Consider the following 115343-nt stretch of genomic DNA (forward strand, 5'->3'; position numbering starts at 1 on the left):
CCACGTGAGCGAGCGTCATCTGTGGACGCCCCTTCGGATGCAAGCGGAAAATCGGGGTACATTGCATGTAGTCGGATGCTGCCATCTGTCCGGCCTCAGTGTGCAGCGCTGGGGCTGCGGGCCAGTATGGGAGTTCGCGGACCGGATCCATTTCAGCTAAGCGCGCTTGGCTAGCGCTCTGCCGTTCACTGGTTCTTCCTGCCCCGTCTCGCCGACCGTTGTGCCATACCCTCCTTCGACCGCCTACTTCCCCGACGCCTCTGGCTTCGACCTCGGCTTATGCCGCGACCGCTGCCGGAGCCCTGTAATCCTCGTTTTTCGTCAGCAGTGCCCAGACCATGCGCGCCATCTTGTTGGCAAGGGCAACCGACACCAGCATGCGCGGCTTGCGGGCGAGCATCTGCTCCAGCCATGAACCCGCCGGTGCACCACGGCGACACGCCTGTCGCACCATAGAACTGCCGCCGATGATCAGCAGCCGCCTGATGGTGCGCTCGCCCATCTTCGATATGCTGCCAAGCCGCTGCTTGCCGCCCGTGGAATGCTGTCTTGGTGCGAGCCCGAGCCAGGCCGCGAAGTCGCGGCTCTTGCGGAAGGTCTCAACCGGCGGGGCAAGCGCGAGGATCGCGGTTGCTGCGATGGGCCCAATGCCTGGGATGGTCATCAGTCGGCGGGCTGCCTCATCTTCCTTGGACCGCCTGGCAATTTCACGGTCAAGCGTGGCGATGCGACCGTCGAGCTCAGCCAGCAGGTCGATCATGAGCCTGAACATCGGAAGCGCCGCTTCCGGCAGACTTGAGGTCATCTCATCCTCGTCGATCAGGTCTGCGAGCATCGTCATGTGCGCCTTTCCGCGCGGTGCCACCCAGCCATACTCCGCCAAGTGGCCGCGGATCGCGTTGACGAGCTGGGTACGCTGGCGCACGGCCAGGTCACGGGTACGGAACACCAGCCCCGCCGCCTGCTGCGCCTCGGTTTTTACTGCCACGAAGCGCATGCCGGGACGCTGTGCGGCCTCGCAGATCGCTTCCGCATCGATCGCATCATTCTTGTGCCGCTTCACGAATGGCTTGACGTAAGCTGGTGGGATTAGCCGCACGGCATGGCCCATCGCCTGTAGCTCGCGAGCCCAGTGATGCGCTCCGCCGCAGGCCTCCAATGCAACAGCGCACCTTGGTTGGGCCGCGAAAAAATCCAGCAGCTTGCCTCGCGTCAGCCTTCTGCTGAACACCATGGCACCGCGCTCGTCCGCGCCGTACGCATGAAAAACACGCTTAGCGATATCCAGACCGATTGTGGTAACTTCCGACACGGACGCCTCCTTCAGTGGTGTTCAACACCTCCACTTTGGCACATCGATGCCGTCGGGGGGCGTCCACCCCATCAGCTAACAGGTCGGCGCAGTGGCGAAGTCTATCTCGATAAGCCAGCCCTTCGCTGAATACTTGCGTGGCGGGGCGGTGTCATGCGTACCGCTCCGCCACTCATCCCCTTAAGCAGTCAGTATTCCCAGTTGGATGGCGCCCACCGAAAAACATCGCCGTCGATCGCCACCCGGCCAACGGATGGGAACGACAAGTGCGTGGCCAACAGCGGGTCGCCGGTCGCCGCCAGCTCGCGCAAGAGACGCATCCGGACGCGAACCGCCTCCTCGGGGTCGTGGTCGAAAGCGTTGTACCAATCGGGGCGGTCGAAATGATCCGGGAACACTGCATCGCCAAGGAACGTCATGCGATCGTCGCCGGATGCCAGTCGAACTATGCTGTGCCCCGGGGTGTGGCCGCCAGTGCGAGAAACGACCACGCCCGGCGCCACCTCATACTCCTCCTCAAACGGTCGCAATTGGCTGCGGTACGCGTCCAGGAAACGCCCGGCGACCGACCGGATCATATCGGGCATCGGCGGCGGCATGGCGGTGCGGGAGAAATCCGGCGATTTCCAGAACTCGACCTCGGCTGCCGCCAGGTGGACCGGCACGTCCGGCCGCAGCCGGCCCATCAGCCCGTCGGCGAGTAGCCCGCCAACGTGATCAATGTGCAAGTGGGTAAGCACCACGTCAGTCAGGGATGCGGGATCGATGCCGGCGGCGTCGAGGCGCTTGGCTAACCGTCCGGCCGGCAATTCCGGGTACTCACCTCCTATGCCAGCGTCGATCAGTATCGTCCGGTCACCGCTACGCACCACGACCACGTTCAGCGCCCATGTGAACACGTCCGGCGGCAGAAGCCTGTCCTCAAGCCAGGTCGCCAGGGCGGCCGGGTCGGCGTTGGTGGCCAAAGTCGCGGCCGGCAGGGGAAGCACGCCATCGCTGATCACCAGAATGTCGATGTCGCCCACCCGCAGCGCGTAGCGCGACGGAACCAGATCGTCAGGTTCCGGTGCACCCAGATGCGAGGCCTTGTCCAATCTCATGCTGTGCAGATTCATGTCTACCTCCTGAAGGTTGCTCCTCTAGTAGCGAGATCATGATCGCGCGGTTTGCCGGGCCGCCGATATCGTGCAGCCAGCTAGGTCCTGCCACCCAAGAAGCAGATGGACCTGCACTTTGAGATAGGATCACCAATCTGTCCCAGGCATGTACATCGAAACGCTGAATGATCGGGCGAAAAATGTTCACCGCAAACGAACGACAGCAGCTAATATGAGTCGCACGAGCGCGTACCGGCTTGATGGAGGCGAACCGGTAGGCCTTTTCCATCAAAACCGCCTTCGGTGATCGGTAGTTCTGTCATGACGACTCCCCCCGTCGAAAGCGGATCCCCACTGGTCGTGATCGTTGACGACGACGCAGAGGTTCGCACTTCGATCGAGGAACTGATGCTATCCGTGGGAATCGACGCGGCCGGTTTCGGTTCGACACGGGAGCTTATGGAAACGGCGCTTCCCGAACGGCCAGGTTGCCTGGTGCTCGATGTCCGCATGCCCGGATGGAGCGGTCTGGACCTCCAGCAGCATCTGGCGTCGATCGGTAACGCCAAGCCGATCGTCTTCCTAACCGGCCACGGCGATATCCCGATGTCGGTCCAGGCAATGAAGGCAGGCGCCGTCGATTTCCTCACCAAGCCGTTTCGCGACCAGAATTTGCTCGATGCCGTGACCGCTGCGATTGAACGGGATCTTGCGCAGCGCGCGCAGGCGCAGATCGTACAGAAGCATGTGGATCACTATGCGACGCTGACGCCACGCGAACGCCAGGTCCTCTCCGCGGTGGCGATGGGGAAGCTGAACAAACAGATCGCCTATGACCTCGGCATCAGCGAGGTCACGGTGAAGCTCCATCGCAGCAGCGTGATGAAGAAGATGGAAGCGGCCTCGATTGGCAAACTGATCCGCGCCTGGGAAGCACTTCCGACCGAGGTGCGTAACCAGGCCACCTAGACCATCGTATGGGTTACAAACCGCCTTGAAAAGCTCGACATTGGGTCGGCGGATACAGTCAGCTTTGAAAAGGCCCTACTTTGTCGGATACTCCCATTATTGCGATTGTGGACGATGACGAGGCTATGCGTGAGGCGCTGCTCGATCTGCTGGACGTAGCCGGCTTTTCGGCACGGGCTTTTGACGGCGCTGACGCCTTTCTGGCGGAATATGTAGCCACGCCTTTCGATCTGCTCGTCACCGACATCAGAATGCCCGGCATCGACGGTATCGAGTTGCAGACGAGGCTGCGCGCGCTGGGTTCCTCTATCCCGGTAATTTTCGTCACCTCGGCATCGGACGCACCGACGCTGGCTCGGGCACGCGAGGGAGGCGCATTTGCCTATCTGACCAAGCCGATCAGCGACGAATGCCTCTTGCATCAGATACACGCAGCGCTCGGCCGCGATGATGACTGAGGCGGCCAACATCCCGACGCCTGGGGCCTCCATGGCCTGGTGGGAGTTCGACATGTCAGCGGTTCGCGCGCTGATCGAGGCCCTGCCCGCAGAAGAACCAATCGAGCGGGAACTGGCGGAACAATTGATCGCGGGAATCCGCGTGCACGACGTCAACGCTGTCGCAGCCTATCTCGTCGGCCCCTTTGGCGGCCGCGACGCGATGGTCGGCGAATCCGTCGGCCGGTTCTGGCCGACCGAAAGCCAGGCGGTGCTCGCCGAACTGCTCGTCGCCCTGGTGAACGACCAACCGGAGCATCGCCCGCGCTCGCATGGGATCACCTCGCTGATGCTGTCGGACGCCGGAATGACCGTCCGGCTCAAGCCGGATGTGACCGACATCGTCGAAGTCACCGTCCGCGGCATCATCCACGACCACCGCTCGCGCTGGTCTCTCAGGGCCAGCGAGGAGCGATACCAGCGCCTCATCCAACACCTGCCCTACGCCTTGGTGCAGGTCGACGCGACGCCAATGGATCCGGTCTTTGCGGCGCTCCGCCGCGACGGAGTCACCGACATTGCGAGTTATCTCGCCGCTAATCCGGCGCTGGTCCAGCAGGCCCGCAAAATCGTGAGTGTGACCGGCGCCAACCGCGACGCAGTCAAGCTGTTCGCCGCCCCGGACACCGAAGCTCTGATCGGTCCGATCGGCTACCTGTTCGCAGCCTCCCCGACCACCCCGCACCGATTGACCATTGCCCATTTCGAGGGCCGGCGCAGCTATTCCGAATTGATGAAGCTGCAAAGGTTCGACGGCGAAGTCCGTGACGTCCAGCTTTCGGCGACCTTTCCGACCGCGCCGGAGCGGCTCGACGTGACCTTGCTCAGCTTCGAGGACGTGACCGACCGGCTGAGCACTGAAACGCAACTGCGCCGGCTGCAGGCCGATCACGCCCGGGCGGCCCGGATCTCGACCCTGGGCGAACTCGCGACCTCGATCGCGCATGAGGTCAACCAACCGCTTTCCGCCATCGTCACCAATGCCGAGACGAGCCTGCGCTGGCTGTCGCGCGACGATCCCAACCTGCCGAAAATCGAACAGTTGACCAGGCGGATCGCGGACAGCGCCCACCGCGCCCATGAAATCGTCCAGCGCATCCGTGCCATGGCGGTGCGGCACGCGCCCGAACGCCTGCCCGTCGACATCAACGAGGTGATCGACGAAGCGCTTCTGTTCACTCGCCATGATATCGACAGCCGCTCGATCACGCTGCTGGTCGAGCGCGAACCCTGCCTTCCGCTGCTTGGCGACAAGGTTCAGCTGCAGCAGGTGATCGTCAACCTGCTGCTCAACAGCATTCAGGCAATCGCTCAGGCCGGTCCGAAGGGCCGGATCGAACTACGGACCCGCGCCGACGGTCATGAGGCTTTCGTGATATCGATCCGCGACAATGGACCAGGCATTGCGCCGGAGAATCTCGATCGGGTGTTCGAGGGATTCTTCACCACCAAGGACGATGGGATTGGCATCGGCCTTGCGATCTGCCAGTCGCTCATCATCGCCCATGGCGGCAGCATCACCGCATCCAACCATTCGGACGGCGGCGCATTATTCCAGTTCTCCCTTCCGGCCGCGGCCGAGACCTGACGCCCGCTTATCTGCAGCTTACACGCGCTCCGGCCCGTCCCCCATCAACGTCCGCTCGATACGCCTGTCGGGGATCAGCCAGGTTGCAGCGGTTCCTGCGAAGAAGGCGATTCCGACCCATGGCGCAATCAGCCAGGCACTCCCGATCCCAAGCAGGTATAGCGGAGCCGAAGCTTTTCCCTTCAGATCCAGGCCGATCGCGCGCGCAAGGGCGCTGTCCTTGCCGTTCACCGCGATGATGCAACGTTGCAGGACGAGATAAGCGAGCGCGCAGCACAGCAGGTTTATGCCGTAAAGCACCGTCGGCCATCGCCCGAAATCGTTCTCACCCATCCATCCGGTCGTGAAGGGCAACAGCGAAAGCCAGAACAGCAGGTGCAAATTGGCCCACAATACGCTGCCGGCAACCTTTCCACTCGCCTGCAGCATGTGATGATGGTTGTTCCAGTAGATCCCGACATAAATGAAACTGAGGACATAACTGAAGAATATCGGCCAGAGCGCCAGCAGCGCATTCAGACTGGCATCGCCATGCGGCACCTTCAGTTCCAGCACCATGATGGTGATGATGATCGCGAGCACGCCGTCGCTGAACGCCTCAAGCCGGTTCGTTCCCATTGCTCGCCTCTTTTCCCTGTGGCGTCGAGATCCCGAACCGAATGTGGCGGCAATGGCGCAGCGCCGATAGCTGCCCGATGGCGGGTGTCGGCCCAACCCTAAGGATAGGGTCAGCCGCCGTTTGGCGAACATTGCGTATCCGTCCGCACGATACCTCCACCTGTCGAACTGCGCGATCTTCAGGCCGTCACCAACCAGCCGGAGCGCCGAACACGCGATGGCCAGAAACGAGGTGAAGCATGAAGATCGTAGTCATCGGCGGAACCGGCCTGATCGGGTCGAAGGTCGTGGAGAAGCTCAGGCAGAAGGGTCACGAAGCGATCGCGGCGGCCCCCAACACGGGCGTCAATACCATCACCGGCGAGGGGCTGGCCGAAGCACTGGCCGGCGCAGAGGTGGTCGTTGACGTCGCGAACTCACCGTCCTTCGAGGACCAGGCCGCGCTGGATTTTTTCCAGACCGCCGGTCGCAATCTCACCGCGGCCGAAGTCGCCGCCGGTGTACGGCGCCATGTCGCGCTTTCAGTGGTCGGCACCGAGCGGCTGCAGGACAGCGGCTATTTCCGCGCGAAGCTGGCCCAGGAAACGCTGATCAAGGCTTCACCCGTTCCCTATACGCTGGTGCACGCGACGCAGTTCTTCGAATTCATCCGCGCCATCGCGCAGTCCGCGACCGAGGGTCAGTCGGTGCGCCTGTCGCATTCGCTGTTCCAGCCGATGGCGGCCGAGGACGTCGCGACCGCCGTTGCCGAGGCGGCGCTGAGCGCACCCGTCAACGGCACGATCGAAATCGCCGGGCCTCAGCCCTTCCATATCGACGAGCTCGTCGGCGAGGTCCTGAAGTTCGACAAGGATCCCCGGACCGTGACCGTCGATCCCGATGCGCGCTATTTCGGGGTCAAGCTGGATGACCGGTCGCTTGTTCCAGGGCCCAATCCCCATCTCGGCTCGACACGGTTCGACTGGTGGATCGCCCACGTTCCGCCTCCACCGCAGCGCTGATTGAACCGAACGGCACCGGAGACGGAAATATGGCAAGGAAGCTCATTCTCGGAACCGCAGTCACGCTGGGCCTCCTGGCCGAAGCAAATGGCATGTTCATGCTCATCTCGCCGGCGAACTGGTACTTCGCCGTGCCCGGCGTCACCACAACCGGACCGTTCAACCAGCACTTCTTGCGCGACATCGGCCTCATCTTCCTGTTCATCGGAACCGCGTTCCTGATCGGCGCCGCGCGTCCGCAGCATCGCCTCGCGCTCTGGGCCGCGGCCACGCTCTGGCTCTGGGGCCACGCCCTGTTCCACTTCTGGGAAGTCGCGGTGGGCATTTGCGGACCATCCGCACTCGTCCGCGACTTCGCAGCCGTCACGCTGCCGGCGATCGTCGGCACCGTCCTGACGTTGTGGGCCTGCCGGCGTCCGCGCGTCCCATCGGAAGCCTAGCCGGCACGATCCCCGTCAACGCCCCCAAAGGAGAAACTCCATGACCCCCCGCATGAATATCTTTCAGACCGCTTCCGAAGGCACCAAGGCCCTGGTCGCGGTGGAAACCATCATCGACAAGAGCGGCCTCGAGCATGCACTGCTCGAACTGGTGCGCCTGCGCGCTTCGCAGATCAACGGCTGCGCCTTCTGCATTCACATGCACGTCAAGGAGGCGGTGAAGCATGGCGAAAACGAAATGCGCCTTCATCTGCTCGACGCGTGGCACCATTCGCCCGCGTTCAGCGACCGCGAACGGGCTGCGCTCGGCTGGACCGAGGCACTCACCAACATTGCCCAAACCGGTGCGCCCGATGCGGACTACGAGCTCCTGAAAGAGCAGTTCGACGAGACCGAGATCGCCAATCTCACGCTGGTGATCGGCACGATCAACCTCTGGAACCGCGTGCAGGTCGGCCTGCGCGCCGTCCATCCGGTCGAGGCACGGGCGGCCGTCGCCGCCTGAGGTCACCTGTCTGTGAGGTTGCTCCGTCCCTGACGGCGCCGCTTCCCCTCTATCGGAGGTCGTCATTGCTAAAGTTCATCTCCAGAGACGCCATGAGGCGCGTCAGCAGGAAGAAGCTGCTCGGTGCGCTGCTTTGTCTCGCGGCCCTGCTTCTTCTGGTCGCCGCCTGGGCCTGGGCCGGATCGAACGGCGCGGCATCGACGGACAACGCCTATGTGCGGGGCGATATCACCTCGCTGGCGCCGAAGGTCGGCGGATATGTGACGTCGGTCGAGGTACAGGACAACCAGGCCGTGCGGGCGGGCGACGTGCTGTTCCGCATCGACGATCGCGACTATCGCGCGAGGCTGGCCCAGGCCGAGGCCAATGTGAGTGCCGCGCAGGCGCGTCTCGCGAGCACCGCGTCGGAAATCGGGCTCCAGCGCACATTGGTGCGGCAGGCGGAAGCGCAGCGTCGCGCCGCCTTCGCCGACCAGATTCTGGCACGCAAGACCAGCGAGCGGCGGCGTGAACTCGTCGAAGGCGGCGGCGTCAGCCGGGCCTTGGTGGACGAAAGCGATGCCGGCCGAGCCCGCACCGAAGCAGGCGCATCGGCTTCGTCAGCAACGGTCGAGGCGCAACGGCAAAAGATCGGCGTTCTCGGCACGCAACGTGAAGCCGCCGTGGCTGCCCTGGCGCAGGCCGAAGCCGCGCGCGACCTTGCCCGGATCGATCTGGAGAACACGGTGGTGCGGGCGCCCATCTCCGGCGTCGTCGGCAACCGTCAAGTTCGTGTGGGCCGGCTGGTCGCTCCGGGCGCGCAATTGCTCGATATCGTTCCGGTCGCCGATCTGTTCGTCGTTGCGAACTTCAAGGAAACGCAACTTGCGCGCATCCGCCCCGGCCAGCCGGCCCGCATCAGGGTCGATGGCTATCCCGATGTAGCCCTCGACGGGGTAGTCGACAGCTTCGCCCCGGGCAGCGGCTCGGCGTTCAGCCTGATTCCCGTAGACAACGCGACCGGAAACTTCGTGCGAGTGGTGCAACGCGTTCCCGTCAGGATACGTCTCCGGCGCAATCCGCTGGTGGGCCATCTCGTCCCTGGGCTGTCCGCACGGGTCGAGATCGAACGGGACAGCGGATCGTGACCGCCGCAGTCGCCACGCCTGTCAGCGGTAATGCGCGCGCTTTCGGCTGGTTGCCCGTCGGCGGCATCGTCCTCGCGAGCCTGACCGAGGCGATTGCGAGCACGGTCCTGTCGCTCGGCCGGGGCGACATCATGGGCGATAGTTACGCCACGCCCGACGAGTTCGCCTGGCTCGACGTCTGTTACACAACACTGAAGCTGATCGGCTTTGCCTTCACGCCCTGGCTGCTGACGCGGGTTCCGCCGCGAACGGCCCTCCTGGCGGCGACACTGGCGATGGGCGCGGCTTGCGGCGCCGCTGCGGTCACGAGCCGGCTCGATGTCCTGATTGTCCTGCGCGCCGTGCAGGGCTTGGCCGGAGCCATTTTGCTGGTCAGCGGGCAGGCCATCCTCTTCTGGTCCTATCCGCCGTCCCGCCAGCCCCTGCTGCAGGCCATTTTCGCAATGGGCTCGGTGGTCGCTCCCGCCACGATCGCGCCGGCGCTGCAGGGCTGGCTGCTCGACAGCCAATCCTGGACCTGGATCTTCTTCGCTGTCCTACCCGTCTCGCTCGCGGCGGCCGGACTCCTGCTGATGGACGATACGCTTCCGCCGCTTCCGAGCGAGGCTCGACCTTTCGACTGGCCGGGGTTCGCGCTGCTCGGCACGGCGCTGTTTAGTGCCGCCTATGTCCTGAGCCAAGGCAGTCGATGGGACTGGTTCGAGGCCAGCCGGATCGTCTGGCTGAGCCTGGTTGCAGGCGTGAGCCTCGTCCTGTTCGTGATCCGCCAGCGAATGGCGGCGCCTCGTGCCCTGTTCGATCTGACGGTGTTTAAAAGCGACGACTTCACCTTCGCCTTCGCGGTCAGCTTCATCGCCGGCATCGCGCTGTTCGGCAGCGCGTTCCTGATCCCGGCGTTCGCCGTTTCGGTTCTCGGCTTCACGCCGACCGATGCCGGGCTACTCCTGCTGCCGAGCGGGGTCCTGTTCATCGGCTCATTGCTGCTCGCCGCTTTCCTGATGCAGGCGCGGCAGATGCCCCCGATCGCGACCGTTCCGTTCGGCATCGTGATGATCATGGCCGCGATGTGGATGCTGTCCTGGTCGAGCGGGGAGAGCGGCACCGGCGATATGATGCCCGCGCTCCTCTTGCGCGGACTGGGGCTCGGTTTTCTCTTCCTGTCGATCACCCTGATCGCGTTCATGCGGCTAACCTCGGCCAACCTCGCTTTCGGCATCGCCATCTTCAACATCGGCCGGCAACTCGGCGGGCAGATGGGCGTGGCAGGTCTACAGACCATCATCGATCACCAGATGGTCATCAACCAGACCGTACTGAGCGCCACGCTCGCCACCGGATCGCCCGCCATCGCCGAGCGGCTGGCCGCAACCACGGCTCTCCTCGTGGGAAGAGGCATAGACGCCGGAAGCGCAGCGAAAGTCGCGGCGAGTATGCTCGGCCGCGCGGTTTATGGCCAGGCGACCGTGATCGCGTTCGATACCGCGTTCAGCATCGTCGCTCTGCTCTTCGTCGTCGCCGCGCCGATGCTGGTCGGCTTCAAGATCGCGCTCGCTCGCATGGCCAAGCGGCGCGAGGCCGCCAATGCAAGGGCAGCATCATGACGACCAAAGCCTTTCTCCTCGTTCTGCCGCTCGCCCTCGGCCTGCCGGGCTGCACGGTCGGTCCCGATTATCGCCCTCCGGCTGCATCCGCGGGCGAGACCTGGATCGCACCGGTCAGCACCGCTGAAGTCGATGCCGCCTGGTGGACCAGGTTCGGGGATCCCCTGCTCACCGAACTGGTGGCGTCGGCCATCACCGGCAACAAGGATCTGGAGGAAGCCACGGCGCGGCTGCGCGAGGCCCGCGCCAATCGCGACGCTGTCCTGGGCGGGCGGGCTCCGCAGATAGCAGCCTCGGCCGCCGCGACACGCAACCGGCTGAGCGAGAACGGCCTGCTTCCCGTCGGCCGCGTGCCCGGCCTGGGTCCGGATGTCGATATCTACGATGCCGGATTCGATGCGTCCTGGGAGATCGATCTCTGGGGACACATGAGGCGAGCGACCGAGGGCGCGCAAGCCCGCGCGCAGTCGGCGGAAGAAGCGCGCCGCGCGGTCGTCATCCAGGTCATTGCCGAGGTCGTGCGCACCTATATCGACCTGCGCGCGGCGCAAAACCTGCGGGCGAACGCCATCGCCGATACGAATGCCCAGCAGGAGATCGCTCGCGTCGTCGCCGACCGCCTGCGCGTTGGACTGGCGTCCCGTCTCGACCTCGTGCGTGCGCAGGCGCAGGCTCGTACAACCGCTGCGACGATTCCCGGATATGAGGGCGATGCGGCGGCTGCGGCATTTCGCCTGGCGCTACTGCTCGGCAAACGCCCGGAAGAGCTCTACGATCGGCTTCGGCAACCGGGTTCGCTGCCTCAGGCCAATTTCGAGGTCAGCGCGGGTCTTCGCTCGGACCTGCTGCGCCGGCGCCCCGACATTCGCCAGGCCGAACGCGATCTTGCCGCATCGACCGCCGATATCGGCGTCGCCACGGCCGAGCTGTTCCCGCGCATCTCCCTGCTCGGCGGTATCGGCTTGCAGGCACGTGAACCGGGCGACCTGTTCTCGACAGGTAGCCTGCGTTTCCAGTTCGGGCCGGCGCTGCGCTGGCCGATCTTCTCTGGCGGGCGCATACGAGCCCAGATCCGGGCGGCAGACGCCCGATCCGATGCGGCCATGGCCCGTTACGAACGCGCGGTTCTGGGCGCACTTTCCGATAGCGAGACGGCGATCAACAGATACGCCTCCGCCGGCCGCACGAGGGCAGAGCGCGAAGGAGCGCGGGCGACGGCGGACGAAGCAGTAAGCTTGGCGACGCGAAAGTACCGGGCGGGCGAGGACGACTTGACCGCGCTGCTGCAGGCGCAGATATCGTTCAGCGCCGCCGATCGCCTGAACATTCAGGCTGTTGTTGCGGAATTACAGCAGGTGACGACGCTCTACAAGGCATTGGGCGGCGGCTGGGAAACTCTCGAAGGGTCCAGCCCCAACTGAGCACGAGTGTCTTCGACATTAGCGGCCATGATTTCCATCGGCAGCAATAAGGGTGCATTAATATGAACGAATGCCCGCTTTCGGAAATTCACTTTCCGGCAGGGAAGGACCGCTATGTTGGCGGTTCCGGCCTTTGTAGCGTCAATCACGTCCCGAAAGCGCTCAAGATTGCTTCCGCATTTTCGGCCGCAAAGGCACCGTTCCGACCCCGACGAAGCGTGTCGACGTTAACCGGAATTCACTGGGAACAGCCGATCGCGCGCAAGTGGATCAGCTGAGATTGTGCTGGAAGCAACTTTGACGAGTTGGTAGAATGGGCGAATGCCCGTCACCACGGTTGCCATGCTCACCGCAGGCGGCCTCGCGCCATGCCTTGCCTCCGCTGTCGGCGGCTTGGTCGAGCGGTACACAGAGGTCGCACCGGACGTGCGGATCATCGCTTACCGCAATGGGTATGCCGGCCTGCTCACCGGCGATTCCGTAGAAGTGACCGACGAGGTACGGGCGACCGCCGGACGGCTGCACGCATTTGGGGGCAGCCCGATCGGCAACAGCCGGGTCAAGCTCACCAATATCGATGACTGCGTCAAGCGAGGTCTCGTTCAGCCTGGGCAGGATCCCCTGCGCGTGGCTGCCGAGCAGCTAAGCCGCGACGGTGTAGACGTCCTGCACACGATCGGCGGCGACGCCGATCTCGCGGCGTACCTGCGCAGCAACGGCTACCAGCTCACGGTGGTCGGGCTGCCCAAGACCATCGACAACGACATTGTGCCGATCCGGCAGTCGCTCGGCGCGTGGACCGCCGCCGAGCAAGGCGCCCTGTACGCCCGTAACGTTATCGCCGAGCACTCATCGAACCCGCGAATGCTCGTCGTCCACGAAGTGATGGGCCGCAACTGTGGGTGGCTCGCTGCGGCCACCGCGCTTGCGCACCACAAGTGGGTCCAGGGCGCCCAGTTCGCAGAGTGGCTGGAGAACTCGGCCGCCCGCTGGGACGTCCACGCCGTCTTCGTGCCGGAGCGGCCGATCGACATCGTCGAGGAGGCGAAGCGGCTACGGCCGATCATGGATGAGCAGGATGGCGTAAACCTCTTCATCTCGGAAGGCGCAGGCGTTCGTGAGATCGTCGCCGCGATGGAGGAAGCGGGCGAGGACGTGCCGCGCGACCCGTTCGGCCATGTCCATCTCGACAAGATCAACCCGGGCCAGTGGTTTGCCAAGCAGTTCGCCGCGAAGCTCGGCGCCGACAAGGTGCTGGTTCAGAAGAGCGGCTACTTCTCGCGCTCCGCCGCGGCGAACGGCGCCGACCTCGCACTGATCCGGGACTGCACGACATACGCGGTGGACGCGGCGCTACGGGGTGAGTCCGGGGTGGTGGGCCACGACGAGGAGCGGGGTGGCGAGTTTCGGGCGATCGAGTTCGAGCGGATCGCGGGCGGGAAGGCGTTCGACGTGTCGGTGCCATGGTTCACCGACCTGCTGCGCGACCTAGGCCAGGCCTGGCCAGAGGCAGTTCGCGCCCTACTCCTGGTGTCCGCTTGACCCGACGAGATTGAAGTTCCGCGCCGTCGGGGCGCCGTCTGGAAGTGGTCATTTCTTCTAATCTGAATAAACGGCAGCTTTCCGAAATCGGCAAACGCCCCTCGAACGTCAGAAATGTCTTCGTTTGCAGTCGCTTGGGGCCCGGAAAGCGGCGTGGTTCAAGTCAGGTGTCGGGCAATTTATAATCCCGATATTGCTCCCGCAGCGCTGTCTTGAGCAATTTGCCCGTGCCCGTATGTGGAAGCGTATCAACGAACAGGATGGCATCGGGCAACCACCATTTGGCAACCTTGGTGCTCAGATAGGTGCGGACTTCCTCCTCGTCGACTTCGGAACCGACCTTACGAACCACAAGCAGCAACGGCCGCTCGTCCCATTTGGGATGTGACACCCCGATCGCCGCAGCCTCGGCAACACCCGCGCAGCCGATCGCGGCATTCTCGAGATCGACCGAGCTGATCCACTCGCCGCCCGACTTGATCACATCCTTGGCGCGGTCGGTGAGCTGGAGCATTCCGTCAGGGTGCAGAACGGCGACATCTCCCGTATCGAACCAGCCGTCCGGATCGGTGCAGACGCCCTTCTCGTCTTGGAAGTAGCGATCGACCGTCCAGGGTCCGCGCACCTGGAGCCGGCCTGAAGCCCTGCCGTCGCGCGGCAACTCCCGTCCTCCCTCGTCCACCACCCGAAGCTCGACGCCGAAGGGTGTGCGACCCTGCTTGGTGACGAAATCCAGCCGTGCCTCGCGGTCGCGCTCGTCCCAATCCGCCGGCAGCGCGCAGACCGTGCCGATCGGCGAGAGCTCGGTCATGCCCCAGAGATGGGCGAACTGGATGTTCCGGTCGAGATATTCAGCGATCATCGCGCGCGGCGCGGCCGATCCGCCACAGGAAATCATCGCGAGCTTGCCGAAATCCCCGCCTTCGCGTTCGATATGTTGGAGCATCGCAAGCCAGATAGTCGGCACCGCGCAACTATGGGTGACAGCCTCCTCTATCATCAGCCGATGGAGGACGGACGGATCATTGACCATCGACAGGACAAGCTTGGCGCCAACCGAAGCGGCCGCGAAGGGAAGGCCCCAGGCGTTGGCGTGAAACATCGGCGTGATCGGAAAAGTCACCGTGCGCGCCGAGAAGTTGAAGACATCAGGCTGAACCTGTCCCATCATATGGAGCAGGGTCGAGCGGTGCTCGTAGAGTACGCCCTTCGGATTGCCCGTCGTCCCACTCGTGTAACAAAGCATCGCGGGCGCGCGCTCGTCACCTTCAACCCAGCGATAATCGCCATCCTCGGCCACGAGCAGCGCATTGAACGCATCGTCGAGCGGAATATAATGCTCAATGCTCGCAAGCCGAGGCTTCAGCCGCTCGACCAGCGGCGCGAAGGCCGGGTCATAGAGCAGGACACGATCCTCGGCATGGTTGGCGATATAGGCGAGCTGATCGTCGAACAGGCGCGGGTTGATCGTGTGCAACACGCCGCCCATCCCGATCGTCCCGAACCAGGCGATCAGATGGCGTAGATGGTTGGTCGCGAGCGTCGCCACGCGATCACCGGGCCGGATACCCAGCCGCTCCAGTGCCTGGGCAAAGCGCCTCGCATCCGCCACCGCCTCGGCCCAGTTGCTCCGCCATGTGCCGCCGTCAGCCTGATAGCTGACGATCTCGCGCGTGCCATGTTCGCGCGCCACATGATCGAACAGCCGGCCGAGCCTTAGCGGCCAGTCCTGCATTGCTCCGAACATCCCCGGTCCTCTCCTTTTTCGGCGGGAGTGTAGCGCCATTTTGGTCCCACGGCATCTGCCGCGAGTGAAACGTCCTGATGGAGCGGATGAGGTCATACAACCGTCAGCTAACTCTGGACGCTCCCCGAGATTGCACCTGAACGGACGACGGCTTTCAAGAACCGCTACTCGGGGCCGTAATGGCGCACTTGTTGGCGGCAGGCGTCTGTGCGCAACTGGCTCCTGGGAATGACCACTAACCGGCATCCCAGGCTGAAACCCGCCTGATCGGAACCGCCAACTTTCCAGCCATCGGGCCTCTTTGCCATGGGAAGGTTTCGGAGGCATCCGCGTGCGCCAACATTTCAACCGATGCCTTCCGGTGCCCCCGTCGATGGCGCAGAAGTCGCATTCCTGTGGTATGGTCTACAAAGCGATGCACTTCTGGATGGAGGCAATTATGCGCATGTACCTTCAAGTTCAAATGGACGTCGAGGCGGCCAACAGCGCGATCAAGGGCGGCAGCATGGCAGAAATCATCCGGGGTTTCACCGATGCGGTCAAACCGGAGGGAATCTGGTTCACTGCGTTAAACGGCAAGCGGACAATGGTCGCGATTTTTGACCTGGCGTCCCCTGCCGACATTCCGGCGTTGGCCGAGCCCTTCTTCATGGGGCTGAACGCTTCTTTTGAAATGTCTCCCGCCATGAACCTGGACGATCTCCAGAAAGCGCTCTCCCGGCTCTGATGGGCAAAGCCGGCGCAGAGCCGGGCGACTTGATCGTTGCCGCTACAGTTGCTGGCGTAGAGACTGGCCCAGGAATGCGGAGGATGTGCCCGGCGCACGGGTGCGCATCGTGGCAATGAGGTGGACAATCAATACGGCGGCTTCTCCCCAACGTTGCCGCCGTTCCCAGCACCGTAGGCCGCCATCAATCCCGGTCATTCGGGTCCACCTGCTGCGCACGTGAACGAACAGCCGGTTCCGACGAGCGGATTCTGGGCCACGAAGGTCGGCAATGTCGGTGGCAGCGGTCATCACCGCGTACCGCCGCGAGTGTCTAGATTCTCAGTTCGTTCCCCAGAACCCGACTGTCGCAAATGTCCCCATGCCAACCGCCTACGCCGGGACTACCGAAGCGATTTCATCTTTGCGGCAACGGATCAATTTGGGCCTATTTAGCCCGTTTTGCACCAGTGACATCATCTGAATGTGGGAAAATGATGGGCAGCAAAAATTTGGAATGCCCTATGCCCCGAAAGCCGCTGCCTGACCAAATCGATCGTTTGATTACCGTGAGCGATTTCGCAGAGATTGCACGCCTTTCACGCCGCCAGATCGACCGCCTGCGTACGCGCCGTCTAGGAAATTTCCCCCGAGAATATGAATTGGGCACCGGGAGCAGCAAACACCGCCGCTGCCCCCGGTTCCGACTTTCAGAGGTGCAAGCCTGGCTCGACAGCCGGGCCCTGTGGTGATCGCGCTGCACCTGAAACGGCATCGCCCCCTTCCAGTTGCTCATGCACGCCAGCCCGGCGCGCTATCGCCAACACCTCATTTTCCCAGCGCGCGAACCACCGACGCTTCTCCTCTTCAAGATCATAGCGGTCATAGGTCCGCTCCAGCCCCGTCTTCAGATGATTGAGCATCGCCTCGGCGGTTTCGAAATCAATGTTGAGGCGCTTCGTATTGGATCGCGCCGTCCGACGAAAATCATGGGGCGTAAACCGCTCGATCGGTCGTCCGGCCAATTTCGCCATCCGGGCGACGACACGATCCCTCGCCTCATACCAACCCTGCGTCCGCGGCCCTTCCACCTTTTCCGCCGGAAAAAGCCATTCCGAATTGGAACGGAACAGACGAAGGCCCCACGGGCCCAGTGCGATCCGATGCGCCTGTCCATTCTTGGAACGCTCCGCCGGAATCGTCCAGACACCATCCTGAAGCTCAGCAGTTTTTGCAAAGACGACCTCGGAGAAGCGCGCCGCCGTCAATAACCAGAGGAGCATACCACGACGGAAATCCCGCCGTTCCTCGGCAAGCGCTCGAAGAAACCATGACAGTTCATCCAGGCTGAGCTTCCGCGCCCGTGGCGTTTCGGGGAAGCGCAGATCGCCCAAGCGGCGGGCCGGATCGACCTCCAGCCCGACCTCTTTTCCCCGCAGGGACGCTGCCCAGCCGAAGAACACCTTCAATTCCGCAGCGAGCCGGTTGGCGCGAACCTTTGCCGTCTTTCCCTTCTTTTCCACCAGCGCAATGAGGTCGTCCTCGGTGATGTCATAGATGATCTTTTTACCCAGCTCGGGTTCAACATCGCGGCTGAATATGGCGATCTTGTCCGATATCGTCCGCGGTTTGTTCTTGCGCTTGGACCGGGAGGCCCGCCCTTCCCGAACCGCATTCATATATAAGACATGCGCCCTGTTCACCGTCATGGTGTCGCGGCGCTCCTGCTCCTGCCAGATATCCCGGGGATCGGTACCGGCATCGATCATGGCGTTCAATTCGTTCGCCCACTCCCGCGCAGAAGGGAGGCTGAAAGCCGGATAGGTGCCAAGCGTTCGTCGCAGGAACCCCCGCTTGCCCGGAACCCAGCGCATATATTTCCAGACCTTCTTGCCGCGCGAGAGCATCTGGATTGCCAGCCCGGGGGTGAGCGGATCATTCAGGGAACCCTTCGCCATTCCGTCGATGAGCGAAGGGGTAAGCGTGATGGTGCGATTCATAGTCCGACATCCTGGTCGGCCCCTATCCAGATAAAATCGCGATAAAAATCGCGATAAAAGAGGGGTCAAATCCGGGCCAAATGAGGCCAACCGGGTCCAACTCTCTGTCGTCGCGAATTTTCGATAAGTCACTGAATACAGGCCGAAACTAGAGGATTCGGCTGGCTGGGGCGGCAGGATTCGAACCTGCGCATGGCGGTACCAAAAACCGCTGCCTTACCGCTTGGCTACGCCCCAGCATCGGGCCGGACATCGCCGGCGCGGACCGCCATATAACGTGTGCCGCACGAAAGGAAAGCCTAGTCATTATTTTCCCGAGACGCCAATATGCACCCCGCCCATCCCTTCAGCCTGGAATTGCCCGGCATGTCCGTTCAAAGTTCTCCACCGACCACCTCCCCCTCTCAAATCGCGCCGGCTTCTCCGCTGTTTCTGCGGGAAGATGAGATTCGCCGGGGCATAGAAATGCTCTATTTCGGTTATTCCGCCCTGACCCGGTCGATCGATGAGGGGCTGGCCGCGCAGGGGCTGGGCCGCGCCCATCATCGGGCACTCTATTTCATTTCGCGCCAGCCTGACCTGACGGTCAAGGAACTGTTGCGCCTGCTGGCGATCACCAAGCAATCGCTGGGGCGGGTGCTCAACGATCTTATTGAACAGGGCCATATCGAAACCCGTCAGGGCGCCAGCGACCGGCGGCAGAAATTGCTGCGGCTGAGCCCGGCCGGGATCGCGCTGGAGGCTGAACTGTTCCGCGCCCTGCGGGAAAAAATGGCCGCCGCTTATGCCCAGGCGGGGCAAGGGTCCGTCACAGGATTCTGGCGGGTGCTGGAAGGCCTGATCCCCGATCAGGACCGGTCGATGGTGTTCGGTCTGCGCGGCCGCTGAGATATCGTCAGGCAACCTTATCGCCGCAGCGGCGCTTATTAGGCCATCATTGATGGCAATAAGGGTGCACCATGCGCAACTCATTTCTGGCCGCCATGTCGATGCTGATCGTCCTGACCGCTTCGGCCTGTTCACAAAAGGCCGCCGACAATCTGGAAAATGCCGGATCGGCCATCGGCAACGACCTGAGCAACACGGTCGACCAGGCGGGCGACAGGATCGACGAGGGGCTCGACAAGGCAGGCAATGCGATAGACGAAAGCTCTGACCGGATGGGCGCGGCGATTGACAACGCCTCCCGCGATGCCGAACGGGAGGCGCGTGACGCCAGGCAGGACGTCGGCACGGCCATGGAACGCGCGGGCAACGACATCAGCAAGGACTGAATGCCGTTCCCGACCTTGCACGGCGTGGGCGCTTGACGTGAACGGTCATCGACAGCACCAACGACGGCATGCATCGTGCCGCCTCTGAAACGCCCTTCCCGCCCCGGCTGATGATCGGCCGCCCCGAGCTGGCGCTGATGGCCATCACGCTGCTCTGGGGCGGGACCTTCCTGATCGTCCATCAGGCGATGCGCCACAGCGGGCCGCTATTCTTTGTCGGACTGCGCTTCGGCACCGCCGCGCTGATGGCGCTTCCGCTCGCAATGCCCGTCCTGCGCGACGTCACCCGGCGCGAGTGGCTGGCGGGCACGACGATCGGACTTGGCATTTTTGCCGGTTATTCCTTGCAGACATGGGGATTGCAAAGCATCCCCAGCAGCACTTCTGCTTTCATCACCGCGGCCTATGTGCCGCTGGTTCCCATTCTGCAATGGATCATCCTGCGCAGACGGCCCCGGCTGGCAAGCTGGGTGGGCGTAGTGCTAGCGTTCATCGGACTGCTGCTGATCGCCGCGCCGAAGGACGGGCTGTCGCTGGGCCGGGGCGAGGCGTTGACGCTGATCAGCACGCTCGCCATCGCGCTGGAGATCATCTTCATCAGCCTGTGGGCCGGCCGCGTCAACGTGGCGCGGGTAACGTTCATCCAGCTGGCGGTGACATCCATCCTCGCCTTTGCCTGCATGATCCCGGCGGGCGAAGCGATTCCGCCCTTTTCCTGGACGGTGATGCTGTCCGCCTGCGGCCTGGGATTGATGACGGCCTTGATCCAGTTCGTGATGAACTGGGCGCAGCAGAGCGTGTCCGCGACCCGCGCGACGCTGATTTACGCGGGCGAACCCGTCTGGGCGGGCCTTATCGGCTGGATCGCGGGCGACCGCCTGCCGGCGACCGCCCTGCTGGGCGGCGCGCTGGTGGTCGCAGCCGTGATCGCCAGCGAGGTCCGGTTCGAGAGGAACCGCGCGCCCTGATCACCGCCGGAATACCGGCGGACGCTTTTCGAAAAAGGCGGCAAAGGCCTCCTGCGCCTCGGCGGATTGCAAGGCTTCCCGGAACAGCCGCGCTTCCTCTTCGATTCTCTGCATCAACGCGGCCGGATCGCCCTTCATCAACCGGCGCGTCGCGGCGAGCGCTTGCGGCGGCCTGGTCATCAACAGGGCCGCCTTTTGGCGGGCGTGGTCCAATAGGGCAGCGGCCGGGACGATTGCGGTGACAAGGCCCGCGCGATCCGCCGTGTCCGCATCCATCGGCTCGCCCAGCAGCAGCATCGATGCCGCCTTGGCATGCCCCAGAGTAGCAGGCGCAAGTAGGCTCGATCCCGCTTCCGGCACGATTCCCAGATTGACGAAAGGCATGATGAAACGCGCGTCGGGCGTCGCATAGACCAGATCGCAATGGAACAACATGGTCGTGCCGACCCCCACGGCCAGCCCCTGGACAGCCGCGACGATCGGCTTGTCGAAGGCGGCGATGGCGCGGATGAAGGCGAAGGCCGCCTCCCCGCCCTGCGGCCCCGCCATGAAATCCTTAAGGTCGTTGCCCGCGCAAAAGGCGTCGCCTTTCCCGGCAAAGAGCACCACGCCGATCTCTGCCCGCGCCGACGCATCGGCCAGCGCGGCCGTCATGGCACGGTACATCGCGGCAGTCAGCGCGTTCTTCTTGTCCGGCCGGTCGATATGGATTTCGATGACGCCCTGATGTTCGACGATGGCAATCCCTTCGCTCACGACCGGATTCTCCCTTATGCTGATTGCCCCCTGTGATTGCCGATAGAGGGGTGCGCGTCTATCCTTTTCGACCCGTCCCGCCTAAAGGCGAGCCATGCAACGCCTTCGCGACATTTTCGACCCGTTCCTGCTGTTGCTCATCTGCACGGTGGCGCTCGCGTCCTTCCTGCCTGCCCATGGCCAGGGCGCCAGGATAGCCGGGGCGGCAGCCGATGCGGGTATCGTGTTGCTCTTCTTCCTGCACGGCGCGAAGCTGTCGCGCGATGCGATCTGGAGCGGGACGAAGGCCTGGAAACTGCATCTCGCGACATTGGGAACGACCTTTGTGCTATTCCCGCTGATCGGCCTGCTGACGCAGCAGGTCACGGCGATTCCACTATCGATGCGCGCGGGACTGCTGTTTCTGACGTTGCTGCCATCGACCGTGCAATCCTCCATCGCCTTTACCGCGATCGCGCGGGGCAATGTCGCCGCCGCGGTGGTCAGCGCATCCTTTTCCAACTTGCTGGGCATCGCGCTGACCCCCCTGCTGGTCGCGCTGATGATGGACAGAAGCGGGACGGGACATCTGATTTCGCTCTCATCCATAGAGGATATATTGCTGCAATTGCTGCTGCCCTTTGCCCTGGGGCATCTGGCGCGGCCATGGATCGGCAGCTTTGCAAGCCGGCACAAAGCGATGCTGGGCAGGGTGGATCGCGGATCGATCCTGCTGGTCGTCTATTCCGCCTTCAGCGCCGCAGTAGTCGAAGGGCTATGGCACAAGGTGTCGCGGGGCGAATTGCTGCTGCTGGCTGCGATCTGCAGCGCGCTGTTGATCTTCGTGCTGCTCTTCACCCTGGGCCTGGGACGGTTGCTTGGCTTTGCGCGGGAGGATGCCATCGTGCTGCAATTCTGCGGGTCGAAGAAAAGCCTGGCATCGGGCGTGCCGATCGCGGGCGTGCTGTTCCCGGCCAGCGCTGTCGGTCCCATGCTGTTGCCGCTCATGCTGTTCCACCAGATCCAGTTGATGGCTTGCGCAGTGCTGGCCCGGCGGTACGGAGCAGCAGCGGACGAGTCCAGGCTGGCCACGGCAGGCTGAATCACCACGCGTGCCAGGCCATAGTGCCCGAACGAACACAGTCGCGCTGCAAAAACCTGCGCGAAGGTCCCCCGCCTTGCCGAGACAGAGGCTTTGTTATACGGACGTATAACTTTAGCATTGGGGTGGATGCGCGGCAGTGGACGGCAGTGGGCAAGAGGATGATCCGGACGCGGGGTGGAGCCTGCCGGCCTGGACTTATCGCGATCCCGAATTCTTCGATGCCGAACTGCGGCGGATATTCCGGCCGTCCTGGCAGATTTTATGCCATGAAAGCGACTTGCCCTCCCCCGGCGATTTCCATCGGCTGGACTATATCGGCGAGAGCGTGATCGGCATGCGGGGCGAGGATATGGTCGTGCGCGCCTTCGTCAATGCCTGCCGCCATCGCGGGGCGCGGATCGTCGACGCCGTATCTGGTTGCGCGCGGAAGCTTAGTTGCCCCTATCATGGCTGGACCTATGACAGCGCGGGACGGCTGACCGGAGTGCCGATGAAGGCCAGCTATGCCTTCGACATGGCCGACCATGGGCTGGCGGCCGTGGAGGTGGAGAATTTCCATGGCTTCCTCTTCGTCCGGCTGGAGGATGATGGCGGGCCGTCGGTGGCGGAGATGCTCGCGCCCTATCTCAGCGAGATCGCGGCCTATCGTTTCGAGGAATTGCGGGCGCTGGGGCGGGTGACGCTGCGGCCGCGGGCGGTGAACTGGAAGATCATCGGCGACAATTATTCCGACGGGCTGCATATCGCGGTGGCGCATCCGGGACTGAAGCGGTTGATGGGCGATGGCTATGGCGTGGAAGCCAGCGCGCATGTAGACAGGATGCAGGCCCCGATCCTCGACCGGCCTTCCGCTTGTCTCTCCGAGCGGGCCTATCAGCATTTCCTGCCGCATGTACCGCATCTGGGGGATGAACGGCAGCGGTTGTGGACCTATTTCAAGCTGTGGCCCAATATGGCATTCGACATCTATCCCGATCAGATCGACTTCATGCAATGGCTGCCGGTGTCGTCCACCCAGACGCTGATCCGCGAGATTCCCTATGCAATGCCTGACGAGCGGCGCGAAATGAGAGCGGCGCGCTATCTGAACTGGCGCATCAACCGGCAGGTCAATGCCGAGGACGCCGCGCTGATCGAGCGGGTGCAGGCGGGCATGGCTTCGGAAAGCTTCACCGTGGGGCCGCTGTCGGAGCAGGAGGTGGCGCTGCGGCATTTTTGCGGGCGGATGCGACGGATCATCCCGCAGGCGCGGCTGCACCGGGCACCGGCAGCGGGCTGGAGTAGGGAAGCATGACGCAACGCTATGACGCCGTCATCATCGGGGGCGGGCATAATGGGCTGGTCTGCGCCTTCTACCTTGCGCGGGCGGGGTACAAGGTGCGCATCCTGGAACGGCGCGCGATCGTCGGCGGCGCGGCCGTCACCGAGGAATTCCATCCCGGTTTCCGCAATTCGGTGGCGAGCTATACCGTCAGCCTGCTCCATCCCAGGGTGATCCGCGACATGAAGCTCATAGAGCATGGCTATCGCGTGATCGAGCGGCCGATCAGCAATTTCCTGCCCCAGCCCGACGGACGTTATCTGAAGCTGGGCGGCGGGGTCGAACGGACCCAGGCCCAGTTCGCCAAATTCAGCGCGAAGGATGCCGCCACCCTCCCCGCTTATTATGATGCGCTGGAAGTGGTTGCAGACCTGCTGCGCGACATGACGCTGAAGGCGCCGCCCAATGCCGGGGACGGGCTGGCGATGATCGTGGCCGCGCTCCGGCAGGGGCGAAGGCTCGGCGGGCTGACGCTGGAGCAGCAGCGCGACGTGCTGGAGCTGTTCACCAGATCGGCGCGCGGCTTTCTGGACGGCTGGTTCGAAAGCGATGCGGTGAAGGCGGCCTTCGGCTTCGACGCGGTGGTGGGCAATTATGCCTCGCCCGATGCGCCGGGGAGTGCCTATGTGCTGTTGCACCATGTCTTTGGCGAAGTGAACGGGAAGAAGGGTGTCTGGGGTCACAGCGTCGGCGGCATGGGCGCGATCACCCGGATCATGGCGCAGGTGGTGCGCGCCATGGGCGTGGAGATCAGCCTGGAGGCGCCGGTCGCATCCGTGCTGGTGGATGGCCCGCGCGCCGTCGGGGTGAGGATGGAGAGTGGGGAAGAGGTGATGGGAAAAGCCATCATCGCCAATGTCGGGCCAAAGCTGCTCTATGAACGGTTGATGGAGCCGGGCGATCTGCCGGCGGATTTCCTGAAGCGCATCCGGGGGTTCAGGACTGCATCAGGCACCTTCCGAATGAATGTGGCGCTATCGGCGCTGCCGGAATTTTCCTGCCTGCCGGGCGTGGGCGAGCATCACCAGTCGGGAATCGTCATCGCGCCGACGCTGGACTATATGGACCGCGCCTTCATGGACGCGAAGCGCGAGGGCTGGTCAAGGGAGCCGATCGTCGAAATGCTGATCCCTTCGACGGTGGATGAGAGCCTGGCGCCGGCGGGCAGCCATGTGGCGAGCCTTTTCTGCCAGCAATTCGCGCCCGAACTCCCTGATGGGCGGAACTGGGATGACGAGCGCGAGGCGGCGGCGGATCATATCATCGCGACGGTCGATGCCTATGCGCCCGGCTTCGCGCAGTCGGTGATCGCGCGGGACATCCTCTCGCCGCTCGATCTGGAACGGAAATTCGGGCTGGTCGGCGGCGACATCATGCATGGCAATATGACGCTGGACCAGCTCTGGGCGGCGCGGCCGGTGCTGGGGCATGGCGCCTATCGCGGGCCTTTGAAGGGGCTCTACATGTGTGGCGCTGGCACGCATCCGGGCGGCGGCGTGACCGGCGCGCCGGGGCATAATGCGGCGCGCGCGGTGATGAAGGACGGCGCGTCGCTGGGGCGTTGGTTTGGACGGGGTTAAGCTTGCCCTTCCCCCTGCCCTCGCCTAAAGGGTCAGCTCATGCCCGACATCACCGTTCCATCCGCCCAGCCTGACCTTAACGGGGGCGACCTGACCGGCCGGGCGTTGTTTCCGCATCGGCATCTGCTGTCCATCGCGGATCTCAAGCCCTGGGAAATCCGCTTCCTCCTCGATGAGGCGGAGCATTGGGCGAAGAGCAACCGGGGCGGCGCGCGCAAACATGACGATCGGCTTGCGGGCATGACCCAGATCAACGCCTTTTTCGAGAACAGCACGCGCACGCTGCTCTCCTTCGAGATCGCCGGCAAGCGGCTGGGCGCGGACGTGGTCAACATGGCAGCGGCCACGTCCAGCGTGAAGAAGGGCGAGACGCTGATCGACACCGCCATGACGCTCAATGCCATGGCCGCCGATGTGATCGTCATCCGTCACGCCAGTTCGGGCGCGGTGGCGCTGATCGCGGACAAGGTCGACTGTCCGGTGCTGAATGCAGGCGATGGCTGGCACCAGCATCCGACGCAGGCCTTGCTTGACGCGCTGACGATCCGGCGGCGCAAGGGCGGGTTCGAGGGGCTGATCGTGGCGATCTGCGGCGACGTGCTGCATAGCCGGGTGGCGCGCTCGAACATGCTGTGCCTTGCGGCCCTGGGCGCGCAGGTGCGGGCGGTGGCGCCGCCGACGCTGATGCCTCCCGAGGTCGAGATGCTGGGCGCTACCCCCTATCATCGCATGGATGAGGGGCTGGAGGGCGCCGACGTCGTGATGATGCTGCGGCTCCAGAATGAGCGGATGGACGGGGCCTTCATCCCTTCGGCGCGGGAATATCATATGCTCTACGGCCTGACGCCGGAGCGGCTGGCGCTGGCCAAGCCCGACGCGCTGGTGATGCATCCTGGTCCCATGAACCGGGGCGTCGAGATTTCAAGCGTGGTAGCCGATCATCCGGAGCGCTCCGCGATCACCGAACAGGTGGAAATGGGGGTCGCCATTCGCATGGCCTGTCTGGACGTACTGACGCGCGGCGCGCGGGGCGTGGAGGGGTGGGCATGATCCAATATCCTTCCCTCGTCATTCCCGCGCAAGCGGGAAGCCATCTCCCAACTTTGCGTCTGGGGATGGAGCAGGAGATGGATTCCCGCTTGCGCGGGAATGACGATATTAAGGCCGAGGTGCACGCGGAATGAGCAAACTCGCCATCATCAACGGAAAACTCGCAGACCCGGCAGGCGAGGATGTGGGCAACGGCGTCATCCTGATCGAAGGCGACCGGATCGTCGCGGCGGGCGATGTCGCCGTGCCGGGCGATGCGGAGACGATCGACGCCGCCGGACTGGTGGTCGCGCCCGGCCTGATTGATCTGGGCGTCTTCGCGACGGACAAGCCCGCCTTCCATTTCGGCGGGATCACGCGGGCGGCGCTGATGCCCGACCAGTCCTCCCCCCTCGACGATGCCGGCCTCATCCGGCAGGCGACGCGGGCAGGCAAGCCGGACTTCTGGGTCCACCCCATCGCCGCCGCCACGCGCGGCCTCAAGGGCGCCGAACTGGCCGAGATCGGCATGATGCAGGCGGCCGGAGCCAAGGCGGTCGGCACCGGACGCCAGTGGATCGCGGATTCGGGCGTGATGATGCGCGTGCTGGCCTATGCCTCCGGACTGGGACTGACCGTCATCACCCATGCCGAGGATTCGGGCCTCGCGGGCAAGGCGGTCGCGACCAGCGGCGAAACGGCGACCCGCCTGGGCCTGCCCCACGCCCCCGCCTGCGCCGAGGCGATGGCGATCGCGCGCGACGTCATGCTCGCCCGCGTGACGGGCGCGGCGATCCACTTCCGGCTGGTGACGACCGGGGCGGGCTTCGACCTGATCCGCGCTGCCAAGGCCGAAGGGCTGAAGGTGACATGCGGCATCAGCCCCGCCTATCTCTTCCTCAACGATCAGGCGGTGACGGACTTCCGCACCTTTGCCCGCCTCTCGCCGCCGCTGCGCTCGGAAGAGGACCGGCAGGCCTCCCTCGCGGCCGTCGCGGACGGCACGGTCGACGTCATCACCTCCAGCCATGATCCGCGGGGGCCGGAGGACAAGCGCCTCCCCTTCGCGGACGCCTCGCCGGGCATGGCGGGGGCGGAGACGCTGCTGGCCCTGTCGCTCAATCTGGTGCGGGAGGGGCATGTGACCCTGGGTCGCCTGATGACCCTGCTCAGCGCCAATCCGGCCAAGATTCTCGGCGTCAATGCGGGCAGCTTCGCGGCGGGATCAGCGGCCGACCTCATCTTCATCGATCCCGACACGCCATGGATCGTCGATTCCACGAAAATGGCCGCACAGGCAGGAAACACGCCCTTTAATCGCGTGCCGGTGCAGGGTCGCGCGCGCAAGATCATGAAGGGCGGCGTTTTCCTCTGATTTCCCCCTTGCCCTACCCGGCGGGCCACGTTAAAGCGCCCTCCTTCGCCGGCACAGGAGTGTAGCTCAGCTGGTAGAGCGTCGGTCTCCAAAACCGAATGCCGGGGGTTCGAGTCCCTCCACTCCTGCCAAACATTTTGCCGCGAAACCTTGCAAAACCAAGGGTTCGCGGCTAGATGCGGGTGATCGTGTTTGGAGCGGCATGTGCCGCTCCGGGCGAAGAATGGGTCGCGGAGCGCGGCCGCACCCCCGGACGCCAACATGGGCGGGATCGGGAGGGCGGACTGTTGCTTCGCGCTTTGGTGTTTGTTCGAAGGGTTTGAGACAGGCGATGGCGAAGGTTTCTCCGGGCGAATTCGTCAATCAGGTGAAGACCGAAGCGTCGAAGATCGTGTGGCCCACCAGCCGCGAAACGATCATGACCGGCGTGATGGTGGTCATCATGACATCGCTGCTGGGTCTGTTCTTCTTCGGCATCGACACGTTCTTCGGCCAGGTCGTTCAGTGGCTGCTGCGGCTTGCCGCTGGCCAGGCATGATGGGAGTTTGAGACGGTAACATGGCGCGCTGGTACATCATCCACGCCTATTCGGGCTTCGAGAACAAGGTCAAGGAATCGATCCTGTCCGAAGCCGAGCGCATGGGCCTCTCCCAGCTGGTCGAGCAGGTGGAAGTCCCCACCGAGACGGTGACCGAGGTGAAGCGCGGCAAGAAGGTGCAGGTCGAGCGCAAGTTCATGCCCGGCTATGTCCTTGCCAAGCTGGCCATGAACGACGACATCTACCACCTCGTCAAGAACACGCCGAAGGTGACGGGTTTCCTGGGTTCGTCGGGCAAGCCGCAGGCGATCAGCGAAGCCGATGCCGCCCGCTATTTCGGCGCCCAGAAGGAAGCCGAGGCCGCGCCCAAGCACAAGGTCAATGTCGATTACGAGATCGGCGACAGCGTCAAGGTGCTGGACGGCCCCTTCGCGAGCTTCAACGGCACCGTCGAGGAGCTGGATTTCGAAAAGAACCGCGTCAAGGTGTCCGTGTCGATCTTCGGCCGCGCCACGCCGGTCGAACTGGACTTCGAACAGGTCGAGCTTTCCAAGTAAGGAAGTTTGGCGAAGTAAGAACAACATCCGTCACCCCGGACTTGATCCGGGGTCCCGCTTTCTTCTCAAGGAACGCGGCATGACGGCAGAAGGGATTTCCGGGAAACCGGGAATGATTGCGGGAGGGGGTTCAACCTCCGTCTGACCGCTAAACTTGAACCGGGCGGGTCGCTTGCGATCCTCCCAGCAACAGAGTGAGTGAAAATGGCCAAGAAGATTACGGGCTATATCAAGCTCCAGGTGCCCGCTGGAGCCGCCAACCCCTCGCCGCCGATCGGCCCTGCCCTGGGTCAGCGCGGCGTGAACATCATGGAATTCTGCAAGGCGTTCAACGCCTCGACGGAAAAGATGGAAAAGGGCACCCCGCTGCCGACCATCATCACCGTCTATGCGGACCGTTCCTTCAGCTTCGTCACGAAGCAGCCGCCCGCCACCTATCTGATCAAGAAGGCCGTCAACCTGAAGTCGGGTTCCAAGGAACCGGGCAAGGTCGTCGCCGGCAAGATCACCCGCGCCCAGCTCGCTGAAATCGCCCAGGCCAAGATGGTTGACCTGAACGCGAACGACATCGACGCAGCGACGAAGATCATCGAAGGCTCCGCTCGCGCGATGGGCCTCCAAGTGGTGGAGGGCTAAGACCATGGCAAAGCTGACCAAGAAGGCCAAGGTTCTGGCCGCCGCCGTTGACAAGGAAAAGCTGCACGGCGTTGACGAAGCGCTGGGCCTGATCAAGACCCACGCGACCGCCAAGTTCGACGAAAGCGTCGAAATCGCGATCAACCTGGGCGTCGATCCGCGTCACGCCGACCAGATGGTCCGTGGCGTCGTCACCCTGCCCGCCGGCACCGGCAAGGACGTCCGCGTCGCCGTGTTCGCCCGTGGCGACAAGGCTGAAGCCGCGACCGCCGCTGGCGCCGACATCGTGGGCGCCGAGGATCTGCTGGACAGCATCCAGGCCGGAAACATCGACTTCCAGCGCGTGATCGCGACTCCCGACATGATGGGTCTGGTCGGTCGTCTGGGTAAGGTTCTGGGTCCCAAGGGCCTGATGCCGAACCCGAAGCTGGGCACCGTTACCCCGAACGTCGCTGAAGCGGTCAAGGCTGCCAAGGGCGGTCAGATCGAGTTCCGCGTCGAAAAGGCCGGCATCATCCACGCTGGCCTCGGCAAGGCGAGCTTCTCGGCCGAAGACCTGCGCAAGAATTTCGACGCTTTCGTCGACGCGATCGTCAAGGCGAAGCCGTCGGGTTCGAAGGGCAAGTACGTCCGCAAGATCGCCCTGTCCTCCTCGATGGGTCCGGGCGTGAAGGTCGACGTGGCGGAAGTCGCTTCGGTCTGATCCGACGGATTTAATGCAATAGGGGAGCCTCCTTCCTCCACGCGGGGAAGGAGGCTTTCTTCTTTTTTGGGGAGCCTTGTGATAGGGGGCTTTCCTGTCCGGCCATCAGGTCGGAATATATTGCCTCTTTAACGAGGCAAAGGCACGGGCCATTCCACCCTTCTGCACTTCAAAAGAGCAGGGCTTTCATATGCGAGAGAGGCAAGCGCCTCTTTCCGGCAGCCCCAACGGATGAGAGAGTGGAGCGCACCCCGATCGGAACGTTGAGCCATGACCCAGGGTCCGGCGCGGCATAGAATAAAGACACCGTCGGCAGAGACGGGTCGCACTCCACGGATAATGAAATGAGTTTTGAACATCTCCCTCCCCTCCTCTCCGACGCGCTGACGCGAAAGGGCTATGAGAGCCTGACCCCGGTTCAAACCGAAGTCACCCAGCCAGAAGCCGAAGGCCGCGACCTCATCGTCTCGGCGCAGACCGGGTCGGGCAAGACGGTCGCTTTCGGCCTGACCATGGCAAAGGAATTGCTGGGCGACAGCAGCCGCCTTCCCGCTCCCGGCCTGCCGCTGGCACTCGCCATTGCGCCAACCCGCGAGCTGGCGCTTCAGGTCGCACGCGAGCTGGAATGGCTCTATGGCGAGGCCCGCGCCCGCATTGCGACCTGCGTGGGCGGCATGGACGCCGCCAAGGAACGCCGGGCGCTGAGCCATGGCGCGCATATCGTCGTCGGCACGCCGGGGCGCCTGCGCGACCATCTGGAGCGCGGGGCGCTGGACCTGTCGGGCCTCAAGACCGTGGTGCTGGATGAAGCCGACGAAATGCTCGACATGGGTTTTCGCGAGGATCTGGAGGAGATTCTCGACGGCGCGCCCCAGGAACGGCGCACGTTGCTCTTCTCCGCCACCATGCCCAAGCCGATCGTGGCGCTGGCCAAGCGCTACCAGAAGGACGCGTTGCGCATCTCCACCGTGAGCGACGAGCGTGGCCATGGCGACATCAGCTATCAGGCCGTGACCGTCGCGCCCGCCGATATCGAGAATGCCGTGGTCAACCTGTTGCGCTATCATGAGGCGGAGACGGCGATCCTCTTCTGCGCGACCCGCGACAATGTGCGCCACCTGCATTCCAGCCTGACCGAGCGCGGTTTCGCGGCGGTGGCGCTGTCGGGCGAGCATAGCCAGAATGAGCGCAACCATGCGCTACAAGCCCTTCGTGATCGCCGGGCGCGGGTCTGCGTGGCGACCGACGTGGCGGCGCGCGGCATCGATCTGCCGAATCTCAGCCTCGTCGTCCATGTCGAGATTCCGCGCGACGCCGAGACGATGCAGCACCGTTCCGGCCGCACCGGCCGCGCGGGCAAGAAGGGAACGGCCGTGCTGATCGTCCCCTATCCGCGCCGTCGCCGGGTCGAATCCATGCTGCGTGGCGCGAAGATTCCGGTCGAGTGGGGCACTCCGCCGAGCAAGGAGGCGATCCAGCAGCAGGATAATACGCGCCTGCGCGAGCGGTTGATGGAGCGGCAGGAACTGGACGAGCAGGACTGGGCGCTGGGCGCCGAACTACTGGCCGAAAAGTCTGCCAAGGAAATCGCGGCGATGCTGGTGAAGAGCGCCCGCTCCGCTCTCCCCGCGCCCGAGGAGTTGCTGGACGCCAGCGAAGCGCCGCAACGCCGCGACGGGCCGCGCCCCGGTTTCGAGGACACGGTCTGGTTCCGCATGGACATCGGCCGCCGTCAGAACGCCGATCCGCGCTGGATATTGCCGCTGATCTGCCGCCGCGGCCATGTGTCGCGGCAGGATATCGGCGCGATCCGCATCGCCGCCAATGAGACTTTGTTCGAAATCCCCAGCGCCATCGCGTCGCGCTTCATCGGTTCGGTGAAGCGGACCGGCGAAGCCAGCGACGAGGGCGCAGACATCGCCTTCGAACAGGTCGAGGGCACTCCGCGCGAAGCCGCTCGTGAAAACCGGCGTGAAGGGCCGCGCGGCAAGGGACGGCCCAATGGCGATCGGGGGCCGCGTCCGCCCGCGCACAGCCCGCGCCCGTTCAAGGGTGGCCCCAAGCGGGAAGGACCGCGCAAGCCTCGCTAATCCAGAGCATCGTGCGCAACAGTGGGAACCGGTTTTGCGCCTGAAACGATGCGAAAACAAAAAACTGCAGCGCGCGTCCTGCGTCTGATTTAACGCAGCGCGCGCCAGGAGGGTCGCTCTTCGACAGGGCGGCCCTTTTCACTTCTACCCCGCGCCGCAGAGCAGCAGCATCTTCGCCGCCAGTTCGCGTTCGCCCATGACGACATGGGGCACGCCCAGCCCCTCCAGATGCGCGACCTCAGCGTCCGAATGGGCGCGGGCGATGACCTGGAGATTCGGATTGAGGTGGCGCGCATGTTCGTGGATGGCGCCGCCTTCGAACCCTTCCGGCACGACGATCAGCATGCGACGCGCTTCGCAAATACCCGCGGCAAGCAGGTGGCGGTTCTCGAGGGCACTGCCCCGTACGACCGACAGACCCGCTTCTTCGGCTTCCTCCGCGCGATCAGGGTCTGCTTCCATCACCACGAAATGCACCTTGCGCTCGGCCAGACGATGGCCGATCAGCTTCCCTACCCGGCCATAGCCCACGAGGATGACATGGCCCATGCGCGGCTGTTCGGGCGCCTTTTCCGCTTCCGCATCCTCCTCGGGCTTTTGGCTGCGCACTACGGCTGAAAAGATCAGCGGGTTGAGGAAGATCGACACGATCGCGCCTGCCAGGATCAGGTCGCGCGCTTCGGCGGGCAGGACGCCGAGGCCGGTGCCCAACGTCGCCAGAATGAAGGAAAACTCACCGATCTGGGCAAGGCTGGCCGCAATGGTAAGCGCGGTGTCTCCGGGATGGCCAAAGGCGCGGACGATGGCGAAGGCGGCGATGGACTTGCCGACGATGATGATCGCCACGGTGGCGAGCAGGGGGAGCGGTTGTTCGACCAGCACCGCCGGGTTGAACAGCATGCCGACCGAAACGAAGAAGAGTACCGCGAAGGCATCCCGCAAAGGGAGCGTTTCTTCGGTGGCGCGGCGGCTGAGCGGCGTTTCGCCCAGTATCATGCCGGCGAAGAAGGCGCCCAGTGCAAAGGAAACGTCGAACGCCACGGCCGCGCCAAAGGCCACGCCCAGCGCTATGGCAAGGACGGCGAGCCGGAACAGCTCACGCGAACCGCTATGGACGACCCAGTGCAGCGCCCAGGGTATGACCCTGCGGCCGACGACCAGCATCAGGGCGACGAAGCCCGCGACCTTCAGCAAGGTACTCAGCAGCGGCGCCAGCAACGCTTCTGCCCCGCCGCCCGCATCGACATTGTTCATGACCCCCGCCAGCGCGGGAAGCAGCACCAACGCCAGGACCATCACCAGATCCTCCACGATCAGCCAGCCGACCGCGATCCGTCCCCGGCGGGTTTCGACGAGGTCGGCGCCCTGCAACGCGCGCAGCAGGACGACCGTGCTGGCCACCGAAAGCGCGAGGCCGAAGACCAGCCCACCCATCAGCGGCCAGCCCATGACATGCGCCAGCCCCATGCCCATCAGCGTCGCGACCGCGATCTGGCCGATCGCGCCGGGCACCGCGATATTCCTGACCGACAGCAGATCACGCAGCGAGAAATGCAGGCCAACGCCGAACATCAGCAATATGACGCCGATTTCCGCCAGCTCATTGGCCAAACCCGCATCGGCGACGAACCCCGGCGTAAAGGGACCGACAACGATGCCGGCGAGCAGATAGCCGACCAGCGGCGATAATTTCAGGCGATGGGCGATGGCACCCATGATGAAGGCAACGACAAGACCCGCTACGATCGTTCCGATCAGGGGCGTGTTATGGGGCATGCAATGTCTTTCCCTGGCCGCCGGCGAGGGGACCCCCTCCACCAGCGGCTTGATAGATTATTCAGCGACGGCCAGCATCGCCGCCGATAGCAGCGCGCCGGCAGCGCCCAGTCCCGCCATGACGGCAGGCATGAACCACCAGGGCGGGCGACGTTTGCCGCGTCGCGATCTTTTGAGGGTCATGGATAGGCTCCTTTTTCCTGACGACGAACCCAAGGGTGCGCCTGAGAGCGATGCGTCAGGAAAAGGCAGGCGGCGCGCGGGCGTACTGGCGGGAAAGAATGTGGAAGAAAGCGGGAGAAGGGAAGGAAGGGTAGAATCGGTCGGCAGACATCAGCAACGCGACGCCCGGCAGCAGCACCGCCATGGGCAACAACCAGGTCGCGGCGGGCGCCGACAGTGGGGCCCGCCCGTCGCCATCCGGCTCCGTCACCCGGACGATGATCAGAGGCGCGTGAGCGCGAGCCTTCAGCACGACGCTGGTGGTCGCAGGATTGAAGGCGGAGCCTGTGAATCTGCTGGACGGCGGCCCCAGCGGCGCCAGCGCGCTCAGCAATGCCACGCCAATCGACAGCCACAGCATCAGGATGAAGAACAGGCGCCCCTGCATCGCTTCATTCCTGTATGGCACCGGCATCATGCGTGATAATATCCCTTCGGGGAATGAAGATAGGGACGGACAGGGTCAAAAACCAGCCCCGAAAGGCGGCGATGGCGGTTGACAGAAGCGAGTCATTCCAGTAGCGGGCCACATTCCCGCGCGGGTCCAACAGGGCATTGTCCCTCGACGATCTGCGTAAAGCAGATTTGAACGAGAAGAGAAGAGCCATGTTCGCAATCGTGCGCACGGGCGGCAAGCAGTATCGCGTCGCCGCCGGAGACAAGATCGTCGTTGAGAAGCTGGCCGGTGAGGCTGGTGACAAAGTGACCCTGGATGACGTCCTGTTCGCCGGCGAAGGCAGCGACGTGAAGGACGCAGCCAAGCTGACCGTTGCCGCTGAAATCGTCGCGCAGGCGAAGGGCGAGAAGGTCATCGTTTTCAAGAAGCGCCGTCGGCACAACTACCGTCGCCGCAACGGCCACCGCCAGAATCACACGATCCTGAAGATCGTGTCGATCGCCTGAGCCGCAGCTAAGTTACGAGGAGTTTGAGTCATGGCACATAAGAAAGCTGGCGGTTCGTCGCGTAACGGTCGCGATTCGGAATCGAAGCGCCTTGGCGTGAAGAAGTTCGGCGGTCAGGAAGTGATCGGCGGCAACATCATCATTCGCCAGCGCGGCACGCGCGTCTACCCGGGCCGCAACGTCGGCATGGGCAAGGACCACACGCTGTTCGCGCTGGGTGAAGGCCGCGTGGTATTCCACACCGGCAAGCTCGGCCGCAAATATGTGTCGGTCGACGCCATGGCCGAAGCAGCCGAATAACGGACGATCGATGACGGATCGTCCCTCGCAATCGGGGCGATCCTCCTGGCGGAACGACTTTTAGTCCCGTCAGTGTTCGAGGGAACAAGGGGCGCCCCACCTGGGAGCGCCCTTTTTTCTGTTCGTCGGCGTCTCCCCTCAACTTCCCTCAAGTCTCTGGAACCCCTGGCTTTCCCGATCGTCGGGCGAGCGGGGCCCAGCCAGAGAAGATAGTCGTCAAGCCGTAACTTTTCGCGGCCATTGGCGCGCCGGAGATTAGGAGACTTTCGATGTTCGCCCGTACCCCCCGCCTGTTGCTGCGGCCCGGCTGGATGGAAGATGCGCCCGCCCTTGCCGAAGCCATCGGCGATGCGGCCATATTGCGCAACCTGACCCATGCGCCGGCTGATTATTGCCAGGCCGATGCGGAGGCATTTCTTGCCCAACCGCAGAACCCGCGCCTGCCCCGTCTGCTCGCCTTCACCCGTACCAACGGCGCGCCGCGTCTGGTCGGCGGATGCGGCGTCCATCGGGGCCAGGATGGCGCGGCGGAGCTGGGCTACTGGATCGCCCGCCCCTATTGGGGCCTCGGCTTTGCGACCGAGGCGGCACGGGCGGTCATGAACATGGCGCGCGCGGCGGGCGTCCGTGACGTCCGCGCCGCCCATTTCATGGATAATGGCGCGTCGGGCAACGTCCTGCGCAAGATCGGCTTCCGCTTCACGGGGCGGGTCGAAAAGCGCTTCAGCCTGGGGCGGGATGCCGCGGCCGACTGCCTGATCTTCGAAGAAGGCGAGGCCGCGCGCATGGCCGCTGACTCGGCCGTGGATCTTTACGGGGATGCCTGGCCGGCGCTTGCCGCCTGATCTCCTCGGCGCCGAGGCGTGGCATCCCAGCCGCACCCCGGCGCCGAAAGCCGCCCCGCAGCAGCTGTTTCCGGCCCTGGTTCAGGAAGTGACGGCTTTTACCACGCCTGTGGTTTAATTTCGCCGCATAAACCGCTATGGGCGCGCGATGCATTTTCTCGATCAAGCAAAAATCTACATCAAGTCCGGCTGGGGTGGTCCCGGCGCGGTCAGTTTCCGGCGCGAAAAATATGTCGAATATGGCGGCCCGGATGGCGGCAACGGCGGCAAGGGCGGCGACATCATCTTTGAAGCCGTGGCCGGCCTCAACACCCTGATCGACTTCCGCTACACGCAGCATTTCAAGGCACAACGCGGTCTGCCGGGCGCGGGCAAGAACCGCTATGGCGCGGGCGGCGAGGACCTTGTCGTCAAGGTGCCGGTGGGCACGCAGATCCTGTCCGACCCGCAGCCCATCGAAGGCACGGAGGATGAGGACGGCTATCCCGATTATGAGGATCAGGAGATACTGGCCGATTTCACCCAGGTGGGACAACGCATGGTCTTCCTGCGCGGCGGCGACGGCGGGCGCGGCAATCTGTCCTACAAGACCAGCACCAACCGCGCGCCGCGCCAGCATGGCACCGGCTGGCCGGGGCAGGAAATGTGGGTGTGGCTGCGGCTGAAGCTGCTGGCTGACGTCGGCCTGGTGGGCATGCCCAATGCGGGCAAGTCGACCTTCATCAACCAGGTGACGAACACCAAGGCGAAGGTGGGGGCCTATGCCTTCACCACCACCAAGCCGCAACTGGGCGTGGTGCTGCATCGCGACAGGGAATTCGTGCTGGCGGATATTCCGGGACTGATCGAGGGGGCCGCCGAGGGCGCCGGGATCGGCGACCGCTTCCTGGGACATATCGAGCGGTGCCGGGTGCTGCTGCACCTGATCGATGCGACCGGCGACGATCCTGTCGAGCAGTTCCGCATCGTGCAGGATGAGCTGGCGGCCTATGGCGACGGGCTGGATGAAAAGCCGCAGATCGTGGCGCTCAACAAGGGCGACCTGCTGGGGCAGGAGTTGATGGAAGACATTGCCGAGCAGCTTCGGAATGAGGCTGAGGTGGAGGATGTGTTCATCATCTCCGGCGCGACCGGCGAGGGTGTGCAGGCCCTGCTGGACGCGGTGCTGCCATTGCTGGGCGAGGCAAAGGCAGAGGCTGAGGATGATGGCGAGGAAGGCGAGGAAGGCGAAGCCACATGGTCGCCGCTCTGACTGTCCCTTGGAATAATCGATGACTGCCCCCCTGTCAGGCTTTCCGCCTTCCCGAATCCGCCGTCTGGTCATCAAGATCGGCTCCGCGCTGCTGGTCGATCCGAAGGGGCAGGTGCGCGAGGCCTGGCTGCGCACACTGGTCGCTGACGTCGCCGCGCGCAAGCAGGCCGGGCAGCAGATCATCATCGTGTCCTCCGGCGCTATTGCGCTGGGCGCGCGCCGGCTGAAGCTCCCCAAGGGCGGACGCGGTTCCCTTGAGGACGCGCAGGCGGCGGCGGCAACGGGCCAGATCGCATTGTCGCAATGCTGGGCCAGCCTGCTGCATGAAAATGGCATCGTCGCCGCCCAGATGCTGGTGACGCTGGACGATCTGGAGAACCGGCGGCGCTATCTCAACGCGTCCGCCACGCTGGAGCGGCTGATGGCGCTGGACGTCGTGCCGGTGGTCAATGAGAATGACAGCGTCGCCACGGCGGAGATTCGCTTCGGCGATAATGACCGGTTGGCGGCGCGCATCGGACAGGCGGCACGGGCCGACGCAGTTGTGCTGCTGTCGGACGTCGACGGGCTTTACACCGCCAATCCGCATGTCGATGCGAACGCCATGCTGATAGAGACAATCGAGCGCATCGATGCGCGCATTGCCGGAATGGCGGACAGCGGTTCGGCATCGGGCATGGGATCGGGAGGCATGACCTCCAAGATCGAGGCGGCGCGCATCGCCACCGGCGCGGGCGCGCATCTGGCGATCATCTCCGGCAAGGTGGATTCGCCGCTGTCGCATTGGGCAGGTGGCGGAAAAGGATCAATCTTCCTCGCGGCGCAGGCGAAGGGCGCGCGCAAGGGCTGGCTGGCCGGGCGTCTGACCGTGCGCGGGCGGATCGTCGTCGATGCCGGGGCGGAGGCGGCGCTGGGGCGCGGCAACAGCCTGCTGCCGGCCGGCGTGGCGCGGGTCGAAGGGATTTTCGCGCGGGGCGATGTGGTCGACATACTGACTGAGGACGGACGCGTGATCGCGCGCGGCCTGATCGAATATGACAGCGAGGAAGCGGCGCGGATCGCGGGCAAGCGCAGCGACGATATCGCCGTCTTGCTGGGACACCTGCCCCGATCCGTGCTGGTTCACCGCGATCATATGGCGATGGTCTGAGGGTCATGAGCATGCGTATTGCCATGACGGGCGCGACGGGGTTCGTCGGCGCTGAAACGCTGAATCAGGCTTTGGCGGCGGGACATCATGTCACCGCCATCACCCGCCGCGCGCAACCGCCCCGCGCGCATCTGAAATGGGTGCCGGGGTCGCTGGAGGACCGGGCGGCGCTCAATACGCTGGTGCGCGACGCCGATGTGGTGATCCATATCGCGGGCGTGGTGAATGCGCCGGATCGCGAGGGGTTCGAGATCGGCAATGCGCGCGGCACCATGGCGGTGGTCGACGCCATGCGCCAGCGCGGCGTGCGGCGGCTGATCCATGTGTCGTCGCTGTCCGCGCGGGAACCGGAGCTGTCGGACTATGGCTGGTCGAAGGAACTGGCCGAGCGGCATGTGAAGGCCAGCGGCCTCGACTGGACCATCGTGCGCCCGCCCGCAATCTACGGGCCGGGCGACCGGGAAATGCTGGAACTGTTCCGCATGGCCAGGCGCGGGATCATGCTGATGCCGCCGGGCGGGCGCCTGTCGGTGATCGAGGTGAGCGATCTGGCGCGGCTGTTCCTGACGCTGGGGCAAGAGAAGGACATGAAAAGCCTGACCCATGTCTATGAGGTGGATGACGGCACGCCCGGCGGCTGGGACCATCTGGACTTCGCACAAGCAATCGGGCGCGCCGTCGGGCGGCCAGTGCGGACCTTCGCCACGCCGAGCTGGGCCTTGGGATTGGGCGCGCGGCTGGACCGGATGGTGCGCGGCAGGAATGCCAAGCTGACACTCGATCGGGTGAGCTATTTCTGCCATCCCGACTGGGTGGTGGCAAAGCGCAGGCAGCCGCCGAAAAAGCTGTGGGTGCCGAAGGTCACGACCGAGGATGGGTTGAAGGCGACGGTCGAGGCCTATCGCGCGAAGGGATGGTTATGACCGGCGGCTGTGGGTGGATAGCGGTCGTTCCGATAACGGGAAGGTATAGCGCGATAACGGTCATTTCGCAGCAGCGGGCGCCAACATAATCTTGCGATCCCATTGGAAAAGGCGTCCATCGATCCAGGCCTGAGGATTGAGGTCGAGCAGCCGATATTCGGAATAGGATGTGCCGTCATCAGCCTCGCTGTCGGCCGAGATCAGCAAGCCTTGCCATGGCCCAGCCTCGTTGAGAACGCAGCTATTGGAAAAGAAAAACGCGAAAGAGGTGTCGAAGCAGGTGCGTCGAAAAGGGGTATTCTCCAGCCGGTCGTCTGTCCGCCTGCTGACGGTGTTAGGCCCTTTTCGCAGCAATTGGCGATCTATCGCGACGAAGTGAGCCGGAATCGGATATAGTTCACCCTCAGCAATAGTATCTGTCGAAATCACCGGCTCAGCGCCGTTGTCGATTTTGATGAAGCGCGCCATGCCGTTGAACAGTGACATATGGACGATCTTTGTCTCTACCATTGCCGTAACATCACACCGAGCGGATCGCTCGACCCGCCAAGTGCGGCTTAGATAAAGGCCCTGATCGCCGGACCTATAGAACCAGAACTCGGTGTGTGTCCGCCCCGGAAGATAGTCGGGCAGGTGTCGCGGATCGGGAAGTGTGACAGGCTCACGGCATTCTGCGCTTGTAGGCAGAGACACCCTTGCGTCGCGAACGTTTAGGCTGTCGTCGGCGAAGTAACCATGCACAGCAAGGCCCTTAATCGGGTCGGGGCGCTTGTAATCCGCCTGATAGCTGTAGTCCTCATCACTTTCCATCCGCCAAATTGGCGAGAGCGACAGGGGAGCGGCACTTTTCGCCGACAGGGCGTCATTGGGAAAGGCAAGAAATGCACAAAGTGCGCATGTGAGCTGTTTAATCCAGCTTGGCAGGGCAGACTGAAGGCTCATGTCTTGAAACTATTTCCCCGTCTGATGTGACGCAATCTATCACTGATTGACGGTCACGTGGTTCCGTCAATGTCCACTTATGAGAACAGCCGAAGGCTCTGTAAACGACAAGAAATGGTCGTTTTTTGCCATTCCCCTCCCCGCTTCTTTCTCGCGAACACAAGCAGGCCAGTCCCCTAATCCAGCCTGTCCTGAACTTGCCGAAGGGGCCGGGCAAACCCTCGCAGCGACATCAGACGCTGTTCACCAAACAAATTGCTGTCCTACAAGCCATGCTGGCGACTATGGACGATCCCGCTCTTTGAACCGTGAACCCGCTTGTAGGAAAAAAGCCAGAAAATGGCACTTTTCCATGCCTCTATCGTGTCACCTTTGTCACCCAAAATCCCGTCATGGGGATGGGGCGGGCTAAGGTTATTCAGAAGCCGCAGCTTTATGCGCCCGGCGCTCCGCCACGAACTCGCTGATCGCCTGGCCGCTGGCATTGAGCAGCGGATAGGTTCGCGCGTCGGCAAGCCAGTCCGGGCGGCGGGCACCGCTGCCATAGACGGTGTCGTAGACCATGCTGAAGGCCAGAAACACCAGCGTCGCGCCGATCAGGCCCTTTACCGCGCCGAAGCCGGCGCCCAGCACCCGGTCGACCGGGCCAAGGACGGACTGGCGAGTGCGGCGGCCGATCGCATGAGCGAGCAGCTTGCCCGCGCCGAAGGTGACGCCAAACACCAGCGCCAGGCCAAGGACCGCCGCGCCGCTGGTGCTGCCGACGAACCCTTCGAGCAGATCGGTGGCCGAGCTGTGGAACAGACGAATGGCGAAGATGCCCAGGACCCAGGCGATCAGCGACAGGGTTTCCTGCACGAAACCGCGCAGCAGGCCAAAGACAGCGCAACCGCCGATCAGGAGCAGGACGAGAATATCGATCGCGTTCATTGCGTTGCTGGCTATCCGCGGCCGAGCATCTGGTCAACAAGTTGCGCAAGCGCGCGATAGCCGCTGACCGAAATGCCCTTTACTCCATCAGCGACCGCGGCGGGCACGAAAGCCCGGTTGAAGCCCAGCTTGGCTGCTTCGCGCAAACGCAGCGGACTATGGGCCACCGGGCGGATTTCGCCGGACAGCGCGATCTCCCCAAACAACACGACATCGGCGGGAACCGGCCGTTCGGACAATGCCGACATGAGCGCGGCGGCCACCGCGAGATCGGCGGCCGGGTCCGACAGGCGATAACCGCCCGCTACGTTCAGATAGACTTCGCAGGTCGAGAAGCTGAGTCCGCAGCGCGCCTCCAGCACGGCGAGGATCATGGCGAGCCGCCCGCTGTCCCACCCCACCACGGCGCGGCGAGGGGTCGCCCCGCTGGACAGACGCACGACCAGCGCCTGGATTTCGACCAGCACCGGGCGCGTGCCCTCCAGCGCGGGGAAGACGGTCGCACCCGTCACGCTTTCATCGCGATGCGTCAGGAACAGGGCGGAAGGATTGCTCACCTCCTCCAGCCCCTCCGCGACCATCGCGAAGACACCAATCTCGTCCGTGCCGCCAAAGCGGTTCTTGATGGCGCGCAGGATGCGATATTGATGGCTGCGCTCGCCCTCGAAGCTGAGCACCGTGTCGACCATATGCTCCAGCACGCGCGGCCCGGCGATGCTGCCGTCCTTCGTCACATGACCCACCAGAATGAGCGCGGTGCCGCGTTGCTTGGCGAAGCGGATCAATTCCTGACTGGAGGCCCGCACCTGGCTGACGGTGCCCGGCGCGCCTTCGATCAGATCGCTATGCATGGTCTGGATCGAATCGATGATGAGCAGCGCGGGCGGCTCCCCTTCCCCCAAAGTGGTCAATATGTCACGGACGGACGTGGCGCTGGCGAGTTGCACCGGAGCATTGCCCAACCCCAGGCGCTGGGCGCGCAGGCGAACCTGATCGGATGCCTCCTCCCCGCTGACATAGGCGACGCTGTGGCCCGCCGAAGCGATGCGGGCCGCGGCCTGAAGCAGCAGCGTGGACTTGCCGATACCAGGGTCCCCGCCGATGAGCGTGGCAGAGCCGGAAACGATGCCGCCCCCCAGCGCCCTGTCGAATTCGGCAATCCCCGTGGTGGTGCGCGGCGGCAGCTCAACCTTGTCATCCAGGCCCACCAGCGTCAGCGCGCGCCCTCCGCTATGCAGATCGTGGCGGGCCGAGAAAATTGTTCCGGCAGCTTCCTCGACGATGCTGTTCCATTCGCCGCAATCATCGCATTGCCCCTGCCATCGGCTGGAGAGGGTGCCGCATTGCTGACAGACGAATTTGCGCTTTGCCTTTGCCATGGCCGACGCATATCAGAACATATGCGGAACACAAATCCTCTTTGCATCTTCCCATGGAAACCGCGCGCGGCGTGGCGCATTGTTTCGGTATGAAGACCATTCGCGTCGCCAGCTACAATATACGCAAGGCTATCGGGACCGATCGCCGCAGGGTGCCGGAACGGGTGATCGACGTACTGAACGAACTCGATGCCGATATCATCGCATTGCAGGAAGCGGACCGGCGCTTCGGCGTGCGGACCGCGGCGATCCCGCCCTGGCTGCTGGAAAGCATCAGCCCCTACAGGCCGGTGCCGCTCAACGTGCATGTCGATTCCATGGGTTGGCACGGCAATGCGATATTGGTGCGCAAGGAAGCGGAGATCGGCGCACACGACGTGTTGCACCTGCCCTGCCTGGAACCGCGCGGCGCGACCATGGCGGAGGTGAAGCTGGGCCAGGCTTCGCTGCGAATCTTTGGCATGCATCTCGACCTGTCGGGCCTGTGGCGGCGCAAGCAGGCGGCGGCGGTGATCCATGCGGCGGGCCTGCGCGACAGCATGCCGACCGTGTTGATGGGCGACCTCAATGAATGGAGCGCGGAACGGGGGTGCCTCGCCGATTTCGCGCGACATTACAGCTTCGCGCCGTGCGGGCGGTCCTTTCACGCGCGACGGCCGGTGGCCCGGCTGGACCGGATCATGCATTGCGGGGCATTGAAGCTGGTCGACAGCGGCGTCCATGAAAGCGCGGCGGCGCGGCGGGCATCGGACCATCTACCGATCTGGGCGGAGTTCAAACCGGGGTGAGTTTCGCTCGACAAGTCCTTCGCCCTCTGCGATTTTCAACGCCATGAAAGAGCGGGAACTCAGGCTCGCACTGGTCTGCTATGGCGGGATCAGCCTTGCCGTCTACATGCACGGCATCACCAAGGAAATCTGGAGACTGGCACGGGCGAGCCGCGCTTTTCATGACGGCGCGCCTTCGGGCAACAGCAGCGAGGCGGTTTATCGCCAGTTGCTGGAGGATCTGGAAAAGCAATGCGGCGTCAAATTGCGGGTGATGCCGGACATCATCGCGGGCGCCAGCGCAGGCGGGATAAACGGCATCTTCCTGGCTCAGGCGATCGAGACGGGCCAGTCGCTCGATCCGCTGACCGACATGTGGCTGGACAATGCCGATGTCGAAAAGCTGCTCGATCCCGACGCCCGGCCCGCGCGGCGGATCACCAAATTCTGGGCAACGCCGCTCGTCTGGATGGCGGCGCGGCATCCCGGCGACACGGTCGAGCGAACCGTCGCCCCCGACACGCGGGAGGAGGTGCGGCACAAGCTGTCGCACTTCATCCGTTCCCGCTGGTTCGAGCCGCCCTTTGGCGGGGAAATCTTCACCGCCATGATCCTGGACGCTTTCGATGCCATGGAGGCGACGGGGCGCGGCCCCGCGCTGCTGCCCGCCGGCCATCCGCTGGACCTGTTCGTCACCGTCACCGATTTCGAAGGCCATCCGCAAAGCCTCAACCTCAACAGTCCGCCACAGGTGGTGGAAACGGAACATCGGCTTTCCATCGGTTTTCGCGCCCGTGGTCCCCATGGTCCGGGCAGCGAACGCAGCTTCGCCGACCCGGCCGAGCTGGTCTTCGCGGCGCGCGCCACCGCCAGCTTCCCCGGCGCCTTCCCGCCCTTCACCGTGCGCGAACTGGACCGGGTGCTGAAGCGCCGCCACCGGGCCTGGCCGACGCGCGATGGTTTCCTGGCGCGCGCCTTGCCCCGTCACGCCGCGCAGGGCCGAGCGGAAGACGCCATATTGATCGACGGATCGGTCCTCGCCAACGCGCCCTTCGCGCAGGCGATCGGCGCGCTCAAGAACCGCCCCTCGCGGCGGGAGGTCGACCGGCGCTTCGTCTATATCGACCCCAAGCCCGGCCATCGCTCGATCCAGCTCAATCGCCAGGGCGAAGCCGAAGAGCCGCCCGCGAGCGAGGATGCGCAACTGCCCGGCTTCTTCCGCACCATCTTCGGCGCGCTCAGCGACATTCCGCGCGAACAGCCGATCCGCGACAATCTGGACGCGATCGACCGGCACAGCGCCCGCATCCGGCGCATGGTGCGCATATTGAACGCGCTGCGCCCCGGGATCGAAGCGGAGGTGGAGGGCGCGATCGGCGGCATGCTGTTCCTGGACCGGCCCACCCCTGCCCGGCTTTCGGCCTGGCGCAGCAAAGCGCAGCAGCGGGCAGCCAGTTCCGCGGGGTTCGCCTTCCCGGCCTATGGACATCTCAAACTGTCCGGCATTGTCGAGGATCTCGCCGCCCTGCTGTTTCGGCTCAGCGGCGAGGAAAGCCCCCTGATGCGCGAAAGCTATCGCCAGTCCCTGTGGAGCCATGTGCGGACGATCGGCGCGGACCGGTTGACCGAGGATGTGGGACGGGATTCCGCGCCAGTCGGTTTCTTCCGGCAACATGACCTTGCCTTCCGCATCCGCCGCTTGCGCTTCCTGGCGCGGCGCCTGGCCGAGACGCTGGAGGTGGAGGCAACCGCTGGCGAAGCCGTCATCCAGAAGATGCACGATGCCATCTATGCCGCCATGTCGCATTATACCGAGTGCGAGGGCATCGACTTCTATAATGGCGAGATCCGGACGGCGGCGCGGGAAGTACCCAATGATCCCGGCGCCGCGCTGGAGGCCGTGGCGCAGCTGCGAAGCCTGCGCGAGCGGGACGAAGCGGCGGACATGATGCTGGCCGACGCGCTGGCCGCGCTGCCCAAGGCGGAACGCCGGACGATGCTGCTCGCCTATCTCGGCTTTCCCTTTTACGACATCGCCACCCTGCCGCTGCTGCAAGGCCACGGGATGGAAGAATATGATCCGGTCAAGGTCGACCGAATCTCGCCTGAAGATTGCAGCGCGATCCGGCCCGGCGGGGCGGAAGCGACATTGAAAGGCATCGAGTTCAACAATTTCGGCGCCTTTTTCAGCCGCGCCTATCGGGAGAACGACTATCTCTGGGGTCGGCTCCACGGGGTGGAGCGGCTGCTGGATATCGTGATTTCAGCATTGCCCGTGGCAAGCCGTCTTCCGCCGGAAGCGGTGCATCACTATAGGCGAACCGCTTTCCTGGCGATCCTGGACGAGGAGGAAAAGCGGCTGGACCATGTCGCGGATCTGATCGCCAGCTTGAGAGAGGAGATCGGGTGAACGCAGGCAAGACGCTGTTTCCGATGACGCTGGCGCTGATTGCCGGTTGTTCTCCGGCCGCCGACAGACAGGCGAGCAAAGGGGAACGGTCCGGCGATGCGAAAATCATCGCCCGTCCCGCCGCGGCGACAGAAGCAGCGCCGCGCCGCGAAGGGGCGGCGCGGGAGCACCCGCCAGTTCCCCTCGTCCTTCCCGCCCTTGGCGACACCCAGCGGGGACGGAATGGAAAAGAGGATGCCGGGCCAGCGACCGCCGCCACACCGGCAATGGCCGTCCCATTGCAGCCACCGTCCATGAAGCCGTTCGCCGCCGATATCCCGCCCCGGGCCTCTGTCCCGGACCTGCCGCCATCGGACGACGCAGCCGATCCCCGCCCCTTTCCGGACGAGGTGACGCGCTACATGGTCGATCGCGACGGTTGCGATCATTTCCGCAGCGAGGAAGCCTATGACGCGGAACGCCTGGCCTTCCTGGAGGAAAACATCGCGGAGCTTTGCACCGGTGCGGATGCCCGGCTGGCGATGCTGCGCCAGCGCTATGCCCATGATCCGGCGGTCATGTCCGCACTCGGCAGCTATGACGACCGGATCGAGGGAAATGCGTCACAATAAAGCGTCGATCTGCCTGGCGAGATCGATGTCCCGGCGCGACAGGCCACCGGCATCATGGGTGGTCAGCGTGATGTCGACCCGGTTGTAGACGTTCGACCATTCGGGATGGTGATCCGCCTTTTCGGCAAGCAGCGCCACCTGCGTCATGAAGCCGAATGCAGCCGTGAAATCCCTGAAGGTGAACAGACGCCGGATGCCTTCGGGCGTCTGAACGGGCGTCCATTCGGGCAGGGTCCTGAGGGCCAGCACCCGCTCCTCCTCATCCAGTTTCGCGATCATCTTGTCTCCCCTGTCGTTTTCGCGGCCACATATATGGCGGCATTAACCCATTTTCCGATGCGTCGACGGTTTGCAGACGATTCGGAACATGCTTTATGTCTCTCCCATGGACGATGCCGGTCAACCACCCCGTTTTGCGCCAACGCGCGAGGATATCGAAAAGCTGGCGCTGGCGGCTCTGTCCCGCCTGCCCGAACCGTTCCGGTCGCACCTCTCCAACGTCGTGCTGTTCGTCGAGGAATTTGCCGATCCCCAGATACTCAAGGAGATGGAGATCAACGATCCCTTCGGCCTGACCGGCCTTTATTCCGGGCGGCCGGTGGGGGAGCCGGCGCAGACCGGCGACGCGCCGCCGACCGTGCATCTGTTCCGTCGACCGCTGCTGGACGAATGGGTGGAAACCGGGGTGCCGCTGGACATGCTGATCACCCATGTGGTGGTGCATGAGATCGGCCATCATTTCGGCCTGTCCGATCTCGACATGCATGTGCTGGAGGACATGGTCACTCTATGAGCCGTGTGGGATTGCACCTGTCGGGCGTCGCCTGCGTGCGCGGCGGGCGGCTGCTGTTCCGTGGCGTCGACCTCGCCATGGAGCCGGGTGGCAGCGCCCTGCTGAAAGGCCCGAACGGCATCGGCAAATCCAGCCTCATGCGGGTTTGCGCGGGCCTGCTGCGGGCGTCCGCGGGCACGGTCGAGCGCCATGGCGGCGTTGCGCTGAGCGACGAGCGGCTGGCGCTCGACATGGAACAGCCGCTGATCGCAGCTCTCGGCTTCTGGGCGCGGCTGGATGGGTCGGCTCCGGACGCGCTGGACGGCGCGATGGCGGCCATGGCGCTGGAGCCGCTCCGCCAGGTGCCCGTGCGGATGCTGTCGACAGGACAACGCAAGCGGGCGGCACTGGCACGGGTGATCGCCGGCGGGGCGCCGATCTGGCTGCTCGATGAGCCGGGCAACGGGCTGGACGATGCGGCGCTGGAACTGCTGGGCGCGGCGGTGGCGGATCATCTGGGGCGGGGCGGGATCGTCGTGACGGCTTCCCACCAGCCGCTGCCGCTGGTGACGCCGGTGGTGCTGACGATGGCTGACTTCGTCGCGGACGACGGGCATTGAAAATCCTGCTGACATTGATCGCGCGGGACTTGCGGCAGGCATGGCAGTCGGCCGGACTGTGGTTGCCCGTCGCATTCCTGCTGCTGGTCGCCAGCCTCTATCCCTTCGCGGTGGGCCCCGATGCGGCATTGCTGCGGCGGAGCGGCGGCGGCATGTTGTGGATCGCCGCCCTGCTCGCCAGCCTTTTGCCGGTCGACCGGCTGGTGGCCCCGGATCGGGATGCGGGCGTGCTCGATCAGATCGCCCTGCGCGGGATCGGGGAGGAAATGGTGGTGCTGGCGCGGCTGATCGCCCATTGGCTCGGCTTCGGGCCGGCGCTGATGATCGCCACCCTGCCGGCTGCCGCCCTGCTGAAGCTGGAGGGGGCAACCATCGGCCTGCTGGAACTGGGCCTGTTGATCGGCACGCCCGCGCTGGCGGCTTTGGGATTGCTGGTTGCGACGCTGACGGCGGGTTTGCGATCGAGCGGGGCCCTGTCGGGATTGCTCGCCCTGCCGCTGGCCGTGCCGCTGCTGATCTTCGGCGCGGGGACATTGGGGGACGCAAGCGGAGCGGCGCTCAAATTCCTGGGCGCGGCGTCGCTGCTGCTGGTGGCAATCACGCCTTTTGCCGGAGGCGCGGCGATCCGCGCCGGGCGAGAATAGTTTTACAACTCGACAGCCTGCGTCGCTTGGGTCAAAGGCGCGGGCATGATCGCCACCCTTGCCTCGCTCCTCTTCATCCTCATCTGGTCGACAGGCTTCATCGTCGCGCGGGCCATGGTGCCCCATGCCGCGCCAGAACTGATCCTTGCCCTGCGACTGACGCTGACGACGCTGTTGCTGTCCGGAGCAGCGCTGCATGCGCGGCAGGCCCTGCCGCGCGGGCGGCGGCTGGCACTGCATCTGACGGCGGGCGCGATGCTGCACGGGCTGTATCTGACGCTCAGCTGGTGGGCGGTGCACGATGGCATGCCCGCGGGGATCATGGCCCTTCTGGGATCGCTCCAGCCGCTGATGGTGGCGGTGGCCAGCGTCGCTTTCCTGGGCGATCGCTTGCCCGGACGCGCCTGGGGCGGACTGGCGATCGCCATAGCGGGCGTCGGCTGCGTCCTGTTTCCCGCGATCGAACGAACCGGCGCGGGAGCCATCACGATCTGGCCCGCTCTGGCGGGGATGCTCGCGGTGTTGGGGATGACCGGCGGCACGCTGATCCAGCGAGGAACGATCGCGGGAGACGGAATCGCGATTTCGGGCGCCGCGCAGAATGCGGGCGGAGCGCTGGTGGCGGTGGCCGCGGCATGGCTGATCGGGGATTATCGCTGGGACGGCGCGCCGGTCCTGTGGCTGGGCCTTGGCTGGTCGGTGCTGGGATTGTCGGCGGGCGGGCTGTCGCTGCTGGTCTGGCTGGTGCGGCATCAGGGCCCCACACGCATGTCCATGCTGCTGCTGCTGGTGCCGCCGCTCGCCGCGATCGAGGCGTGGCTGCTGTTCGGCGAAAGGCTGGGGCCGGTCCAGCTCATCGGCTTTGCGCTGGCGCTGGGAGGCGTGATGCTGGGCCGCTCGACACGGCCCGCGCGGAAAGAGGAACTTGCCGAGCCGGCCTGACGTCAGCCCTGATTTTCGCGCAACCGCTCGTGGTGACGGATCACCTCGTCGATGATGAAGCGCAGGAATTTTTCGGTGAAATCGGGATCGAGATTCGCATCGGTCGCGAGTTGGCGCAAACGCCCGATCTGGCTCTCCTCCCGGCCCGGATCGGCGGGCGGCAGATCATGCGTTGCCTTATACTCGCCCACGGCCTGGGTGATCTTGAACCGTTCGGCCAGCATGAAGACAAGCGCCGCGTCGATATTGTCGATGCTCTCGCGATAGCGCTTCAGGGTGTCGTCCACTGTGGTCCTCCGATCAATTGGCGGGCTTTTTGCCGCTTCCGCGCCATCAGGCAAGCTATTCCCGCTTGCCTTTAGCTTTTTGCGCCGTCACATGGCGCTTGTCATGACAGCATCCGCCACCGGCAATGTCCATCCCATCGGCCGCGCCAGCAGCGCGCCTTCGCTCGCCCCCATGATGGCGCTGGTCGCCGATGGCATGAATCAAGTGAATGCCGTCATCCTGGACCGGATGCAGTCGCGCATTCCGCTGATTCCCGAACTGGCCGGCCATCTGATCGCGGGCGGCGGCAAACGGATGCGGCCGATGCTGACGCTCGCCTGCGCCGATCTGGTCGGCTATGCCGGATCGCGCCATTACAAGCTGGCCGCCGCGGTCGAATTCATCCACACCGCCACCCTGCTGCATGACGATGTGGTCGACGGGTCGGGGCTGCGCCGGGGCCGCAAGACCGCCAATATCATCTGGGGCAACAGCGCCAGCGTGCTGGTGGGCGATTTCCTCTTCTCCCGCTCCTTCGAGCTGATGGTCGAGGCGGAATCCCTGAAGGTGCTGAAGATTCTCTCCAACGCATCCGCCGTGATCGCGGAGGGGGAGGTCAACCAGCTCACCGCCCAGCGCAAGATCGATACCAGCGAAGAGCAATATCTCGACATCATCGGCGCGAAGACTGCCGCCCTGTTCGCCGCCGCCTGCCGGATATCCGCCGTGGTCGCGGACCGCGACGAAGCGGAGGAGCAGGCGCTCGACGTCTATGGCCGCAATCTTGGCATCGCCTTCCAGCTGATCGACGACGCCATCGACTATGAGTCGGACGGCGCGACCATGGGCAAGGATGCGGGCGACGATTTCCGCGACGGCAAAGTGACCCTGCCGGTCATCCTGGCCTATGCGCGGGGATCGGACGAGGAACGCGCCTTCTGGAAGGCAGCGATCGCCGGGAACCGGGTGAGCGACGAAGACCTGGCCCACGCGACCGGCCTGTTGCGCAGGACCGGCGCGATTGCCGACACCCTCGCCCGCGCCCGCCATTATGGCCAGCGGGCGATCGACGCGCTCGGCATGTTCGACAATGGCAAGGCCAAGGCGGCGCTGACCGAGGCCGTCGAGTTCGCCATTGCGCGGGCCTATTGAGGGTTTTGGGCTGCCCAGTCGTTGAGCGGTTTGCCTGCGCCTCCTGATCCCATATGTTCCTGCGCAGGCAGGAACAGCTTATATTATTACTCATGTAACAACCCATGATCCCCTCCCCTGAAACCATCGCCTTCCTGATGGCCGCCGCGCTGATGGCGGGGTGCATCGACGCGATGGCGGGCGGCGGCGGGTTGATCGCCCTTCCCGCCCTGCTGGCCGCCGGCATCCCGCCCGTCCCGGCGGTCGCGACCAACAAGCTGCAATCCTCGCTCGGCACCTTCGGCGCCTGCATCGCCTATGCGCGGGCGGGGCATATGGACCTCAAGGCCTATCGCTGGCCGCTCATCGCCGCCTTTATCGGCTCGGCGGGCGGGGCCTGGCTGTTGCAACGGGTCGATCCCTCGATCCTCGCCGGACTGATGCCGGCGCTGCTGATCGCGCTGGCCGCCTATTTCACCTTCTCGCCCAATATCAGCGAGATGGACCGGCACCAGCGGGTCGGGGTGGTGGCGCTCAGCCTGCCGGTCGGCGCGATCGGCTTTTATGACGGCTTTTTCGGGCCGGGCGCGGGCGCCTTCTACACCACCATCTTCATCGCTCTGGGAGGCCTTGGCCTGGTGCGAGCGACGGCGCAGACCAAGGCGGCCAATTTCGCCAGCAACCTTGCCGGACTGCTCACCATGATCGCGGGCGGCCATGTGATCTGGATCGTCGGCCTTGCCATGGCGGTCGGCAGCATCACCGGCGGGCAGATCGGATCGCGCCTCGCCATGCGCTTCGGCAGCCGCCTGATCCGTCCGCTGCTGATCGTCATGTCGCTGGCGCTGACCGCCAGGATGCTGCTGGACCCCAACAACCCGATCCACGCGCTGCTGTTCGGCTGAACCATTGCGTTCACGCGCGAATGGCGCGAGAGGGGGACGGCAATGAACGCCCCGCCGATCCCCCTGCCCATCCACGCCGTGCTGCCCGAATTGCTCGCTGCCTTGCGCGAAGGGAGCAATGCCGTGCTGGTGGCCCCGCCGGGCGCAGGCAAGACGACCGCCGTGGCCCCAGCCCTGCTGAACGAGCCATGGTGCACGGGCCAGGTGCTGCTGCTCTCCCCCCGGCGGCTGGCAGCACGGGCGGCGGCGGAGCGGATAGCAGAACTGATGGGCGAGGATGTCGGCGGCACGGTCGGCTATGCGACGCGCATGGATGCGAAGGCGTCCAAAGCCACAAGGCTGCTGGTTCTGACCGAGGGCATTTTCGTCCGGCGGATTCAGGACGACCCGGAGCTTTCGGGCGTGTCCGCCGTCCTCTTCGACGAAGTGCATGAGCGCAGCCTGGACAGCGATTTCGGGCTGGCGCTGGCGCTCGATGCGCAAGGCGGGCTGCGGCCGGACCTGCGCATCGTCGCCATGTCGGCCACTCTGGACGGGGCGCGTTTCGCCGCATTGCTCGATGGCGCTCCCGTGGTGGAGAGCGAGGGCCGCATCCAGCCGCTGGAGCTGCGCCCCGTCGGGCGCGCGGCGGAAAAGCGGATCGAGGATGAGATGGCGGCGACCATCCGCCGGGCGCTGAGCGAGGAAGCAGAGGGCGATTTGCTGGCCTTCCTGCCCGGCGTGGCGGAAATCGAACGGACGGCGGAGCGACTGGAGGGTGCCGGGGTAGAAATCCACAAGCTGCACGGATCGCTCGACCCGGCGGCGCAACGGGCGGCTATTCGGCCTTCGCGGGAGGGATGGCGGAAGGTCATTCTCGCCACCTCCATAGCGGAAACCAGCCTGACCATCGACGGCGTGCGGATCGTGGTCGACAGCGGGCTGGCGAGGCGCCCCCGCTACGACCGGGCGGCGGGCGTGACGCGGCTGGTGACGGAGCGGGCGAGCCAGGCCGCGGCGACCCAGCGCGCTGGCCGCGCGGCGCGACAGCGGCCGGGCGTCGCCTATCGGCTGTGGGAAGCGGCGGCAACGGCGGGCATGCCGCCCTTCGATCCGCCCGAGATTCTGGAGAGCGATCTTTCCAGCCTGATCCTGGACTGCGCGCTCTGGGGGGTGAACGACCCGGCGGAGCTGCGCTGGCTGGACGCGCCGCCCGCCGCTGCGGTGGCCGAGGCGCGCAAAAGACTGACGGTGCTGGAGGCGCTGGACGGGGACGGACGGATCACCGCGCATGGCAAGGCGCTGGCGAAGCTGCCGCTGGAGCCGCGCATCGGCCATATGCTGGTGCGGGCGGGCGAGATGGGGCTGGCGGAGATCGCGGCGGAGGTCGCCGTGCTGCTGGGCGAGCGCGGGATTGGCGGGCAGGATGCCGACCTGTCCCAGCGGCGGATGCGCTGGCGGCGGGAAAGCGGGAAGCGGGCCGATGCGGCGCGGGCCATGGCAAAACGGTGGGCGAAGCTGGTAAAGGGGGGCTCTCCCGAAATTGCGGCCGACCATGCCACGGGGATTTGCCTTGCCCTCGGCTTTCCCGATCGCCTGTCCAAGCGCCGCTCTGCCGATGGCGCGGACTGGGCCAGCGTCGGCAGGCGCGGCTTTCGGCTCGATCCGCTCAGCCCGCTCGCGCGGGAGGAATGGCTGGCAGTCGGAGAGGTCCAGGGCAGCGCCGCCGGCGCCCGCATCCTTTCCGCCGCGCCGATCAGCGAGGCAGAGGTCATCGCCCTGTTCGGCGCCCGCATCGCGGAGCATCGCACCGTCCGCTTCCGGCCGGCCAATGGCGGGATCGAGGCGCTGCGGGAACGGCGGCTGGGCGCGCTCAGATTGTCTTCCGGCTCCGACGACCGGCCTGATCCGGAGGCGGTGGTCGCGGCTCTCATCGAAGGCGTGCGGCACGGCGGGCTGGACCTGCTCCCCTGGTCCGACGCAGCTCTATCACTCAGGATGCGCGCCGCATTTGCCGGCGTGGAAGCGCTGTCCGACACGGCGCTGATCGGAACATTGGACCAATGGCTGCCGCCGCTGCTCACCGGCAAGCGGCGGCTGTCGGACATTGATCGCTCGCAGCTCTCCGGCGTGCTCGAAGGGCTGATCGGCTGGGACGGCAAGAGCCAGATCGACCGGCTCGCCCCGCCCGAATTCCGCTCGCCCGCCGGCAGCGGCCATGAAATCGACTATGCCGCAGAAGGCGGTCCTCGCGTCGAGTTGCGGGTGCAGGCCTTGTTCGGCCTCAGCGAGCATCCGGTGGTCGGCAGCGGGCGCATCCCGCTGGTCCTCTCGCTCACCTCACCCGCGGGCCGCCCGATCCAGACGACGCGCGACCTGCCCGGCTTCTGGGCGGGCAGCTGGAGCGCGGTGGCGAAGGAAATGCGCGGGCGCTATCCCAGGCATCCCTGGCCCGACGATCCAACCGCCGCCAGCGCCACCTTGCGCACGAAACGCGCCGATGCCCGCGGCAAACCCTGACTTGGCCTTGACTTCCGCGCGCCCGCTGGTGCAACGCAACGCCACATTCCATCAGGAGTCTCTATCGCGATGAGCGCGCGCATCTATCAGATCCAGAAGAACGCCCTGCAATCCGGCAAGGCGCTGACCCGTAAATGGGTGCTGGAATATGCGCCCGCCGAAGCGAAGAAGCCCGATCCGCTGACCGGCTGGGCCGGCTCTGGCGATATGAAGCAGCAGATCACGCTCACCTTCTCGTCCGAGGAAGCGGCGCGCGCCTATGCGGAGCGCGAAGGCATCGCCTATAGCGTGATCGCAACGGCGCCCAGGACGCTGAAACTTCAGGCCTATGCGGATAATTTCCGTTAATACGGGCCTGACGCCAGCTCCACGACCAGCGCGACGAAGCTCGCCACCACGCCGGTCAGGAAAATGCGGTAGGCATAGCCCAGATAGCGATATTTGCGCCGCTGGAGGATTTGCCCATTCTGATACATGTCGCGCAACATGGCGCGGCACAGCGCCTCGTCGTCCGCGACCAGCGCCATCATCCGGTCGCTGAACTCCGCCTCGCCAAGGCTGGTGAAGATGCCGAAGAACAACAGATTGTCGCTCTCCGCCACCGCCCCCACCGGCCGCCCGACACTCGGCAGCACCGCCAATATCGCGCAGGTCGCGGCCAGGAACACCCCCGCCGCCAGCACCGCCACCGACCACACCAGCGCCCCCGACCGCAGCTGCGCAACCGACAGGGTGAAGATCACCATCGAAGCGCCGATCAGCATGTTCGCCTTCTGATCGGCCATCTGGCTCAATTGCATATTGGTCTGCACCGCCGTGCGCAGCAGGTGAATCGCATTGGGCACCGGTGCATTATTCGCCTCGGCCATCATCCCTTCCCCTTTTTCGCGACACTCATGCCCGATTGCCGCCTTATTCCCTTGCCAAAGAGCGGCGCTTGAAGGAAAAGCCGCCCTTTCACGGAAAGCACCACGGATAATGACGGATCGCCAGCAGATTTTCGACAGCGTTTTGAACCAGATCGTTCCTTTCAACAAAAAGGGCGTGGAACTGAGCGAGGCCACCACCTTCGCTGGCGATCTGGAGTGGGACAGCCTGACTGTGATGGATTTCGTCGCGGCGATCGAGGACGAATTCGACATCATCATCACCATGAACATGCAGGCCGAGATCGAAACGATCGGCCAGCTGGTGGACGCCGTGGCCAAGCTCAAGGGCTGAGCCGCCTGAGTCATTTTCCGGTGCGGGCAAGGATGCCCGTGCATTACCATGAAGTCCGGGCCCGTCCCGGATGAACGGCTATTGGGACGCAATCATGACGACCGAAACCCGCGATCTTTTCTCCAAATTCGATCCGCTGATCGCCGAGCGCGAGGCGTTGCTGGCGACCGGCGTGCGCGATCCCTTCGCGATCGTGATGGATGAGGTGAAGTCCCCCACCCAGGCCGTGATCAAGGGCAAGGACACGATCCTGCTCGGCACCTATAACTATATGGGCATGACTTTCGACCCGGATGTGGTCGCGGCAGGCAAGAAGGCGCTGGACGAATTCGGCGCGGGCACCACCGGCAGCCGCGTGCTGAACGGCACCTATCAGGGGCATAAGGAAGTCGAGGAAGCGCTGAAGGACTTCTACGGCACCACCGGCGCGATGGTCTTTTCGACCGGCTATCAGGCCAATCTGGGCATGATCTCGACGCTGGCGGGCAAGGGTGATTATGTCATCCTCGACGCCGACAGCCATGCGTCCATCTATGACGGCTGCTTCCTGGGCGACGCGGAAATCGTGCGCTTCCGCCACAACAGCGTCGAGGATCTGGATAAACGCCTAGGAAGATTGCCCGCCGACGCGCTGAAGCTGGTGGTGCTGGAGGGCGTCTATTCGATGCTGGGCGACGTCGCGCCCCTGCCCGCCATGGTCGCGGCGGTGCGTAAGCATCCCAACTGCATGATTCTGGTGGACGAAGCCCATGGCATGGGCTTTTTCGGACCCAATGGCCGCGGCGTCTATGAGGAGCAGGGCGTCGAAAAGGACGTCGATTTCGTTGTCGGCACCTTCTCCAAATCGGTCGGCACGGTGGGCGGTTTCTGCGTCTCCAACCATCCCAAGTTCGAGGTGCTTCGCCTCGTCTGCCGTCCCTATGTCTTCACCGCCTCGCTGCCGCCCAGCGTCGTCGCCACCGCCGCGACCTCCATCCGCAAGCTGATGCATGCCGGGGAGAAGCGCGCCCATTTGTGGAAGAACAGCCAGCGGCTGCACAAGGGCCTCACCGACCTCGGCTTCAGGCTGGGCACGGAAACGCCACAGTCGGCGATCATCGCCGTCATCCTGACCGACCAGACACAGGCCGTCGCCATGTGGCAGGCCCTGCTGGAACTGGGCCTCTACGTCAACATGGCCCGCCCCCCGGCCACTCCGGCAGGCACTTTCCTGCTGCGCTGCTCACTCTGCGCGGAACATAGCGATGAACAAGTGGGGCAGATCATCGCCATGTTCGAAGCGGCGGGCAAGGCAACCGGCGCGATCGGCTGACCGTGGCCCCGCCTCGGCGCTACGACCGGGCGGGCATTTAACGCGACGGCCTCCCATGGAAAATCGGAACTTTTCACCTGCGGCATTTCTCGCTTAATATTGTTCGTCTAGTGTAACTGTCGATGGCGGACGGCTTTTTCATGGATGAACATGCGACCGGATGGCGAGCAATCACAGCCCGCTTTCTGCCACTGATACTGGTCGTCCTGCTGGTCGGGTCGCTCGGCACGCTGCTATACAGCGCCAGCCATGCCGCGCACGATCATGAGCGGGCGCTGAAGGAACAGCGCCGCAGTTTCGAGATCATCGCCCTCGCGCGCGCCTTCGAAGCCAGGACCGCGCGGGCCGAAGTGACGCTGGCCCGCTATGTGATCAGCCTCGACCCCGACACCGGCCGCCTGTTCCAGGACCAGTGGCGCACCGCCGCGAGCCAGCTCAAGACCCTGACATACATCACGCGCCAATCCGACTGGCAGCGCGGCAATGTGCTGGCATTGCAGGCGGCGTTCGACCAGCGCGGCAAGACGCTGAGCGAAATCGGCCTGCGCACCACCTATGACCAGAAGATGGGCGCCCTCTCCCAGTTCCACCAGGCGGGCAAGTCCCGGGACCTGATGCGCATCGCCGCCCTGCTCGACCGGGTGATCCAGGCGGAAAATGCCCGCCTGCAGGAACGCAGCGAGGCGGTGTCCCTGGCCGGCGACCGCAATGAATGGTTCGGCAAGACCTCCCAGCTCTTCGGCCTCGTCCTGCTGGTCTGCGTGCTGTTCGCGCTCTGGTTCGCCAACGCCGCCTATAGCGAGCGGCGCAAGGCCCGCAAACAGGCGGAAAATGAGGGCGAACGCGCCGACCGGCTGGAAGCGGCAGTGGCCGAGCGGACGGTCGAACTGTCCGACGCCTATGAGCAGCTGAAGAAAGAAACCGCCGATCGCGCCGCTGCCGAGGAAAATCTGCGCCAGATGCAGAAGATGGACGCGGTCGGCCAGCTGACCGGCGGCATCGCCCATGACTTCAACAATATGCTGGCGGTCGTGGTCGGCGGGCTGGAACTTGCCAAGCGCAAGCTGCGCCTGAAACCGCAGGAGGCGAGCCGCCATCTCGACAATGCCATGGAGGGGGCCAATCGCGCTGCCGCCCTCACCCGCCGCCTGCTGGCCTTTGCCCGGTCGGAACCGCTGCTGCCCAGCACCGTCGATCCGGACATGCTGGTGGCAGGCATCGGCGAGTTGATCGACCGCTCCATCGGCGACCAGATCACCATGTCCTTCGATAATGCGGCGGGGGGCTGGCTTATCTTCGTCGACCAGCATCAGATGGAAAATGCGATCCTCAATCTGTGCGTCAATGCCCGCGACGCGATGGAGGGACGCGGCCAGTTGGTGATCCGCACCGGCCAGGCGACGCTGAAGGCGAATGAGGTCGGTGAGTGCGCCGAGGGCGAATATGTCACGCTGACCATCGGCGACAATGGCTGCGGCATGACTCCCGAAATATTGTCCCGCGTGTTCGAACCCTTCTTCACCACCAAGCCGGTGGGCAAGGGAACCGGCCTTGGCCTTAGCCAGATCTTCGGCTTCGTCCATCAGAGCGAAGGCGAAATCCGCATCGATTCGGAAGTCGGCAAGGGCACCAGCGTCCACATCTACCTCCCCCGCCATATCGGCGCGGAGGGAGAGGCGGCGGGCGATGACCATGTGCCGGAACGGGAGCCCGTTTTGCACCCCCCGACCCGCATATTGGTGGTAGAAGACGATCCGCGCGTGCTCAACCAGACCATGGCGGCGCTCGCGGAACTGGGCCATTTGCCCGTCGCCTGCGACCATCCGTCCAAGGCCGCCAGACTGTTGATGAGCCACCGCGAGATCGGCCTCATCATCAGCGACGTGCTGATGCCGGAAATGACCGGGCCGGAAATGATCCGCACCCTGCCCGCCGCTTATGCCCATGTGCCGGTTCTGTTCGTCACCGGCTATGCCGGCGACATAGCCGAAAGCGCTGATTTCGCCGGGCATCAGGTGCTGCGCAAGCCCTATACGCTGATGGGCCTGTCCCACGCGCTGTCCGACGCGCTCAGCGGATCGCGCCACCCCGGAACAGCCGCGGCAGCAGAGTAAGCGCGCCGATCAGTGGCCAGCGCCGCTGCCAGGGCCTGATCTCGATCGCCGTGCCTGCATGGCGATTGATCTTCCAGGCCAGATAATCGATGCCACCCGCATAGGTGAAGCTGGCCTTGGCCAGACGAATGACGGACAGAAATTTGCCGCGTCTTTGCAACCGGCGCCAGCAGGCGGCGGCTTGCGCGGGGGACATGACGTTCGGCACTTGGCCTTCCGCCCCCATGCCACGCCGCCGCGCTATTTCCGCAAGGGCGGCTTGACCGAAACGCTCATAACGATCGGGATCGACATCGACGATCGACAGCGAACGGCCCTTCCTCTCCGCCCTGAGTTCCGCACCATAGGTCAAGGTGAAGCCGGTTTTCCAGATGTCCGACACGCCATGGTCGACGCCCGGGACGAGCATCGGCATGGTCATGCCGAGCAAGGTCGGCGTGGCGTCCGCGACGGCGGCCATGGCGCGCTGCCGGGCCAGATCGTCCGCCGCCCAGAGCAGTCGGGCGGGTTGGGCAAAGCGCGCCCAAACGGAAACATTGTCAGCGGCCGGGCTGTTGAGGCGCGCAAAATCCGCCTCCGACAGCACCGCATATTTCGCGATCAAGCCGTTATGTTCGAACGGGAAGACATTGGGCGGAAGCAGGCGGTTGGCCGTTGCAAGCCAGCTTTTCCCATAAGCCGCCCGATAATCCGACACGATCAGGTAGAAATCCAGCATCAGCCCGTCGAGATTCTTCTCCCGCAGGCAGGAGCCGTAGAAGAGGACGGCGCGGGACGCATGGGGATATTGCGCTGCGATCGCTCCCGCCATTGCCGCGGCGCGAGGGTCTGCGGGCGCGGTCAGTTCAGCGGTGACAAGGGACAGGAGGCTATCGGGCATTTTTTCCATTCACCATGCTCCTGAAAGCAGAAGCCCGGCTTTGACGGTTGGACTGGCTTCCCGCTTTCGCAGGAGCATGGCTTTCTTTCAATCCCGGCGTGGGAATATCAACGACGGATTGCCGGCAATCCGGCATGGTTTTGGCGCAGGTGACGCATATCGCGCGCTCCGCTTCCTTGACGTTGCATCGTTTGTTGCGCAGAATCGGTTCCCGCTTTTGCGCGCAGTGCCCTAGCCGATCATCATCAGGCTGGCATTGCCCCCCGCGGCGGTCGTGTTGACAGAGGTCGAGACTTCTTCAAGCAGCCAGTCACACTGGTAAGCCAGCGGCTGATCGGAGCGGGCCGCATGAACCGCCACAATCGGACCGGGCCATTGCGCCACCCTGGCGACAACGCCTGCGACATCGACGCTATCCCCCTCGACCAGCGCGGCGGCGAACGGAGCATCCGGATCGGGGCGGAAAGCCGCGGCGATCCGGCCGGGAAGGCCGTCCGGCAGATCCATGCCCTCGATCGCGCCCTTATTCCCCGTGGCAAGCACCGCCGCCATCTGTTCGAACATGCCGGATCGGCTCTTGGGCAGCATGTAGATCTTGCCGCGCGGATGAAGCGCATAGATGTTCTGCTCCCCCACAGGACCGGGAAGCAGCAATGTCGCGCCCAGGGCGGAGCTTTCCCCATAGCGCCGTGCATTTGCTGCGCTAGCCGCCTCCCCCTGCGCTGCCAGCCAGTCCGCGAAATCATGAAGGGCCGTGTCGAGATGGGGCGAACGGGGAGCAAAAATCGGCGGCGTCGCAACCAGTCTGCCCAGGTAGAGCGGGCCACCCGCCTTGGGTCCGGTTCCCGACAGACCGCGTCCCCCGAACGGCTGCACGCCCACTATCGCGCCGATGATGTTGCGGTTGATATAGAGATTGCCCGCTTTCACGCGGTTCGTCACATGATTGACAGTCTCGTCAAGCCGGGTGTGAAGCCCGAAGGTCAGGCCGTATCCGGTCGCATTGATCGCGTCGATCAGATGGTTGAGCTTCTCGCGCCGGTAGCGGACGATATGCAGCACCGGCCCAAAAACCTCCCGCTCGAGATCGTTGATGTCGGCAATTTCGATGATCGTGGGCGCGACGAAAGTGCCGTTCGCTGCGTCCGTCGGCAGGGGCTGCTGATCGACGCGCAGTCCCTTCCCGCGCATCTTTTCGACATGCCTGTTGATCATGTCCCGTGCTTCGGCGGAAATGACGGGACCGATATCCACCCTGAGCGCGTCGGTGCGACCGATGGAAAGCTCCTGCAATGCCCCTTTGAGCATCGTCAACATGCGATCCGCCACATCTTCCTGAAGGCACAGGATGCGCAGGGCGGAACAACGCTGGCCCGCACTGTCGAAGGCCGATGCGATGACGTCTGCGACGACCTGTTCGGCAAGGGCGGATGAGTCGACGATCATCGCATTCTGCCCGCCCGTTTCAGCAATCAACGGGATCGGTCTGCCGTCCGGAAGCAACCGGTTCGACAGTTGGCGCTGGATCAGTCTGGCGACCTCCGTTGACCCTGTGAACATGACGCCCGCAATCTCCGGAGCAGCGACGAGGGCGGCACCGATCAGGCCGTCTCCGGGAAGCAGTTGGAGCGCGTCATGTGGGATTCCCGCTTCATGCAGGATGCGAACCGCTTCGGCGGCGATCAGCGGCGTTTCCTCGGCGGGCTTGGCGAGTACCGGATTGCCGCCGACCAGCGCCGCCGCAATCTGACCGGTGAAAATGGCCAGCGGGAAATTCCAGGGGCTGATGCAGACGATCGGCCCGATCGCCTTCTGCGCGGCACCGAAGGTCGCCCGCGCCTGAACGGCATAGTAACGCAGGAAATCGATCGCTTCGCGAACTTCGGCGATCGCATTCGGCAGGGATTTTCCGGCCTCGCGCACTATGAGTCCCAAAAGAATGGGCATGCGCGCCTGCATGGCATCGGCCGCGGCCTCCAGCGCTGCCGCCCGGTTGGCGACCTGGCTGCTTCTCCAGTCCGACAGGGCCGCGCGCGCGGCGGCGGCTTTCGCCTGATCGGCAGTGGCCTCAACCACCGTTCCCACGATATCCCGATGATCCGCGGGATTGAGGACCGATCGCGCATGGCCCCCACCATCGGCCGGTGCCGCAACCCAGCTCAGCCCCGCGCTTTCAACCAGAGCAGAAGTCAACTGCGCCAGCACATTTTCATCACTCAGATCCAGGCCGTTCGAATTGCGCCGGTCCGGGTAGATGTCGGCCGGCAGGCTGATCTGGTCATGCCGCGCGCCCGGATCGGGCATCTGCTTCACGACATCGGCCGGCTGTTCGATCATCTGCTCGATGGAGACGGCGGGATCGGCAATCCGATGGACGAAGGAGGAATTGGCCCCGTTCTCCAGAAGACGGCGGACAAGATAGGCCAGCAGCGTCTCATGGGTTCCGACCGGAGCATAGATGCGGCAGGGGCGGTCGAGATTCCGTGCTCCCACCACCTGCTCATAAAGCGGCTCGCCCATGCCGTGGAGGCACTGGAACTCGTATTTTCCGACCGCGAATTCCGGGCCGGCCAGATGATAGATGGTGGCAAGCGTCTGGGCGTTATGCGTCGCAAATTGCGGGAATACTGCATCGGGCGCCGCCAGCAATTTCCTTGCGCACGCAATATAGGCGACGTCGGTATGCACCTTCCTGGTGTAGACCGGAAAATCAGCCAGGCCATCGACCTGCGCCCGCTTGATCTCCGCATCCCAATAGGCACCCTTGACGAGGCGCACCATGATCCGGCGCCCTGCCCGGCGGGCGAGGTCGATGATCCAGTCGATCACGAAGGGACAGCGCTTGCCATAGGCCTGCACCACGAAGCCCAGACCGTCCCACCCCTTCAGTTCAGGATCGGTGGCCAGGCTTTCGAGAAGGTCGAGGGACAGCTCCAGCCGGTCCGCCTCTTCCGCATCGATGTTGAGGCCGATGTCATAGGCTTTGGAAAGAAGCGCGAGTCGGCGGACGCGAGGAAGCAATTCGTCCATGACCCGCGACGCCTGCGCCCGGACATAACGGGGATGCAGCGCCGACAGCTTGATGGAGATGCCCGGCCCTTCGTAGATGCCGCGCCCGGCCGACGCCTTTCCGATCGCGTGGATCGCGCGTTCATAATCGTCAAAATAGCGTTCCGCATCGCGCGCTGTCGTCGCTGCCTCACCCAGCATGTCATAGCTGTAGCGAAAGCCCTTCGCCTCAAGGATGCGCGCGCGCCTGAGGGCCTTGTCGATCGTCTCCCCGGTCACGAACTGTTCGCCCATCATGCGCATGGCCAGATCGACGCCGCGACGGATCACCGGCTCCCCTGCCCGGGCGACGAGCCGCGTCAGGGCAGCACCCAGACCGCGATCGTCGACGCTGCCAACGAGTTTGCCGGTCATGACCAGCCCCCATGTCGCTGCATTCACGAACAGCGATTTGTCGCCGCCCAAATGCGAACTCCAGTCGCCATCCGAGATTTTGTCCCGAATGAGGGCGTCGCGGGTCGCATCGTCCGGGATGCGCAGCAGCGCCTCTGCCAGGCACATCAACGCCACGCCTTCATCACTGGACAGGGAATATTCCTGGACCAGCGCTTCTACGCCTGTCCCCTTGTGATTTTCCCTCAGCATCGCGACGAGCGATCGGGCCGTCCGCTTGACGGCGCCGTCCACAGGCGCCGGCAAGCTTGCCTGCCCGATGAGCGGAGCGAGACATTCTGCTTCGTCTCTGCGATAGGCTGCGGTGATGGCGCGCCGAAGGGAGGATTGCTGGCGGATGGCTGGCGCGAAGGCGGCAAAAGGCAGGACGTTTTCCATTCCGCCATCATATTATATCCGGTCATGACATTCTGGCCAGACCGACATTCAGACGATGAGGAGCCGAGCCGAACGTCAGCGCAGCTAGGAACCTTGGGAACGACTCACGTGCCCCGCTTCAACCATTTGCAGGCCGTTGGAACGGCATCTGTCCTGCCAGCGACCCGCTCCTCGTCAGAATTGCAGGTTCAGCCCTGCCTGAAGGCTGTGGCTTTGGCCACCGCGCGCCACCGCGCCCTGATAACCAAGATTGACCTGCAGCCAGTCGCCGATCGCGCCATGCAGCCGCACTTCGCTGACCAGACTGTCTCGAGCGATCGGCAGCCCTGCAACCGCGAAGCGCTGATCCTCAAGGGCGGCCTCCACCATTGGCAGCCGGTCACCGAAGGCATGCTGCCAGCCAGCCGAAGCCCGGATCGCCAGTCGTGCGCTGCCCAAAGCCAGATCCGCTTCGCCGCGCGTGCCGAAGGTTGCGTAGCTGGTGCGCATGCCATCGCCCGTCAGTTCAAGCGCTGCGATCGCCCCGCTTTCCTGCCCACGGCCAACATCGAGCCGCACATGCGCAACGGTCGCGAAGGGTTCGATCGATCCCGCCGCCGTCTCTATGCGATAGGCCGATTCGCCAAAGACCTGCGCCGTCGTGGCGCGATAGCGGGTAGCGACGCCGTCGGCATAACCGGCGAACGTAACGAAGCGCTGGATCGCGACATCCTGCCAGGCAAGGGCCAGCCCGCCGCGCAGTGCCACCCGGCCAGCCGTCCCGCCGCCGTAGAAGCCCAGATGATAGCTGTCGACATCCGCCTGCCCCGCGCCCCGCATCCGGTCGCGATTATGGCCGCTGATCATGCCGAGGCGAAAACCGCTGTCAGGTGCCTGCAACTCAACCCCCATCAGGCCGCCGGACGAGGACTGGTCAAGCCGTGCGGCATTGCCGTCGCTGCGCCAATGGCTCCAGGCGTCGAGCGTCTGACCCCAGAAAGCAAGGCCGGACCGGTCCGACGCAGGACCACGCAGCCGGTCCAGCGTCGCATCGCGCGACAGGCTGCTGTTCTGGATCAGCGCCGCCCGCAGCGAGGCGTGAAATTCGCCGGACAGCCGGTCGAACGCGTTGCGCGCCGTCGCTGCGTCGCTCATCAACACCGCGTCATATACTTTATTGCCGGTCGCCAGCCCCTCCAGCGCCGTGCCGGTCGCCTGCTGATTGGATGAAGCGGCAACGTCGCTGAACCGAACGTCGTTGCGATCGAGGGTAAGCGTGACTGCATGGGCGGCATAGCCCAGCCGGGGCGTCAGAAAGGCATAGGTCGACGTCACCGCGTCGAACCGGCCCCGGACTCCGCCACCTGCGGTCAGAATGGTGTAGGTCGAACTGGGCCGATAGCTGCCGCTTGCCCCGATATGGGCGACCGTGCCACCCAGGGTGGCGGTGCCGGTCACGTCGATCCGGTCGGCCGCCGTGCCTGATGGATCGACTTCCACTTCATAGCGGCTGCCCGGCATGAGGGTCAGATCGCCGGTGACGGAGAGGGTGGCGATCCCCGCGCCCGGGGCGATCGTGCCACCCGGCACGACCCGCACGCAGCCCAATCTGCCCCGCCCCGCCAGCACGGTGTTCGCCTCCACGGCAAGCTGTCCGCCCAGCCTGCCGTCGACCACCAGCCGTCCGAAGCGAAGCTGGGTGCTGCCGCTGAATCCGGATGAGTCGCCGTTGAGGGTCAAGGCGCCAGTGCCGGCCTTGATGAAAAGCCCACTGCCGCTGATCCTGCCCGAATAGACGCTGTCCCTCGCCTCTTCGAACTGGAGTTCGGCGCCCTGACGCAGATCGGCATTGCCGGAAAAGCGGCTCGCGGCGGTCGTCAGCCGTCCTTCCTCAAGACGCCAGTCGAGCGTGCTTGCGCCTGTCAGGGCCAGCACGCCGCTGCCCCGCTTCACCATCGTCCCCGCGCCGCCGCCCAGCGCGCCGATCGAGCCGGCGAAATCGCCATTGTCGCGCTGATTGAAAATGACGGTCGCGGCGTTGCGGATATTGCCGCGAATGGAGCGGGCATCCCCGGCCAGCGTGCCAGCCTCCACCTCCGTATCGCCCGCATAGCTGTTGACGCCGGACAGGATGAGCGTGCCCGCATCGCGCTTCACCAATGTCGTGGCGCCAGACAGGGGCGCGGCGATCTCGGCAACGATGCTGCTGTCCCAGACACTTCCGGCACCGACACGAATGATCGTGCGGTCGCCGCCAGCCAATGTCAGGCCGCCGCCCGACAGCATATAGCCGCTGACGGCGAATTGCAGGCCGCCGGTCGTGACCGCGCCGGCGCCGTTGTCGATCAGCACCTGTCCGCTATTGCCGGAGAATATGGCAAAGGCGTTGGTCTTGGCGCCCTCGTTGCTGAGGCCATCCGGGCCGGTCCAGTTCGGCATCCCGTTGCGCCAGGTTCCGGGACCGCCATCCACCTGACGGTTGCCATAGCGGATCGCATCGCCCCCGTCCCAGAATTGCAGCGGCCGTGACGCCGTGCCGGACACAAGGTTCACCTGCCCGGCCGTCGCGGTCTGGATCGACAGGCTGCCGCCAGCCTGTCCGGGAGGCAGGGCGCCAAGCTCCAGCCCCCCGTCGGTCAGGCTGCCGCCATAGCTGAAGAGCCGATATAAGCCTTCGTCCAGCACGGCGGGGTTGGCGACATGCAGCGTGCCGTCGAGCGTGAGATCACCGGCAATATCGAACAGCGCCGGGTCCCCTTTCGTCCCAAAGCTGGCCTGAATGCTCGATCCCGCCCCCAGAATGAGGCTGCCCAGATGGAGCGTGCTGCCGGCGCTGCCTGCCAAGCGCCCGCCTGCCTCGATGTTCACTGCGTCGACCTGCCCCTTGCCACTCAGCACGCCATCCGCGCCGACATGGAGTTGACCGCCCAGAGCGCCATCGACCCGCAATGCGCTGCCACTGACCGCCGTCTGACCGGCGAAACCGGATTGGCCGGTCAGAACCAGCGTACTGGCGCCCACGACATCGAATGCGCCAGTGCCCGAAAGCGCATAGGGATAGACGGTTTCCGCGCCAGCGGCATCGCCCGCATCGAAGGTCAGGCGACCCGCCTCGCCAATATCGACATTGCCACCGAAACCGGCCGCGCGGGCGATCAGCCTCCCTTGTTCGACCCGCCAGTCGAGCGCATTGCCGCTTCCCAGCGTCAGCGTGCCGCCGCCCCGCTTCACCATGAAGCCCCAGAAGCTGAACAGGCCGCTGACGCCGCCAGCAAAAACGCCGTCCTTGTCCTGATCGAAGACGACCATGCCGCCATTTTCGAGATTGCCGCGGATCGAATCCGTATTGCCGATCAATGTACCGCCATCGACCCTCGTGTTACCCTGATAGCCGTTCGCGCCGGTCAGGATGACGGTGCCCAGATCGTTGAATAAAACGCCGCCGCTGCCCGTCAACTCGGCATCGATCCGGGTGGTCGCGCCCATGGTCGAGCGGATCGAGGTATAAGCCCCGCCGTCGAGTTTCAGCTGCCCGCCGGTCAGGCGATAGCCGTCAGACAGGAAATGCATGCCGGTGACCGCCGGCGTGCCGCCGCTGTCGTCGATCGACACCGTTCCGGCATTGCCCTGAAAGACTGTGAAAGCCGGCACGGGCCGCATCGGGCCATTGACGGTGCCGCTGCTGTCGGTCCAGTCTGGCTCGGTGGCGCTCCAGATGCCCGAACCCCCGTCAATGGCGCCATTGGCATGTTTGGCCGGATCGCTGCCGTCCCAGAAACGAAGCGCGGGCTGCGCCTCCGCGCTGTCGGGCAGCAACATCATGCCGCCCAGAAACAGGGCAGCGATGCCGTCGCCCGCCCGTCTCCCGGCTTTCCCTCGCCCAGCTTTCGCCATCGATTGCGCAAGCGTTCCGTGCCGACCCTCAGCTCGCATCGACGTAACCCCTTATTTACGCAGGCCTTTTGTCACTGGCACCGGAAGGCGCACAGCGGCGCAATCACTTTGCGTTGCTGCGTGATTCATCTGCGGGGAGTCGAAACCGCCGCTTCTTGTGCCAACCGACAGGGAAAGGACTGGCAGGCCAAGGACTGACAGGGCGGTGACGCTGATCCAGATCAGAACCGCGCGCCAGGCAGCGGCGGGCGCTTCGACAATCTCTGCACCGGCAACAAGTCGAACGAGATCAGGGACAATGAACCTGCCTCCGGAAGATATGCAGGCCGATCAATATTCGAAAATCAGTTCCAGCCCATAGGTGCGCGGCTCACCAAAGATCGCCGCCGGAAAGCCGGTGTTGAAATGGGCGACATAATATTCCTTGTCGGTAAGATTGCGGCCGAAGGCCGAAACGCGCCAGTTGCCGAAGCCGACCGGTATCTCCGAAAGCGTCAGCCGCGCGTTCAGCAAACCATAGTCTCCGATGATATAGCGCGCGTCGGCCGTCGCGGTGAATTTCCTGCTCTGTTGAAAATAGTCCAGATTTGCGGTCAATATGCCGATTGGCGTTTCCGGGAAGACATATTCGATGCTCGTCGTGAGCGTATGCTTCGGCGCTTCGATGAAAGTATAGGCACCTGAGATATCCGCACCCGTAGCGGGATCCAGAATCTCCTGGAACTGTGCATCGAGATAGGCATAGTTGATCGAGAAGGTGAGGCCTCTCGTCGGCTTGGCCATCAACTCCATTTCTGCCCCCTGTATCCGCGCCTTGCCCGCGTTGAACACATCGGTGATGGCCACATTGGTCGGATCGGTCTGAACGTTCGTCTGGATATCCTTATAGTTCGACCGGAACGCCGTGAGGTTGAACCGTAGACGATCGCCAAGCCAGGTCGACTTCATGCCCGCTTCAAAGGAGTCGAGCGTTTCGGGACCGAAGCCTTCATTGAAGCGCTGGATCGTACTGGCGCGCAGATTATAGCCGCCGGTTTTGTAGCCCTTCGAATATTTGGCGTAGACGTTGATGTCCCGCGTCACATTATAGCCGATCACTACACTGGGCGCGAGGTTAGTGAAACTGTTGTCACCCACGCCCTGGGGCCGGACGATCGGCGCTCCGACGAGCGGTATGACGGTCTGGTCCAGCGTCGCATAGCGCTCGTCGCGTGACCAGCGCAGGCCGCCCGTCAGGTAAAGCCCCTGGAGAAATTCTGGCCGCCACGTCGCCTGCCCATAGAGTGCATAGGCCCGGTTATGAATCGCCGCCCGCCGATCGAGACGCGGGCGGCCGGCCGAGATCGTCGAATCCGCGCTGTCTGCCTTCTCGTCGAAATAATAGGCGCCCAGAACATATTCGAGCTGCCGATCGAAAACCGACCCAATCAGTTGCAGTTCCTCGCTCCATTGTTTTTGCTTCTGGTCGAACTCCGACAACAGCAGCGGGAACGGGCCGGCGACACCGGTAAGGTAATTTTGGTTGGTCCGGTTCGACAGCTTGCGATAACCGGTGAGCGACTTGATCGTGAGATTGTCGCCCACGTCCCAGCTGGCGGTGAGATTATGCCCCTGAGAGGTCACATCGTTGCGCCGCAGGTCGCTAACCAGCGGGGATCCTTCGGTCGGACGGTCGGCGATCCTGGGATAAAAGGGCGCGACCGCGATGAAAGGTGGACTGTCGTTGATATCCGAACGGTCATAGCTGTAGCGTAGTTCCAGGCCGTCCAGCGGCTCCCACAGCAGGGCGGCGCGATAGCCGTCGCGGCGCTGGTCGCCCCATTGCCTCACGCCAGTCCCCGGATTCTTCACGAACCCGTTCTTCTCGCTGTGGAGATAGGCGAGTTCGATTGCCAGCCTGTCGCCGATCGGCACATTGATACGGGTGCGGCTGCGGAACTGGTCGTAATTGCCGAAGGTCAAGCTCTGCTTCGCATGAAACTCGCCCAAGGTCGGCGCGCGAGTAATATAGTTGATCGCGCCGCCCGTGGCGTTGCGGCCATAGAGCGAACCTTGCGGACCACGCAGCACTTCGATGCGCTCAACCTCGGCAATTTCAGCGGACAGGCCTTGGCCGCGCGCGATATAAATGCCGTCAAGATAGATGGCGACGCTGGGATCAACGGTGATCTGGTCATCATTATTACCGACTCCGCGAATGAAAACGCGAGCGGTGGTAGCGCTGTTGGGGTGGGGCGTGACCTGAAGGGCGGGCACTTGCGAGCGCAGATCGGTGAGATCCGCAATGCCCTTCTTCTCCAGATCGGCGCTGGTCATCGCCACGATCGATATCGGAGTCTTCTGCAGCGATTCCGATCGCTTCTGCGCCGTCACGACGATCTCTTCGAGGCCGTCCGACGGGATGGTGGCGGGGGTTCCCTGCGCGAAAGCGGGTGTGGCGCAGGCAAGCAGACAGGCGGCGAGAGCCCGCCGTGAAACGAGATCGTTCATCAGATTCCTCTCCTGATCCCGCAGCAGCGTCGGCTTTGCATCGCCGACTGCCAACGGGGATGGATGATTATTTGTACTGCTCAGTTTCGCATATTTCAACAGAATTATGCTATATTTATTGGTGTAATGCGTAGTTTTTGTATTTTTTAAGACGCATATATCCCCTGGGGCAGATGAAGTGTTGAAGATGTTCAGCGCACGACAAGGCTGATCGGCGCCGCAGTCAGGTCAAGCGCACCAACGATGTCTGCCAGCGCGGCGCTGCCGTTGCCCATGATCGCCCCGTTGCGGGCCAGTGCCTCGACATTCGCCGCGCCGCTGACCAGATCGCCCAGCGTCATGCGATCCAGCGTCACCGCGGGCAATCCGCCTATCTCGCCACGGCCGGTCTTGAGCGTGCTGTTCCGCAGCTCGACGATCCAGGGCGAAGGATCGCCCGCGATGGTTAGGGCGACACGCACATCCTTGTCGCGCGCGCGCCTGGGATCGACGCGGTAGCGGATCGCCTCCAGCATCAGCGGCACCGGCATCTTCCTGATATTATCGGGGTTCATATAGCGCGCCGTGAGGCCCTGCGGATCGAGCTTGCCCTCAAGCTCCAGCGCGCCCATCAGGTAGAAACCGCGACGATTGCTGTTGTAGCTTGCATAGCCCAGCCTGCGGAAAGCGGCGGCCTTCAGGCGGCCGGCCTCCATATCCTGATGGTCGATCGCGATCAGCAGCGTCGCAAGCTCGGCCGCCCATTGCGCGTCACCCACCTTGAACGCTTGCGCCGCCGCCGCCAAGACAGGCTGCCGTCCGCCCATCATCCGGACCTCGCGCCGGGCGCGTTCGGAACGAGGCGTCGGCGCAAGATCCGTCGCATCACCGGAGAACCAGCTGATATACCCGACATAATAGCTGCGCGCAGCGTCTGCGACGGAGCCATAATATTCGGTCGTATAGGGTTCCGAGCGCAGCCATTCGGGCAGCGGACCCAGCGCATCAGGCAGTTCGGCCTCGGTCACGCCCTTGTTGATCAGGCGGATCGTCTGGTCGTGCGTATATTGGACCGCATCCTCATATCGGGCGAGCAGCACCTTGATCTTCGGCGCACCCTCTACGATCGAACCGTGCATCGGCACCATCCAGTCCGCATCGTAGCGCTGCATCCGCCTCAACGCGCTGATCCAGCGATTGGCATCGCGCATCTTGGTTCCGCGCATCGAATGGAGGTTGGGGAAAGTCGGCCCCTGCACCTCATCGCCGGAGATCAGCACCTTATAATCGGGCAGCCACGCCGCGATGTGCGAGGCCGCCTCCCCCCCGGTATGGAAGAGGTGGAGCCTAACCCCTGCGATCTCGACGTCGCGCGCGCCATCCAAATCGACGAACCGGGTCGGTGCGATATAGGCAGATTCGTTCCTTCCGGGCGCGTTGAGGCCGCCGCAACAGCCGACGTGGAAATCCTCCCCTTCCTTCCCTGTCAGGCTGAAGCCGTACATATAGGCGGCACGGGTCGCGACGATCGGCAGCGTGGCGATGCCCTCGTCAGAAAGCTCCTTCAGGAAATTGGCCGCAGCGAAGATAGGCACCTTGCCGCTCGCGACATCGGCGGGATCGACGAATATTCCGGCGCCGTTCACATGGTCGGGATGGTGATGGGTATAGACGATCGCCTTGACCGGCTTGGACGAGATCTGCGCACGGATCTTGGCAAGCGCCGCACTGGCGATATCGCGATTCATGCCGGTGTCGAGGATGATGAGCCCGTCGCGCCCTTCCACGACGACGATGTTCATCCCTTTGAATTCGATCTGCCAGACAGGCGACTGGCCAACGCGATTCACACGCTCCTGAAACAGCTCGCCATGCGCTGTATAATTGGCGGGCGCTGAAAAAGGCACGTCGAGCGAAACGTCATGGGAAAAGGCGGGGCCGGCCGCGCTTGCGAGCAGCAGTGTGACGAGAAGGCGCATGGCTTAAAGCTCCGAGAAGTTCAGCAATTGAGGGGTAGCGCGGTCGCGGATCGAGGCCGCCCGGCGCTCAAACAGGGGATCGATCGCCTCCGGCTGCGGAAACAGCCAGTAATTGCCTGCGGCCAATCCCTCGAACACACGCTGGGCGAATTCGTCGGGAGAGAGGCCATTGGCGGTGAGCATGCCACGCATGGTTTCGACGAACCCTCGCGCGGCGGGATCGACATGCGGACCGAAGGGATCGTCGAATATACCGCTCTTTACCGGCCCTGGAGCGAGCAGCGACACGCGGATCGGTGCACCAATCATCTGCATTTCGAAATGCAGGGACTCGGTGAGCGCCACCACGGCTGCCTTGCTGACCGAATAGGGCGCCATCAGGGGCGCCGGCAGGAAGCCACCGACCGAGGCGGTGTTGACGATCCGCGCGGGGCGACCCGCCTCCAGCAGGCGTGGCACGAAGGCGCGGATGCCGTTCAGCACGCCATCAACATTGACCGACATGGAACGCTGCCAGCGCTCGGGCTCGATTTCCCAACTGAAACCGGTCGCCATCACGCCTGCATTGTTGAAGAGAATGTCGACCTGACCAAAGCGGTTCCAGGCCGCCTCCGCCAACGCCTCGACAGCCTTGAGATCACGCACATCGGTGGGCAAGGCCAGCACCTCGCCGTCCAAAGTAGCCGCGAAGGCGTCAAGCTGATCGGCCCGGACATCGGCGATCACCAGCTTCATGCCGAGCGCGATCGCCTTGCGCGCCAGCCCCGTGCCGATTCCACTCGCCGCCCCGGTAATGACGGCGACGCCGCCCCGGATTTCCACTTCCTCGGCCATCATCTCTCCCCTTCTCTCTGTCCAACGCTTGTACTGTACGAAACTATATCGTACAAGCCTCTCATAACCACAGGAGAAAGAGCGGATGCGCAAAAGGACATCCCGAAAGGTCCGAGCCGGATTTCTGGCGCTTATGCTGGGCAGCGCCTTCCCCTTGGCGGCCCAGACCGTTCTGCCGCAGCCGGCACAACCCTTCGCCGGCAAGATCGGCGAAACCTATGCCGATTCGGTCGCCGCCTTTCCGAAACCAGTGGCCGCGCCCAGCGGGGCGCCCAACATCGTCCTGATCCTGACCGACGATGTCGGCTTCGGCTCCGCTTCCACCTTTGGAGGGCCGGTCCCTACTCCCAATCTCGACCGGCTGGCGGCGCGGGGGCTGGTCTACAATCGTTTCCATACCACCGCCATGTGTTCGCCCACACGCGCGGCCCTTCTCACCGGACGGAATCATCATGCGGTGGGCAATGCGGTGGTGAGCGACATCGCCACCGGCTATCCCGGCTATTGGTCGATGATCCCCAAATCCGCGGCGACCGTGGGCGAGATACTGCGCCAGAACGGCTACAACACTGCCATGTTCGGCAAGCATCATAATATTCCGATGCAGCAAGGATCAATCGCCGGCCCTTTCGATCAATGGCCCACAGGATTGGGATTCGAGCAATTTTATGGCTTCCTGGGGGGCGATACCGAGCAATGGACGCCCAAGCTCTATCGCGGAAATGCGCCCGCCGCGCAGAAATATGACGAGGACCCCGACTATATACTCGACCGCGACCTGGCGGATGAGGCAATCGGTTATGTCCATGCGCAGAAGGCGGCGGCGCCCGACAAACCCTTCTTCCTCTATTATGCGCCCGGCACCGCCCATGCGCCGCATCAGGCACCTGCGGACTGGATCGCGAAATTCAGGGGACGGTTCGACAAGGGATGGGATGCCGTCCGCGCCGAAACGCTGATACGCCAGATCAGGATGAAGATTGCGCCCACCGGGACCAGGGCGACGCCCCGGCTTAAGGATATCCCCGCCTGGGACAGCCTCAGCGCCGAGCAGAAGCGTATCTCCGCCCGGATGATGGAGGTTTACGCCGGGATGCTCGCCTATCAGGATGCGCAGATCGGGCGCGTGCTGGACGAACTCGAGCGGATGGGAGAGCGCGGCAACACGCTCATCCTGTTCATCGAGGGCGACAACGGCGCCTCCACAGAAGGCGGGATGCAGGGCAGCACCAACGAGCTGGGCACTTTCGCCAATGGTGCGAGCGAAGACATGGCCTGGTTGAACACCATGGCGGACAAGCTGGGCGGCAAGGACTGCTACGGTCATTTCCCGGTGGGCTGGGCGTGGGCCACCAACGGGCCATTCCCCTGGGCCAAGCAGATCGCATCGCATCTGGGCGGCACGCGCAATGGCCTTGTCGTGTCCTGGCCCGACCGGATCAAGGCGCGGGGCATCCGGTCGCAATTCACGCATGTCAGCGACATCATGCCGACCCTGTTGGAGGCGGCTGGCGTGCAGGCGCCCTCCAGTGTCAACGGCGTGCCCCAGCAGCCGATCGACGGCGTGAGCTTCGCCTACAGCTTCAACGCGCCCGAAGCGCCCGAGCAGCACGACACCCAATATTTCGAGATGATCGGCACGCGCGCCATTTACCATCGGGGCTGGATCGCCAGCACCACGCCCGCGCGCGTACCGTGGAAGATGGGCGCGTCCGACCGATCGCCCTTGGCCTATGAGTGGGAGCTGTATGACCTGGACAAGGACTATGCTCAGGCTCGGAATCTTGCCTCTCGCTACCCGGAAAAACTGAAGGAATTGCAGGCGCTGTGGACCGCAGAGGCGCAAAAGAACAAGGTCTTCCCGCTAGACGACCGGCAGACGCTCGACCGTTCCTCATCCTCGAGGATCGCTTTCGCGCCGCGCCGCAAGAGCTTCACCTATTGGGGCAGGGATATCAGCGTGGCTGAAGGCGCGGCGCCGATGATCCGGGGCCGTTCCTTCCGCATCGTCGCCGATGTGGACCTGCCTGCGGGCGGCGGCAACGGGGCGTTGGTGACCCAGGGCAGCAAGTTCGGCGGATGGAGCTTCTATCTGAAGGATGGCCGGCCCGCCGCGCATATGGCGTTGACCCAGCAGCCCGCGCACCAGTTCGATGTCGCCGCCGATGCGCCGATTGCGGCAGGTCCAGCGCAGATCGTCTATGATTTCGACTATGACGACGGCGGGCCGGGTCGGGGCGGGTTGATGCGGATCAGCGTCAACGGCGCGGAAGCCGCGCGCGGTCGGATCGATCGCACGATACTGATCCCGGCGGGTCTGGGCGAGACATTCGACATAGGCGACGACACCGGCGCGACGGTGATCGACTATCCCAAGGGCCGCGCCTTCGACGGCGCGATCCGCAAGATTGAGGTGTTCCTGAAATGAGAAAGAAGATGTTCGCTGCGGCGTTGCTTGGCTGCGCGTCGCCTCTGGCCGCGCAGACCGTGTTGCCCCAAGCCGCCCAGCCGTTCGCGGGCAGGATCGGGGAGACTTATGCGGATTCCGTGCCGGCTTTCCCCAAGCCTGTCACCGCGCCGCAGGGCGCGCCCAATGTGCTGCTGATCATGACCGACGATGTCGGATTCGGCGCCGCCTCGACCTTTGGCGGGCCGATCCCGACGCCCAATCTGGATCGGCTGGCGCAGCGGGGGCTGGTCTATAACCGCTTCCACACAACGGCGATGTGTTCGCCCACGCGGGCGGCGCTTCTCACCGGGCGCAATCATCATGCGGTGGGCAATGGCATCGTCGCCAATCTGTCGACCGGCTTTCCGGGATATAATAATCTGCTGCCGAAGAGTGCGGCAACGGTGGCAGAGATCCTGCGCCAGAACGGCTATAACACCGCGATGCTGGGCAAACATCATAATGCGCCCGAAGCGCATGTTTCACCCGCCGGCCCCTTCGACCTCTGGCCAACCGGGCTTGGCTTCGAGCATTTCTACGGTTTCATGGCCGCCGAAACCAATCAGTTCACGCCCGCCCTCTATCGCGGAAATGCGCCAGCCCCGACCTTGAGCGACGGCGTGCTCGACAAGGCGCTTGCCGATGAGGCGATCCACTGGATCCATAATCAAAAGGCCGCCGCGCCGGATAAACCCTTCTTCCTTTATTATGCCACCGGCTCCGCTCATGCGCCGGTGCAGGCGCCGGCCGAGTGGATCGCGAAATTCAAGGGCCAGTTCGACAAAGGATGGGACGCGGTTCGGGCGGAAACCTATGCTCGGCAATTGAAGCGGGGGATCATCCCGCGCGGCACCGTCAACACAGCGCGGCCCCAGGGGATCGCCGCCTGGAAGGACATGACGCCCGACCAGCACCGAATCAACGCGCGGATGATGGAGGCCTATGCCGGAATGCTCGCCTATCAGGATGCGCAGATCGGCCGTGTCCTCGACGAACTCGACCGTATGGGGGAAAGCGGCAACACGCTCGTCATGTTCATCGAGGGCGATAACGGCGCCGCCGCCGAAGCGGGTCCCAATGGCGGCACCAATCCGATGGCGGCCTTCGCCAACGGTGTGCGCGAAGATGAAAAGACGTTGCTCGCCAATCTCGAAAAGATCGGCGGGCCGGAAGCCGTCGCCAATTTCGGCTATGGCTGGGCCTGGGCGACCAACGCGCCCTTTCGTCTGTTCAAACAATATGCCTCCCATCTGGGCGGCACGCGTAACGGCTTTGTCGTCTCCTGGCCCGACCGGATCAAGGCGCGGGGCATCCGGTCGCAATTTACCCATGTGACGGACATCATGCCGACCATATTGGAAGCGGCGGGTCTGAAGGCCCCAGAGAGCGTCAACGGCGTGGCGCAACAGCGGATCGACGGGGTGAGCTTCGCCTACAGCTTCGACGCGCCCAAGGCGCCCGAGCGGCATGACACCCAATATTTTGAGATGATGGGCAACCGCGCCCTCTACCATCAGGGCTGGCTGGCCAGCACCATAGCGGTGAATGCGCCATGGAAGCCGGGCGACGGCTCGAAAAAGCCCAGTGATTATGGCTGGGAACTCTATGATCTGCGCCATGATTTCGCGCAAGCACATGATCTGGCCGCGCGCGAGCCGCAGCGGCTCAAGGAGATGCAGGCGCTGTTCCGGGCGGAGGCGGAGCGGAACAACGTGTTCCCGCTCGACGACCGGCTCAGCTTGGCGCGTTTCACCGCAGCCCAGGCGCAGCATCCACCGCGAACGCATTACAGCTATTGGGGTTCGGGGATCAGCGTGCCGGTTGTGAACGCTGCGCCGCTGCTGACGCGCAGCTTCCGCATCACGGCGGACATCGACCTCCCACAAGCGGCTAATGGCGCCTTGCTGGCGCTGGGCAGTCGTTTCGGCGGCTGGAGCTTTTACCTGAAGGACGGCCGCCCCGTCGCGCTGATGGCGGCGTCGCAGCAGGCAGGCGACCAGTTCCGCGTCGCTGCGACACAAGCGCTGGCGGCGGGGAAGATGCAGCTGGTGTTCGACTTCCGTTACGACGGCGGCGTCAATGGCGGCGGGGAGATGGCGATAAAGGCGGATGGCAGGGAAATCGCGCGCGACCGAATCGAACGCACCATCTCCAAGCTCCCGGAAATGACCGATACGCTCGATATCGGCTTCGATGCCGATACGCCGGTGACGGAAGACTATGCGCCCGGCGGGCATTTTTCGGGGCACATATATAAGGTCGATATCGTGACCGGCAGGCCCGGCGCGCCTGGCACTGTGGAATGACGGCATTGTGTACGATCCGGTTTCGTTGCTAAGGCTCATGCCTGATGAGCGATAACGATCGACCCGAAGTGGCAAGCAGACTGGCGGAAAGCCGCGCGCAAATCCTGCGCGCGGCGAGCAGCGTATTCCTTGATGCGGGCTTTGAACGCTCCAGCATAGACCAGGTCGCCGCAGCCGCGCGGATGAGCAAGCAGAGCATCTACGACCAGTTTCCGAGCAAGATTGCGCTGTTCGAGGCCGCTGTGCGATCCGAACTTGAGGCCGGGCAATCGAACATCGACACGATCGAGCCTACCGGAGACAGGGAAGAGACGCTGTTGGCATACGGCCTGAGGCTTTTCGACGGTTTTGCCGACCCGACCAATTTCGGCCTGTTCCGCGCGAACATCGTGGCGGCGAACCACCTTCCCGAGCTGGCCGACGAACTGCACGAACATCGCCTTGGGCTATCGCGCACATTGGCGGACTATCTTGATGCGCTGATCAGGGATGGGGTGTTGGCCGATGTCGATCCTCTGTCGGCCTCGATCCGTTTCGGTGGCCTTTCCGTCGAGGGGAGTCGCTATTTTCTGGGCATGCCTCTGCCTCGGCAGGAGGATCGTGCGACACTCGTGGCCCGCGCGCTCGATCTTTTCCTGCACGGTTATGCCCGGCAGGCCGACGCGCATGGTCCCGCCATCGATGCACTGCTCGATCAGGCCGCACCTCCGGTGATCGACAGCGGGGTGGCGCTTCGCCTGTCTGCCGAAAAGCTTCAGAAGCTGATCGATGCGGCGATGGCTGAATTTCAGGAACATGGCTATTCGGGCGCCAATGTCGATCGCATTGCCGCCGCCACTCATATCAGCAAAGCGACGATCTACAGGCAGTTCGGCAACAAGGAAGGATTATTCCGCCATGTGATCGAGGGGGAGATCTACGCGTCCAGCCTTTGCGATTTCGAGTGCGATACAGGCGAAGAACTGGACGAGGCGGTTACAAAGCTCGCCCGGCAGGTGCTGGACTGGCATCTCCAACCCTCAAACATTCGCATGCATCGTCTTCTGGTGCAGGGAAGCGCGCTGGTGCCCGACCTCGCCCGCCGATTTCATGACATGCGGGTAGCCGTGGTCGGGCGCGCGCTTGATCGGCTGCTCAGCGCTCATGGATGGCCCCGTCCCGATGAGGCGGCGGCGCGCTCCTTCTACCTGCTCGCAACCTTCGCCGTCCGTTTCCTGACCGTCAGGCAGCCGCCCGGTCCGGTTCAGCGCGATCTTCATTCACGCGAAACGGCCCGGCTGTTCCTGCATGGCCTTTCAGTCGAGCAAGCCTGGAGAATTTCGGAAGGGACCATAAGCTGAACTGACAGGGGCAAATCGATGCCTGACGAACATGGCCTTCGCCCACTGACCCCACCACCCGTTTTGACTGCGCGCGCCGGATCGGGAGGGCCGGCGGTCAGCGCGCCACGACCAGTTTCTGACCGCTGGGTTTCAGTCCGATGCGTTTGATTATGAAATCGGCGATTTTTTCCGCGACTATGCCTGCGGCACCGCCCGCCACGACATCTCCAGGATAGTGGGCGCCGCGCGGCAGTTGCAGGGCGCCGACGACAGCCGCCGCCGCCAGGACCGGCTTGGTATAAACGGGATAATCGCGGGAAAAGGCACGGGCAAGCGCCAGCGCCCCAGCAGTATGCCCGCTGGGGAAGGAGCGTAGGTCAGCGTCGCGCGATTTGCCCTTTGCCATATGATAGCTGCCTGTCCTGAGTTGTTTGGCGGGGCGCGTCCGGTCGACATTGTTTTTTCCCCACTCCTTGAAGCCGATGGCGATCAGATGGGCCAGAGCCATGCGGATGGCAGCGCGCTGCATGGCCGGCTTGCGCGCGAGCGTGCCGGCAAGGAGCAAGACGAGGGAAAGTGCCATAAGTGGCGGTTCGTCGCCAATATTGCCCAGTTTGCCCAGTTGTCTGGCGGCTGCGGTTTGCAAAATGGGCCGAAGTGTCTCGACGATCCCGACGTCGATACGTTCGGGCAGGGAGAGTTTTTCGATCCTCTGTTTGGGCAGTCGCCTTCCTCCAGCCATGTCTTTTCTCCTTAAACCTGCCGCGCGATGGCTGCATCGATCATGGCGCGGTAGACGATCCTTGCCTTGTCAGGCTCAAGCGCGCCCGCCTCTGCGCCAGCACGGACCATGGGATCGGTCGGGTCGAGCATGATGATCAGCATGCCTTTGGCCTCGCGTGCGACGGCTTCCCATTGGGTGCTGTAATGAGGGTGATGATCGTCGGGGTTGATCTCCCGATGCTTGCAGATGGTCCGGGCCAGCCGCTCGATCATCTCTGTGTCGTCCATGGCTAGGAGACGCACTCGGGACGGGCGGGTTCCCGACATGGATTTCCCTTGAAACCGGGAACCATATGGCGGTTACCTGCGACCAGGCGAGATACTGCCCGATCTTGCGGCGAAGTCGCACCATGCATGCATTGGCCGATATTTCATGGAACGAAGCCTTGCATCAGTGATTGGAATGGGGCCGAGCCGCCTGCCGGTGCCACCACTTGCACTCGGGATAATAAGCGGCCAGACAGCCGCGCGGGATGTTCGATCAATCCCTCGCGCGCCGCGCCGTTCCATCCTTCGACATGCCTTCAAGGGCAATGGTCTGGCCGGTTGACAACCCTTCGCGCAGCATATCCTCCGGGTTCATGAAGAGCATGTCGCGCGTCCCCTTCACCCCGCGAAAACGGTCATGATAGCCATAGATGGTGGCGATGCGGCGATCCGTGAGGGGAAATACGATATTGCCCCATAAAGATTGGGATCAACCCGTTCATCAAAATAGCGCGATTGATGATCAGCGGTTGATCAGCTGCGCGAGTTCGGACGGCCGCAGTTCGGCGCGGAGCTGATCGCTTGCGCATTGGCGCGGCGCCTTGTCAGGCCGCCAGCGCAGGAAGCGCGTACCATGACGAAAGCGCCCCCGCTCCGTTCGAGCCAGCGCCGTGCATCCTCGATCCGCCGGCTGGCGGGTGACAGCAGCAGGGTGGCGTTCCCTTCCCTGGCATGGAAACGTTCCAATGCCACCCGCCTTTCGCTCATCGGGGCATCCAGAAGATTTCCATTGCCCATGTGCAGGCAGTCGAACAGCATCAGCTGGGCCGGGGTTTTCAGCGATAGCCGCCTGATCCGGCTTTCGGCGGGATGAAGGCGCTGTTGCAGGGCCTCGAAGGAGAGCGTCTCGCCAATCGGCAGGATCAGTTCGCCATCCAGCACGAAGTGCCGTTCGCCGGCCTTCAGCAGCAACCCCACAATTTCGGCGAAGAAGCGGGCGAGCGACTTGCCGATTTCGAGAGGATGTCAGCCGCGTTCCCATCCCGGCCGACGATAGCGCGAAAGCCGTCCCATTTGGGTTCATATTGCCAGCCCGGCGGATCGGGCAGTTCGGTGATCGCGCGCGCCTCCATCGGCGTGGGAAGCGCCAGCATAGCTTTGGGTTCCGCAATCGTCATCAGCTCGGAACTGCCATAGGCATCGTGAAAGCCTATTGCCGTTCGGAATACCTTGAACTTGGCTGTCGTGGAATGACTCCGCGCTTTTCCGCGTCTCGCCTGAAACTTCAGAAGATCCGGGAGGGGGAGGAGATGGATTTACAGCTTCATGGGGCTTTTTCCCTGGATGCCTCCCCTCTGGGCGATAAGCGGACCCAGAGCGGTGCATGATCGCTGGTCCGCTCCCACCCGCGCGGCGCGGTATCGACTTCGGCCTCCGTCAGTCGGGACAGGGCGAATGGATTGAGCAGCACATGGTCTATCCGCAGGCCCGCATTACGTTCGAAGGCGCCGCGCCAATATTTCCAGAAGCTGTAAACCGTATCGTGCGGATGGAGATGGCGCACGGCATCAATCCAGCCTTGATCGAGCAGGCGTTGCCATCCGGCCCGCACTTCCGGCGCGAACAGCGCATCGTCGCGCCAGCGGTCGGGGGCATAAACATCCAAATCGGTCGGGATGATGTTGAAGTCGCCAGCGATCACGACCGGCGCATTGAGCGCCACGAGGCTTTCCAGATGCGCGTGCAGCCGATCCAGCCAGCGCAGTTTGAAATCATATTTGGGACCCGGCCGGGGATTGCCGTTCGGCAGGTAGAGCCCCGCGATCAGGATGCCGCCAACTGCCGCCTCGATATAGCGGCTCTGCACATCCTCGGCATCGCCCGGCAGCCCGCGCCGGGTTTCGTGGATTTCCCCGATGCTGCTTAAAATGGCAACGCCGTTCCAGCGGCTTTGCCCATGCCAGATGACGTCATAGCCCGCTGCGCGGATGGCGGCTTCGGGAAATCGCTCTTCCGGCGCCTTCAGTTCCTGAAGGCAGACGATGTCGGGTTCCGCTGTCTCAAGCCAACGAAGCAGGACAGGCAGGCGGCCATTGACGCCGTTCACATTATAGGTCGCGACTTTCATGGCTTCCGCAGCCACGGGAATGGGCTTCCGGCCAAGGGGACCGGCAAGTGGAGGCTTGCGCCCCCGCCTGTCATGGGCCGCCCGTGGCTTCGGCGTTATTGGCCATATGCGATTGATCGGCGCCCGTTCGGCTGGTGTTGAAGAAGCCTGTCGCCAGCAGGACCGCGAAGGCGATCACCACAAGGACCAGGCTGACCGTCAACACATAGCGGGTCACATGGGTCGATGCGCCGCCGCGGACCTCGTCGCGCGAGATGTGGGTGACGGCTTTGCCGTCCTCATCCTCCTTGTGCATCGAAGCTCCTTTCAGGGTGAAAGCCATCGCCGCAGGCGTTCCCGTTCAAACAGTTCCTCATCGGGCCCACCACCTCGGCTATTCGTCCGTCCTGTCGTGCAGGTCGCGCGCCATTTTCAGGTGGCCCTCGACAACCGGCGCAATATCGCCGGCAACGGCCTTCAGGCTGCCATCGGCACCGTCTTTCGCAAAGGACCGCATGAGTTTGAGGGCATCCTCATGCGCTTCCACCTGACCCTCGACATATTCCGCATCGAATTTGGCGCCGGTCAGCTTTTTCAGATCCGCCAGATCCTCCTTCTGATCGGCGGTCAGCGACGGATCGGGCTTCACGGTCGGTTGAGCCTTACCCGCCGCGGCCTTGATCTTCGCGGTGGACGCCGTGTGCGCCTCTATCATCTTCTGGGCAAATGCCTTCACTTCGGCTGACTGGGCGTTGGTCGCGGCCAGCCGGGCCGCGGCGATTTCAAAAGCGTCGCTCTTGCCCGCCATGTTGACGAAGTCCTGCGGCGTTGGCGTGGGCGTCATTTCCGCAACCGCATTCTCCGTCACATTTTCTATCCGATTGCCCATCGCATCGGCCGCAGCGCCCACGGAATTTGCGGCATTTGCAGCTCGCTGTTCCGTGGCTTGATTGCAGGCGGCGAGCGTCAGACCGGCCATCAGGACGGCAACTGTGGTGCGGTGCATGCTTCTCTCCTCGGTTTTGTGCCTTCTCCAACGCGCGCCAAGGCGGGCCGTTCCGGCTGCCTGCTCGCGGCGACCGAGGCTCAAGAGCATATCTGGAACGGCGGGCGTTACGGGAATCAGATCGCGGCCGATGCCGAAGGGCGCCGGCGCTTCCGTCAGGTTCAGGAGGGAGGGCAGTCCATCCGATGTTCGCCCGAAAGCCAAGCGATGCTGCCAATGCACCTGCGTTCGTTACAGGCCGGTAGCATCGAATCCACGAAATCGTTCCTGCGCGGCCAGCCGGACCCCGGCATTGGGCGCGCCATAGCCCTGATAGTCGCGTCGCTCTACAAATTCGAAGAAGAAGCGCTTGCGGAAAGCACGGCTGTAGAGTTGCCGATATTCGCCCTGCCCGTCGCGGTCATAGAGCATATGCATGTCGGCCATGCGACTGCTCTCCGCAGGGGTGAGGCCGAAGCGCGCCGCCAGATCGGCATAATAATTGTCGTTGATGGGCAGGATATCCGCGCCGGTCCTGTCCAGTCCGGCAGCCCGCTCGACCAGGTCCGGCGTTGCCAGGGCCAAATGCTGGTAACCGCCGCCGAAATTATGCTCAACGAAGCGCGACGTGAGGGTGCCGGTAGCTTCGGACGCGTTGAGGGTCAGGCGCAGGGCGCCATCGGCCGACTGGAGCGGCTGACTGAGCACCAGCCCGGACGGATCGATGACATCCGCCTGCGGGCTTTGCTGAAGACCGAAGAGCGACCGCCAATAGAGCTGCCAGGACAGATATTCCTCAATCCGCACCACCGCCGCCAGATGATCGATCGCCAGCGGGCGGGTGTCGGCGGCTTCTCCGGTCGGCTCAAATTCCTCCGCCCACATGGAAGGGACTTCATCCTCGCCCACCAGATAGACAAGGCTGCCGCCGATGCCGCGCAGCGCGGGCACGGCCAGATTGCCCGGCGCGTCATGCTCGCCGACTTCGCGGATGCCGAGATGGGCAGCGCGGGCGGCCACGGCATCACGATCCGGCACGGCCAGCCCGACCGCGCAGATGGACGGGCCGTGCGTCACCTCGAAACTATGGCCGAAGCCGGTCGGCGCGGCATTGATGACCAGATTGACCGACCCGGCCTGCCAACGCGTCACCGCCTTGCTGCGATGCTGGCCCGTCCGGGCAAAACCGAGCGAACGGAACATCCCCTCCAGCGCAGGCACATCCGGCGTGTCGACGGCAAATTCGACAAATTCGGGCCGCATGCCGGTTGGCGGCGGCGGCACGACGGAGGGGCGACCCAGCAGGCGCCCGGCGGCATCCTCGACATAGCGCAGCGAACGTAGCCCGTCGGCCGCGATCAGATCGGCGGACCAGCCCCGAAAGCGATCATTGAAGATTTCCAGAGACAGCGGCCCCTCATAGCCGGTCTTCACGATCTCCGCGACATAGTCTGCGACCGGCAGGCCACCCTGCCCCGGGAAATTGCGGAAATGGCGGCTCCAGTAGAGGAGGTCCATGTCCAGCTTCGGCGCGTCGGCCAATTGGACGAAGGCGATCTTGTCGCCCGGAATAGCGCGGATGCTGTCGCTGGGAATGCCGCGCGAGAGCGAATGGAAGCTGTCGAGGATGATGCCGATCGCCGGATGATCCACTTCCTCGACAATCGCCCAGGCATCGCGATGATCGAAGACGTGGCGGCCCCAGGCGAGCGCTTCATAACCGACGATGATGCCGCGTTTCGCCGCCCGTTCGCCCAGTTCGCGCAGGTCCGCGACGATGCGGCTGCGCTCGCCCAGAGCCAGAGGCGAGCAGTTGGAGCAGACCAATATCCGTGCCGTGCCCAGTTCGCCCATCAGGTCGAACTTCGCCTCCGCCCGGTCCAGCGCCTGTTGCCGCAGCGCGCCGGGCATCCCCTCAAAATCGCGGAAGGGCTGATAGAGCAGGCAGGCAAGGCCCAGATCGTCCAGCAGCGCCCGGACCTCGCGCGGGTTGAGCGGAGAAGCGATCAGGTCATTCTCGAAGATCTCGACCCCGTCGAAACCGGCGGCAGCGGCCGCGCGCAATTTCTCCTCCAGCGTGCCGCTCAGTGAAACCGTGGCGATGCCAAATGTCATGCGCGTCTCCTCTGCCGATAGGATCAGGCTTCCTCTGCGACCCGGAAGCTCTCCGCCATCCGTGCCGGATCGGCCTTTTTCCCCGTAAAATGTTCGAAAGCGCGGACGGCCTGATATACCGTCATGCCGCTACCATTCAAAGTGGTGCACCCCGCATCCCGCGCTTCGCGGAGCAATTGGGTTTCCAACGGGAAGTAGACGATGTCCGTGACCCACAAGGCGGGGCGGAGCAGGGCGCGGGGGATGGCGGAGCCAGGATAGCCCTCCATGCCCAGCGGCGTTGCATTGACGATGCCGTCTGCCGCCCCGACGGCTGCCGCCAGATCCTGTCCGACAATCGCCCGCCCCGCGCCATGAATGGCGTTGAGGGCAGCGCTCAACTCTTCGGCGCGCTCTATCATCGGATCGAAAAGGGTCAACTGGCCGACGCCCAGTTCCATCAGCGCATGCGCCGTTGCCGCGCCCGCGCCGCCCGCTCCCATCTGCACCACCCGGTCGAAGCGGGAAGCGGAAGGCAGGCCGGAGCGGAGATTTTCCGCGAAACCGTAAATATCCGTATTATAGCCGATCCGACGACTGCCGCTGAACACGACAGTATTGACCGACCCGATCTGCTGCGCCTGCGGCGAGAGTTCATCCAGACAGGCGATGATCGCCTGCTTATAGGGATGGGTGACGTTGACCCCCGCGAAGCCGGCTAGTTGCAACGCATCGAGCAGGCGCGGCAGGTCGCCCGCATCCATGCCTTCCACCGCCAGATCGAACAGGCGATAGACCAGCCTCAACCCCTGCGCGTCCCCTTCGCTCTCATGCAGCCGGGGGGACAGGGACGCCTGAATATCGCGACCGATCAAACCGGTCAGATAGCGGGCGGTAGCGGGGCAAGGCTTGGTCAAGATCGTGGTATCCGATGAAGAGAAAGCCGCCCCCGTCGCGCAGACGACAGGGGCGGCAAGAGGTCAGAATTTGAACTTCGCGCCAACATAGAAGGAGCGTCCGACCATGTCGTAAGTTCCCGAGTCGGTGCCGGTCTGCGAGCTGGCGACGAAGGGAATGCCCTTGTCGAACAGGTTGGTGATGCCGCCCCGCAACTGGAAGCCCTTCGTGATGTCCAGCGTCGTGAACAGGTCGAAGAGGTTATAGGGCTTCACCCCTACCTGCTCCGCCGCGGGCGTGGTGATCGCGCTGATGTCGCGCAGTTTGCCCTGATAGCGCCAGCGCAGGCCGATGCCGAACACATCGGAACTGTAGCCCACCGTCGTCAGCGCCTTCCACTTGGGCAGCGGACGGCCGGGGTTGCTGGTGCCGACGAAATCCTGCGCTGCGGTGCCGGCCAGGGTCTGGATCTTGTAATGGTTGAGCCAGCCGATTGCCGAGGACGCATAGATTTTGCCCGATCCATCGCCGATCCCGGCGTCCGACAGCTTCAACGACCAGCCGATCTGCACATCGACGCCGTCAGTATCGAGCGCGCCGAGGTTCAGATAGGGCTGGGCGATGCCGACGAGCTGGCCCGAGGAATCGCGCTGGATCAGCTGACAGAACTCGTTGCTGTTCGAATAGCCGGGGTTGGAACCGTCCAGATTATAGCATTTGGCCAGAACGGTAAGGCCGTTGATGGTCGAGATGACGTTGCGGATCTTGATATTATAATAGTCGACCGACAGCGAAATCCCCGACAACCATGGCGAGGACCATTTCGGATTGAAGACGAAACCGACATTGAAGGTGTTCGCCTTTTCGGGTGTCAGCGCGCTATTGCCCTGGATGAAGCCGCCGGTCGCGGTGGTGGCGAACTGATAGCCACTGATGGCCGCGGCCGGAATGCCTTGCGTGACGCACAGGGCGGCGACCTGCGCACCATTGGCGCCGGTCCGCGCGCTCGAACGGACATCGCACGGATCGCCGATGGCGGCCGGCGGCGTGCCGATGGCCAGCTGCGTGCCCGTGACCGGTGAGAACAATTCCCCGATATTGGGCGCGCGCACGGCCCGTTGATAGCTGCCGCGGATCAGCAGGGAGTCCACCGGCCGCCAGCGGCCGTCAAATTCAAAGCTTTTCACGCTGCCGGTCGGGTTATAGTCGGAATAGCGGAACGCCGCGCCCAGTCCCAATTCCTTGAAGAAGGGCGTGTCGGCCAGCAACGGCACGTCAATCTGCGCGGCGAATTCCTTCACGCTGATCTGCCCGCGTGCCGGGTTCGATCCGACCACCGCTTCGATATTGTTGCTCACCAGATCGGGGCTGGGATCATATTTATACGTATTCTTGCGATAACCGGCGAGCAGCGCCAGTTGGACAGGCCCGGCGGGCAGGTTGAACAGCGGGCCGTTGATCTGGCCCTGAACCTGCGTCTGGGTCAGCCGCTCCTTGTTGTTGACGGTAGCGGTCATATAGTCCTGACAAGCCTGCGACAGGCTGGTCGCATTGGTGATGCCAAAGGGGTTGAAGCCGCCCGCGCAGATCGACGCGCCACCATCGGCTGCGTTGAGCAGCGTCTGGACGCGCGATTTCAGCACCGCGTTGAACATCGCCTGGTCGTGAACCGTTTCATCATAGGACGCGAAGCCGTCGAACTTCCACGACCCGCCGATCGTGCCCTTCAGGCCACCCAGATATTGCTGGACCCTGTAATTCTCGTCCCAGCCCTTGTCAGCGATGCCGACATAACGCGCGCTCCAGCGGAAGGGCGCGGTCGCATTGGTGCGTGAGTCGAGAATCCGCTTCAAATCGGCCGGAATGAACGGATTGGTGACGGGAATGGTGGTGAAGGGCGCGAATTGCGTCAGGCTGCTGCCGCTCTCCGTCGTGACGGTGGTGTCGACATAGAGGAACTGGCCATAGGCCGTCAGCGAATCCGTCAGGTCATATTCGCCCTTGGCGAAGGCTGACTTGCGTTCGAACTCGTTGAGGATCTGAAGCTGCGGACCCACCGGCATGCGCACATTGCCGCCGACCACGGCATAGGCACCCGTCGTCGGCCCCTGATAGTGGATCGCGCCGGTCTGGACGAACAGCGATCCATTGTTGTTGAAGCCCAGGTTCAGTGTCGGGTTGATCGCGCTGGTCACGCCATAGCTGGCAAAGACGCTGTTCAGCACCGCCTGGTTCGGCAAGTTGGTCGCATCGGGAACAAAGGCGCCCGTGCCGATGAAGGACGACGGCACCTTGTTCGCGAAGAAGCTGCGCTGCGAACCGGACAGCGGATCGCGATGGCCATAGCTCAGCGCCAGCATCAGCCGCCCGCGATCGCCGCCGAACCTGGTGCCCAGCGCGAGCGAAGCATTGAACTTGCCATAATCGCCGCCGAAGGAATTGCCATTCTGGATATCGCCGCGGATGCCGTCGAAATATTTGTCGGTCTTGAAATTGACGACGCCCGACATGGCGTCCGACCCGTAAATGGCCGAAGCGCCGCCGGTGATCACGTCCACCGATCCGATGATCGATTCCGGCAGGATGTTGATGTCGACATTGCCGTTGATGTCGGACAAAGGCAGGCGGCGGCCGTCGAGCAATATAAGGTTGCGGTTGGAACCCAGGCCGCGCAGGTTCAGCGTTGCACGCCCGCCCGCGCCCTGCCCACCGGTGCCGGAATTGCCCGACGGGGTGAAACCGGGAAGCTGGTTCAGCGAATCCTCCAGCGTGATCTGCCCGCTCTGCTGCACCAGTTCATCGGAGACGGTGACGATCGGGCTGACCGCGACATTGTTGGGGCGGGCGATCAGCGAGCCGGTGACGACGATATCGGCGCTGTCCGGCTGATCCGCCGTGGCATTGGCGGCGGGTGGCGCGATGGCGCTGCTTGCCGCTTCGGATGGGGCCGGCGCCTGATCCTGCGCCCAGAGCGGCATGGTGAGGGCGCTCAGCGCCATCGCCGCCAGCGACCCGCCCAGACGCAGTTGTTTGTCCAAATTCGATTTCATCCTATCCTCCCTAATATAATACAAACCATCAAGTTCGTACATTTATGACATGCGCCGGGCCGCAATGGGCATTTTCAGTCCAGTTCGACCCGGCGCACATCCCCCACGATGAAAATATAGGCGACAGCTCCCACCAGAGCGAGCACCGCGATAAAGGCCAGCGCACCGTAGAAAGATCCGGTCTGCCCAACGATCAAACCGACCACGATCGGCGTCACGATGCCCGCCAGATTGGCGCAGAGATTGAACACGCCCCCGGTCAGGCCGATGAACTGGCGCGGCGCCACATCGGAAATCAGCGTCCAGCCCAGATTGACCATCCCCTGACCGAAGAAAGCGACGGACATGATCGCGATCACCAGCGTATTGCTTTGCACGAAATTGGCGGCAACGATTGTCGACGCCAGCAACAGCCCGGCAACGATCGGCAGCTTCCGCCCGATATTGGCCGAACCGGTCCGCCGGATCAGCAGGTCCGACACTTGCCCACCCAGCAACACCCCCGCCGATGCGGCGATATAGGGCATCACCGCGAAGGTGCCGGACTTCAGCCAATCCATTCCGCGCTCGGTCGCCAGATAGGTCGGGAACCAGGTGAGAAAGAACACCAGCGTCGAATTGCCGCAAAACTGACCGATCGATGCGCCCAATATCTGGCGGCGGGACATCAGCTTGCGCACATTTGCCCAGGAGAAGGGAATCTTCTCTTCCTGACCGGAGACAGCCAGCCCGCCACCCGCACGGATATAGTCCAGCTCCGCCGCATTGACGCGGCGGCTTTCACCCGGATCGCGGTAGCGGGCATACATGATCAGGCCGAAGATCACGCCCAGGCTGCCAGCCATCAGGAACAAAGCGCGCCAGCCGAAGCTGCCCACGACCCAGAACAGCACGGGACTGAAGAAGGCCAGGCCGGCATATTGCCCGACCGCATAGACCGAATTGGCCCGCGCCCGCTCATCCTGCGGGAACCAGCTGCTGAGGATGCGGCTATTGCAGGGATAGCAGGGCGCTTCCGCCACGCCCAGCGCCAGGCGGAAGCCGAAGAGCATCCCCACATTGGCGGCAATGCCGTGCAACAAGGTAAAGACAGACCATAAGACAAGCGACCCCGCATAGGTGATCCGCGTTCCCAGCCGGTCCAGCGCCAGCCCGCCCGGAATCTGCGCCGCGGCATAGGTCCAGGAGAAGGCGGAGAAGATGAAGCCCATCATCTCCGGCGAAATTTTGAGTTCCGCCGTCAATGCCGGCGCAGCCACGCCTATCACCGCGCGGTCCATATAGTTGATCAGGGTGGCGACGCTGATCAGCGCCAGAACGCCGAGCCGCGCTCTGGTCGGCCGCAACATGTCGGTGGGCGCCCTCATGCCGCGTTGCTCCGGTCGTTCCGGAGCAGATGGCGCACCGCCAGCGCGTAGCCATCCACGCCCAGCCCGGACATGATGCCGGTCACGGATCGCGTCATGATCGAGCGCGAACGCCATTCCTCCTCGCGCCGGTGGATGTTGGAGATATGCACTTCGATGACCGGGCAATCGCACATTTTGAGCGCGTCCAGCACCGGATAACCCGCATAGGAAAAGGCGGCGGGGTTGATGACGATCCCGAAGGCACCGGCCCGCGCTTCATGCAGCCAGCCGACCATTTCATGTTCGGCATTGGTCTGGCGAAAGGTCAGGCCGATATCGGTGCCTTCCAGTTCGCGCAGGCAGGCGGCTTCCACGTCGGCCAGGGTTGCGCTGCCGTAAATCGCGGGGGCCCGCACGCCCAGAAGGTCGAGATTGGGTCCGTTCAGCACATGAATGAAACGCTGGCCCATGATCGGCCCTGTCCTCCCCATCGCGCCGGGATGCACTTCCCGATCTTGCAGAATCATATTTACGCCAAAGCAAGCGCCCCGGCAAGCAAAATGTACTAACTAGCTAGTACATAAATTCACGGCAGCGGCCGGATGGCGATGCGATCGGCCTGATAGGACCCCAGCCACAGCTTCCGCCCAACGATTACCGCCGCCGAAACACCGTTGAAAACCGGATCGGGGGCGCTATGGGCGACCAGCGAAACCCGCCGCGTCAACGGATCGAGCTGCGCCACGGCATAGCCGCGATGGCAGGTCATCCCGTCGGCGACGCCATTGACGATCTGCCGCACGCCGCCGCACGCCGGCTCATCCCGCACCATGCCCGCCAGCAGCAATCGGTCGCCGTCCCAATGGATATTGTCCGGCATGAACTCAGGCGCCTGCACCCGCCACAGCGGTTGCGCCGTGTCGCGCCGGGCATAGGCCACGACCTCGCGCAATCCGAAGGCGATGACATAGAAGCCGCTATCGTCCCGCGCCGTTTCCAGCCCGTTATTGCCCGGCAATTCCGTTCCCGGCAGCAGGCGGAACGCGCCCTCCCCGGGCCCGCGTTCGTAAACGCCGCCGGTCACGCGCCCCTGCACGAAGTCCGTGATGCTGGTTCCCGGCCGCGTCAGAACGGTGGCGATCACCGTACCATCGCCATAGGAGGCGACGCTGTTGGCGACATGTCCCTGCGGCATCGCCAGACAGCCCTGCCACCGCAATTGCGGCCGCGCCTGCGGATCGCGATAGTCGACGGCGAAGACCTCGATCGCCTCCCGCCCGCCATGGTTGACCACCAGCAGTCGCGCTTCGCCCGGCGCGACGACGCGCACGCTGAGGCCCCGCGCCGTGAACAGCGCCGGATCGGGCGGCGCGGCGCAGTCGCCATAAAGCGGATCGCGGGCGATCTGCGCCGCCACCCCATGGAACCAGAGGGTCGCCCTGTGGGTCCGGCTGTCGATGATCTTCAGCCCCGCGCCAGTCGCAAAACCGCTCGCGATCACCCAGGGGGTATCGGGAATATGGGCCAGATCCTCCGGCTTCATCGCCCCGCAGACGAAGGAGAATTGCGTGGTCGAGGGGCATGTCGCGACCTTCCCCGATGGCGGCACGGTCGCGCAGCCGCCCAGCAGCGCCAGTGCGAAAAGGCAGGCGCGCCTCATGTCACGCGATAGACCCGGATGCGGACGGCAGGCCGGGGCACAGCCTCCGGCGGCGGACCCAGGGTACCGACGAACACCGCCCTATTGAGCCAGTCATGCGGCCCTTCGGGTGCTTCGAAACTGGGAATGGTGCGCATATAGCGTTGCTTTGCATCCGGCACCCGACTGTTGGTCAGCCCGACATTGCGCACATGGATCAGCGCGCCGTCTTCGGCCTGCATCATATAATCCGCCTCGATGACGGTCCAGTTATCGGACCGCTGCAATTGCCAGTCGGCACCCCCGGCCAGTATCTTTCCGCGAATGCGCGGCCCGGCAAAATGACCGCCCGTGATCGGCACCCGCCGCCGCGTGCCGAGCGGGGTCTGGCCGACCTCGATCGTCGGCTCCAGCGTGGCGATCGCCTCATAGACAAATTCCAGACCCGGCTCATCCGCCACCGCCGCCCGTGCGTTACCAGCCCCGGCCCATGCCGCCAGAACCGCGCCGCCCGCCAGAAAATCCCGCCTGATCATGGCCCTTAATCCCTGATCCGCGGCCGTTCCGCCGGGAGCGTCGGCGCGCTGTCCTTGAACAGGGGCAAGGTCTTGAGATGCGGCCATTCGGCCATTCCTGCCTGATCGCCGAAGACATGCTGCCTGGGCCGCGACCGCGCCCATGCGGACCAGTCGCTCCCCGGGTTACCGCTGCGCGCAAAGGCCAGCAGCCGATCCATCATATCCGCCGACAAACGGCGATCCTCCGCCGTCCAGTCGCGCGTCACACGAAAGAGATTGAGGCTGTCCAGCGTCCCCAGCCAATAGGGCACATCGCCGGTATGATAGGCCCCAACGGTCGCCGGATCATGATCGGCAAAGGATACTCCGGGCCGATAAGGATGGGTGCGCGTGAAGAAATAGGCAAAGACCGGCGCCTTTCCCCTGGCCGATTGTCCGTTCGCCCATTGCCACATCTGCACGCCCAGCGTCGAATCCCGCTCAATATCGCGGGCGGCGCGCCGCGCTTCCTCTGGCGTCCGCGCCGGATAGGCTTGCAGGATTTGCGCGGCATGCGCGGGGAAAACGGCCTGCACCGCCTTCTCATAGTCCGCCACGCTCGCGACCGGCCCCAGCGAGCGAAAGCTTTCATCGCGGGTGAAGCCAATCATGACGGGCACATCGCTTTGCCGCCCGGCCGCAAAATCCGCTTCCGGCGGCACTGGCACGATCCGCCCGTCCAGCACGATCGGCCGCCGCCTGACCGGCGCCGCCAGTGCGATCAACCGGTCGGCGGGGATATTGCGCATCTCCTCGATCGATGTCGCGCCCAGCGCCTTTTGCAGCGCCACGCCTTCCGCCTCCGCTTCGGTCAGCGGGGCTGGAGCCATCAGCCCGCCCAAAGCACTCCCGCTCATCCCGACTACGCGGTGGAACAGGCCCTTGGCCGCTGGGCTCGCCTGCAACAGCGACACCGACATCGATCCCGCCGACTGGCCCGCAATCGTCACATTGCCCGGATCGCCGCCGAAACCGGCAATATTGCGCTTGATCCATTGCAGTGCGGCGATCTGGTCCTTCAGTCCATAATTACCCGAACTGCCCTTGCCCTCCGCCGTCAGATCGGGATGCGCCAGGAAGCCGAGCGGTCCGACCCGATAGGCGATGGCGACATAGACCGCCCCCTTGGCCGCCAGCGGTTCGCCCGAATAATTGGCCATGGAGGCCGACCCGACATTGAAGCCACCGCCGTAGATCCAGGCGATCACGGGATAGTTTTTGCCCGCCGGCGCTGGCGCGGACGGCGCCCAGATATTGAGATAGAGGCAGTCCTCGCTGGTCGCCTCCTCCCCGAAATAATGGTTGATATTGCGCCCGCGCAGCGGCTGGATGCATTCGGGCGCGGGACGATCCGCGTTCCACACGCCTTGCCACGCCGCATGAGGCTGCGGATCGCGCCAGCGCAATTCGCGCACCGGCGGCGCGGCGAAGGGCACGCCCAGCCAGGCGCGCACCCCCGAAGGCAGCTGCTTGCCCGCCACCAGCCCCGCCTCGGTCCCAACCGGATTGCCCGCAGGACTTTCCACCACCTGCGCCGAGGCTGCCGACGCCACCGCCAGCAGCGCCAGAGCCAGGCCGCGCATCAGCGCGCGCCCTTCAACCGTGCGTCGAAGAAACGGAAGCTCAAGTCCAGCGCCCGCAGGCTGGCCGCCCGCGTCGCCGCCGCATCCACGCCGATCCAGCTATGGCCGACGCCGGGGATGATCTCCAGCGTGACCGGGACTTTCGCAGCCTTGAGCTTCGCCGCCAGTTCCTGCGACTGGGTCACGGGCACGGTCTTGTCGTCGCTGCCATGGATCAGCAGCATCGGCGGGTCCCCGGCATCGACATGGGCGGCAGGGCTGGCGGCGGCGATGCGGCCGGGCGGGCAATTGCCCTTCACGCAGTCGAGATAGCGGTCCTCCGCCCGGGGCGTAGCCGCCTGGGGCATGGTCGCGAAATCATAGACGCCGTACCAGCCGACCGCCGCCTGCACGCAATCGCTCACGCCCGCATTGCTCTTGTCCGCGCCGGTCGGCGCATGGCCGCAATCGAGCGCGGCCAGCGCGGTCAACTGTCCGCCCGCCGATCCGCCCCAGATCGCGGCATGTCCCGCATCGATGCCATAACGGGCGGCATTGGCCTTCAGGAAACGGATCGCCGTGCGCACATCATCGATCGCGGCGGGGAAAGGCGCCTCTCCCGACAGCCGATATTCCAGCGATGCCACGACATAGCCACGCGCCGACAGATCGGCCAGCACGGCAGGGAAATCGCTGAACGCGCCCGATTGTCGCGTATGCCCCGCCATCCAGCCGCCGCCATGGACATAGATCACCAACGGCAACGGCCCGGCAGCCTTGGCCGGTCGATACAGGTCGAGCGTGATCGGGCGATAGCCGGCTATGGTGGAATAGGGGATGTCGGCACTGACATTGACACCGTTGGCGAGCGGGAGGATGCGTTCGGGCAGTGGATCGCCCAGCGCCGGCTCAGGGCCAGTGGCAAGGCGGGCGATCTGCGCCGGTGCCGATCCAGCCAGCATGCCCGTGGCGATGATGAAGGCCAATGCCGTGCCGATCCACTTCCGCATATCTCTCTCCCGTTATAGCCGATTTTTTGATCGAACTATTTCGTACAGGAATAAGCGAAGAAAAAGCGCGAGGCAAGTCATGTCAGCGTCGACACCAGCTTTCGATGACATCGATCACGCTCATGCGGCGGCGCGCCAGCGCCTTGGGCGAACTCATGTCGCGCTCAAAACCATAGGAAAAAGTATAGCGGTTAGAGACATTGTAGAAGCAGAGCGCACTGATCGTCATGTGTAGTTCGACCGGATCGATGCCCTCGCGAAAATGACCGCTGGCGACACCCCGCGCGAGAATGTTGCGCAATTGATCGACCACCTTGCGGTTGCGTTCGCGGATGCCCGGCACTTCCCCGATATGGGCGCCGCGCAGGATATTCTCATTCATCACCAGCCGCACGAATTCAGGATGCTGGTTATGATAATCGAAGGTCGCGCCCACCACATCGCGCAGCGCCGCATCGGGCTCCAGATGATCGCGTTGATTATCGGCATCCACTTCGCGGACGGCGGTGTAGGCGCGCTCCAGCACCGCCCGATAAAGTCCCTCCTTGCTGCCGAAATAATAATAGATCATCCGCTTGGACGAATTGGTTCGTTCGGCAATTTCGTCGATCCGCGCGCCGCTGAGCCCTTTGTCGGCAAACTCCTCGGTCGCGACTTCCAGGATGTTGAACCGGGTTTCCTCCGCCTCTACGGCCCGCGCGCTCCGGCTACTATCATTCCTTGTCAGCGCGGATTTGGCCACTGCATTCTTCCTCTTGTCCCGGTCGCGTCGCTCCACATATTCACCGCGCCCGGAAGACAGCAACTAAATTCGGCGGCCGCCGCCGACCTTAGGGCGGATCGACATGCAGAAGATGACGAACCGAAAATGCCGGTTTTTCGTGACCCGGAGCGCAGCGTACTCAAAGCATGTGAGCACCGGAAGCGCGGAAAACCGCCATTTTCAGGCCGTCAGGGCTGAATGTCGATCGGGGCCCTAGCCCTCATTCATCCGGCTGGAGATGGCCCGGCCTGCCACGCGGGCGAAAATTCAGGACGGTGGAACGTCCTCCGGCTGCGCCGCGATCAGCGCCAGCGCTGTACGCAACCCCGCGACATCCTGTCCGACGATCAGCCGGGCGAAACGCTCCTCATGCGCATCCATGATCTTGTCGACCTGCCGCCGCGCCTCCTCCCCGGATTTCGTCAGCGTCAAGGCGAACGAGCGTCCGTCAACCGGCGACTTGTCCAGATAGCCCCGCTTCGACAGCGCCGAAATCAAAGGGACCATATTGGTTCGACCGATGCCCAGCATTCGGCCCAGATCGCTTTGGGTGCAGTCCGGATTGGCGCCGATCAGAATCAGAATCGTGCCTTCCACCGGCCGCAGCGCGATTTCCCCCAGCGCCCGACCCAGGTCGGCCATCATCGCGGAGGATGCCCGCCGCAACAAATAGCCCAGCCGCGAGGCGATCGGATCGTGCAGGATTTCGGATGTCATCAGTTTGCTCACCGCCTTCCGCAATAATGTTATTGCCCATGACAATCAACATTGTTATGACTCATAACAATAAGAAGGAGCGAGGATATGCCTGCATCGGAAATTCTGTTGGTAATCGGCGGCGAATCGCGCGCCGCTGACGCCAGTTTCGACCGCGCCAATCCCGTGACCGGCGAAGTCGCCACGCGCGCAGCCGCCGCTAGTGTCGATGATGCCATTGCCGCCGTTGAAGCCGCCAGGGCCGCCTTCCCCGGCTGGTCGGTGCTTGGTCCCAATGCCCGTCGCGCCGCGCTGATGAAGGCAGCCGACGCACTGGACGCGAAAGCCGCCAAATTTATCGAAGCGATGATGGAGGAAATCGGCGCTACTGAAGGATGGGCGCGCTTCAACCTGATGCTCTCCAGTTCCATGGTGCGTGAGGCGGCCGGCCTCACCACCCAGATCGGCGGCGAGGTCATTCCATCCGACAGGCCCGGCTGCATTGCCATGGCGATCCGCGAACCCGCAGGCGTGGTGCTGTCGATGGCGCCGTGGAACGCGCCAATCATCCTCGCCACCCGCGCCATCGCCGTGCCGCTGGCCTGCGGCAATACCGTGGTGTTGAAGGCGTCCGAACAATGTCCGCGCACCCATGGCCTGATCATCGAGGCGTTCGTTGAAGCGGGCCTTGGTGGCGGAATCGTCAACCTCATCACCAACGCACCGCAAAATGCGGCGGAGGTGGTCGGCGCGATGATCGATCATCCCGCCGTGCGCCGGGTGAATTTCACCGGCTCGACCGCCGTGGGCAGGATCATCGCGAAGCGCTGCGCCGAGAATCTGAAGCCCGTGCTGCTCGAACTGGGCGGCAAGGCGCCGCTGATCGTGCTGGAGGATGCCGATCTGGATGAAGCCGTGAAGGCCGCCGCCTTCGGCGCCTTCATGAATCAGGGTCAGATCTGCATGTCGACCGAGCGAATCATCGTGGTCGATGCCGTGGCCGATGCCTTTGCCGCGAAGTTCCAGGCCAAGGTCGGCACCATGGCGGTCGGCGACCCGCGGGAGGGCAAGACGCCGCTCGGCGCCGTGGTTGACATGAAGACCGTCGCCCATGTCCGGTCGCTGATCGACGATGCACTGGCTTCGGGGGCGACGCAGCTGAACGGCGGCGAGGCCAATGGCGTGCTGATGCCCGCCCATGTGATTGACGGCGTGACGCCGGAAATGAAGCTGTTCCGCGACGAAAGCTTCGGTCCTGTGGTCGGCATCATCCGGGCACGGGACGAGGCCCATGCGATCCAGCTTGCCAACGACACCGAATATGGCCTGTCCGCCTCCGTCTTCACCCGCCACACCGGGCGCGGCCTGAAGGTGGCGCGGCAGATCCAGTCGGGCATCTGCCACGTCAACGGCCCCACCGTCCATGACGAGGCGCAAATGCCTTTCGGCGGGGTCAAGGCATCGGGCTACGGCAAATTCGGCGGCCGGGCAGGCATCGACAGCTTCACCGAGTTACGCTGGATCACCATGGAAACCGAGCCGGGTCACTATCCCATTTGAACTTTTCCTCCCGTCCGTCACCCCGGACTTGATCCGGGGTCCCGCTTCTTTCGCCGCACGAAGAAGAAGGAAACGGGATACCGGATCAAGTCCGGCATGACGAATTTCTGCTAAAGGATCAAACATGACCAATATTCTCCAAGTCGAAGGCGTCGAACAGGCCGAACTTGAAACCGTTGCCTACACGATCGAAAACGGCATCGCCTGGGTCAGCCTGAACCGTCCCGACAAGCGAAACTGCATGTCGCCGCGCCTCAATCGCCAGATGATGCGCGTTCTCGATGAACTGGAGTTCCGCGATGACGTCGGCGTCCTCGTCCTCACTGGCGAGGGCACCGCCTGGACCGCGGGCATGGACCTGAAGGAATATTTCCGCGAAACCGAAGCGCAGGGCCTGCGCGGCACGCGCGGCGCGCAGCGCGAAAGCTATGGCTGGTGGCGCCGCCTGCGCTGGTATCAGAAGCCGACCATCGCCATGGTCAATGGCTGGTGCTTCGGCGGGGGCTATGGCCCGCTCTTCGCCTGCGACCTCGCCTTCGCGGCGGAGGAAGCGCAGTTCGGCCTTTCCGAAATCAACTGGGGCATCCTGCCCGGCGGCGGCGCGGCCAAGGTGGCGGCCGAACTCACCAGCTTCCGCAACGCCATGTACCATTCGCTGATGGGCGAGAATATAGACGGCAGGAAGGCCGCCGAATGGGGCTTCGTCAATGAAGCGCTGCCGCTCGCGCAGCTCAGGGATCGCGTCACGCAAGTCGCCAATGTCCTGCTGACCAAGAACCCGGTTGCCCTGAAGGCCACCAAGGATGCCATCCGCCGCGTCCGCGAAATGTCCTATGACAATGCCGAGGACTATCTGGTCCGCGCGCAGGAAGCGGCCAACAGCTACGACAATGAAGGCCGCAAGGAAGGGATCAAGCAGTTCATCGACGACAAGAGCTATAAGCCGGGTCTGGGCGCCTATGACAAGTCCAGGCAGAACGCCTGAAGCCTGAAGACGATATTGGAGAGCCAGACCCCATGACGGTCGAAACCCTGAACCCACCCGCGACTTCAGCCTCCGGCGCATCCCTCGACCGGTTGCTGCGGCCCCGTTCGGTCGTGATCGTCGGCGCGTCCGACAAACCCGGCGCGCTGGGGGCATCCGTGCTCTCCAACCTCACCCGCAACGGCTTTGCGGGCGACATCCACCTCATCAATCCCAAACGGGCGGAGATCGGCGGGCGGCCCTGCCTGCCGTCGGTCGATGCCTTGCCCGAGGAAGTCGACGTGGCCGTCCTCGCCATCCCGCGCGTGGCGGTGCTGGACACGGTGAAGGCGCTGGCCGCCCGCAAGGTCGGCGCTGCCATCATCTTCTCCGCCGGCTTTGCGGAAGGTGGCGAGGAAGGGCTGGTCGAGCAGCGCGAAATCGGCCGGATCGCGGCGGAATCGGGCATGGTGATCGAGGGGCCGAATTGCTTGGGGCTAACCAACTTCATCGACCGGGTGCCGCTGACCTTCGTGGAAACGGATGTAAAGCCGCTCGGCGACCGTTCCGGCATCGGCATCGTATCGCAGAGCGGCGCCATGGCGTGCGTTCTTGGCACCACATTGGCGAGCCGCGACCTGGGCCTCTCCTTCTCCGTCTCGACCGGCAACGAGGCGGCGTCAGGGGTCGAGGATTATGTCGACTATCTGCTGGACGACGGATCGACGCAGGTGATCGCCATGATCGTCGAGCAGTTCCGCAAGCCCCCGCGCTTCCTCGCCGCCGTCCGCCGCGCGCGGGCGCTGGGCAAGACCATCGTTCTGCTCCATCCCGGCAAGTCGAGCGCGGCGCGGGAATCTGCCGCCACCCATACCGGCGCCATGGCGGGCGACTATCAGGTGATGCGGGTGAAGGTGGAGCGCGCCGGCGTGATCTTCGCCGAAACGCTGGAGGAATTGGGCGACATCGCGGAGATAGCGCTGCGTTGCCCGACGATTCCGGCTGGCGGCGTCGCTGTGCTCGGCGAGTCCGGCGCCTTCAAGGCACTGACGCTGGACCTTTGCGAAGCGCTCGATCTCGATCTGCCCAAGGTGGATGACGCCAACGCCCCTGCCCTGCGCGCCGCCTTGCCCGATTTCGTCGGCGTCTCCAACCCGCTTGATCTCACCGCGCAGGGGCTGGTCGAACCGGACCTCTATTACCGCACCCTGGCCGCATTGTTCGAGGACGAGCGTTTCGGCAGCGTGGTCGCGGGCATCATCCAGACCGATCCGGTCACGGTCGGCATCAAGCTGCCCCCGATCCTGCGCGCCGTGGACGAATTGAAACCCACCAAGCCGATCATCTTCGCAGGCCTGGACGAAGGCGCCGACATTTCCCAGGATTTCGTCGACCGGCTGCGCGCCTCCGGCATCCCCTATTTCCCCTCGACCGAGCGGGCGTTGCGGGCCTTGAAGCGCCTGAACGACCATGCCCGCCGCGATTTCAGCGAAAGCGACGCAAGACCACTCCGCGCCGTCGGCCTGCCCGAACTGGGCGGCGTCATCCCGGAATATCGCTCCAAGGAGATATTGGCGCTGCTCGGCATTCCCTTTCCCAAGGGCAGCTTTTGCACCAGCATCGATCAGGCGCTCTCCGCCGCCGAAAAGATCGGTTATCCGGTGGCGCTGAAAGCCCAATCCGCCGACCTCAGCCACAAGAGCGATGCAGGCGGCGTGGTCCTGAACCTGCGCGACGCGGATGAACTGCGCGCGGGTTGGACGCGGCTTTTCGCCAATGTCGCGGCCCATGATGCCGGGCTGGCGCTGGACGGCGTGCTGCTGGAGGGCATGGGCGAGCGCGGCGTCGAACTCATCATCGGCGCGAAAAGCGATCCCGACTGGGGCCCGGTGATCCTTGCAGGGTTCGGCGGCGTGACGGCGGAAATCCTTCAGGACGTCCGCCTGTTCACGCCCGACCTGCCGGTCGAGGCCATCATGCGCGAACTGCACCTTCTGAAGCAGGCCGCCCTGTTGCGCGGCTTTCGCGGCTCCCCGCCGCTCGATGTCGCAGCCGTGGCGCAGATCATCGCGACGCTTGGCCGGGTGCTGCTGGCGGAACCCTCGATCCGCGAGATCGACCTCAACCCCGTCATCGTCTATCCCGAAGGCAAGGGCGCGGTCGCGCTGGACGCGCTCATGCTGACGGCGCCCAGCATCATCTGAACACTCCGAAACGGAGAGGACCATAGGGAAAAGAGGATGACGGGGAACAGAACCGACGTGCGGCGCCTGCTGGACGAAGCGCCTATGGGCCGCCTGCAGATCGCCGCGATCATCTTGTGCGTGCTGCTCAACGCGCTGGACGGGTTCGATGTGCTGGCGATCAGCTTTGCCTCGCCCGGCATTGCCGCCGAATGGGGCGTGGATCGCGCCGCGTTGGGGCTGGTGCTGTCGATGGAACTGATCGGCATGGCGGTGGGGTCGGTGCTGCTGGGCGGGTTGGCTGATCGAATCGGACGGCGACCAACGATCCTGCTGTGCCTTGTCTTCATGGCGAGCGGCATGCTGGCGGCCACCCATGCCTTCAGCGTCGTCTCCCTCTCCGCCATCCGGCTGCTCACCGGGCTGGGCATTGGCGGGATGCTCGCCTGCACCAACGCCATGGTCGCGGAACTGGCCAATGCCCGCGCGCGCAGCCTGGCGGTTGCGGTGATGGCGGCGGGCTATCCGACCGGCGCGATCGCGGGCGGCTCGATCGCATCGATGCTGTTGGTGTCGGGCGACTGGCGCGACGTCTTCCTGTTCGGCGCGATCATGACCGGCATCTTCCTGCCGCTCGCTGCCTTCCTGCTGCCCGAATCCATCGGTTTCCTGCTGCAAAAGCGGCCCCGAGGCGCGCTCGACAAGGTGAACGCCCTGCTTGCCCGCATGGGACATGAATCGATCGCCGCACTGCCGCCGCAGGATGCCGCCGCGCCCAAAGCCTCGCTCTCGGCGCTGTTCGCGCCCGATCTCGCCCGCATCACCATCCTGCTGACGGCCGCCTATTTCGCCCATATCATGACCTTCTACTTCATCCTGAAATGGGTGCCCAAGATCGTGGTGGACATGGGCCATGCCCCGTCGGCGGCGGGCGGCGTGCTCGTCTGGGCCAATGTCGGCGGACTGGTCGGCGCGCTGCTGCTGAGCGTGCTGAGCTGGCGTATCCGCATCCGCCCGCTGGTCATCGTCGCCATGCTGATGTCGACCGTGATGGTCACCATCTTCGGCCAGGGCCAATCCAGCCTCTCCGGCCTTGCGCTGGTCGCGGCGGCGGGGGGCTTTTTCACCAATGCGGGCGTGGTCGGGCTTTATGCGATCATCGCGCAATCCTTCCCGACCTCCGTGCGCGGCACCGGCACCGGCATGGTCATCGGCATCGGCCGGGGCGGCGCCGCGCTCGGGCCGATCATCGCGGGCTTCCTGTTCAGCCTGGATTTCGAATTGCCCGTGATCGCGCTGGTCATGGCGCTCGGCTCGCTCATAGCGGCCGTTGCCCTGCTGTTGCTCCGCCAAGCGAAGTCAGGGGAGAAAGCGTTGGTTGAAAAGATGCGGTGATCGGCAGTGCCCCTTGCCCCTATGCCATCCTCGTGCAAAAGCGGGGAGAAGATAGAGGAATGAGATGGCCGGACTTTTCTATCCCCCGTTGGAACCGCCCCCGATTGGGGAGGGAAGCGCGACCGAGGTAGCCGATGGCGTCTTCTGGCTGCGCATGCCGATGGGCGGGAAAATCGAAGCGATCAACCTGTGGGCACTGGCCGACGGCGATGGCTGGACCATCATGGACACGGGCCTGCGGACCACAGAAACCGCGGCAGCCTGGCGCCAGGCCTTCTCCTCCACCCTGGGTGGGCGGCCGGTGCGGCGGCTCATCGTCACCCACCTTCATCCGGACCATAGCGGCATGGCCGGCTGGCTGGCGCAGAAGCAGCCGGCGCGCCTCTGGATGACGCGGCTGGAATATATGACCCTCCGCGTGCTCGCCGCCTATACCGGGCAGGAGGCGCCCGAAGAGGCGATCCGATTCTACAAGGCGGTGGGTTGGGAAGAGGATGCGCTGGACTATTATCGCGCCCGTTTCGGCGATTTCGGCAAGGCGCTCTATCCGCTGCCCGATAGTTTCCACGCGCTGGAGGACGATCAACGGCTGTTGATCGGCGGTCGTGAGTGGATCGTGGTCGTCGGCAAGGGCCATTCGCCCGAACATGCGCTACTCCACTGCCCCGAAGCGAAATTGTTGATCTCCGGCGATCAGGTGCTGCCTGAAATCTCCTCCAATGTGTCGGTGCACCCCCTGGAGCCGGGAGCCGACCCGCTGACCGACTGGCTGGAGACGCTCAGGGCCATTCCTGGGCGCGTGCCCGATGACGTACTGGTCCTGCCCGCCCACGGCAAGCCGTTCCGCGGGCTGCATGCGCGTATCGGCGCCCTGATCGACGGGCATGAAACCGGACTGGAAAGATTGCTCGCCCTTCTGGCAACGCCTAAAAGAGCCATCGACGTCTTTCCCGCCCTGTTCAAGCGCCAGATCGACAAGAAGGTCCTGGGCCTCGCCACCGGGGAGAGCCTGGCCCATCTGGCCTGCCTGCGTAGCCGCATGCTGGCGACAGAGGAGGTGGACGACACAGGTATTCGATGGTGGCGAGCCTCCACCATCAACTGAACAGCGCCACGAAATCGCCCTCGCACTGTCATGGAGGGCTAAAGTCGATGGTTTGACGCGAGCGCCTGCTGCCATTACCTGCGGCGCGATGATCGCTCTCCTGTCACCCGCCAAGACGCTCGACTTCGAACGCGCCCTGCCACCGCTTACCGTTTCCACGCCGCACTTCGCCGAGGAGGCGCGCAGCCTCGCTCAATCCGCTGCGGACCTGACGGAGGAGCGGCTCGAGAAGTTGATGCATATCTCGCCGCGTCTCGCCAGGCTCAATGCGGAGCGTTTCCGCGACTTCGCCGATTTGCCGGAGCGGCCAGCGCTGTTCGCCTTTGCCGGTGACGTCTATACCGGCTTCGAGGTAGACACGCTGGACGATGCGGGCGTCGCCTTCGCACAGAACCATGTGCGGATGCTGTCCGGCCTCTATGGCCTCCTTCGACCGCTTGACTCCATACGGCCGTACCGACTGGAAATGGGCACGCGGTGGGCACCCGGACATAAGCAGCTGACTGACTGGTGGGGCGACCGTATCGCCGCACTGCTGCGTGCGCAGCTTGCCGAAGAAGGATCGGGCATCATACTCAATCTCGCCAGCCAGGAATATTTCGCGGCCGTCAAGGGCAAGCTGGCCGGCATAAGGGTGATCGAGGTCGAGTTTCGCGAACCCGGTCCGAACGGCCCGCGTTTCGTGAGCTTCAACGCCAAGCGCGCGCGCGGCATGATGGCGCGCTGGCTTTGCGAACATCATGTCACGGATGCGGAGGCAATGCGCGACTTCGACAGCGATGGATATCGCTTCGACGCGGACGAGAGCGAAACCGATCGCTGGCGGTTCACCCGGACATGAGTGGCGCCTGCAAGGCGGCCATGCCCCAAATCCTTGTCGATGCTGACGCTTGCCCGGTAAAGGACGAGATCTACAAGGTCGCGTGGCGATATGATGTGCCCGTCATCGTCGTCAGCAACAGTCCCATCAGGGTGCCTGCGCATCCGCTCGTCTCACGCATGGTGGTGAGCGATGGTTTCGATGCGGCGGATGACTGGATCGTCGAGCATGTGGCGCCATGCTCCATCATCGTGACCGCCGACATATTGCTGGCCGACCGATGCCTGAAGGCCGGATGCGGCGCGGTGATAGCGCCGACGGGGAAGCCCTTCACCAGCGCCTCCATCGGCAATGCCGTGGCGATCCGGGCCATCATGGCGGATTTGCGCGCGGGCGCCATCGGTGACGGACCTGGCGGGCCCGCGCCATTCGGAAAGTCGGATCGATCACGCTTTCTGTCGGTGCTGGATGAGACTGTGGTACGGCTTCAACGATAAATCATGGCGCGAAGCCGTCGCGCCATTGATGCATGCGCTTGCCGCAAAAAAAGTGGGCCGACATAATGTCGGCCCAAGGCGAAGTCTCTTGAAGAAGAGACTCCGGGTCGCACGGGGGAAATACCGGACAAGCCCTTCGATAGTGCCTGCCATCAATACATATGCTGTCCGCCGTTGATGGACAGCATGCTGCCCGTAATGAAGGCGGCGTCGTTGCTACAGAGGAATGCGACACCACGGGCGATCTCATTCGCTTGACCGAGACGGCCGACCGGAATTTTGTCGATGATCTTATCAAGCACGGGCGCGGGGACGGCGGACACCATGTCGGTGTCGATATAGCCCGGCGCTATGGCGTTGACGGTTACGCCATATTTCGCGCCTTCCTGGGCAAGCGCCTTGGTGAAACCATGTATCCCGGACTTGGCAGCGGCATAGTTCACCTGACCATATTGGCCCGCCTGGCCGTTGACGGAACCGATATTGACGATGCGGCCCCAACCGCGCTCACGCATCCCGCCAAAGGTGGCCTTTGCCATATTGAAGCAGCCGCCAAGGTTGATGCGCATGACTTCATTCCAGTCATCGAAGCTCATCTTGGCAAGAACGCCATCCCGCGTGATGCCGGCATTGTTGATGATGATGTCAATGGGTCCCAATTTCGCGGCCACTTCCGCACAGCCGTCCAGACAGGCCTGATGATCCCCGACATTCCAGCGAAAGGCCGCAATGCCGGTCCTCGCGGTAAATGCTCGGGCTTTTTCTGCATTTCCGGCATAATTGGCGGCCACGGTATAGCCAAGTTCCTTCAATGTCGAACTGATGGCTTCGCCAATTCCGCGAGTGCCGCCCGTGACGATAGCAACTTTTGTCATTCAGATTCCCATCATGGATAAGGACAGACATCTTCTGAAAGAAACATGGTCTTGATCTGAGATCGTCAGGATTGCGGCGTAACTGCTGCACGTCCCCGACTGCGGGCCAGGGACCGTGGCGGCACCAGTACCTGCTCACCAGCGTCGGAAAGCCGGCAATCATAAAGGGCTTCAACGGCGCACAGAAGGGAGAGCGGATAGCGTTTCGGCTGAGAAGGCTTGTTCAGGGACATGATGCTCTCCAATGAACGCGGCCGTTCGTTCGCCCGCAACTCATCCGCGCGCACAGGGTGGCGACGGCAGATCGCGGGTCGACATGACCAGTTTTAGTCAGGATGGAAGAAAATCTGGATATATGAAAAATATTCAGACAGAATCTGAAATATTATTCTCAACAATGAGCTATCAACACCAGATCAGGGGCATGGCTATGGTAGAGCCATCTTCATGCATTTATCCTCGTTTTCCGTAAGGGAAAGGTCCATCACGCCATTGATTCTGTCAACAGGGGAAATAGTTAACCGGGGAAAATTCTTTTTAAAATTTGTTAAATATGGCAGACTTTTACTGATGTAAATCTCTATATGACGCTGTAAATCCATTGAAAATGGACAGGAAGTATTTACGAACGAACGGTATCAAGTGACGGCATGTGAAGATAGGCGGAGGAGAAACCACCCACTTCAGCCAAGCGGTCCCACTGCGGAATGATGACTGATCGCTTGTGACGCTGGATCAGTCCTTCCGCCTCAAGCATCTTCACGGTTCGGTTGATGTGAACGGTTGTAAGCCCAAGCGCGTCGCCAAGCTGCTCCTGCGTCAGGGGAAAGCTGATTTTACACCGGCGCCCAAGCCCTGCCCGCTCCTGCCTTAGAGCCAGTTCGCAAAAAAGATGGGCCAGCCGGGAACGCGCGCTGCGACGGCCGATGCTGACGACCCATTCCTGGACAATGGACGCATCGGCCAGCGAATCGATCCAGATGGCTTCCGCCACGGCCGGGCGGGTATGCATGAGATCGACAACCGCATCTTTCGGGATATCGGCGACTTTTGCGGGGGTCAGCAACTGCACGCACTGACTGGCGCGATGCAGCATCGAAAAATGAAGATCGACAAAATCACCTTCGACGTGAAATCCGACGATCTGGCGACCGCCATCCGCCAGGACCCTGTACCGTTGCGCAAAGCCGCTCAACAGCAGCGTGCAACTCGTCGGCGTTTCGCCGACACGGACCAGATGTTGTCCAGCCGATTTCACCCGGGTTGAAAAGGGAAGCGCAAGGACCGCCGCACGATCCTCATCCGACAGCATCGACCTGTCACTCAGCTTGGCGACCAGGCGCTGGAGCGGATGCTGTTTGACCTCCATGATCCGTCCTTCTCTGCTAATTCAACAGGAAGCGTTCGCGGACATTACCAGATTTGAGCAGCTTCTCACATTATCCTGGATGAGTCATCGGCAATATATGGGTATAATAGCCCGTGGATCCATCGCTTAGGCAGGCTTGAAGCCCATGTTGCTGCACTCCCTCATCTATGTAAGCGAGAGCATGATTTCGCTCGCCGCCGACGAGGAGCAGGTGAACGCGATTGTCGAAGTATCGCGAAACAGGAATAGAGCGCTTGGCGTGACCGGCGCGCTCATGTTCACGCATTCCAACTTCGTCCAGGTTCTGGAAGGCGCCCAATCCGCGCTGGATGAACTGATGACCAGCATCCGCCGGGACAGCCGCCATCGGAACATCGCGATTCTGGAGGAGGAAGCGCTTGTTTCCAGACGGTTCGCCACCTGGTCCATGGCCTATGTTGGCCCGGCAGCATTGGTGGAATCCCGACTCGCTCCGCTCGTCAGGAAAGATGACCACGGCGTCGACCCCTTCGCGACGCAGGAAATGATCTCGCTGCTCCGGTCGCTCGTCGCCTTGTCTGAGTGAAATCCACGATCGAGATAGCGCCACGCCGACCGACTGTTCCAGTTGGGCAATCGCATTGGACACCGAAGGCTGGGAGATATGAAGCAGCCGCGCCCCGCCGCCGATGCTGTTGGCGCGGCACACGGCCAGGGAGGTGCGCAGGGCGCCGGGGCGATCATGACGCAACTGTAGGCCGCATCAAATGGCTGGCAAGCCCCGCAATCCGGGTGTAAGGTGCCGCCATTGGCCATGAGGCGCTCCCTCATGCCGAGAGATGCTCGCCCCGGAAAGGCGGGCATGTCCCGACAGAGGACCTGAAGAACAGGCGCGCGTCATGGCGTTCGGTCAGGAGAGCGGACCATGGCAATTGCTCATCCCTCGCAGGCGGCGCCCGCCGGGCAGGATGTTTCCATTCGCACTATCGGTTTCGACGATTTGCGCATTGCCCTCGGGCAAGGCTGGGACGATTTCCTGGCCAAGCGAGGCGATCTGGTGTTCCTCGGCTTCATCTATCCGGTCATCGTCGCTCTGGCGATCATGTCCGCCAGCCAGATGTCGATACTGCCGTTGATCTTCCCCCTGGTCGCGGGCGCCATCCTGCTGGGGCCGGCCTTCGCCAGCGGCTTCTACGAACTGGCACGGCGGCGCGAGGCAGGGCTCGACGCCCGGTGGCGCCATTTCCTTGACGTCATCCGCAAGCCCGGCGGCTCCGCCCTGTTCGACCTGACCTGCGTGCTGGCGCTGCTGTTCATGACGTGGATGGCAGCGGCCTGGTTCATCTACCATGTCACGCTGGAAAATGTGCCGGGTTCGACATCTTCGGTCGGCGCTTTCCTGTCGGCGGTGTTCGGCACGTCCGAAGGGTGGCAGATGATCATCCTGGGCAATCTGGTCGGCTTCTGCTTTGCCTTGCTGACGCTGGCGGTCAGCGTCGTCTCCTTCCCCATGGCGGTGGACAAGCCGGTCAGCTGGGGCATGGCGCTGCGCACATCCTGCCGCGTGGCATGGCATAATCCGGTAACGGTCGCGGCCTGGGGCCTGATCGTGGTGGCGATGCTGTTCGTCGGCGCGCTGCCCGCGCTGGTCGGCCTCGCCGTCGTGCTGCCGGTGCTGGGCTATGCGACCTGGCATCTGTATACGCGGGCAGTGGTGCGGTAGTGCATCACGCTTAGAGCGCGCTGCGCTAAATCTGACGCAGGCCGCGCGCTCTAATTCTTTTGTTGTCGCATCGTTTTTGGCGGAAAACCGGTTCCCACTTTCCCGCACGATGCTCTAAATCGTCATCCCCGCCTTCGTGGGGATGACGATTTCCTTCTCCATCATCGCAACGGCAATATCCACCAGCGTCCGCAACGTCGGCGTCTCGTCCGCCCGCCGCCATGCCAGCCCCGTCTCCAGAACCGGCGCGGCATCGGCCAGCGGCAGATAGCACACCCCCGTCCGCGCCAGATTGCGCAGCGATGCGGGCACCAGCGCCATCCCCATTTCCGCGGAAACAAGGCTGATGATGGTCTGCATCTGGATCGCGCGCTGGCGGACATCCGGGGATCGCCCCTTGGCCCGATAATGATCGAGAACAAGGTCGTGAAAGGCCGGTGAAACATGGCGCGGGAACAACAGCAGCGGCCGATCCAGCCAGCTCTCGCCCGCCAGCCTGCCGCCTTCGATGCTCAGGCGCCCCTCCTTCACCCAAGGCTCCGGCACGGCGGCGATCAACGGTTCGCGCAGCAGCGGGCGATAGTCGATGGCAGCAGGCAGTCCCGAAGCGGGCGGGATCAGCAGCCCCGCATCGATCCGCCCTTCGACCAGCGCTGCGATCTGCACGTCGCTGGTCGCCTCGGCCAGCGTCATTTCGACATCAGGAAAGGCGGTGGAATAGCGCCGGACCAGAGCGGGCAATATGCTGTAATCGGCGGAACTGACAAAGGACAGGGCCAGCCGCCCCACCGTCCCCTGCCGCAGCCGTTCCGCGACGGCGCCAAGGTCGGCAACCGCCCCCACCGCCGGGCGCACATGTTCCAGCCATTGCCTGCCGAACGGGGTCAATGCGACATTGCGCTTGGTGCGCGTGAACAGCGCCGCGCCCAATTCCCGCTCCAGCGCCATGATCGACTGACTGAGCGGTGGCTGGGTCATGCCCAGCCGCTCCGCCGCACGCCCGAAATGCAGCTCCTCCGCCACGGCAAGGAAATGGTTGAGTTGGCGCAGGTCCATCAGTCATTCATAACACGACCTTATCAGACCAGAGCAATATATTTCACAACCTGATCGCGATCGGATAAGATCAGCGCAGACAGAAGATCAAGGCCAGAAACTGAGGCCAGAAACTGAGGGTAGTCCAGACATGCCGCATTATCGTTCCCGCACCAGCACCCATGGCCGCAACATGGCGGGCGCGCGCGGCCTCTGGCGCGCCACCGGCATGAAGGACGAGGATTTCGGCAAGCCGATCATCGCCATCGCCAACAGCTTCACCCAGTTCGTGCCGGGTCATGTGCACCTGAAGGACCTGGGCCAGCTGGTCGCGCGGGAGATCGAGGCCGCGGGTGGCGTCGCCAAGGAGTTCAACACCATCGCGGTCGACGACGGCATCGCCATGGGCCATGATGGCATGCTCTATTCGCTGCCCAGCCGCGACCTGATCGCCGACAGCGTCGAATATATGGTCAACGCCCATACCGCCGACGCGCTGGTCTGCATTTCCAACTGCGACAAGATCACCCCGGGCATGCTGATGGCCGCGATGCGGCTCAACATCCCTGCCATCTTCGTGTCGGGCGGGCCGATGGAAGCGGGCAAGGCGGATATCCACGGCCAGACCATCGCGCTCGATCTGGTCGACGCCATGGTCGCCGCCGCCGACGAAAGCTATACCGATGAGGAAGTGGAGGTGATCGAACGGTCGGCCTGCCCGACCTGCGGCTCCTGCTCCGGCATGTTCACCGCGAACTCCATGAACTGCCTGACCGAGGCGCTGGGCCTGTCGCTGCCGGGCAATGGCTCGACCCTCGCCACCCATAGCGACCGCGAGAAGCTGTTCCTGGAGGCCGGGCGCACCATCGTCGATCTCGCCAAGCGCTGGTATGAGCAGGAGGACGCCTCCGTCCTGCCGCGCTCCATCGCCAGCTTCGCCGCATTCGAAAACGCCATGAGCCTGGACATAGCCATGGGCGGGTCGACCAATACGGTGCTGCACCTGCTGGCCGCCGCTTATGAAGGCGGAGTCGAATTCACCATGGCCGATATCGACCGGCTGTCGCGCCGCGTCCCCTGCCTCTGCAAGGTCGCGCCCGCCAAGCAGGACGTCCACATGGAGGATGTCCACCGCGCCGGCGGCATCATGGCGATCCTGGGCCAGCTCGACCGGGCTGGGCTGGTCGACACCAACCTGCCGACCGTCCACAGCGCGACCATGAGTGAAGCGCTCAATCGGTGGGACATCAGCCGTACCAACAGCGCGGCGGTGGAGGAATTCTTCAAGGCGGCGCCCGGCGGCGTCCGCACCACGGTGGCCTTCAGCCAGTCGAACCGCTGGAAGGAACTGGACACCGACCGCGTGTCAGGCGTCATCCGCAGCGCCGAGCATCCCTTCTCCAAGGATGGCGGGCTTGCGGTCCTCTCCGGCAATATCGCGCCCGAAGGCTGCATCGTGAAGACGGCGGGCGTGGACGAATCCATCCTCACCTTCCACGGCACCGCACGGGTTTACGAGAGCCAGGACGCGGCGGTCGCGGGCATATTGGGCAATGAGGTCAAGGCAGGCGACGTCGTCGTCATCCGCTATGAAGGGCCGAAGGGCGGGCCGGGCATGCAGGAAATGCTCTACCCGACCAGCTATTTGAAGTCGAAGGGTCTGGGCAAAGCCTGCGCGCTGATCACCGACGGGCGTTTTTCGGGTGGCACATCTGGCCTCTCCATCGGTCATGTCTCGCCCGAGGCGGCGGAAGGCGGGCTGATCGCGCTGGTCGCGACCGGCGACCCGATCCTGATCGACATCCCCAATCGCGTGATCAGGCTCGACCTGGACGACGCCGTCATTGCCGCCCGCAAGGCGGAGATGGAAGCGCGCGGGGCCAAGGCATGGAAGCCACTCGGCCGCAAGCGCAATGTCTCGCCCGCGCTGCGCGCCTATGCCGCGCTGACGACCAATGCAGCCCGTGGCGCGGTGCGCGACGTCAGCCAGATCGAAAAGGATTGATTCCCACGGCGCGTCGCATGCGGATGCGGCGCGCTCATCCATGCCCCAGGCCGGGATGCTGTCAGTTGAGCAGGATGTAAAGCGTGCCGGTCAGCGCCAGCGCCGATGCGCTGAACAAGGTCAGCAAACCGACGCTGCATTGGCACATGCTGTAATGCATACGCTCCATCGCACACTCCCCAGCCGCCAGGGATTCATCCTGGTCGACGGGGCTATGATATCAGAGAAAAAGGCCCGGATCAAAAGGATCAGTCGTCCTCCAATCCCTTCAGCAATTTCTGCAATGCAGCATGGAAATGCCGCCTGTCGGACGGGTCGAGCGGAGCCAGTGCATCGGTGCTGAGCTGGCGGCGCAGGGGTTCCGTGACGGCGACCGCCGCCTCTCCGGCGGGGGTCATGGCCAGCCGCTTGACCCGCCGATCCTCCCTGTCCGGGACCCGCTGGATCAGCCCGTCGCGCTCCAGTCCGTCCAGCGCCTCCGTCACGGTTCGCGGCGCAATGCTCATCATCTCGGCGATATCCGCCGCCCGCGCGGTGCCCGGGCGCGCCTTTATGCACATCAGAACCTTCGTCTGGGCGAGCGAGGCGCCCTGCTCCGTCATGGCCCGGTCGAAGACCCTGCGCAGCAAGGTGATCACGCGAAACAGGTCCGTCAGCAGCTGTTCGTCGGAAATATTCATGAGGGACCTCAATAAATGGTATTGCGCCATGCTGCAATGGCGATCATAGGGATCACGGTGAGATTGGTGGGTTTTTTTTCATGAGTTCAGACACGGTGGCGTCCTCTTCCTTCTCAGCAGGCGACTCGCGGCCGGGCCGATCCTCCCGGCTCAAAAACCCTCGCCTGCGCTTCATTTTGCTGCTGGCGGCGCTGGTCCTGATCGTCGGCGGCGTGCTGTGGTTCATCCGTTTCGAAAGCTTCGGCAAATATCAGGAATCGACCAACGACGCCTATATCCAGGCCGATTCGATCACCGTCACTCCCAAGGTGTCCGGCTATGTCGATCGCGTGTTCGTGGATGAGAATCAGGACGTGAAGGCGGGGCAGCCACTGGTCCAGATCGACCCGCGCGATTATCGGGCGCAGGCGGCGCAGTCCGTGGCGCAGATCGACGTGGCCAAGGCCAGTGCCGCGGGCGTTGCGGCCCAGATCGCGGAGCAGCACGCCGCCATCGCGCGGGCGGAAGCGGAACTGATGGCCGCCAATGCCAATGCCGCCTTCGCCGCGAGCGAGGTGGCGCGCTATCGCCCGCTGGCGGCGAGCGGCGCGGAAACGCGCGAGCGCCTGTCGGAACTTCAGAATCAGGCAGCCCAGGCGCAGGCCAAGGCCGCCGCCGCACGGGCGATGCTGACCAGCGCACGGAAGCGGGTGGCCACGCTGGAAGCGCAGGTCAGGCAGGCGCAGGCGCAGGGAGAGGCTGCCCGCGCCCTGCTGTCGGCCGCCAATACCGATGTGGAAGCCACCATCCTGCGCGCCGCCGTGGACGGCCGCATCGGCGACAAGAGCGTGCGGCAAGGCCAGTTCATCCAGGCCGCCGCCCGTCTGATGACGCTGGTTCCCAAGGCCAGCCTTTATGTCGAGGCGAATTTCAAGGAAACGCAACTGGGCCTGATGCGCGTCGGGCAGCCGGTGACGATCGAGGTGGACGCGCTGCCCGGCGTCGAACTGCCCGGCCATGTGGCAAGCATCGCGCCCGGCACCGGCGCGCAATTTTCCGTCCTGCCACCGCAAAATGCCACGGGCAATTTCACCAAGATCGTCCAGCGCATCCCCGTCCGCATCGCGGTCAGCGTCGGTCCCGAAACGCGCAGATTGCTGATCCCCGGCATGTCGGTCGAGGTGTCCGTCGACACCCGGTCGGCCAGGGATGCCGCAGCGCGAATCCGGCGGGAGCAGGAGCGGCATAACGCGCGGATAGGCCGGTGAACGCCACCGCCGCGCACGTCCCGCCGGCACCCGAGCGCGCCGACGCCAGCGCCTGGCTGGCCGTGGTGGCGGGCAGCCTGGGCGCTATGATGGCGACGCTGGACATCTCCATCGTCAATTCCGCCCTGCCCACGATCCAGGGCGAAATCGGCGCCAGCGGCACCGAAGGCACCTGGATCGCGACATCCTATCTGGTCGCGGAAATCATCATCATCCCGCTGGCAGCCTGGCTGGAACGGCTGCTGGGGTTGCGCACCCTGCTGCTGACCGCGGCCTTCCTGTTCACCGGCTTTTCGATGCTGTGCGGCTTTGCCGACAATCTGACGACCATGATCATCGGCCGCGTCGGACAGGGTTTCACCGGCGGCGCGCTGATCCCCACAGCGATGACGATCATCGCCACGCGCCTGCCCCGGTCGCAGCAGCCGATCGGCAACGCGCTGTTCGGGGTCACGGCCATATTGGGGCCGGTGCTGGGTCCGCTGGTCGGCGGCTGGCTGACGGAGAATATCAGCTGGCACTATGCCTTTTTCATCAACCTGCCGGTGGGCATATTGCTGATCACCCTGCTGCTGGCGACGATGCCGCATCAGAAGCCCACCCTCAGCGAGTTCTGGCAAGCCGACTGGCTGGGCATTGCCGGCATGGCGCTGGGCCTGGGCGGCCTTACCATCGTGCTCGAGGAAGGACAGCGCGAACAATGGTTCCAGAGCGGCGAAATCGTGATCATGTCGATCGTCTCCGGCATCGGCTTCCTCCTGCTCTTCGCCGGCCAGTATTTCGCCAGACGGCCGGTCATCCGCCTGAAACTGCTGCTTGACCGCCAGTTCGGCGCAGTGGCGCTGATGGGGCTGGTGATCGGCATGATGCTCTATGGCACCGCCTTCGTCATTCCGCAGTTCCTGGCTGCCATTGCAGGTTATGACGCGCTGCAATCGGGCCGGATCGTCCTGCTTTCAGGCATTCCCAGCCTGATGCTGATGCCGCTGACCCCGCTGCTGATCCGGCATCTGGACATCCGCATCGCGGTCAGCGCCGGGCTGTTGGTCATGGCGACAAGCTGCTGGGTCGATACGGTGCTGACCAATCAGGCGGTCGGCTATGACTTCGTGGAATCGCAATTGCTGCGGGGCATCGGCAGCGTCTTCGGCTTCCTGTTCCTCAACCAGGCCGCCATCGCGTCCGTCCCGCGCGAGGATGCGGGCGATGCCGCGGGGCTGTTCAACGCCGTCCGCAATCTGGGCGGATCGCTGGCGCTGGCCGGAATCGCCACTATCCAGGACCAGCGGACATGGTTCCACAGCCGCCGCATGGAAGAAAGCCTGAACGCCAACAG

The 115343-nt window shown here is 63.9% G+C and carries 102 protein-coding genes, 2 tRNA genes and 1 pseudogene (1 of these 105 running past the window's edge); 60 read left to right on the forward strand and 45 right to left on the reverse strand.

Going from position 1 to position 115343, the window contains the following annotated elements; all coding sequences use genetic code 11:
* Nucleotides 1–277 precede the first annotated feature (277 nt).
* Together RUH75_RS01740 and RUH75_RS01745 are read right to left on the reverse strand one after the other, a co-directional pair.
* Entirely contained in the window at nt 278–1312 is a 1035-nt protein-coding gene (locus RUH75_RS01740; RefSeq protein WP_313801571.1) for an IS110 family transposase, read from the reverse strand.
* Nucleotides 1313–1500: 188 nt separating this feature from the next.
* Nucleotides 1501–2427, reverse strand: a complete 927-nt coding sequence (locus RUH75_RS01745; protein WP_313801573.1) for an MBL fold metallo-hydrolase — start codon at nt 2425–2427, stop codon at nt 1501–1503.
* 303 nt (nt 2428–2730) lie between these two features.
* Here RUH75_RS01745 and RUH75_RS01750 point away from each other — a divergent pair, with 303 nt between their 5' ends.
* The 3 genes from RUH75_RS01750 (at nt 2731) to RUH75_RS01760 (ending at nt 5463) form a co-directional block, all read left to right on the forward strand.
* Nucleotides 2731–3378, forward strand: a complete 648-nt coding sequence (locus RUH75_RS01750) for a response regulator transcription factor (protein ID WP_313801575.1) — start codon at nt 2731–2733, stop codon at nt 3376–3378.
* 107 nt (nt 3379–3485) lie between these two features.
* Nucleotides 3486–3836: a response regulator transcription factor gene (locus RUH75_RS01755; RefSeq protein WP_313801577.1), complete on the forward strand. Its 351-nt coding sequence runs from the start codon at nt 3486–3488 to the stop codon at nt 3834–3836.
* Between the two features lie 142 nt (nt 3837–3978).
* Nucleotides 3979–5463, forward strand: coding sequence for a sensor histidine kinase (locus RUH75_RS01760; RefSeq protein ID WP_313801579.1), 1485 nt, complete (start codon nt 3979–3981; stop codon nt 5461–5463).
* Between the two features lie 18 nt (nt 5464–5481).
* On the opposite strand, the gene RUH75_RS01765 is transcribed toward RUH75_RS01760, so the two are convergent.
* Nucleotides 5482–6081 (reverse strand): TMEM175 family protein, encoded by a 600-nt coding sequence (locus RUH75_RS01765; protein ID WP_313801581.1) that lies wholly within the window; start codon nt 6079–6081, stop codon nt 5482–5484.
* A 239-nt stretch (nt 6082–6320) separates the two neighbouring features.
* On the opposite strand from RUH75_RS01765, the gene RUH75_RS01770 reads away from it, so the two are divergent.
* The 7 genes from RUH75_RS01770 (at nt 6321) to RUH75_RS01800 (ending at nt 13718) form a co-directional block, all read left to right on the forward strand.
* Complete coding sequence (locus RUH75_RS01770; RefSeq protein ID WP_313801582.1) at nt 6321–7082, forward strand: SDR family oxidoreductase; 762 nt, start codon at nt 6321–6323, stop codon at nt 7080–7082.
* Nucleotides 7083–7111: 29 nt separating this feature from the next.
* Nucleotides 7112–7522, forward strand: coding sequence for a hypothetical protein (locus RUH75_RS01775; protein WP_313801583.1), 411 nt, complete (start codon nt 7112–7114; stop codon nt 7520–7522).
* Nucleotides 7523–7562: 40 nt separating this feature from the next.
* Nucleotides 7563–8027, forward strand: a complete 465-nt coding sequence (locus RUH75_RS01780; RefSeq protein ID WP_313801585.1) for a carboxymuconolactone decarboxylase family protein — start codon at nt 7563–7565, stop codon at nt 8025–8027.
* A 92-nt stretch (nt 8028–8119) separates the two neighbouring features.
* Nucleotides 8120–9154, forward strand: coding sequence for an HlyD family secretion protein (locus tag RUH75_RS01785; protein ID WP_313801587.1), 1035 nt, complete (start codon nt 8120–8122; stop codon nt 9152–9154).
* Nucleotides 9151–10755, forward strand: a complete 1605-nt coding sequence (locus RUH75_RS01790; RefSeq protein ID WP_313801589.1) for a DHA2 family efflux MFS transporter permease subunit — start codon at nt 9151–9153, stop codon at nt 10753–10755. The genes RUH75_RS01785 and RUH75_RS01790 overlap by 4 nt, the downstream gene beginning before the upstream one ends.
* Nucleotides 10752–12176: an efflux transporter outer membrane subunit gene (locus tag RUH75_RS01795; protein ID WP_313801591.1), complete on the forward strand. Its 1425-nt coding sequence runs from the start codon at nt 10752–10754 to the stop codon at nt 12174–12176. The genes RUH75_RS01790 and RUH75_RS01795 overlap by 4 nt, the downstream gene beginning before the upstream one ends.
* Before the next feature lie 321 nt (nt 12177–12497).
* Nucleotides 12498–13718 carry a pyrophosphate--fructose-6-phosphate 1-phosphotransferase gene (locus RUH75_RS01800; RefSeq protein ID WP_313801593.1) on the forward strand — a complete coding sequence of 407 codons (1221 nt, stop codon included), beginning with the start codon at nt 12498–12500 and terminating at the stop codon, nt 13716–13718.
* Between the two features lie 163 nt (nt 13719–13881).
* On the opposite strand, the gene RUH75_RS01805 is transcribed toward RUH75_RS01800, so the two are convergent.
* Nucleotides 13882–15465 (reverse strand): long-chain fatty acid--CoA ligase, encoded by a 1584-nt coding sequence (locus RUH75_RS01805; RefSeq protein ID WP_313801595.1) that lies wholly within the window; start codon nt 15463–15465, stop codon nt 13882–13884.
* Between the two features lie 373 nt (nt 15466–15838).
* Between RUH75_RS01805 and RUH75_RS01810 the strand changes: the two genes are divergently transcribed.
* Nucleotides 15839–16192, forward strand: coding sequence for a DUF3303 family protein (locus tag RUH75_RS01810; protein WP_313801597.1), 354 nt, complete (start codon nt 15839–15841; stop codon nt 16190–16192).
* A 689-nt stretch (nt 16193–16881) separates the two neighbouring features.
* Here the strand turns inward: RUH75_RS01810 and RUH75_RS01815 are convergent.
* A complete protein-coding gene (locus RUH75_RS01815) occupies nt 16882–18171 on the reverse strand; it encodes a tyrosine-type recombinase/integrase (protein WP_313801599.1) in 1290 nt (429 codons plus the stop codon).
* Between the two features lie 162 nt (nt 18172–18333).
* Nucleotides 18334–18408: transfer RNA gene (locus RUH75_RS01820), tRNA-Gln, on the reverse strand.
* A 129-nt stretch (nt 18409–18537) separates the two neighbouring features.
* Between RUH75_RS01820 and RUH75_RS01825 the strand changes: the two genes are divergently transcribed.
* From RUH75_RS01825 to RUH75_RS01835, 3 genes are all read left to right on the forward strand, one after another.
* A complete protein-coding gene (locus RUH75_RS01825) occupies nt 18538–19059 on the forward strand; it encodes a MarR family transcriptional regulator (protein WP_313801837.1) in 522 nt (173 codons plus the stop codon).
* Between the two features lie 71 nt (nt 19060–19130).
* Nucleotides 19131–19445, forward strand: a complete 315-nt coding sequence (locus tag RUH75_RS01830; RefSeq protein WP_313801601.1) for a hypothetical protein — start codon at nt 19131–19133, stop codon at nt 19443–19445.
* Nucleotides 19446–19513: 68 nt separating this feature from the next.
* Nucleotides 19514–20413: a DMT family transporter gene (locus tag RUH75_RS01835; protein WP_313801603.1), complete on the forward strand. Its 900-nt coding sequence runs from the start codon at nt 19514–19516 to the stop codon at nt 20411–20413.
* Here RUH75_RS01835 and RUH75_RS01840 read toward each other — a convergent pair whose 3' ends face one another.
* On the reverse strand, nt 20414–21169 hold the full coding sequence (locus RUH75_RS01840) for an enoyl-CoA hydratase-related protein (RefSeq protein ID WP_313801605.1): 756 nt from the start codon (nt 21167–21169) through the stop codon (nt 20414–20416).
* A 94-nt stretch (nt 21170–21263) separates the two neighbouring features.
* Here RUH75_RS01840 and RUH75_RS01845 point away from each other — a divergent pair, with 94 nt between their 5' ends.
* The 11 genes from RUH75_RS01845 to RUH75_RS01895 all read left to right on the forward strand — a co-directional run bounded on the left by RUH75_RS01845 (nt 21264) and on the right by RUH75_RS01895 (nt 32082).
* Nucleotides 21264–22250, forward strand: a complete 987-nt coding sequence (locus RUH75_RS01845; RefSeq protein ID WP_313801607.1) for a bile acid:sodium symporter family protein — start codon at nt 21264–21266, stop codon at nt 22248–22250.
* 139 nt (nt 22251–22389) lie between these two features.
* Nucleotides 22390–23547, forward strand: a complete 1158-nt coding sequence (locus RUH75_RS01850) for an aromatic ring-hydroxylating dioxygenase subunit alpha (protein ID WP_313801608.1) — start codon at nt 22390–22392, stop codon at nt 23545–23547.
* Complete coding sequence (locus tag RUH75_RS01855; protein ID WP_313801610.1) at nt 23544–25154, forward strand: NAD(P)/FAD-dependent oxidoreductase; 1611 nt, start codon at nt 23544–23546, stop codon at nt 25152–25154. The genes RUH75_RS01850 and RUH75_RS01855 overlap by 4 nt, the downstream gene beginning before the upstream one ends.
* A 39-nt stretch (nt 25155–25193) precedes the next feature.
* Nucleotides 25194–26204: an aspartate carbamoyltransferase catalytic subunit gene (locus tag RUH75_RS01860; RefSeq protein WP_313801612.1), complete on the forward strand. Its 1011-nt coding sequence runs from the start codon at nt 25194–25196 to the stop codon at nt 26202–26204.
* A 130-nt stretch (nt 26205–26334) separates the two neighbouring features.
* Nucleotides 26335–27558, forward strand: coding sequence for a dihydroorotase (locus tag RUH75_RS01865; protein ID WP_313801614.1), 1224 nt, complete (start codon nt 26335–26337; stop codon nt 27556–27558).
* A gap of 55 nt (nt 27559–27613) precedes the next feature.
* Nucleotides 27614–27689 (forward strand) — tRNA-Trp (locus RUH75_RS01870).
* A gap of 200 nt (nt 27690–27889) precedes the next feature.
* Nucleotides 27890–28096, forward strand: coding sequence for a preprotein translocase subunit SecE (secE, locus tag RUH75_RS01875; protein WP_313801616.1), 207 nt, complete (start codon nt 27890–27892; stop codon nt 28094–28096).
* A 20-nt stretch (nt 28097–28116) separates the two neighbouring features.
* On the forward strand, nt 28117–28653 hold the full coding sequence (gene nusG, locus RUH75_RS01880) for a transcription termination/antitermination protein NusG (protein ID WP_313801618.1): 537 nt from the start codon (nt 28117–28119) through the stop codon (nt 28651–28653).
* A gap of 204 nt (nt 28654–28857) precedes the next feature.
* Nucleotides 28858–29289 carry a 50S ribosomal protein L11 gene (gene rplK, locus RUH75_RS01885; RefSeq protein ID WP_183954508.1) on the forward strand — a complete coding sequence of 144 codons (432 nt, stop codon included), beginning with the start codon at nt 28858–28860 and terminating at the stop codon, nt 29287–29289.
* A 4-nt stretch (nt 29290–29293) separates the two neighbouring features.
* Nucleotides 29294–29992 carry a 50S ribosomal protein L1 gene (gene rplA / locus RUH75_RS01890; protein ID WP_313801622.1) on the forward strand — a complete coding sequence of 233 codons (699 nt, stop codon included), beginning with the start codon at nt 29294–29296 and terminating at the stop codon, nt 29990–29992.
* A 344-nt stretch (nt 29993–30336) separates the two neighbouring features.
* On the forward strand, nt 30337–32082 hold the full coding sequence (locus RUH75_RS01895) for a DEAD/DEAH box helicase (protein WP_313801624.1): 1746 nt from the start codon (nt 30337–30339) through the stop codon (nt 32080–32082).
* Nucleotides 32083–32226: 144 nt separating this feature from the next.
* Here the strand turns inward: RUH75_RS01895 and ybaL are convergent, their stop codons facing one another.
* From ybaL to RUH75_RS01910, 3 genes are read right to left on the reverse strand one after another with little or no spacing between them, the layout of a single operon-like run.
* Nucleotides 32227–33858, reverse strand: a complete 1632-nt coding sequence (gene ybaL / locus RUH75_RS01900; RefSeq protein WP_313801626.1) for a YbaL family putative K(+) efflux transporter — start codon at nt 33856–33858, stop codon at nt 32227–32229.
* A gap of 57 nt (nt 33859–33915) precedes the next feature.
* Entirely contained in the window at nt 33916–34041 is a 126-nt protein-coding gene (locus tag RUH75_RS01905) for a hypothetical protein (protein ID WP_313801628.1), read from the reverse strand.
* 55 nt (nt 34042–34096) lie between these two features.
* Complete coding sequence (locus tag RUH75_RS01910) at nt 34097–34498, reverse strand: hypothetical protein (RefSeq protein ID WP_313801630.1); 402 nt, start codon at nt 34496–34498, stop codon at nt 34097–34099.
* Between the two features lie 188 nt (nt 34499–34686).
* Here RUH75_RS01910 and rplU point away from each other — a divergent pair, with 188 nt between their 5' ends.
* The 6 genes from rplU to RUH75_RS01940 all read left to right on the forward strand — a co-directional run bounded on the left by rplU (nt 34687) and on the right by RUH75_RS01940 (nt 39453).
* Nucleotides 34687–34983 carry a 50S ribosomal protein L21 gene (gene rplU / locus RUH75_RS01915; RefSeq protein WP_176596244.1) on the forward strand — a complete coding sequence of 99 codons (297 nt, stop codon included), beginning with the start codon at nt 34687–34689 and terminating at the stop codon, nt 34981–34983.
* Nucleotides 34984–35013: 30 nt separating this feature from the next.
* The gene (rpmA, locus tag RUH75_RS01920; RefSeq protein WP_007683600.1) at nt 35014–35283 is read left to right on the forward strand and encodes a 50S ribosomal protein L27; all 270 of its coding nucleotides are present in this window, start codon (nt 35014–35016) and stop codon (nt 35281–35283) included.
* Between the two features lie 269 nt (nt 35284–35552).
* Entirely contained in the window at nt 35553–36128 is a 576-nt protein-coding gene (locus RUH75_RS01925) for a GNAT family N-acetyltransferase (RefSeq protein WP_313801635.1), read from the forward strand.
* A gap of 148 nt (nt 36129–36276) precedes the next feature.
* Nucleotides 36277–37380, forward strand: a complete 1104-nt coding sequence (obgE, locus tag RUH75_RS01930) for a GTPase ObgE (protein ID WP_313801637.1) — start codon at nt 36277–36279, stop codon at nt 37378–37380.
* Nucleotides 37381–37399: 19 nt separating this feature from the next.
* A complete protein-coding gene (gene proB / locus RUH75_RS01935) occupies nt 37400–38530 on the forward strand; it encodes a glutamate 5-kinase (RefSeq protein ID WP_313801639.1) in 1131 nt (376 codons plus the stop codon).
* Between the two features lie 5 nt (nt 38531–38535).
* Nucleotides 38536–39453, forward strand: coding sequence for an NAD(P)-dependent oxidoreductase (locus RUH75_RS01940; RefSeq protein ID WP_313801640.1), 918 nt, complete (start codon nt 38536–38538; stop codon nt 39451–39453).
* 60 nt (nt 39454–39513) lie between these two features.
* Here RUH75_RS01940 and RUH75_RS01945 read toward each other — a convergent pair whose 3' ends face one another.
* The 3 genes from RUH75_RS01945 to radA all read right to left on the reverse strand — a co-directional run bounded on the left by RUH75_RS01945 (nt 39514) and on the right by radA (nt 42704).
* The gene (locus RUH75_RS01945) at nt 39514–40395 is read right to left on the reverse strand and encodes a hypothetical protein (RefSeq protein WP_313801642.1); all 882 of its coding nucleotides are present in this window, start codon (nt 40393–40395) and stop codon (nt 39514–39516) included.
* Between the two features lie 414 nt (nt 40396–40809).
* Nucleotides 40810–41325 (reverse strand): CvpA family protein, encoded by a 516-nt coding sequence (locus RUH75_RS01950; RefSeq protein ID WP_313801644.1) that lies wholly within the window; start codon nt 41323–41325, stop codon nt 40810–40812.
* Nucleotides 41326–41336: 11 nt separating this feature from the next.
* Entirely contained in the window at nt 41337–42704 is a 1368-nt protein-coding gene (gene radA / locus RUH75_RS01955; RefSeq protein WP_313801646.1) for a DNA repair protein RadA, read from the reverse strand.
* A gap of 53 nt (nt 42705–42757) precedes the next feature.
* Here radA and RUH75_RS01960 point away from each other — a divergent pair, with 53 nt between their 5' ends.
* Genes RUH75_RS01960 through RUH75_RS01970 form a run of 3 tightly spaced genes read left to right on the forward strand, consistent with a single transcriptional unit; the run spans nt 42758 to nt 46492 of the window.
* Nucleotides 42758–43492, forward strand: coding sequence for an endonuclease/exonuclease/phosphatase family protein (locus tag RUH75_RS01960; RefSeq protein ID WP_313801648.1), 735 nt, complete (start codon nt 42758–42760; stop codon nt 43490–43492).
* 43 nt (nt 43493–43535) lie between these two features.
* Nucleotides 43536–45881 carry a patatin-like protein gene (locus RUH75_RS01965; RefSeq protein ID WP_313801650.1) on the forward strand — a complete coding sequence of 782 codons (2346 nt, stop codon included), beginning with the start codon at nt 43536–43538 and terminating at the stop codon, nt 45879–45881.
* Nucleotides 45878–46492 carry a hypothetical protein gene (locus RUH75_RS01970; RefSeq protein WP_313801652.1) on the forward strand — a complete coding sequence of 205 codons (615 nt, stop codon included), beginning with the start codon at nt 45878–45880 and terminating at the stop codon, nt 46490–46492. Before RUH75_RS01965 ends, RUH75_RS01970 begins: the two co-directional genes overlap by 4 nt.
* On the opposite strand, the gene RUH75_RS01975 is transcribed toward RUH75_RS01970, so the two are convergent.
* Nucleotides 46484–46771, reverse strand: coding sequence for a 4a-hydroxytetrahydrobiopterin dehydratase (locus tag RUH75_RS01975; protein ID WP_313801654.1), 288 nt, complete (start codon nt 46769–46771; stop codon nt 46484–46486). The genes RUH75_RS01970 and RUH75_RS01975 overlap by 9 nt on opposite strands.
* Nucleotides 46772–46859: 88 nt before the next feature.
* Between RUH75_RS01975 and RUH75_RS01980 the strand changes: the two genes are divergently transcribed.
* From RUH75_RS01980 to RUH75_RS01995, 4 genes are read left to right on the forward strand one after another with little or no spacing between them, the layout of a single operon-like run.
* A complete protein-coding gene (locus RUH75_RS01980) occupies nt 46860–47285 on the forward strand; it encodes a metallopeptidase family protein (protein ID WP_313801656.1) in 426 nt (141 codons plus the stop codon).
* Nucleotides 47282–47884 carry a heme ABC exporter ATP-binding protein CcmA gene (ccmA, locus tag RUH75_RS01985; RefSeq protein WP_313801658.1) on the forward strand — a complete coding sequence of 201 codons (603 nt, stop codon included), beginning with the start codon at nt 47282–47284 and terminating at the stop codon, nt 47882–47884. The genes RUH75_RS01980 and ccmA overlap by 4 nt, the downstream gene beginning before the upstream one ends.
* Nucleotides 47881–48528 carry a heme exporter protein CcmB gene (locus RUH75_RS01990; protein WP_313801660.1) on the forward strand — a complete coding sequence of 216 codons (648 nt, stop codon included), beginning with the start codon at nt 47881–47883 and terminating at the stop codon, nt 48526–48528. Before ccmA ends, RUH75_RS01990 begins: the two co-directional genes overlap by 4 nt.
* A gap of 45 nt (nt 48529–48573) precedes the next feature.
* Nucleotides 48574–49470: a DMT family transporter gene (locus RUH75_RS01995; RefSeq protein ID WP_313801662.1), complete on the forward strand. Its 897-nt coding sequence runs from the start codon at nt 48574–48576 to the stop codon at nt 49468–49470.
* 2 nt (nt 49471–49472) lie between these two features.
* On the opposite strand, the gene RUH75_RS02000 is transcribed toward RUH75_RS01995, so the two are convergent.
* Nucleotides 49473–49757, reverse strand: coding sequence for a chorismate mutase (locus RUH75_RS02000; RefSeq protein ID WP_313801664.1), 285 nt, complete (start codon nt 49755–49757; stop codon nt 49473–49475).
* 103 nt (nt 49758–49860) lie between these two features.
* On the opposite strand from RUH75_RS02000, the gene RUH75_RS02005 reads away from it, so the two are divergent.
* From RUH75_RS02005 to RUH75_RS02020, 4 genes are all read left to right on the forward strand, one after another.
* Nucleotides 49861–50889, forward strand: coding sequence for a polyprenyl synthetase family protein (locus RUH75_RS02005; protein ID WP_313801666.1), 1029 nt, complete (start codon nt 49861–49863; stop codon nt 50887–50889).
* 104 nt (nt 50890–50993) lie between these two features.
* On the forward strand, nt 50994–51773 hold the full coding sequence (locus tag RUH75_RS02010; protein ID WP_313801668.1) for a TSUP family transporter: 780 nt from the start codon (nt 50994–50996) through the stop codon (nt 51771–51773).
* 42 nt (nt 51774–51815) lie between these two features.
* Nucleotides 51816–54272 carry an ATP-dependent helicase HrpB gene (gene hrpB / locus RUH75_RS02015; protein WP_313801670.1) on the forward strand — a complete coding sequence of 819 codons (2457 nt, stop codon included), beginning with the start codon at nt 51816–51818 and terminating at the stop codon, nt 54270–54272.
* Between the two features lie 69 nt (nt 54273–54341).
* Complete coding sequence (locus tag RUH75_RS02020) at nt 54342–54620, forward strand: ETC complex I subunit (RefSeq protein WP_313801672.1); 279 nt, start codon at nt 54342–54344, stop codon at nt 54618–54620.
* Here the strand turns inward: RUH75_RS02020 and RUH75_RS02025 are convergent.
* Nucleotides 54617–55141 (reverse strand): Pycsar system effector family protein, encoded by a 525-nt coding sequence (locus RUH75_RS02025; protein WP_313801674.1) that lies wholly within the window; start codon nt 55139–55141, stop codon nt 54617–54619. The two genes, RUH75_RS02020 and RUH75_RS02025, sit on opposite strands and share 4 nt — an antisense overlap.
* Before the next feature lie 109 nt (nt 55142–55250).
* Between RUH75_RS02025 and RUH75_RS02030 the strand changes: the two genes are divergently transcribed.
* The 3 genes from RUH75_RS02030 to RUH75_RS02040 all read left to right on the forward strand — a co-directional run bounded on the left by RUH75_RS02030 (nt 55251) and on the right by RUH75_RS02040 (nt 58919).
* Nucleotides 55251–55493, forward strand: a complete 243-nt coding sequence (locus RUH75_RS02030) for an acyl carrier protein (protein WP_313801676.1) — start codon at nt 55251–55253, stop codon at nt 55491–55493.
* 94 nt (nt 55494–55587) lie between these two features.
* The gene (gene spt, locus RUH75_RS02035) at nt 55588–56805 is read left to right on the forward strand and encodes a serine palmitoyltransferase (RefSeq protein WP_313801678.1); all 1218 of its coding nucleotides are present in this window, start codon (nt 55588–55590) and stop codon (nt 56803–56805) included.
* A 122-nt stretch (nt 56806–56927) separates the two neighbouring features.
* Complete coding sequence (locus RUH75_RS02040) at nt 56928–58919, forward strand: ATP-binding protein (protein WP_313801680.1); 1992 nt, start codon at nt 56928–56930, stop codon at nt 58917–58919.
* Here RUH75_RS02040 and RUH75_RS02045 read toward each other — a convergent pair.
* The 6 genes from RUH75_RS02045 to RUH75_RS02070 all read right to left on the reverse strand — a co-directional run bounded on the left by RUH75_RS02045 (nt 58876) and on the right by RUH75_RS02070 (nt 72794).
* Nucleotides 58876–59799 (reverse strand): hypothetical protein, encoded by a 924-nt coding sequence (locus RUH75_RS02045; protein WP_313801839.1) that lies wholly within the window; start codon nt 59797–59799, stop codon nt 58876–58878. The two genes, RUH75_RS02040 and RUH75_RS02045, sit on opposite strands and share 44 nt — an antisense overlap.
* 231 nt (nt 59800–60030) lie before the next feature.
* A complete protein-coding gene (gene putA / locus RUH75_RS02050) occupies nt 60031–63639 on the reverse strand; it encodes a trifunctional transcriptional regulator/proline dehydrogenase/L-glutamate gamma-semialdehyde dehydrogenase (RefSeq protein ID WP_313801682.1) in 3609 nt (1202 codons plus the stop codon).
* A 174-nt stretch (nt 63640–63813) separates the two neighbouring features.
* Complete coding sequence (locus RUH75_RS02055) at nt 63814–67512, reverse strand: autotransporter domain-containing protein (protein ID WP_313801684.1); 3699 nt, start codon at nt 67510–67512, stop codon at nt 63814–63816.
* 330 nt (nt 67513–67842) lie between these two features.
* Nucleotides 67843–70002 (reverse strand): TonB-dependent receptor, encoded by a 2160-nt coding sequence (locus tag RUH75_RS02060; RefSeq protein ID WP_313801686.1) that lies wholly within the window; start codon nt 70000–70002, stop codon nt 67843–67845.
* A 191-nt stretch (nt 70003–70193) separates the two neighbouring features.
* Nucleotides 70194–71960 (reverse strand): alkyl sulfatase dimerization domain-containing protein, encoded by a 1767-nt coding sequence (locus RUH75_RS02065; RefSeq protein WP_313801688.1) that lies wholly within the window; start codon nt 71958–71960, stop codon nt 70194–70196.
* Nucleotides 71961–71963: 3 nt separating this feature from the next.
* Nucleotides 71964–72794, reverse strand: coding sequence for an SDR family NAD(P)-dependent oxidoreductase (locus RUH75_RS02070; protein WP_313801691.1), 831 nt, complete (start codon nt 72792–72794; stop codon nt 71964–71966).
* An 85-nt stretch (nt 72795–72879) separates the two neighbouring features.
* Between RUH75_RS02070 and RUH75_RS02075 the strand changes: the two genes are divergently transcribed.
* From RUH75_RS02075 to RUH75_RS02085, 3 genes are read left to right on the forward strand one after another with little or no spacing between them, the layout of a single operon-like run.
* On the forward strand, nt 72880–75222 hold the full coding sequence (locus RUH75_RS02075; RefSeq protein ID WP_313801693.1) for an arylsulfatase: 2343 nt from the start codon (nt 72880–72882) through the stop codon (nt 75220–75222).
* Nucleotides 75219–77549, forward strand: coding sequence for an arylsulfatase (locus RUH75_RS02080; RefSeq protein WP_313801695.1), 2331 nt, complete (start codon nt 75219–75221; stop codon nt 77547–77549). The genes RUH75_RS02075 and RUH75_RS02080 overlap by 4 nt, the downstream gene beginning before the upstream one ends.
* A gap of 44 nt (nt 77550–77593) precedes the next feature.
* The gene (locus RUH75_RS02085) at nt 77594–78889 is read left to right on the forward strand and encodes a TetR/AcrR family transcriptional regulator (RefSeq protein WP_313801697.1); all 1296 of its coding nucleotides are present in this window, start codon (nt 77594–77596) and stop codon (nt 78887–78889) included.
* Between the two features lie 97 nt (nt 78890–78986).
* On the opposite strand, the gene RUH75_RS02090 is transcribed toward RUH75_RS02085, so the two are convergent.
* The 18 genes from RUH75_RS02090 to RUH75_RS02175 form a co-directional block, all read right to left on the reverse strand.
* Nucleotides 78987–79613 (reverse strand): phosphatase PAP2 family protein, encoded by a 627-nt coding sequence (locus RUH75_RS02090; protein ID WP_313801699.1) that lies wholly within the window; start codon nt 79611–79613, stop codon nt 78987–78989.
* An 11-nt stretch (nt 79614–79624) separates the two neighbouring features.
* Nucleotides 79625–79882, reverse strand: a complete 258-nt coding sequence (locus tag RUH75_RS02095) for a hypothetical protein (RefSeq protein ID WP_313801701.1) — start codon at nt 79880–79882, stop codon at nt 79625–79627.
* A 513-nt stretch (nt 79883–80395) separates the two neighbouring features.
* The gene (locus tag RUH75_RS02100; RefSeq protein ID WP_313801703.1) at nt 80396–80833 is read right to left on the reverse strand and encodes a hypothetical protein; all 438 of its coding nucleotides are present in this window, start codon (nt 80831–80833) and stop codon (nt 80396–80398) included.
* A complete protein-coding gene (locus tag RUH75_RS02105; RefSeq protein WP_313801705.1) occupies nt 80824–81039 on the reverse strand; it encodes a hypothetical protein in 216 nt (71 codons plus the stop codon). Before RUH75_RS02105 ends, RUH75_RS02100 begins: the two co-directional genes overlap by 10 nt.
* Nucleotides 81040–81185: 146 nt before the next feature.
* Nucleotides 81186–81989, reverse strand: a complete 804-nt coding sequence (xth, locus tag RUH75_RS02110; protein ID WP_313801707.1) for an exodeoxyribonuclease III — start codon at nt 81987–81989, stop codon at nt 81186–81188.
* Nucleotides 81990–82059: 70 nt separating this feature from the next.
* Nucleotides 82060–82284 carry a hypothetical protein gene (locus RUH75_RS02115; RefSeq protein ID WP_313801709.1) on the reverse strand — a complete coding sequence of 75 codons (225 nt, stop codon included), beginning with the start codon at nt 82282–82284 and terminating at the stop codon, nt 82060–82062.
* 78 nt (nt 82285–82362) lie between these two features.
* Nucleotides 82363–82974, reverse strand: a complete 612-nt coding sequence (locus RUH75_RS02120) for a DUF4142 domain-containing protein (RefSeq protein WP_313801711.1) — start codon at nt 82972–82974, stop codon at nt 82363–82365.
* Between the two features lie 231 nt (nt 82975–83205).
* Nucleotides 83206–85068: a bifunctional sugar phosphate isomerase/epimerase/4-hydroxyphenylpyruvate dioxygenase family protein gene (locus RUH75_RS02125; RefSeq protein ID WP_313801713.1), complete on the reverse strand. Its 1863-nt coding sequence runs from the start codon at nt 85066–85068 to the stop codon at nt 83206–83208.
* Nucleotides 85069–85091: 23 nt separating this feature from the next.
* The gene (locus tag RUH75_RS02130) at nt 85092–85964 is read right to left on the reverse strand and encodes a shikimate dehydrogenase (protein WP_313801715.1); all 873 of its coding nucleotides are present in this window, start codon (nt 85962–85964) and stop codon (nt 85092–85094) included.
* A 63-nt stretch (nt 85965–86027) separates the two neighbouring features.
* Nucleotides 86028–88994 carry a TonB-dependent receptor domain-containing protein gene (locus RUH75_RS02135; protein ID WP_313801717.1) on the reverse strand — a complete coding sequence of 989 codons (2967 nt, stop codon included), beginning with the start codon at nt 88992–88994 and terminating at the stop codon, nt 86028–86030.
* A 74-nt stretch (nt 88995–89068) separates the two neighbouring features.
* Nucleotides 89069–90361 carry an MFS transporter gene (locus RUH75_RS02140; RefSeq protein ID WP_313801719.1) on the reverse strand — a complete coding sequence of 431 codons (1293 nt, stop codon included), beginning with the start codon at nt 90359–90361 and terminating at the stop codon, nt 89069–89071.
* A complete protein-coding gene (locus RUH75_RS02145) occupies nt 90358–90870 on the reverse strand; it encodes a type II 3-dehydroquinate dehydratase (RefSeq protein ID WP_313801721.1) in 513 nt (170 codons plus the stop codon). Before RUH75_RS02145 ends, RUH75_RS02140 begins: the two co-directional genes overlap by 4 nt.
* Before the next feature lie 59 nt (nt 90871–90929).
* Complete coding sequence (locus RUH75_RS02150; RefSeq protein ID WP_313801723.1) at nt 90930–92003, reverse strand: hypothetical protein; 1074 nt, start codon at nt 92001–92003, stop codon at nt 90930–90932.
* Nucleotides 92000–92518 carry a DUF3237 domain-containing protein gene (locus tag RUH75_RS02155; RefSeq protein ID WP_313801725.1) on the reverse strand — a complete coding sequence of 173 codons (519 nt, stop codon included), beginning with the start codon at nt 92516–92518 and terminating at the stop codon, nt 92000–92002. Before RUH75_RS02155 ends, RUH75_RS02150 begins: the two co-directional genes overlap by 4 nt.
* A 5-nt stretch (nt 92519–92523) precedes the next feature.
* The gene (locus RUH75_RS02160; RefSeq protein WP_313801727.1) at nt 92524–94122 is read right to left on the reverse strand and encodes a carboxylesterase/lipase family protein; all 1599 of its coding nucleotides are present in this window, start codon (nt 94120–94122) and stop codon (nt 92524–92526) included.
* Nucleotides 94122–95111 carry an alpha/beta hydrolase gene (locus RUH75_RS02165; protein ID WP_313801729.1) on the reverse strand — a complete coding sequence of 330 codons (990 nt, stop codon included), beginning with the start codon at nt 95109–95111 and terminating at the stop codon, nt 94122–94124. The genes RUH75_RS02160 and RUH75_RS02165 overlap by 1 nt, the downstream gene beginning before the upstream one ends.
* Nucleotides 95112–95193: 82 nt before the next feature.
* Nucleotides 95194–95853, reverse strand: coding sequence for a TetR/AcrR family transcriptional regulator (locus RUH75_RS02170; RefSeq protein ID WP_313801731.1), 660 nt, complete (start codon nt 95851–95853; stop codon nt 95194–95196).
* 288 nt (nt 95854–96141) lie between these two features.
* A complete protein-coding gene (locus RUH75_RS02175; protein WP_313801733.1) occupies nt 96142–96591 on the reverse strand; it encodes a MarR family winged helix-turn-helix transcriptional regulator in 450 nt (149 codons plus the stop codon).
* Between the two features lie 87 nt (nt 96592–96678).
* On the opposite strand from RUH75_RS02175, the gene RUH75_RS02180 reads away from it, so the two are divergent.
* From RUH75_RS02180 to RUH75_RS02210, 7 genes are all read left to right on the forward strand, one after another.
* Nucleotides 96679–98130, forward strand: coding sequence for an aldehyde dehydrogenase (locus tag RUH75_RS02180; RefSeq protein ID WP_313801735.1), 1452 nt, complete (start codon nt 96679–96681; stop codon nt 98128–98130).
* Between the two features lie 124 nt (nt 98131–98254).
* Nucleotides 98255–99115: a p-hydroxycinnamoyl CoA hydratase/lyase gene (locus RUH75_RS02185; protein WP_313801737.1), complete on the forward strand. Its 861-nt coding sequence runs from the start codon at nt 98255–98257 to the stop codon at nt 99113–99115.
* A 32-nt stretch (nt 99116–99147) separates the two neighbouring features.
* A complete protein-coding gene (locus RUH75_RS02190) occupies nt 99148–101298 on the forward strand; it encodes an acetate--CoA ligase family protein (protein ID WP_313801739.1) in 2151 nt (716 codons plus the stop codon).
* 36 nt (nt 101299–101334) lie between these two features.
* Nucleotides 101335–102672: an MFS transporter gene (locus RUH75_RS02195; protein ID WP_313801741.1), complete on the forward strand. Its 1338-nt coding sequence runs from the start codon at nt 101335–101337 to the stop codon at nt 102670–102672.
* A 64-nt stretch (nt 102673–102736) separates the two neighbouring features.
* A complete protein-coding gene (locus RUH75_RS02200) occupies nt 102737–103777 on the forward strand; it encodes an MBL fold metallo-hydrolase (protein WP_313801743.1) in 1041 nt (346 codons plus the stop codon).
* A gap of 88 nt (nt 103778–103865) precedes the next feature.
* Nucleotides 103866–104618, forward strand: coding sequence for a peroxide stress protein YaaA (gene yaaA / locus RUH75_RS02205; protein ID WP_313801745.1), 753 nt, complete (start codon nt 103866–103868; stop codon nt 104616–104618).
* Between the two features lie 20 nt (nt 104619–104638).
* A complete protein-coding gene (locus tag RUH75_RS02210) occupies nt 104639–105094 on the forward strand; it encodes a YaiI/YqxD family protein (protein WP_313801841.1) in 456 nt (151 codons plus the stop codon).
* A gap of 152 nt (nt 105095–105246) precedes the next feature.
* On the opposite strand, the gene phbB is transcribed toward RUH75_RS02210, so the two are convergent.
* Both phbB and RUH75_RS02220 read right to left on the reverse strand, forming a co-directional pair.
* Nucleotides 105247–105969 carry an acetoacetyl-CoA reductase gene (gene phbB / locus RUH75_RS02215; protein WP_313801747.1) on the reverse strand — a complete coding sequence of 241 codons (723 nt, stop codon included), beginning with the start codon at nt 105967–105969 and terminating at the stop codon, nt 105247–105249.
* A gap of 622 nt (nt 105970–106591) precedes the next feature.
* Nucleotides 106592–107281: a Crp/Fnr family transcriptional regulator gene (locus RUH75_RS02220; protein WP_313801749.1), complete on the reverse strand. Its 690-nt coding sequence runs from the start codon at nt 107279–107281 to the stop codon at nt 106592–106594.
* A gap of 202 nt (nt 107282–107483) precedes the next feature.
* On the opposite strand from RUH75_RS02220, the gene RUH75_RS02225 reads away from it, so the two are divergent.
* Nucleotides 107484–107903: a BLUF domain-containing protein gene (locus RUH75_RS02225; protein ID WP_313801751.1), complete on the forward strand. Its 420-nt coding sequence runs from the start codon at nt 107484–107486 to the stop codon at nt 107901–107903.
* Between the two features lie 27 nt (nt 107904–107930).
* On the opposite strand, the pseudogene RUH75_RS02230 reads toward RUH75_RS02225, so the two are convergent.
* A pseudogene (locus tag RUH75_RS02230) lies at nt 107931–108068 on the reverse strand (LysR family transcriptional regulator); the annotation flags it as partial.
* A gap of 174 nt (nt 108069–108242) precedes the next feature.
* Between RUH75_RS02230 and RUH75_RS02235 the strand changes: the two are divergent.
* Complete coding sequence (locus RUH75_RS02235) at nt 108243–109040, forward strand: DUF2189 domain-containing protein (RefSeq protein WP_313801753.1); 798 nt, start codon at nt 108243–108245, stop codon at nt 109038–109040.
* Between the two features lie 114 nt (nt 109041–109154).
* Here the strand turns inward: RUH75_RS02235 and RUH75_RS02240 are convergent, their stop codons facing one another.
* On the reverse strand, nt 109155–110096 hold the full coding sequence (locus RUH75_RS02240; RefSeq protein WP_313801755.1) for a LysR family transcriptional regulator: 942 nt from the start codon (nt 110094–110096) through the stop codon (nt 109155–109157).
* A gap of 130 nt (nt 110097–110226) precedes the next feature.
* On the opposite strand from RUH75_RS02240, the gene ilvD reads away from it, so the two are divergent.
* A complete protein-coding gene (gene ilvD / locus RUH75_RS02245; RefSeq protein ID WP_313801757.1) occupies nt 110227–112080 on the forward strand; it encodes a dihydroxy-acid dehydratase in 1854 nt (617 codons plus the stop codon).
* 248 nt (nt 112081–112328) lie between these two features.
* On the opposite strand, the gene RUH75_RS02250 is transcribed toward ilvD, so the two are convergent.
* On the reverse strand, nt 112329–112760 hold the full coding sequence (locus RUH75_RS02250) for a MarR family winged helix-turn-helix transcriptional regulator (RefSeq protein ID WP_313801759.1): 432 nt from the start codon (nt 112758–112760) through the stop codon (nt 112329–112331).
* A gap of 80 nt (nt 112761–112840) precedes the next feature.
* Between RUH75_RS02250 and RUH75_RS02255 the strand changes: the two genes are divergently transcribed.
* Both RUH75_RS02255 and RUH75_RS02260 read left to right on the forward strand, forming a co-directional pair.
* Nucleotides 112841–114007 carry an HlyD family secretion protein gene (locus RUH75_RS02255; protein WP_313801761.1) on the forward strand — a complete coding sequence of 389 codons (1167 nt, stop codon included), beginning with the start codon at nt 112841–112843 and terminating at the stop codon, nt 114005–114007.
* Nucleotides 114004–115343, forward strand: partial view of a DHA2 family efflux MFS transporter permease subunit gene (locus tag RUH75_RS02260; protein ID WP_313801762.1) — the 5' portion only. 214 nt of this gene lie beyond the right edge of the window; 1340 of the gene's 1554 nt are visible here — the first part of the coding sequence; its start codon is at nt 114004–114006; its stop codon lies off the right edge, out of view. Before RUH75_RS02255 ends, RUH75_RS02260 begins: the two co-directional genes overlap by 4 nt.

The sequence above is a fragment of the Sphingobium sp. genome, assembly GCF_032153725.1.
Lineage (GTDB): Bacteria > Pseudomonadota > Alphaproteobacteria > Sphingomonadales > Sphingomonadaceae > Sphingobium.

Bases quoted from the DNA above. Each gene is read 5' to 3' on its own strand.
- RUH75_RS01745 (WP_313801573.1), bottom strand. From the start codon at position 2,427: ATGAATCTGCACAGCATGAGATTGGACAAGGCCTCGCATCTGGGTGCA.
- RUH75_RS01750 (WP_313801575.1), top strand. From the start codon at position 2,731: ATGACGACTCCCCCCGTCGAAAGCGGATCCCCACTGGTCGTGATCGTT.
- RUH75_RS01765 (WP_313801581.1), bottom strand. From the start codon at position 6,081: ATGGGAACGAACCGGCTTGAGGCGTTCAGCGACGGCGTGCTCGCGATC.
- RUH75_RS01770 (WP_313801582.1), top strand. From the start codon at position 6,321: ATGAAGATCGTAGTCATCGGCGGAACCGGCCTGATCGGGTCGAAGGTC.
- RUH75_RS01775 (WP_313801583.1), top strand. From the start codon at position 7,112: ATGGCAAGGAAGCTCATTCTCGGAACCGCAGTCACGCTGGGCCTCCTG.
- RUH75_RS01780 (WP_313801585.1), top strand. From the start codon at position 7,563: ATGACCCCCCGCATGAATATCTTTCAGACCGCTTCCGAAGGCACCAAG.
- RUH75_RS01785 (WP_313801587.1), top strand. From the start codon at position 8,120: ATGAGGCGCGTCAGCAGGAAGAAGCTGCTCGGTGCGCTGCTTTGTCTC.
- RUH75_RS01795 (WP_313801591.1), top strand. From the start codon at position 10,752: ATGACGACCAAAGCCTTTCTCCTCGTTCTGCCGCTCGCCCTCGGCCTG.
- RUH75_RS01800 (WP_313801593.1), top strand. From the start codon at position 12,498: ATGCCCGTCACCACGGTTGCCATGCTCACCGCAGGCGGCCTCGCGCCA.
- RUH75_RS01805 (WP_313801595.1), bottom strand. From the start codon at position 15,465: ATGTTCGGAGCAATGCAGGACTGGCCGCTAAGGCTCGGCCGGCTGTTC.
- RUH75_RS01810 (WP_313801597.1), top strand. From the start codon at position 15,839: ATGGCGCAGAAGTCGCATTCCTGTGGTATGGTCTACAAAGCGATGCAC.
- RUH75_RS01815 (WP_313801599.1), bottom strand. From the start codon at position 18,171: ATGAATCGCACCATCACGCTTACCCCTTCGCTCATCGACGGAATGGCG.
- RUH75_RS01825 (WP_313801837.1), top strand. From the start codon at position 18,538: ATGTCCGTTCAAAGTTCTCCACCGACCACCTCCCCCTCTCAAATCGCG.
- RUH75_RS01830 (WP_313801601.1), top strand. From the start codon at position 19,131: ATGCGCAACTCATTTCTGGCCGCCATGTCGATGCTGATCGTCCTGACC.
- RUH75_RS01835 (WP_313801603.1), top strand. From the start codon at position 19,514: ATGCATCGTGCCGCCTCTGAAACGCCCTTCCCGCCCCGGCTGATGATC.
- RUH75_RS01845 (WP_313801607.1), top strand. From the start codon at position 21,264: ATGCAACGCCTTCGCGACATTTTCGACCCGTTCCTGCTGTTGCTCATC.
- RUH75_RS01855 (WP_313801610.1), top strand. From the start codon at position 23,544: ATGACGCAACGCTATGACGCCGTCATCATCGGGGGCGGGCATAATGGG.
- RUH75_RS01860 (WP_313801612.1), top strand. From the start codon at position 25,194: ATGCCCGACATCACCGTTCCATCCGCCCAGCCTGACCTTAACGGGGGC.
- RUH75_RS01865 (WP_313801614.1), top strand. From the start codon at position 26,335: ATGAGCAAACTCGCCATCATCAACGGAAAACTCGCAGACCCGGCAGGC.
- secE (WP_313801616.1), top strand. From the start codon at position 27,890: ATGGCGAAGGTTTCTCCGGGCGAATTCGTCAATCAGGTGAAGACCGAA.
- nusG (WP_313801618.1), top strand. From the start codon at position 28,117: ATGGCGCGCTGGTACATCATCCACGCCTATTCGGGCTTCGAGAACAAG.
- rplK (WP_183954508.1), top strand. From the start codon at position 28,858: ATGGCCAAGAAGATTACGGGCTATATCAAGCTCCAGGTGCCCGCTGGA.
- rplA (WP_313801622.1), top strand. From the start codon at position 29,294: ATGGCAAAGCTGACCAAGAAGGCCAAGGTTCTGGCCGCCGCCGTTGAC.
- RUH75_RS01895 (WP_313801624.1), top strand. From the start codon at position 30,337: ATGAGTTTTGAACATCTCCCTCCCCTCCTCTCCGACGCGCTGACGCGA.
- ybaL (WP_313801626.1), bottom strand. From the start codon at position 33,858: ATGCCCCATAACACGCCCCTGATCGGAACGATCGTAGCGGGTCTTGTC.
- RUH75_RS01905 (WP_313801628.1), bottom strand. From the start codon at position 34,041: ATGACCCTCAAAAGATCGCGACGCGGCAAACGTCGCCCGCCCTGGTGG.
- RUH75_RS01910 (WP_313801630.1), bottom strand. From the start codon at position 34,498: ATGATGCCGGTGCCATACAGGAATGAAGCGATGCAGGGGCGCCTGTTC.
- rplU (WP_176596244.1), top strand. From the start codon at position 34,687: ATGTTCGCAATCGTGCGCACGGGCGGCAAGCAGTATCGCGTCGCCGCC.
- rpmA (WP_007683600.1), top strand. From the start codon at position 35,014: ATGGCACATAAGAAAGCTGGCGGTTCGTCGCGTAACGGTCGCGATTCG.
- RUH75_RS01925 (WP_313801635.1), top strand. From the start codon at position 35,553: ATGTTCGCCCGTACCCCCCGCCTGTTGCTGCGGCCCGGCTGGATGGAA.
- obgE (WP_313801637.1), top strand. From the start codon at position 36,277: ATGCATTTTCTCGATCAAGCAAAAATCTACATCAAGTCCGGCTGGGGT.
- proB (WP_313801639.1), top strand. From the start codon at position 37,400: ATGACTGCCCCCCTGTCAGGCTTTCCGCCTTCCCGAATCCGCCGTCTG.
- RUH75_RS01940 (WP_313801640.1), top strand. From the start codon at position 38,536: ATGAGCATGCGTATTGCCATGACGGGCGCGACGGGGTTCGTCGGCGCT.
- RUH75_RS01945 (WP_313801642.1), bottom strand. From the start codon at position 40,395: ATGAGCCTTCAGTCTGCCCTGCCAAGCTGGATTAAACAGCTCACATGC.
- RUH75_RS01950 (WP_313801644.1), bottom strand. From the start codon at position 41,325: ATGAACGCGATCGATATTCTCGTCCTGCTCCTGATCGGCGGTTGCGCT.
- radA (WP_313801646.1), bottom strand. From the start codon at position 42,704: ATGGCAAAGGCAAAGCGCAAATTCGTCTGTCAGCAATGCGGCACCCTC.
- RUH75_RS01960 (WP_313801648.1), top strand. From the start codon at position 42,758: ATGGAAACCGCGCGCGGCGTGGCGCATTGTTTCGGTATGAAGACCATT.
- RUH75_RS01965 (WP_313801650.1), top strand. From the start codon at position 43,536: ATGAAAGAGCGGGAACTCAGGCTCGCACTGGTCTGCTATGGCGGGATC.
- RUH75_RS01975 (WP_313801654.1), bottom strand. From the start codon at position 46,771: ATGATCGCGAAACTGGATGAGGAGGAGCGGGTGCTGGCCCTCAGGACC.
- RUH75_RS01980 (WP_313801656.1), top strand. From the start codon at position 46,860: ATGCTTTATGTCTCTCCCATGGACGATGCCGGTCAACCACCCCGTTTT.
- ccmA (WP_313801658.1), top strand. From the start codon at position 47,282: ATGAGCCGTGTGGGATTGCACCTGTCGGGCGTCGCCTGCGTGCGCGGC.
- RUH75_RS01995 (WP_313801662.1), top strand. From the start codon at position 48,574: ATGATCGCCACCCTTGCCTCGCTCCTCTTCATCCTCATCTGGTCGACA.
- RUH75_RS02005 (WP_313801666.1), top strand. From the start codon at position 49,861: ATGACAGCATCCGCCACCGGCAATGTCCATCCCATCGGCCGCGCCAGC.
- RUH75_RS02010 (WP_313801668.1), top strand. From the start codon at position 50,994: ATGATCCCCTCCCCTGAAACCATCGCCTTCCTGATGGCCGCCGCGCTG.
- hrpB (WP_313801670.1), top strand. From the start codon at position 51,816: ATGAACGCCCCGCCGATCCCCCTGCCCATCCACGCCGTGCTGCCCGAA.
- RUH75_RS02020 (WP_313801672.1), top strand. From the start codon at position 54,342: ATGAGCGCGCGCATCTATCAGATCCAGAAGAACGCCCTGCAATCCGGC.
- RUH75_RS02025 (WP_313801674.1), bottom strand. From the start codon at position 55,141: ATGGCCGAGGCGAATAATGCACCGGTGCCCAATGCGATTCACCTGCTG.
- RUH75_RS02030 (WP_313801676.1), top strand. From the start codon at position 55,251: ATGACGGATCGCCAGCAGATTTTCGACAGCGTTTTGAACCAGATCGTT.
- spt (WP_313801678.1), top strand. From the start codon at position 55,588: ATGACGACCGAAACCCGCGATCTTTTCTCCAAATTCGATCCGCTGATC.
- RUH75_RS02040 (WP_313801680.1), top strand. From the start codon at position 56,928: ATGGCGGACGGCTTTTTCATGGATGAACATGCGACCGGATGGCGAGCA.
- RUH75_RS02045 (WP_313801839.1), bottom strand. From the start codon at position 59,799: ATGCCCGATAGCCTCCTGTCCCTTGTCACCGCTGAACTGACCGCGCCC.
- putA (WP_313801682.1), bottom strand. From the start codon at position 63,639: ATGGAAAACGTCCTGCCTTTTGCCGCCTTCGCGCCAGCCATCCGCCAG.
- RUH75_RS02055 (WP_313801684.1), bottom strand. From the start codon at position 67,512: ATGGCGAAAGCTGGGCGAGGGAAAGCCGGGAGACGGGCGGGCGACGGC.
- RUH75_RS02060 (WP_313801686.1), bottom strand. From the start codon at position 70,002: ATGAACGATCTCGTTTCACGGCGGGCTCTCGCCGCCTGTCTGCTTGCC.
- RUH75_RS02065 (WP_313801688.1), bottom strand. From the start codon at position 71,960: ATGCGCCTTCTCGTCACACTGCTGCTCGCAAGCGCGGCCGGCCCCGCC.
- RUH75_RS02070 (WP_313801691.1), bottom strand. From the start codon at position 72,794: ATGGCCGAGGAAGTGGAAATCCGGGGCGGCGTCGCCGTCATTACCGGG.
- RUH75_RS02075 (WP_313801693.1), top strand. From the start codon at position 72,880: ATGCGCAAAAGGACATCCCGAAAGGTCCGAGCCGGATTTCTGGCGCTT.
- RUH75_RS02080 (WP_313801695.1), top strand. From the start codon at position 75,219: ATGAGAAAGAAGATGTTCGCTGCGGCGTTGCTTGGCTGCGCGTCGCCT.
- RUH75_RS02085 (WP_313801697.1), top strand. From the start codon at position 77,594: ATGAGCGATAACGATCGACCCGAAGTGGCAAGCAGACTGGCGGAAAGC.
- RUH75_RS02090 (WP_313801699.1), bottom strand. From the start codon at position 79,613: ATGGCTGGAGGAAGGCGACTGCCCAAACAGAGGATCGAAAAACTCTCC.
- RUH75_RS02095 (WP_313801701.1), bottom strand. From the start codon at position 79,882: ATGGACGACACAGAGATGATCGAGCGGCTGGCCCGGACCATCTGCAAG.
- RUH75_RS02105 (WP_313801705.1), bottom strand. From the start codon at position 81,039: ATGACGATTGCGGAACCCAAAGCTATGCTGGCGCTTCCCACGCCGATG.
- xth (WP_313801707.1), bottom strand. From the start codon at position 81,989: ATGAAAGTCGCGACCTATAATGTGAACGGCGTCAATGGCCGCCTGCCT.
- RUH75_RS02115 (WP_313801709.1), bottom strand. From the start codon at position 82,284: ATGCACAAGGAGGATGAGGACGGCAAAGCCGTCACCCACATCTCGCGC.
- RUH75_RS02120 (WP_313801711.1), bottom strand. From the start codon at position 82,974: ATGCACCGCACCACAGTTGCCGTCCTGATGGCCGGTCTGACGCTCGCC.
- RUH75_RS02125 (WP_313801713.1), bottom strand. From the start codon at position 85,068: ATGACATTTGGCATCGCCACGGTTTCACTGAGCGGCACGCTGGAGGAG.
- RUH75_RS02135 (WP_313801717.1), bottom strand. From the start codon at position 88,994: ATGAAATCGAATTTGGACAAACAACTGCGTCTGGGCGGGTCGCTGGCG.
- RUH75_RS02140 (WP_313801719.1), bottom strand. From the start codon at position 90,361: ATGAGGGCGCCCACCGACATGTTGCGGCCGACCAGAGCGCGGCTCGGC.
- RUH75_RS02145 (WP_313801721.1), bottom strand. From the start codon at position 90,870: ATGATTCTGCAAGATCGGGAAGTGCATCCCGGCGCGATGGGGAGGACA.
- RUH75_RS02150 (WP_313801723.1), bottom strand. From the start codon at position 92,003: ATGAGGCGCGCCTGCCTTTTCGCACTGGCGCTGCTGGGCGGCTGCGCG.
- RUH75_RS02155 (WP_313801725.1), bottom strand. From the start codon at position 92,518: ATGATCAGGCGGGATTTTCTGGCGGGCGGCGCGGTTCTGGCGGCATGG.
- RUH75_RS02160 (WP_313801727.1), bottom strand. From the start codon at position 94,122: ATGCGCGGCCTGGCTCTGGCGCTGCTGGCGGTGGCGTCGGCAGCCTCG.
- RUH75_RS02165 (WP_313801729.1), bottom strand. From the start codon at position 95,111: ATGCGGAAGTGGATCGGCACGGCATTGGCCTTCATCATCGCCACGGGC.
- RUH75_RS02175 (WP_313801733.1), bottom strand. From the start codon at position 96,591: ATGACATCCGAAATCCTGCACGATCCGATCGCCTCGCGGCTGGGCTAT.
- RUH75_RS02180 (WP_313801735.1), top strand. From the start codon at position 96,679: ATGCCTGCATCGGAAATTCTGTTGGTAATCGGCGGCGAATCGCGCGCC.
- RUH75_RS02185 (WP_313801737.1), top strand. From the start codon at position 98,255: ATGACCAATATTCTCCAAGTCGAAGGCGTCGAACAGGCCGAACTTGAA.
- RUH75_RS02190 (WP_313801739.1), top strand. From the start codon at position 99,148: ATGACGGTCGAAACCCTGAACCCACCCGCGACTTCAGCCTCCGGCGCA.
- RUH75_RS02195 (WP_313801741.1), top strand. From the start codon at position 101,335: ATGACGGGGAACAGAACCGACGTGCGGCGCCTGCTGGACGAAGCGCCT.
- RUH75_RS02200 (WP_313801743.1), top strand. From the start codon at position 102,737: ATGGCCGGACTTTTCTATCCCCCGTTGGAACCGCCCCCGATTGGGGAG.
- yaaA (WP_313801745.1), top strand. From the start codon at position 103,866: ATGATCGCTCTCCTGTCACCCGCCAAGACGCTCGACTTCGAACGCGCC.
- RUH75_RS02210 (WP_313801841.1), top strand. From the start codon at position 104,639: ATGCCCCAAATCCTTGTCGATGCTGACGCTTGCCCGGTAAAGGACGAG.
- phbB (WP_313801747.1), bottom strand. From the start codon at position 105,969: ATGACAAAAGTTGCTATCGTCACGGGCGGCACTCGCGGAATTGGCGAA.
- RUH75_RS02220 (WP_313801749.1), bottom strand. From the start codon at position 107,281: ATGCTGTCGGATGAGGATCGTGCGGCGGTCCTTGCGCTTCCCTTTTCA.
- RUH75_RS02225 (WP_313801751.1), top strand. From the start codon at position 107,484: ATGTTGCTGCACTCCCTCATCTATGTAAGCGAGAGCATGATTTCGCTC.
- RUH75_RS02235 (WP_313801753.1), top strand. From the start codon at position 108,243: ATGGCAATTGCTCATCCCTCGCAGGCGGCGCCCGCCGGGCAGGATGTT.
- RUH75_RS02240 (WP_313801755.1), bottom strand. From the start codon at position 110,096: ATGGACCTGCGCCAACTCAACCATTTCCTTGCCGTGGCGGAGGAGCTG.
- ilvD (WP_313801757.1), top strand. From the start codon at position 110,227: ATGCCGCATTATCGTTCCCGCACCAGCACCCATGGCCGCAACATGGCG.
- RUH75_RS02250 (WP_313801759.1), bottom strand. From the start codon at position 112,760: ATGAATATTTCCGACGAACAGCTGCTGACGGACCTGTTTCGCGTGATC.
- RUH75_RS02255 (WP_313801761.1), top strand. From the start codon at position 112,841: ATGAGTTCAGACACGGTGGCGTCCTCTTCCTTCTCAGCAGGCGACTCG.